Source organism: Bordetella genomosp. 2 (assembly GCF_002261345.1).
In the GTDB taxonomy this organism is placed as follows: domain Bacteria; phylum Pseudomonadota; class Gammaproteobacteria; order Burkholderiales; family Burkholderiaceae_B; genus Bordetella_A.
Window position 1 is genome coordinate 226,912 of record NZ_NEVT01000008.1, and the last position, 111,439, is coordinate 338,350.

General features: G+C 69.2%; 108 protein-coding genes, 1 tRNA gene and 1 pseudogene (2 of these 110 running past the window's edge). 55 read left to right on the forward strand and 55 right to left on the reverse strand.

The annotated features are described in order from the left end of the window. The 4 genes in view from CAL24_RS19990 to tssA are tightly spaced (at most 52 nt apart) and all read right to left on the reverse strand, a layout consistent with a single transcriptional unit that may run on beyond the window. On the reverse strand, positions 1-110 hold the 5' end (the start) of the coding sequence (locus CAL24_RS19990) for an Hcp family type VI secretion system effector (RefSeq protein ID WP_028352761.1). The gene continues 376 nt to the left of window position 1, outside the view; only the first 110 of its 486 coding nucleotides appear in the window; it begins with the start codon at positions 108-110; the stop codon falls past the left edge of the window. Positions 111-162: 52 nt separating this feature from the next. After that, entirely contained in the window at positions 163-1,665 is a 1,503-nt protein-coding gene (gene tssC / locus CAL24_RS19995; RefSeq protein ID WP_028352762.1) for a type VI secretion system contractile sheath large subunit, read from the reverse strand. Positions 1,666-1,684: 19 nt separating this feature from the next. Next, positions 1,685-2,239 (reverse strand): type VI secretion system contractile sheath small subunit, encoded by a 555-nt coding sequence (gene tssB, locus CAL24_RS20000; protein WP_028352763.1) that lies wholly within the window; start codon positions 2,237-2,239, stop codon positions 1,685-1,687. 41 nt (positions 2,240-2,280) lie between these two features. Next, positions 2,281-3,330, reverse strand: a complete 1,050-nt coding sequence (gene tssA / locus CAL24_RS20005; protein WP_094807701.1) for a type VI secretion system protein TssA — start codon at positions 3,328-3,330, stop codon at positions 2,281-2,283. A 343-nt stretch (positions 3,331-3,673) separates the two neighbouring features. On the opposite strand from tssA, the gene CAL24_RS20010 reads away from it, so the two are divergent. Both CAL24_RS20010 and CAL24_RS20015 read left to right on the forward strand, forming a co-directional pair. Continuing rightward, positions 3,674-4,675, forward strand: coding sequence for an Lnb N-terminal periplasmic domain-containing protein (locus CAL24_RS20010; RefSeq protein ID WP_094807702.1), 1,002 nt, complete (start codon positions 3,674-3,676; stop codon positions 4,673-4,675). An 89-nt stretch (positions 4,676-4,764) separates the two neighbouring features. Next, entirely contained in the window at positions 4,765-5,097 is a 333-nt protein-coding gene (locus CAL24_RS20015) for a four-helix bundle copper-binding protein (RefSeq protein ID WP_094807703.1), read from the forward strand. A 10-nt stretch (positions 5,098-5,107) separates the two neighbouring features. On the opposite strand, the gene CAL24_RS20020 is transcribed toward CAL24_RS20015, so the two are convergent. Together CAL24_RS20020 and CAL24_RS20025 are read right to left on the reverse strand one after the other, a co-directional pair. Then, positions 5,108-5,572, reverse strand: a complete 465-nt coding sequence (locus tag CAL24_RS20020; RefSeq protein WP_094807704.1) for a DUF2269 family protein — start codon at positions 5,570-5,572, stop codon at positions 5,108-5,110. Further along, entirely contained in the window at positions 5,557-6,846 is a 1,290-nt protein-coding gene (locus CAL24_RS20025; protein ID WP_094807705.1) for an SDR family oxidoreductase, read from the reverse strand. The genes CAL24_RS20020 and CAL24_RS20025 overlap by 16 nt, the downstream gene beginning before the upstream one ends. 95 nt (positions 6,847-6,941) lie before the next feature. On the opposite strand from CAL24_RS20025, the gene CAL24_RS20030 reads away from it, so the two are divergent. Continuing rightward, complete coding sequence (locus CAL24_RS20030) at positions 6,942-7,406, forward strand: hypothetical protein (RefSeq protein WP_094807706.1); 465 nt, start codon at positions 6,942-6,944, stop codon at positions 7,404-7,406. Here the strand turns inward: CAL24_RS20030 and CAL24_RS20035 are convergent. From CAL24_RS20035 to CAL24_RS20080, 10 genes are all read right to left on the reverse strand, one after another. Further along, complete coding sequence (locus CAL24_RS20035; protein WP_094807707.1) at positions 7,381-7,965, reverse strand: BON domain-containing protein; 585 nt, start codon at positions 7,963-7,965, stop codon at positions 7,381-7,383. The genes CAL24_RS20030 and CAL24_RS20035 overlap by 26 nt on opposite strands. Positions 7,966-8,015: 50 nt before the next feature. Beyond that, on the reverse strand, positions 8,016-9,473 hold the full coding sequence (locus tag CAL24_RS20040) for an N-acyl-D-amino-acid deacylase family protein (RefSeq protein WP_028352770.1): 1,458 nt from the start codon (positions 9,471-9,473) through the stop codon (positions 8,016-8,018). Between the two features lie 21 nt (positions 9,474-9,494). After that, complete coding sequence (locus CAL24_RS20045; protein WP_094807708.1) at positions 9,495-11,177, reverse strand: ABC transporter ATP-binding protein; 1,683 nt, start codon at positions 11,175-11,177, stop codon at positions 9,495-9,497. Next, the gene (locus CAL24_RS20050) at positions 11,174-12,025 is read right to left on the reverse strand and encodes an ABC transporter permease (RefSeq protein WP_038852947.1); all 852 of its coding nucleotides are present in this window, start codon (positions 12,023-12,025) and stop codon (positions 11,174-11,176) included. Before CAL24_RS20050 ends, CAL24_RS20045 begins: the two co-directional genes overlap by 4 nt. 64 nt (positions 12,026-12,089) lie before the next feature. Continuing rightward, on the reverse strand, positions 12,090-13,031 hold the full coding sequence (locus tag CAL24_RS20055; protein ID WP_028352773.1) for an ABC transporter permease: 942 nt from the start codon (positions 13,029-13,031) through the stop codon (positions 12,090-12,092). Positions 13,032-13,039: 8 nt separating this feature from the next. Then, positions 13,040-14,632 carry an ABC transporter substrate-binding protein gene (locus tag CAL24_RS20060; RefSeq protein WP_094807709.1) on the reverse strand — a complete coding sequence of 531 codons (1,593 nt, stop codon included), beginning with the start codon at positions 14,630-14,632 and terminating at the stop codon, positions 13,040-13,042. Positions 14,633-14,704: 72 nt separating this feature from the next. Then, positions 14,705-15,949 (reverse strand): D-amino acid dehydrogenase, encoded by a 1,245-nt coding sequence (locus tag CAL24_RS20065; protein WP_028352775.1) that lies wholly within the window; start codon positions 15,947-15,949, stop codon positions 14,705-14,707. A 2-nt stretch (positions 15,950-15,951) separates the two neighbouring features. Further along, complete coding sequence (locus tag CAL24_RS20070; protein ID WP_094807710.1) at positions 15,952-17,628, reverse strand: thiamine pyrophosphate-dependent enzyme; 1,677 nt, start codon at positions 17,626-17,628, stop codon at positions 15,952-15,954. Positions 17,629-17,631: 3 nt separating this feature from the next. Continuing rightward, complete coding sequence (locus CAL24_RS20075) at positions 17,632-18,291, reverse strand: TetR/AcrR family transcriptional regulator (RefSeq protein WP_094807711.1); 660 nt, start codon at positions 18,289-18,291, stop codon at positions 17,632-17,634. Next, complete coding sequence (locus tag CAL24_RS20080) at positions 18,278-19,213, reverse strand: DUF6963 family protein (RefSeq protein WP_212591745.1); 936 nt, start codon at positions 19,211-19,213, stop codon at positions 18,278-18,280. The genes CAL24_RS20075 and CAL24_RS20080 overlap by 14 nt, the downstream gene beginning before the upstream one ends. A 197-nt stretch (positions 19,214-19,410) precedes the next feature. Here CAL24_RS20080 and CAL24_RS20085 point away from each other — a divergent pair, with 197 nt between their 5' ends. The 12 genes from CAL24_RS20085 to CAL24_RS20140 all read left to right on the forward strand — a co-directional run bounded on the left by CAL24_RS20085 (position 19,411) and on the right by CAL24_RS20140 (position 31,452). Beyond that, positions 19,411-19,599, forward strand: coding sequence for a DUF3008 family protein (locus CAL24_RS20085; protein WP_028352779.1), 189 nt, complete (start codon positions 19,411-19,413; stop codon positions 19,597-19,599). A gap of 170 nt (positions 19,600-19,769) precedes the next feature. Next, complete coding sequence (locus CAL24_RS20090; RefSeq protein ID WP_028352780.1) at positions 19,770-20,906, forward strand: NAD(P)/FAD-dependent oxidoreductase; 1,137 nt, start codon at positions 19,770-19,772, stop codon at positions 20,904-20,906. A 43-nt stretch (positions 20,907-20,949) separates the two neighbouring features. Then, entirely contained in the window at positions 20,950-21,351 is a 402-nt protein-coding gene (locus CAL24_RS20095) for a RidA family protein (protein WP_028352781.1), read from the forward strand. Positions 21,352-21,408: 57 nt separating this feature from the next. Continuing rightward, the gene (locus tag CAL24_RS20100; protein WP_028352782.1) at positions 21,409-22,854 is read left to right on the forward strand and encodes a M81 family metallopeptidase; all 1,446 of its coding nucleotides are present in this window, start codon (positions 21,409-21,411) and stop codon (positions 22,852-22,854) included. Between the two features lie 46 nt (positions 22,855-22,900). Further along, complete coding sequence (locus CAL24_RS20105) at positions 22,901-24,472, forward strand: ABC transporter substrate-binding protein (protein WP_094807712.1); 1,572 nt, start codon at positions 22,901-22,903, stop codon at positions 24,470-24,472. Between the two features lie 18 nt (positions 24,473-24,490). Continuing rightward, positions 24,491-25,426, forward strand: coding sequence for an ABC transporter permease (locus tag CAL24_RS20110; RefSeq protein WP_094807713.1), 936 nt, complete (start codon positions 24,491-24,493; stop codon positions 25,424-25,426). Between the two features lie 9 nt (positions 25,427-25,435). Beyond that, on the forward strand, positions 25,436-26,311 hold the full coding sequence (locus CAL24_RS20115) for an ABC transporter permease (protein ID WP_094807714.1): 876 nt from the start codon (positions 25,436-25,438) through the stop codon (positions 26,309-26,311). A 16-nt stretch (positions 26,312-26,327) separates the two neighbouring features. Continuing rightward, positions 26,328-27,341, forward strand: coding sequence for an ABC transporter ATP-binding protein (locus tag CAL24_RS20120; RefSeq protein ID WP_432759301.1), 1,014 nt, complete (start codon positions 26,328-26,330; stop codon positions 27,339-27,341). Positions 27,342-27,349: 8 nt separating this feature from the next. Beyond that, a complete protein-coding gene (locus CAL24_RS20125) occupies positions 27,350-28,324 on the forward strand; it encodes an ABC transporter ATP-binding protein (protein ID WP_170947133.1) in 975 nt (324 codons plus the stop codon). 16 nt (positions 28,325-28,340) lie between these two features. Continuing rightward, entirely contained in the window at positions 28,341-29,795 is a 1,455-nt protein-coding gene (locus CAL24_RS20130) for an N-acyl-D-amino-acid deacylase family protein (protein WP_094807715.1), read from the forward strand. Further along, positions 29,792-30,736: an N-carbamoyl-D-amino-acid hydrolase gene (locus CAL24_RS20135; protein WP_094807716.1), complete on the forward strand. Its 945-nt coding sequence runs from the start codon at positions 29,792-29,794 to the stop codon at positions 30,734-30,736. Before CAL24_RS20130 ends, CAL24_RS20135 begins: the two co-directional genes overlap by 4 nt. An 80-nt stretch (positions 30,737-30,816) precedes the next feature. Continuing rightward, a complete protein-coding gene (locus CAL24_RS20140; protein ID WP_051439239.1) occupies positions 30,817-31,452 on the forward strand; it encodes a helix-turn-helix domain-containing protein in 636 nt (211 codons plus the stop codon). Here the strand turns inward: CAL24_RS20140 and CAL24_RS20145 are convergent. Then, positions 31,449-32,339, reverse strand: a complete 891-nt coding sequence (locus CAL24_RS20145; protein ID WP_051439240.1) for an alpha/beta fold hydrolase — start codon at positions 32,337-32,339, stop codon at positions 31,449-31,451. The genes CAL24_RS20140 and CAL24_RS20145 overlap by 4 nt on opposite strands. An 88-nt stretch (positions 32,340-32,427) precedes the next feature. Here CAL24_RS20145 and CAL24_RS20150 point away from each other — a divergent pair, with 88 nt between their 5' ends. Both CAL24_RS20150 and CAL24_RS20155 read left to right on the forward strand, forming a co-directional pair. Continuing rightward, complete coding sequence (locus tag CAL24_RS20150; RefSeq protein WP_028352792.1) at positions 32,428-33,090, forward strand: DNA-3-methyladenine glycosylase family protein; 663 nt, start codon at positions 32,428-32,430, stop codon at positions 33,088-33,090. 194 nt (positions 33,091-33,284) lie between these two features. Further along, positions 33,285-34,265 (forward strand): tripartite tricarboxylate transporter substrate-binding protein, encoded by a 981-nt coding sequence (locus CAL24_RS20155; RefSeq protein ID WP_038852864.1) that lies wholly within the window; start codon positions 33,285-33,287, stop codon positions 34,263-34,265. 64 nt (positions 34,266-34,329) lie between these two features. Here the strand turns inward: CAL24_RS20155 and CAL24_RS20160 are convergent, their stop codons facing one another. Together CAL24_RS20160 and CAL24_RS20165 are read right to left on the reverse strand one after the other, a co-directional pair. Continuing rightward, positions 34,330-36,666, reverse strand: coding sequence for a xanthine dehydrogenase family protein molybdopterin-binding subunit (locus CAL24_RS20160; RefSeq protein WP_094807717.1), 2,337 nt, complete (start codon positions 36,664-36,666; stop codon positions 34,330-34,332). Continuing rightward, positions 36,663-37,127 carry a (2Fe-2S)-binding protein gene (locus CAL24_RS20165; RefSeq protein ID WP_094807718.1) on the reverse strand — a complete coding sequence of 155 codons (465 nt, stop codon included), beginning with the start codon at positions 37,125-37,127 and terminating at the stop codon, positions 36,663-36,665. Before CAL24_RS20165 ends, CAL24_RS20160 begins: the two co-directional genes overlap by 4 nt. A 195-nt stretch (positions 37,128-37,322) precedes the next feature. Here CAL24_RS20165 and CAL24_RS20170 point away from each other — a divergent pair, with 195 nt between their 5' ends. The 6 genes from CAL24_RS20170 (at position 37,323) to CAL24_RS20195 (ending at position 43,934) form a co-directional block, all read left to right on the forward strand. Then, on the forward strand, positions 37,323-38,501 hold the full coding sequence (locus CAL24_RS20170) for an acetyl-CoA acetyltransferase (RefSeq protein ID WP_094807719.1): 1,179 nt from the start codon (positions 37,323-37,325) through the stop codon (positions 38,499-38,501). An 18-nt stretch (positions 38,502-38,519) separates the two neighbouring features. Then, positions 38,520-40,070 (forward strand): class I adenylate-forming enzyme family protein, encoded by a 1,551-nt coding sequence (locus CAL24_RS20175; protein WP_094807720.1) that lies wholly within the window; start codon positions 38,520-38,522, stop codon positions 40,068-40,070. Positions 40,071-40,107: 37 nt separating this feature from the next. Then, a complete protein-coding gene (gene dctP, locus CAL24_RS20180; protein ID WP_094807721.1) occupies positions 40,108-41,202 on the forward strand; it encodes a TRAP transporter substrate-binding protein DctP in 1,095 nt (364 codons plus the stop codon). Positions 41,203-41,267: 65 nt separating this feature from the next. Continuing rightward, positions 41,268-41,801 carry a TRAP transporter small permease gene (locus tag CAL24_RS20185; protein WP_094807722.1) on the forward strand — a complete coding sequence of 178 codons (534 nt, stop codon included), beginning with the start codon at positions 41,268-41,270 and terminating at the stop codon, positions 41,799-41,801. A gap of 9 nt (positions 41,802-41,810) precedes the next feature. Beyond that, the gene (locus CAL24_RS20190) at positions 41,811-43,127 is read left to right on the forward strand and encodes a TRAP transporter large permease (protein WP_094807723.1); all 1,317 of its coding nucleotides are present in this window, start codon (positions 41,811-41,813) and stop codon (positions 43,125-43,127) included. A 27-nt stretch (positions 43,128-43,154) separates the two neighbouring features. Then, positions 43,155-43,934: an SDR family NAD(P)-dependent oxidoreductase gene (locus tag CAL24_RS20195; protein ID WP_094807724.1), complete on the forward strand. Its 780-nt coding sequence runs from the start codon at positions 43,155-43,157 to the stop codon at positions 43,932-43,934. A 19-nt stretch (positions 43,935-43,953) separates the two neighbouring features. On the opposite strand, the gene CAL24_RS20200 is transcribed toward CAL24_RS20195, so the two are convergent. After that, positions 43,954-44,514: a LuxR family transcriptional regulator gene (locus CAL24_RS20200; RefSeq protein ID WP_028352801.1), complete on the reverse strand. Its 561-nt coding sequence runs from the start codon at positions 44,512-44,514 to the stop codon at positions 43,954-43,956. A 433-nt stretch (positions 44,515-44,947) separates the two neighbouring features. Here CAL24_RS20200 and CAL24_RS20205 point away from each other — a divergent pair, with 433 nt between their 5' ends. Together CAL24_RS20205 and CAL24_RS20210 are read left to right on the forward strand one after the other, a co-directional pair. Continuing rightward, a complete protein-coding gene (locus CAL24_RS20205) occupies positions 44,948-46,051 on the forward strand; it encodes a porin (RefSeq protein ID WP_094807725.1) in 1,104 nt (367 codons plus the stop codon). Between the two features lie 248 nt (positions 46,052-46,299). Further along, positions 46,300-46,665, forward strand: a complete 366-nt coding sequence (locus CAL24_RS20210; RefSeq protein ID WP_249278595.1) for a TfoX/Sxy family protein — start codon at positions 46,300-46,302, stop codon at positions 46,663-46,665. Here the strand turns inward: CAL24_RS20210 and CAL24_RS20215 are convergent. The 8 genes from CAL24_RS20215 to hutI all read right to left on the reverse strand — a co-directional run bounded on the left by CAL24_RS20215 (position 46,662) and on the right by hutI (position 55,866). Next, positions 46,662-47,651: a 2-hydroxyacid dehydrogenase gene (locus tag CAL24_RS20215; RefSeq protein ID WP_094807727.1), complete on the reverse strand. Its 990-nt coding sequence runs from the start codon at positions 47,649-47,651 to the stop codon at positions 46,662-46,664. The genes CAL24_RS20210 and CAL24_RS20215 overlap by 4 nt on opposite strands. Further along, positions 47,648-49,312, reverse strand: coding sequence for an ABC transporter ATP-binding protein (locus CAL24_RS20220; protein WP_094807728.1), 1,665 nt, complete (start codon positions 49,310-49,312; stop codon positions 47,648-47,650). The genes CAL24_RS20215 and CAL24_RS20220 overlap by 4 nt, the downstream gene beginning before the upstream one ends. Next, positions 49,309-50,238, reverse strand: a complete 930-nt coding sequence (locus tag CAL24_RS20225) for an ABC transporter permease (protein WP_212591746.1) — start codon at positions 50,236-50,238, stop codon at positions 49,309-49,311. Before CAL24_RS20225 ends, CAL24_RS20220 begins: the two co-directional genes overlap by 4 nt. Position 50,239: 1 nt before the next feature. Next, on the reverse strand, positions 50,240-51,154 hold the full coding sequence (locus CAL24_RS20230) for an ABC transporter permease (RefSeq protein WP_094807729.1): 915 nt from the start codon (positions 51,152-51,154) through the stop codon (positions 50,240-50,242). Between the two features lie 73 nt (positions 51,155-51,227). Beyond that, a complete protein-coding gene (locus tag CAL24_RS20235) occupies positions 51,228-52,739 on the reverse strand; it encodes an ABC transporter substrate-binding protein (protein ID WP_094807730.1) in 1,512 nt (503 codons plus the stop codon). Positions 52,740-52,851: 112 nt separating this feature from the next. After that, a complete protein-coding gene (gene kdgD / locus CAL24_RS20240) occupies positions 52,852-53,757 on the reverse strand; it encodes a 5-dehydro-4-deoxyglucarate dehydratase (protein ID WP_094807731.1) in 906 nt (301 codons plus the stop codon). A 61-nt stretch (positions 53,758-53,818) separates the two neighbouring features. Next, complete coding sequence (locus tag CAL24_RS20245) at positions 53,819-54,568, reverse strand: FadR/GntR family transcriptional regulator (RefSeq protein WP_028352809.1); 750 nt, start codon at positions 54,566-54,568, stop codon at positions 53,819-53,821. A 41-nt stretch (positions 54,569-54,609) separates the two neighbouring features. Then, on the reverse strand, positions 54,610-55,866 hold the full coding sequence (gene hutI, locus CAL24_RS20250) for an imidazolonepropionase (RefSeq protein WP_094807732.1): 1,257 nt from the start codon (positions 55,864-55,866) through the stop codon (positions 54,610-54,612). A 104-nt stretch (positions 55,867-55,970) separates the two neighbouring features. On the opposite strand from hutI, the gene hutC reads away from it, so the two are divergent. Genes hutC through CAL24_RS20280 form a run of 6 tightly spaced genes read left to right on the forward strand, consistent with a single transcriptional unit; the run spans position 55,971 to position 63,121 of the window. Further along, entirely contained in the window at positions 55,971-56,726 is a 756-nt protein-coding gene (hutC, locus tag CAL24_RS20255) for a histidine utilization repressor (protein ID WP_094807733.1), read from the forward strand. Positions 56,727-56,746: 20 nt separating this feature from the next. After that, complete coding sequence (hutU, locus tag CAL24_RS20260; protein WP_094807734.1) at positions 56,747-58,429, forward strand: urocanate hydratase; 1,683 nt, start codon at positions 56,747-56,749, stop codon at positions 58,427-58,429. Positions 58,430-58,460: 31 nt separating this feature from the next. Further along, positions 58,461-60,245: an HAL/PAL/TAL family ammonia-lyase gene (locus CAL24_RS20265; RefSeq protein WP_249278596.1), complete on the forward strand. Its 1,785-nt coding sequence runs from the start codon at positions 58,461-58,463 to the stop codon at positions 60,243-60,245. A gap of 42 nt (positions 60,246-60,287) precedes the next feature. Continuing rightward, complete coding sequence (locus tag CAL24_RS20270) at positions 60,288-61,274, forward strand: Bug family tripartite tricarboxylate transporter substrate binding protein (RefSeq protein WP_094807735.1); 987 nt, start codon at positions 60,288-60,290, stop codon at positions 61,272-61,274. Between the two features lie 13 nt (positions 61,275-61,287). Next, entirely contained in the window at positions 61,288-62,292 is a 1,005-nt protein-coding gene (locus CAL24_RS20275) for an ornithine cyclodeaminase family protein (RefSeq protein ID WP_094807736.1), read from the forward strand. Between the two features lie 10 nt (positions 62,293-62,302). Beyond that, positions 62,303-63,121: a phosphate/phosphite/phosphonate ABC transporter substrate-binding protein gene (locus CAL24_RS20280; protein WP_094807737.1), complete on the forward strand. Its 819-nt coding sequence runs from the start codon at positions 62,303-62,305 to the stop codon at positions 63,119-63,121. An 11-nt stretch (positions 63,122-63,132) separates the two neighbouring features. On the opposite strand, the gene CAL24_RS20285 is transcribed toward CAL24_RS20280, so the two are convergent. The 3 genes from CAL24_RS20285 to CAL24_RS20295 are packed head-to-tail and all read right to left on the reverse strand — an operon-like array spanning position 63,133 to position 68,016. Then, positions 63,133-64,260 carry an alpha-hydroxy acid oxidase gene (locus CAL24_RS20285; protein WP_094807738.1) on the reverse strand — a complete coding sequence of 376 codons (1,128 nt, stop codon included), beginning with the start codon at positions 64,258-64,260 and terminating at the stop codon, positions 63,133-63,135. Positions 64,261-64,273: 13 nt separating this feature from the next. Continuing rightward, positions 64,274-65,872, reverse strand: a complete 1,599-nt coding sequence (locus tag CAL24_RS20290) for an indolepyruvate oxidoreductase subunit beta family protein (RefSeq protein WP_231501656.1) — start codon at positions 65,870-65,872, stop codon at positions 64,274-64,276. Beyond that, positions 65,869-68,016 carry an indolepyruvate ferredoxin oxidoreductase subunit alpha gene (locus tag CAL24_RS20295; protein WP_094807739.1) on the reverse strand — a complete coding sequence of 716 codons (2,148 nt, stop codon included), beginning with the start codon at positions 68,014-68,016 and terminating at the stop codon, positions 65,869-65,871. Before CAL24_RS20295 ends, CAL24_RS20290 begins: the two co-directional genes overlap by 4 nt. Before the next feature lie 178 nt (positions 68,017-68,194). Between CAL24_RS20295 and CAL24_RS20300 the strand changes: the two genes are divergently transcribed. The 5 genes from CAL24_RS20300 to CAL24_RS20320 all read left to right on the forward strand — a co-directional run bounded on the left by CAL24_RS20300 (position 68,195) and on the right by CAL24_RS20320 (position 72,952). Next, complete coding sequence (locus CAL24_RS20300; protein WP_051439243.1) at positions 68,195-69,127, forward strand: LysR family transcriptional regulator; 933 nt, start codon at positions 68,195-68,197, stop codon at positions 69,125-69,127. Positions 69,128-69,132: 5 nt separating this feature from the next. After that, positions 69,133-70,041: a LysR family transcriptional regulator gene (locus CAL24_RS20305; protein WP_028352814.1), complete on the forward strand. Its 909-nt coding sequence runs from the start codon at positions 69,133-69,135 to the stop codon at positions 70,039-70,041. Between the two features lie 112 nt (positions 70,042-70,153). Next, the gene (locus CAL24_RS20310; protein WP_094807740.1) at positions 70,154-71,344 is read left to right on the forward strand and encodes a mandelate racemase/muconate lactonizing enzyme family protein; all 1,191 of its coding nucleotides are present in this window, start codon (positions 70,154-70,156) and stop codon (positions 71,342-71,344) included. Between the two features lie 56 nt (positions 71,345-71,400). Continuing rightward, positions 71,401-72,417: a Bug family tripartite tricarboxylate transporter substrate binding protein gene (locus tag CAL24_RS20315; RefSeq protein WP_094807741.1), complete on the forward strand. Its 1,017-nt coding sequence runs from the start codon at positions 71,401-71,403 to the stop codon at positions 72,415-72,417. A 112-nt stretch (positions 72,418-72,529) separates the two neighbouring features. Continuing rightward, on the forward strand, positions 72,530-72,952 hold the full coding sequence (locus tag CAL24_RS20320; protein WP_094807742.1) for a Rap1a/Tai family immunity protein: 423 nt from the start codon (positions 72,530-72,532) through the stop codon (positions 72,950-72,952). 57 nt (positions 72,953-73,009) lie between these two features. On the opposite strand, the gene CAL24_RS20325 is transcribed toward CAL24_RS20320, so the two are convergent. Beyond that, positions 73,010-73,756: an IclR family transcriptional regulator gene (locus tag CAL24_RS20325; RefSeq protein ID WP_028352818.1), complete on the reverse strand. Its 747-nt coding sequence runs from the start codon at positions 73,754-73,756 to the stop codon at positions 73,010-73,012. A gap of 246 nt (positions 73,757-74,002) precedes the next feature. Here CAL24_RS20325 and CAL24_RS20330 point away from each other — a divergent pair, with 246 nt between their 5' ends. The 5 genes from CAL24_RS20330 to CAL24_RS20350 are packed head-to-tail and all read left to right on the forward strand — an operon-like array spanning position 74,003 to position 79,076. After that, the gene (locus CAL24_RS20330) at positions 74,003-74,743 is read left to right on the forward strand and encodes an enoyl-CoA hydratase/isomerase family protein (protein ID WP_028352819.1); all 741 of its coding nucleotides are present in this window, start codon (positions 74,003-74,005) and stop codon (positions 74,741-74,743) included. Positions 74,744-74,800: 57 nt separating this feature from the next. After that, a complete protein-coding gene (locus CAL24_RS20335; protein ID WP_094807743.1) occupies positions 74,801-75,775 on the forward strand; it encodes a Bug family tripartite tricarboxylate transporter substrate binding protein in 975 nt (324 codons plus the stop codon). Positions 75,776-75,789: 14 nt separating this feature from the next. Continuing rightward, the gene (locus CAL24_RS20340; protein WP_094807744.1) at positions 75,790-77,007 is read left to right on the forward strand and encodes a CaiB/BaiF CoA transferase family protein; all 1,218 of its coding nucleotides are present in this window, start codon (positions 75,790-75,792) and stop codon (positions 77,005-77,007) included. A gap of 16 nt (positions 77,008-77,023) precedes the next feature. Next, complete coding sequence (locus tag CAL24_RS20345) at positions 77,024-78,091, forward strand: CaiB/BaiF CoA transferase family protein (protein ID WP_094807745.1); 1,068 nt, start codon at positions 77,024-77,026, stop codon at positions 78,089-78,091. A 10-nt stretch (positions 78,092-78,101) separates the two neighbouring features. Next, entirely contained in the window at positions 78,102-79,076 is a 975-nt protein-coding gene (locus tag CAL24_RS20350) for a tripartite tricarboxylate transporter substrate binding protein (RefSeq protein ID WP_094807746.1), read from the forward strand. A gap of 10 nt (positions 79,077-79,086) precedes the next feature. Here the strand turns inward: CAL24_RS20350 and CAL24_RS20355 are convergent, their stop codons facing one another. Then, entirely contained in the window at positions 79,087-80,061 is a 975-nt protein-coding gene (locus CAL24_RS20355; RefSeq protein WP_249278597.1) for an AraC family transcriptional regulator, read from the reverse strand. Positions 80,062-80,260: 199 nt separating this feature from the next. On the opposite strand from CAL24_RS20355, the gene CAL24_RS20360 reads away from it, so the two are divergent. Further along, positions 80,261-80,995 carry an SDR family oxidoreductase gene (locus CAL24_RS20360; protein ID WP_094807747.1) on the forward strand — a complete coding sequence of 245 codons (735 nt, stop codon included), beginning with the start codon at positions 80,261-80,263 and terminating at the stop codon, positions 80,993-80,995. Positions 80,996-81,024: 29 nt separating this feature from the next. Beyond that, a complete protein-coding gene (locus CAL24_RS20365) occupies positions 81,025-81,480 on the forward strand; it encodes a carboxymuconolactone decarboxylase family protein (RefSeq protein WP_028352824.1) in 456 nt (151 codons plus the stop codon). Between the two features lie 18 nt (positions 81,481-81,498). Here the strand turns inward: CAL24_RS20365 and CAL24_RS20370 are convergent, their stop codons facing one another. Genes CAL24_RS20370 through CAL24_RS20400 form a run of 7 tightly spaced genes read right to left on the reverse strand, consistent with a single transcriptional unit; the run spans position 81,499 to position 88,807 of the window. Beyond that, positions 81,499-82,260, reverse strand: a complete 762-nt coding sequence (locus CAL24_RS20370) for a maleate cis-trans isomerase family protein (protein ID WP_028352825.1) — start codon at positions 82,258-82,260, stop codon at positions 81,499-81,501. Positions 82,261-82,277: 17 nt separating this feature from the next. Further along, complete coding sequence (locus tag CAL24_RS20375) at positions 82,278-83,252, reverse strand: Bug family tripartite tricarboxylate transporter substrate binding protein (RefSeq protein ID WP_094807748.1); 975 nt, start codon at positions 83,250-83,252, stop codon at positions 82,278-82,280. Between the two features lie 24 nt (positions 83,253-83,276). Further along, positions 83,277-84,455, reverse strand: coding sequence for an FAD-dependent monooxygenase (locus CAL24_RS20380; protein WP_094807749.1), 1,179 nt, complete (start codon positions 84,453-84,455; stop codon positions 83,277-83,279). Then, complete coding sequence (locus CAL24_RS20385) at positions 84,452-84,928, reverse strand: acyl-CoA thioesterase (protein WP_028352827.1); 477 nt, start codon at positions 84,926-84,928, stop codon at positions 84,452-84,454. Before CAL24_RS20385 ends, CAL24_RS20380 begins: the two co-directional genes overlap by 4 nt. Then, the gene (locus CAL24_RS20390; protein ID WP_094807750.1) at positions 84,915-86,603 is read right to left on the reverse strand and encodes an AMP-binding protein; all 1,689 of its coding nucleotides are present in this window, start codon (positions 86,601-86,603) and stop codon (positions 84,915-84,917) included. The genes CAL24_RS20385 and CAL24_RS20390 overlap by 14 nt, the downstream gene beginning before the upstream one ends. Before the next feature lie 24 nt (positions 86,604-86,627). Continuing rightward, a complete protein-coding gene (locus CAL24_RS20395) occupies positions 86,628-87,524 on the reverse strand; it encodes a VOC family protein (protein ID WP_094807751.1) in 897 nt (298 codons plus the stop codon). Positions 87,525-87,547: 23 nt separating this feature from the next. Further along, a complete protein-coding gene (locus tag CAL24_RS20400; protein ID WP_094807752.1) occupies positions 87,548-88,807 on the reverse strand; it encodes an alpha/beta hydrolase in 1,260 nt (419 codons plus the stop codon). A 142-nt stretch (positions 88,808-88,949) separates the two neighbouring features. Here CAL24_RS20400 and CAL24_RS20405 point away from each other — a divergent pair, with 142 nt between their 5' ends. Further along, complete coding sequence (locus CAL24_RS20405) at positions 88,950-89,654, forward strand: TetR/AcrR family transcriptional regulator (protein WP_028352831.1); 705 nt, start codon at positions 88,950-88,952, stop codon at positions 89,652-89,654. Positions 89,655-89,663: 9 nt separating this feature from the next. Here CAL24_RS20405 and CAL24_RS20410 read toward each other — a convergent pair whose 3' ends face one another. The 5 genes from CAL24_RS20410 to CAL24_RS20430 form a co-directional block, all read right to left on the reverse strand. Continuing rightward, complete coding sequence (locus CAL24_RS20410; protein WP_028352832.1) at positions 89,664-90,269, reverse strand: ATP-dependent Clp protease proteolytic subunit; 606 nt, start codon at positions 90,267-90,269, stop codon at positions 89,664-89,666. Between the two features lie 43 nt (positions 90,270-90,312). Beyond that, positions 90,313-90,657, reverse strand: a complete 345-nt coding sequence (locus CAL24_RS20415; protein ID WP_094807753.1) for an SRPBCC family protein — start codon at positions 90,655-90,657, stop codon at positions 90,313-90,315. Further along, entirely contained in the window at positions 90,654-90,968 is a 315-nt protein-coding gene (locus CAL24_RS20420; RefSeq protein WP_028352834.1) for an ArsR/SmtB family transcription factor, read from the reverse strand. Before CAL24_RS20420 ends, CAL24_RS20415 begins: the two co-directional genes overlap by 4 nt. Positions 90,969-91,202: 234 nt before the next feature. Then, on the reverse strand, positions 91,203-91,427 hold the full coding sequence (locus CAL24_RS20425) for a hypothetical protein (RefSeq protein ID WP_141218102.1): 225 nt from the start codon (positions 91,425-91,427) through the stop codon (positions 91,203-91,205). 56 nt (positions 91,428-91,483) lie between these two features. Further along, entirely contained in the window at positions 91,484-91,936 is a 453-nt protein-coding gene (locus CAL24_RS20430; RefSeq protein ID WP_094807755.1) for a hypothetical protein, read from the reverse strand. Positions 91,937-92,118: 182 nt separating this feature from the next. Here CAL24_RS20430 and CAL24_RS20435 point away from each other — a divergent pair, with 182 nt between their 5' ends. Further along, positions 92,119-93,216 carry a helix-turn-helix transcriptional regulator gene (locus CAL24_RS20435; protein WP_249278598.1) on the forward strand — a complete coding sequence of 366 codons (1,098 nt, stop codon included), beginning with the start codon at positions 92,119-92,121 and terminating at the stop codon, positions 93,214-93,216. 35 nt (positions 93,217-93,251) lie between these two features. Here CAL24_RS20435 and CAL24_RS20440 read toward each other — a convergent pair whose 3' ends face one another. Continuing rightward, on the reverse strand, positions 93,252-94,139 hold the full coding sequence (locus CAL24_RS20440) for a LysR family transcriptional regulator (protein ID WP_028352838.1): 888 nt from the start codon (positions 94,137-94,139) through the stop codon (positions 93,252-93,254). Between the two features lie 351 nt (positions 94,140-94,490). Between CAL24_RS20440 and CAL24_RS24455 the strand changes: the two are divergent. Together CAL24_RS24455 and CAL24_RS20450 are read left to right on the forward strand one after the other, a co-directional pair. Then, positions 94,491-95,048 (forward strand): annotated as a pseudogene (locus CAL24_RS24455) (Bug family tripartite tricarboxylate transporter substrate binding protein); the annotation flags it as partial. Positions 95,049-95,333: 285 nt separating this feature from the next. After that, entirely contained in the window at positions 95,334-96,545 is a 1,212-nt protein-coding gene (locus CAL24_RS20450) for an FAD-dependent monooxygenase (protein ID WP_094807757.1), read from the forward strand. Here CAL24_RS20450 and CAL24_RS20455 read toward each other — a convergent pair. Together CAL24_RS20455 and CAL24_RS20460 are read right to left on the reverse strand one after the other, a co-directional pair. Further along, entirely contained in the window at positions 96,542-96,817 is a 276-nt protein-coding gene (locus CAL24_RS20455) for a heavy-metal-associated domain-containing protein (RefSeq protein WP_094807758.1), read from the reverse strand. The two genes, CAL24_RS20450 and CAL24_RS20455, sit on opposite strands and share 4 nt — an antisense overlap. 69 nt (positions 96,818-96,886) lie before the next feature. Beyond that, complete coding sequence (locus tag CAL24_RS20460) at positions 96,887-99,358, reverse strand: heavy metal translocating P-type ATPase (RefSeq protein ID WP_212591752.1); 2,472 nt, start codon at positions 99,356-99,358, stop codon at positions 96,887-96,889. A gap of 210 nt (positions 99,359-99,568) precedes the next feature. Here CAL24_RS20460 and CAL24_RS20465 point away from each other — a divergent pair, with 210 nt between their 5' ends. From CAL24_RS20465 to CAL24_RS20475, 3 genes are all read left to right on the forward strand, one after another. After that, complete coding sequence (locus CAL24_RS20465; RefSeq protein WP_094807760.1) at positions 99,569-100,312, forward strand: sulfite exporter TauE/SafE family protein; 744 nt, start codon at positions 99,569-99,571, stop codon at positions 100,310-100,312. A 71-nt stretch (positions 100,313-100,383) separates the two neighbouring features. Then, positions 100,384-100,755, forward strand: a complete 372-nt coding sequence (locus CAL24_RS20470) for a YciI family protein (RefSeq protein ID WP_094807761.1) — start codon at positions 100,384-100,386, stop codon at positions 100,753-100,755. A 95-nt stretch (positions 100,756-100,850) separates the two neighbouring features. Then, positions 100,851-101,324 carry a hypothetical protein gene (locus tag CAL24_RS20475; RefSeq protein ID WP_028352845.1) on the forward strand — a complete coding sequence of 158 codons (474 nt, stop codon included), beginning with the start codon at positions 100,851-100,853 and terminating at the stop codon, positions 101,322-101,324. Positions 101,325-101,354: 30 nt separating this feature from the next. On the opposite strand, the gene CAL24_RS20480 is transcribed toward CAL24_RS20475, so the two are convergent. The 6 genes from CAL24_RS20480 to CAL24_RS20505 all read right to left on the reverse strand — a co-directional run bounded on the left by CAL24_RS20480 (position 101,355) and on the right by CAL24_RS20505 (position 106,988). Then, on the reverse strand, positions 101,355-102,410 hold the full coding sequence (locus tag CAL24_RS20480; RefSeq protein ID WP_028352846.1) for a DUF72 domain-containing protein: 1,056 nt from the start codon (positions 102,408-102,410) through the stop codon (positions 101,355-101,357). 214 nt (positions 102,411-102,624) lie between these two features. Then, positions 102,625-102,698, reverse strand: a tRNA-Gly gene (locus CAL24_RS20485). 80 nt (positions 102,699-102,778) lie between these two features. Then, a complete protein-coding gene (locus tag CAL24_RS20490) occupies positions 102,779-103,768 on the reverse strand; it encodes a Bug family tripartite tricarboxylate transporter substrate binding protein (protein ID WP_028352847.1) in 990 nt (329 codons plus the stop codon). A gap of 58 nt (positions 103,769-103,826) precedes the next feature. Then, entirely contained in the window at positions 103,827-104,777 is a 951-nt protein-coding gene (locus CAL24_RS20495) for a hydroxymethylglutaryl-CoA lyase (RefSeq protein ID WP_028352848.1), read from the reverse strand. Further along, on the reverse strand, positions 104,774-105,967 hold the full coding sequence (locus CAL24_RS20500; RefSeq protein ID WP_094807762.1) for a CaiB/BaiF CoA transferase family protein: 1,194 nt from the start codon (positions 105,965-105,967) through the stop codon (positions 104,774-104,776). The genes CAL24_RS20495 and CAL24_RS20500 overlap by 4 nt, the downstream gene beginning before the upstream one ends. Positions 105,968-106,079: 112 nt before the next feature. Next, on the reverse strand, positions 106,080-106,988 hold the full coding sequence (locus CAL24_RS20505; RefSeq protein WP_094807763.1) for a LysR substrate-binding domain-containing protein: 909 nt from the start codon (positions 106,986-106,988) through the stop codon (positions 106,080-106,082). Positions 106,989-107,105: 117 nt separating this feature from the next. Between CAL24_RS20505 and trmB the strand changes: the two genes are divergently transcribed. From trmB to lysM, 5 genes are all read left to right on the forward strand, one after another. After that, complete coding sequence (gene trmB, locus CAL24_RS20510; protein WP_094807764.1) at positions 107,106-107,882, forward strand: tRNA (guanosine(46)-N7)-methyltransferase TrmB; 777 nt, start codon at positions 107,106-107,108, stop codon at positions 107,880-107,882. A gap of 2 nt (positions 107,883-107,884) precedes the next feature. Then, positions 107,885-108,826 (forward strand): prolyl aminopeptidase, encoded by a 942-nt coding sequence (gene pip, locus CAL24_RS20515; protein ID WP_028352852.1) that lies wholly within the window; start codon positions 107,885-107,887, stop codon positions 108,824-108,826. Positions 108,827-108,844: 18 nt separating this feature from the next. After that, the gene (gene thiS, locus CAL24_RS20520) at positions 108,845-109,045 is read left to right on the forward strand and encodes a sulfur carrier protein ThiS (RefSeq protein ID WP_028352853.1); all 201 of its coding nucleotides are present in this window, start codon (positions 108,845-108,847) and stop codon (positions 109,043-109,045) included. A gap of 159 nt (positions 109,046-109,204) precedes the next feature. Further along, positions 109,205-109,921 carry a class I SAM-dependent methyltransferase gene (locus tag CAL24_RS20525; protein WP_212591747.1) on the forward strand — a complete coding sequence of 239 codons (717 nt, stop codon included), beginning with the start codon at positions 109,205-109,207 and terminating at the stop codon, positions 109,919-109,921. 137 nt (positions 109,922-110,058) lie between these two features. Then, positions 110,059-110,505, forward strand: coding sequence for a peptidoglycan-binding protein LysM (gene lysM / locus CAL24_RS20530; protein ID WP_028352854.1), 447 nt, complete (start codon positions 110,059-110,061; stop codon positions 110,503-110,505). 298 nt (positions 110,506-110,803) lie between these two features. Here lysM and ffh read toward each other — a convergent pair whose 3' ends face one another. Continuing rightward, positions 110,804-111,439, reverse strand: partial view of a signal recognition particle protein gene (gene ffh, locus CAL24_RS20535; RefSeq protein ID WP_028352855.1) — the 3' end only. Its footprint extends 774 nt past the window's final position; the window shows 636 of its 1,410 coding nt (coding positions 775-1,410); its start codon lies off the right edge, out of view; the stop codon is at positions 110,804-110,806.

Sequence of the window (111,439 nt, forward strand, 5' to 3'; positions counted from 1 at the left end):
GGCTGGGTGGCGCCCCACGAGAACGAGATGATGTCGCTCCAATTCTTGTGGTTGGCATCTTTCGACTCGCCATTGGCCCCGTCGATCTTCATGAACATGTCAACAGCCACTTCTCTCTCCTAAGTTGCAGTCACGGCACGACGTGCCCTGGAAAAATGTCCATCAGCCATCGTTCTTCTTCAACGAGGGCAGCTTGGACACGAGGCGCAGCGACACCGTCAACCCTTCGAGCTGATAGTGCGGCCGCAAGAAAAACTTGGCAGAGTAATAACCGGGGTTGTCCTCGATCTCCTGGACCTGGACCTCGGCGGCGGCCAGCGGCTTGCGGGCCTTGGTTTCCTGCGACGAATTGACCGGATCGCCATCGACGTAATTCATGATCCAGTCGTTGAGCCAGCGCTCCATGTCGTCGCGCTCGCGGAACGAACCGATCTTGTCGCGCACGATGCACTTCAGGTAGTGCGCGAAGCGGCAGCACGCGAACAGGTACGGCAGGCGCGCCGACAGCTTGGCATTGGCCGAGGCGTCGGCATCGTAGTATTCGTGCGGCTTCTGCAGCGACTGGGCGCCGATGAAGGCGGCGAAATCCGAGTTCTTGCGATGCACCAGCGGCATGAAGCCGTTCTTGGCCAGCTCGGCCTCGCGCCGGTCGCTGATGGCGATCTCGGTGGGGCACTTCATGTCCACGCCGCCGTCATCGGTCGGGAAGGTGTGGCACGGCAGGTTTTCCACCGCGCCGCCCGACTCGACGCCGCGGATCGACGTGCACCAGCCGTACAGCTTGAACGAGCGGTTGATGTTGGCCGCCATGGCGTAGGCGGAGTTGGCCCAGGCATAGCGGTCGTGGTTGGCGCCGTCCGTGTCTTCCTCGAAATCGAACTCGTCGACCGGATTGGTGCGCGCGCCGTACGGCAGGCGCGCCAGGAAGCGCGGCATGGCCAGGCCGATATAGCGCGAATCCTCGGACTCGCGCAGGCTGCGCCAGGCGGCGTACTCGGTGTTGGTGAAGATCTTGGTCAGGTCGCGCGGATTGGCCAGCTCCTGCCAGGAATCCATCTGCATGACGTTCGGCGAGGCGCCGGCGATGAACGGGCAGTGCGCCGCGGCCGAGATGCGCGCCATCTCCGTCAGCAGCTCGACATCGGGCGGGCTGTGGTCGAAGTGGTAGTCGCCCACCAGGCAGCCGATCGGCTCGCCGCCGAACTGGCCATACTCTTCCTCGTAGACGCGCTTGAAGATGGGGCTCTGGTCCCAGCCCACGCCCTTGTGGCGCTTGAGCGTGCGGCCCAGCTCCTTCTTCGAGATGCACATCACACGGATCTTCAGCAGCTCGTCGGTCTCGGTATTGGTGACCAGGTAGTGCAGGCCGCGCCACGCGCCTTCCAGTTGCTGGAACTCGGGGTGGTGCATGACGAGGTTGATCTGGTCCGACAGCTTGCGGTCGATCTCGGCGATGATCGCCTGGATGGTCCGGTAGGCGTCCGACGACACGGCCACGCCGCTGTTCTCCAGCGCCTGGTGCGCCAGCGTGCGCACGGCGTGCTCCACCGCCTCGCGCGCCTGTTCGGTCTTGGGCTTGAATTCTTTCTTCAGCAGGGCGGACAGGCTGTCCGCTTCCAGCGTTTCGGTAGTGCGGGCATCCGCGCGTTTAGCCACAGCAGTCATCGCGTTCTCCGTTTATCGTTTACTTCTCGGCCGGATCGGCTTCGGGCGCATCCGCCTTGGGCGGGGCGGCATCCGGATTGGGTGCGGCGGCCAGCGCGTTCATCAGCGCCGGGTTCTTCAACACTTTGCCGATCAGCTCTTCCGCGCCGGTCTTGCCGTCCATGTAGGTCAGCAGGTTGGCGAGCTGGGTGCGGGCGTCGAGCAGCTCGTTCAGCGCGCCCACCTTGCGCGCCACCGTGGCGGGCGAGAAGTCGTCGATGCTCTCGAAGGTGATGTCGACGTTCAGGTTGCCTTCGCCGGTCAGCGTGTTGGGCACCTGGAAAGCGGCCCGCGGCTGGATCGACTTCATGCGCTCGTCGAAGTTGTCGATATCGATGTCCAGGAACTTACGGTCGGCCACGTCGGGCTGCGGCTCGACGGACTTGCCGGCCAGGTCGGCCATGACGCCCATGACGAACGGCAGCTGGATCTTGCGCTCCGCGCCGTAGATTTCCACGTCGTACTCGATCTGCACACGCGGGGCGCGGTTGCGCGCGATGAACTTCTGTCCGCTGCCTTTCAGTGTCGTTGCCATTTTGCTCTCCTGTCCTGAAATTGGTGCTCGATCGGGCCGTGTCAGGCGCCCGGTCCGCCGTCGGCGTCCCTGGGCAGCCACGTCTCGAACTGTTCGAGACCCTGCGGCGCCAGATTCTTCATGATGTCGTGGAAACTGAGGGAAATGAGCTGCTGCGCCCGGCGGATCAGGTAAGGCGCCGGATGGCTGGGCTCGTGCACCTCGAAATACGCGCACACCTTGGCCAGCATGGCCGAGGCCTCCTCGCGCGACTGGATCTGCGCGTCCTGCCAGCGCAGCGCCGGCGCGGCGGCGCCGGGAGCGGTCGGGACGGGCGCCGGCGGCGTCGCCGATGATTCGTCCCCGACTTGCGAGTCGGCGCCCGCAACGGTGCCGCCCTCGCCCAGCACCTGGCTCACCATTTCGAACGTGCGCAAGATGCCGGTGTAATCCGGCACCCATTCTTGGCCGAGCTTGCTGGCGACCAGCTCCTGGATGCGGCGCAGCGTCTGCATCGCATTCATCAGGGCCGCCAGGTCGGCGTCCTGCTGCAGCCAGGCCTGGCGCAAATGCTCGACCAGGCGCGCGCGGCCGCCGGGATAAAAATCGGGATCGGAACGGCTGCCGTCCAGCAGCGACTCGGCATCGCGCAGCGACAACTGCCCGTGCACGCCGTTGACCAGCCGGCTGGATCGGGCGCTGCGCGCGCAGCCGCTTACCTCGCCCAGCGCGACCAGCGCGTTGATGCGCGGCATGGGGTCATCCTCGCCGACACTGTCCAGGCGCGGATGCACCGCGTCCCAGTAGCGTTCCAGCGTATCGGCCGCCAGCGCCAGGCCATCGGCATAGCCCGGCAGGCCGCGGATCTCGGTCCAGGCCTGCGTCAGGTAGGCAATGATGCGCACGTCGCGCGTGCGCTCCAGCAGGCCGCGGGCCAGCTTCTCGACCTCACGCCAATCGGGCGGCTGCGCCGGAATGATGGTCGATCCGAACTGCTGTTCGCTGCGCTCGACAGCCGCCTGCTGCAATTGCAGGAACTCGGCGTCGTACTCCAGGTCTTCTCCACACGGCAGACGCGGATCGAGAGCGGTCAGGATGTCGGCAAATTCCATAGCGATCGGTCATATTGGGGAATACCCGGAGCCTAAAAAAGGCTATCTCCGGTTATCTCCCGCAGAAGTCCGAATTCTAGGCACACCGGGCAGCAAACCCGATGACGCCTAACAGCTACTGTTTTTTCTTACTATTCATTTACAAATACGAAAAGAATTGAACAATTGATCCTCTAGCAAATTGAGGATTTGAAACATTCTTGTGCTGTGATGTGGGCATTAATGCGGCGCAACAGGCGCATGCTCCGCCCTGCGCTGCCCACTCTTATATATAAGTATGTAGACCCGGCGACAGCCGTTTTGCTAGCATGCGCCTGACTTCGACTCGCAGCAAGGGGCGCGCGTGCTGGGCCAGGCCGTCTTCATCCTCTTCGTTGCGGCCACCGCCGCGTGGGGCACGCTGGCCCTGTACGTGCGGGCGCCCGCGGGGCCGCGCCTGACGCGGGTGCTGATCGGCGCATGGCTGGCGGCCGCGCTGGCGGCCGGCGTGCTGGCGGGCCTGGGTCGCTGGGCGGGCGCGGCGCTCTATCTGGCGCCCGCCGGGTTGCTGGCCGCCTGGTGGCTGACCTTGCGCCCCTCCAACCAGCGCGACTGGGAGCCGAGCGTGGCGCGGACGCTGCGCGGCGTCATCGCGGGCGACACGGTCACGCTGGAAAACGTGCGCAATTTCCACTGGCGCACCCCCACGGATTACGACATACGCTGGGAGACGCGCCGCTACGCGCTCTCGGCGATCCGCTCGGTGGACCTGGCGCTGTCGTACTGGTCGCACACCGCCATCGCGCATACCCTGGTCTCGTTCGGCTTCGCCGGCGGCGACTACCTGGTGTTCTCGGTGGAGATCCGGCGCAAGAAGAACGACCGCTTCTCGGAGATCGGCGGCTTCTTCCGCCAGTACGAATTGAGCATCGTGGCCGCCGACGAGCGCGACATCCTGCGGGTGCGCACCAACGTGCGCAATGAGGAAGGCTATCTGTACCGGGTCCACATGGCGCCCGACGACATGCGAGCCCTGTTCGCCGAGTACGTCAGCCAGGCCAACCGGCTGGCTGAACAGCCGCGCTTCTACAACACGTTGACCGCCAACTGCACCACGCTGGTGTTCCGCATGGTCAACCGCATCGTCACTGGCCTGCCGCTCGACTACCGGCTGCTGGCTTCGGGCTACCTGCCCGAGTACCTGTACGACCTGGGCGCGCTGCGCGGCGCGGATTCGCTGCAGGCTTACCGCGAGCATGGCCGCTACACCGAGCGCGCGCGCGACGAGCGCGGCGGCGCAGACTTCTCGCGCCGCATCCGGCGCGGCGTACCCGGCATCGGCGCGGCCGAGCTGGCCGGCGAGTAGGCGCGCCGCCGTCGCCGGGGCATGCCGTTTGCTGCGCTCCTGGCCGCACGCGGCGCCATGCCGCCTTCCGCCAGCAAGGAGTACACCAGATGGAATCCCGTTCCCCTCAACTGCAGATGTGCATCGACGAATGCCTGAAGTGCTATCAGTCGTGCCTGGGCATGGCCATGGGGCATTGCCTGGAACGCGGCGGCGCGCACCTCGACCCCGCCCATTTCCGCCTCATGATCGCGTGCTCCGAGCTGTGCCGCACCGCCGCGCACTTCATGCTCACCGGCGTGCCGCACCACCAGCACATTTGCGCCGATTGCGCCGCGATCTGCCGGCAGTGCGCCGACAGTTGCGACCCGCTGGACGGCATGGACGAATGCGCCGCCATGTGCCGGCGCTGCGCCGACGCCTGCGAGCGCATGGCCGGTTGACGCCGCGCGCTCATGCCGGCTTGACCGTCATCAGGTAGAAAATGGCCACGAAGGCGACGAACGCGACCACGCCCAGCGCGAACCAGAGCCGGAAATAGCGCCAATAGGCGGGCGGCAACGCGGCGCCGCGCGCGGCGGCGGCGCGGGCCAGGTCGCGCAGGCGCATCTGCAGCCACACGACCGGCAGCCAGCAGGCGATCGCCACGATATACAGGCCAACCGACCAGCGCAGCCAGGCGGCGTCCCACCCCATGCCGGCCACGCGCACCATCCAGTAGCCGGTCAGCGGCTGGGCGATGGCGGTAGTGGCTGTGAACAGCCAGTCCGCCACCACCACATAGCCGGCGACGCTGGCCGCCGTGCGCGCGTCGCGGCTGAGCGCGGCGGCCAGGAAATAATAGGCGCTGCCGATGCCGGTGCCGAACAGCACGGTCGATGACAGCACATGCAGCCACTTCGCTATCGCGTATTCCATGGTCGCTCCAGTGCGTACAGCAGCCACAGCATGGCGAGCAGCGGCACGTTCTTCAGCACCGGTCCGTAGGGATGCAGCCAGAATTCGGGCAGCCGCCACGAGATGATGGCGGTGTAGCCCAGCACCAGCGCCGCCTGCGCGGCCCACAAGCGGCGTGTGCGGCGCGGCAGCAGGACCAGCAGGCCCAGCACAATATCGAGCAGCGCCGCGCCGTACAGGGCCAGCGGCTGCAGCCCCGCCGGGACGCCGGCGCGCGCCAGCAGTTCGTAGCTGGATGCCACCGGATAAATGCCCAGCGACAGCACGCCGGTGACGATCCATAGGCAGGCCAGGCTCAGGCGCAGGATGGGCAGCAGCCAGTAGAGCGTGGCCTGGGTACGCTGGGCGGCCGCGTCCTCCGGCGCGATAAAGGCGCGCACGCCGCGCGGCGGCCGGCCCAGCAGCCGGGCGATCGCGCCGGCATCGGCGCTGTTGCCCCGCCGCAGCATGCGCCACGCATCCAGGTCGAACAGCATGCCGGGCCACCAGGCGCCCAGGCGCGCCGCGGCGGCGGCCAGCCATGCGGGAACGGGCAGGAACCGCGCGCGCCCCGGCACGCCAAGGGCGGCCCGCAAGTCCGCCAGGAACGCGCGCCAGGACAGGGGCCGCGGCCCGACCAGCGCGATGCGCGCCGGCTGCGGCCGCGCCGGATCGGCCAGCGCCACCACGGCCGCCGCCACGTCGTCGACATGCACCGGCTGCACGCGCGCGCTGCCCAGCTCGGGCGCGGGAATCCAGGGCAGCGTCGCCAGCGCAACGAACAGCGCGGCGCTGGCGCCATCCTTGCCGTAGACCAGCGAAGGTTGCAGCACCACCGCATCGAGCGACAGCGACAACAGATAGTGGTCGGCGGCGCGCTTGCTGCGATGGTAGGCGGTGCCGGCCTGCGCGTCCGCGCCCAATGCGGATATCTGGATGACCCGCCGCACGCCCGCGCGGGCGCACGCCGCGAACAGCGCCTGCGGCGCGCGTACATGCAACTGCTGGAACGTGGCGTGCGCCGACTCGCGGAAAATGCCGACCGCGTTGACCACGATATCGACGCCCGCCAACAGGTCGCGCCAGGCCGGCGGGTCGTCGGCCTGGTTGAAATCCACGGCGCGGTACTCGATGTCCGCCGGCTTGCGCGCCGGCACCCGCCGCACGCCGGCCGCCACCGCGTGGCCGGCATCGGCCAGGGCGCGCACGATATGCCGCCCCAGAAACCCGTTGGCGCCGATCACCAGGACCTTCATGGCGCGCCGCCGGGAAGCACTCGCGCACCAACCGTTACAGTCGCCCGCCCGCCGGCGGGGCATGCTGGAAGCGGATGAATCGACCGAGAGACAACATGAGCCTCATTGTCGAAGCAACGGCGCGCGCGCTGGTATCGGGCACGACGGCCAGCGCATTGTCCACGCTGGCCCTGGCGGGTTGCGGCGCGCGCGACTGCGGCAGCGTATTCGCGCCCGTCAATGCGGTCAGCCACTGGCTGTGGCGCGACCGCGCATTGCGGCAGCAGCAGCCCTCGTGGCGCTACACCCGGACCGGATACGTCATTCATCATGCCATGTCCATCCTGTGGGGCGCCGCCTATGAAACCCTGATCTACAGCGAGCGCGCCGACGGCCCGCGCTGGCGCCCCTACGCCGCCGGGCTCGGCGTCGCCGCGACCGCCTGCCTGGTCGACCTGAAGGCCACGCCGCGCCGCCTGACGCCCGGCTTCGAACGCCGCTTGTCCGGCCGCTCGCTGGCGATCGTCTACGCGGCCTTCGGCATCGGCCTGGCGCTCACGCGCTTCGCGCGTCGGCCTTAGCGGCGACGCGGATGCGGTTTTCGACCTCGTTCACGCCGCGCGTCTCCACCGCGGCATCCTCGACCGCGTGCTTGATCCAGCGGGCCGGGACATTGCCGGTCAGCACCGCCTTGCCGGCGGACACCGCCACCTCGACTTCAGCCACCTCCAGGCCGCTGCGGCTGAGCCGCTCGCACAAGTCGTCGTGGATGTATTCGTCCGAGCGCACGTAGCCCTTGGGGTACACCGGGGCACGCGGCTGGCTCTGGTACGGGAAGCTCAAGCCCGAGCGGCCCGGGAAATCGCCCTGGCCGGCGCCCTGGCCGCGCCATTGCGGATCGTCGGTCCAGCTGTCGCGGCGCGCATAGCGCTCGGGCGTTTCGCGGCGCGCGTGCGCGCCGCCGGCCGGGTCGTCGTAGCGGCGGCCATAGGGATCATGGTCCTGGGTATACGATTCGCCGCCGCCCGGATAGCCGGAATTGGAATGGCGGTCGCGGTTGGGCCGGTCCGCCGGCTCGTCCGGCGGAGTATTGTGGCGATAGCGCATGGTCTGCCCCCCATTGCGGAAATCAACATGCATGCGCTTCGCAATTAGCGTGCCGGCCCTCCCGGCGCAGCCGGCCGGCGCCGCTATGCCCCGGCCTGCCGGCGCAGCACCCGGCCGGGCCGCGCCCCGCCCGGCTTGCCGTCGCGCCACACCACCGCGCCGTTGACCAGCACCGTGTCGATGCCTTGCGAGGGCGCGATCGGCTTGGCGAAGGTGGCGCGCTCGTCGACCGTGCCGGCATCGAAGATCGCCAGATCGGCGTAGGCGCCCTCGCGCACCACGCCGCGGTCGGCCAGGCCGAAGCGGGCGGCGGTCAGGCCGCTCATCTTGTGCACCGCCTTCTCAAGCGAGAACAGGCCCAGCCCGCGCCCATAGTGCCCAAGCACGCGCGGGAAGGTGCCCCACAGGCGCGGATGCGGCTGCTCGTCGTGTGGCAGCCCGTCCGAGCCGATCATGGTTTCGTCGAACTGCAGGATGCGCTGCACATCGGCGTCGTCCATCCGGAAATAGATCGCGCCGGCCGGCAGCAGCCGCTCGACTGCCTCCTCCAGCGAGCAGCCCATTTCGCGCACGATGTCGGCCAGGTCGCGGCCGGCGTACTGCGGCAGGCTGCGCGACCAGGTCACGATGGTCCGCGACGACCCCGCCGCGTGCCGGTAGGTCAGGATCGTCGACGAGGCCGGATAGGGATAGCAATCCAGGCACACCGGCTGGCGCGCCATCGCCTCGCGGATGTGCTGCAGCGTCTGGACCGAACGGCCATGGTTGTTCACGCCGGCCAGCTTGTGGTGCGAGATGACCACCGGCACGCCCAGCTCGCGGCCGATGCGGAAGGTCTCGTCGAGCGCCGCCATGATCTCGTCGCCCTCGTCGCGCATATGCGTGCAGTACAGCCCGCCGTACTCGGTCAGCGGGCGGCAGACCTCGATCACTTCTTCGGTGGGCGCCGCCATGGCGGGCGCATAGGCCAGGCCGGTCGATACGCCGATGGCGCCGGATTCCATGGCCTCGGTCACGTGGTCGCGCATGGCGGCGATCTCGGCGGCGCTGGCGGGCCGCGCCAGGTCGTCCATGGTGATCACCCGCAGCGTCGAATGGCCCACCAGCATGGCGCAATTGGTGGCGGCCGGCTGGGCCCGCAGGGCGTCCAGATAATCGCCGAAGCGCGCATACCGGTACCACTGGCCGGTATTGTCCAGCAGGTCCAGCGGCGGCGTGACGGTGGCGGGCGCGGGCTGCGGCATCGGCGCCAGCGAAATGCCGCAATTGCCGCCGATCACCGTGGTGACCCCCTGGCTCACCTTGGCCGCCATGTCGCCCGCGGACAGCATGACGCGGTCGTCGTGGGTATGCGCGTCGATGAAACCGGGCGCGGCCACCAGGCCGCGCGCATCGATTTCCAGGCGGCCGCGCCCGCCGCTCAGGTCGCCGACGCGGGCGATGCGGTCGCCCTCGATGCCGATGTCGCCGTCGAAGCGCGCCGCGCCCGTGCCATCGACGATCTCGGCATGGCGGATCAGTACGTCATAAGTGGCTTGCATGATGAAACCTCGTCAAGGGAATCAGGCGCCGCCGGCGGCCGCCTGGAGAGCGGCGGGCATCGGGCGGAAATGGCGGAAGTCCCAGTCGCGCCCCGGCGCGGCATCCAGCAGCGCCCGGGTGTACGGCTGGCGCGGCGCAGTCAGCACCTGCGCGGCCGGGCCGCTTTCCACCATGCGGCCGTGCTGCATGACCATGATGGAATCGCACACCTGCGCCGCCACGCGCAGGTCGTGCGTGATGAACAGCACCGCCACGCCGGTGCGCGCGCGGATGTCGTCCAGCAATGCCAGCACCTGCGCCTGCACCGAGACGTCGAGCGCGGAAACGGCCTCGTCCGCCACCAGGATATCGGGCTCCAGCGCCAGCGCCCGCGCGATGCAGATACGCTGGCGCTGGCCGCCGGAGAACTGGTGGGGATAGCGCTGCAGCACGCCGGCGTCCAGCCCCACTAGCTCCATCAGCGTGCCCGCGCGGTCGAGCGCCTGTGCGCGCGGCATGCCGTAGTTGACCAGGCCTTCGATGATCGATTCGCCGACTTTGACGCGCGGATTGAGCGACCGGTAGGGGTCCTGGAACACGATCTGCACGCGCTGCCGCAAAGGCCGCAGGCGCCGCCCGCCGACCCCGGCGACCTCGTCGCCATGCACCCGGATGCTGCCCGAGCTGGGTTCCTGCAGGCGCACGATGCAGCGCGCCACGGTGGATTTGCCCGAACCCGATTCGCCCACGATGCCGAGGATCTCGCCGCGCCGCAGCGTCAGGCCGATATCCACGGCCGCCTGCACGACCCGCGAGCGGCCGAACAGGCGCCGCTCGGCATAGGTCTTGTGCAGCCCCGCCACTTCCAGCACCACCTCGTCCCGGTTCGGCGCGCGCGGCTCGGGCACCAGGCTGGGCACGGACGACACCAGCATGCGGGTATAGTCCTGCGCCGGCGCGGCCAGGACCTGCTGGCGCGCGCCCACCCCCACCACGTGCCCGCGGTTCATCACCACGACACGATCGGCGATCTCGGCCACCACGCCGAAATCGTGGGTAATGAACAGCACGGCGGTATTGTGCTTGTCCTGCAGCTCGCGGATCAGGGCCAGGATCTGCTTCTGGGTGGTCACGTCCAGGGCGGTGGTCGGCTCGTCGGCGATCAGCAGCCGGGGCTCCAGGATCAGCGCGATGCAGATCACCACGCGCTGGCGCTGGCCGCCCGACAACTGGTGCGGGTAGCTGTCGTAGATGCGTTCCGGCTCGGGCAGGTGCACGGCCGCCAACATCTCCAGCACGCGGCGCCGGCGCTCGCGCTTGTCGTAGTCGCGATGGATGCACAGCACTTCGTCGATCTGCCGACCCACCGTCTCGACCGGATTGAGGGCGGTCATGGGCTCCTGGAAGATCATCGCCATGCGGGTGGCGCGCAGTTCGCGCAGGCGTTCGGGGCTGGCGCGCAGCACGTCTTCGCCATCCAGCAGGACGCGCCCGCCGGTGCAGCGCAGGCCGTCCGGCGGCAGCAGCCCCATCACGGAAAACGCCGTGACCGACTTGCCCGATCCCGATTCGCCCACCACGCAGACGGTCTCGCCGGGCCGCACGTCGAAGCTGACGCCGCGCACCACGCTGCGGGCCGGCTGCCCGGCCAGGCCGACCGACAGGTCCTCGATGCGCAGGACCGGCTCCGCCGCGGCGCCGGATTGCATGGATGTTTCGCTCATGATCTCCTCGCCATCTTGGGGTCGAGCACGTCGCGCAGCACGTCGCCCAGCACATTGACGCTGAGCAGCGTCAGGGCCAGCACCACGCCGGGATACAGCACCAGCCCGGGCTGCAGCTGGAAGTACATGCGGCCGTCGGCCATCATGTTGCCCCACGACGGGATCTCGGTGGGCAGCCCGGCGCCCAGGAAGCTGAGCGTGGCCTCGGTCAGGATGGCCGACGCGAAAATGAACGTGCCCTGCACGATCAGCGGAGCCACGGTATTGGGCACCATGTGGCGCAGCAGCAGGCGATGCAGCGGCGAGCCCAGCGAAACGGCGGCCTCGACGTAGGGCTCGGACCGCACGTTGAGGATCACGCCGCGCACCAGGCGCACCACCCGCGGCACTTCCGGCACGATGATCGCCACCAGCACCGTGGCCAGCGTGCCGCCGGTCAGCGACACCAGCGCAATCGCCAGCAGGATGCTGGGGATCGCCATGATGCCGTCCATCACCCGCATGATGATGGCGTCGGCGGCGCGGAAGTAGCCGGCGATCACGCCGATCACCAGGCCCAGCAGGATGCTGGCGAGCATGGCGCCGAGGCCGACGATGAGCGACACGCGCGCGCCGTACAGCACGCGCGAGTAAGTATCGCGGCCGAAGGCGTCGGTGCCCAGCCAGTGCTCGGCCGATACGCCGGCGAAGCGCCGGCCCGGGTCGATGGCGATCGGGTCCATGGTGCCCAGCACCGGCGCGAGCACCGACAGCACCACGACCACGCTGAAGATCACGAAGGCCGCCAGCACCGGCGGGCTCTTGAGCGCCTGTGCGAGCTGCGCCGCCAGCGTCTGCGCGGCCGGCATGGACAGCGCGGCCGGGTCGCCGGCCTGCAGCGCGGGGCGGACGGGGTCGATGTTCATGGTTGCCTCAATATCGGATGCGGGGATCGAACACGGTGTACAGCACGTCCACCACCAGGTTGATCAGGATGTAGGTGAACGAGAACAGCAGGATCAGGCCCTGGATTACCGGGTAGTCGCGCGCCAGCACCGCCTCCACCACCAGCCGGCCCAGGCCGGGCAGGTTGAAGACCGACTCGGTCACCACCACCCCGGTGATCAGCGACGCGATGCCGATGCCGATGATGGTGACGATGGGCACGGCCGCGTTGCGCAGCGCGTGGCGCAGCAGGATGGCGCGTTCCCGCGCGCCCTTGGCCCGCGCGGTGCGGATGAAATCCTCGCCCATCACTTCGATGATGCTGCTGCGCGTGATCCGCGCCACCAGGGCGATGTAGATGCCGCTGAGCGCCAGCGTGGGCAGCACCAGGCGATGGGCGAACGGCCAGAATCCGCCCGCCGCCGGCTTGTATCCCTGCACGGGGAACCAGCCCAGCTTCAGCGCCAGCAGGTAGATGAGCAGGTAGCCGATCACGAAAGTCGGCACGGAAAAACCGAATACCGACAGCGTCATCACCAGGCGGTCGAGCAGCTTGCCGCGCTTGCGCGCCGCGACGATGCCCATCGGCACCGCCACGATTACCGTCACGACGATGGTCGCCAGCGCCAGCGCCAAAGTGGGGCCGACCCGGTTGCCGATCAGGTCCAGCACCGGCTTGCCGGACAGCAGCGATACCCCCAGGTCGCCGCGCGCCAGCTGTCCCATCCAGACCCCGAACTGCGTCAGGATGGGCTGGTCCAGCCCCATGCTCTGGCGGATCGCTTCGAGCTGCGCCCCGGTGGCGTCATCGCCGGCCAGGATGGCCGCCGGGTCCCCCGGGGTCAGGCGCAGCATGGCGAACACCACCACCGCCACCATGACCATGACGGGCACCGTGGCCAGCAGCCGGCGGGCAATGTAGGCAAGCATGGGCGTCCTCACTCGGCCGATTTCTTGAGGTTCCAGAACACCGTGACCGGCGATTCCATCACGCCGTCGAGCTTGCTGCTGTAGGCCGCCGGAATGCGGAACTGCCCCAGCGGCGCCACCACGCCTTCATCGATGGCCAGCTTCTGGATCTGCGCGGTGATCTCCTTGCGCTCGGCCGGGTCGGTGGCGCGCGCGAACTTCAGGCGCAGGGCCTCGATATCGGGCACGTCGGGCCAGCCCGCCCACGACTTGCGCCCGGCCGAGGCCAGCGTGGTATTGCCGAAGGGATCGCCGCTAGTGGCCAGGATGCTGTAGGTGGAAAAAATGTTCCAACCGCCTTCGGCGGGCGGCTTCTGGTTGCCCTGCTGGGTCACCACGGTCTGCCAGTCCATGGTCTTCATGTCCACCTTGAAGCCGGCCTTGCGCAGCGCGGCGCCGATCACGATGGGCTGGGCCGCCAGCATGGCGATATCGGTGGGCTGCAGGATCACCACCGGCGTGCCGTCGTAGTTGGCCTCCTTGAGCAGGGCGCGGGCCTTCTCGATGTTCGAGGGCACCACCCACTCCTCGCCATAAGTATTGCCATAGGGATTGCCGCAGCCCATCACCGCCGCGCAGGTCTGGTAGTACTCGGGATTGCCCACCAGCGCCTTGAGCACGTCCTCCTGCCCGACCGCCGCCATGGCGGCCTGGCGCACCAGCTTGTTGTCGAACGGCGGGTACAGGTGGTTGAAGCGGTAGTAGGTCCAGGCGCCCAGCTTGTCCAGCACCTGCACCTTGATGTCGTCGCGGTTCTGCACGATGGGCAGCAGGTCGAACGGCACCTGCTGGATGAAATCCACCTCGCCGTTCTGCAGCGCGTTCAACGCCGTCATCTGGTCCGGCATGCTGACCCATTCGACGCGCTCGACGTTGACCACCTTGCCGCCTGCCGTCCAGCTCGCGGGCTCGGCGCGCGGCACGTAGTCGGCGTTCTTTTCGTAGACCACCTTGAGGCCCGGCTTGAATTCCGAGGCCACGAACTTGAACGGCCCCGAACCGATATATTCCTTGATCGGCGTGGATGCCGGCGTCTCGGCGACGCGCTTGGGCATCATGAAGGCGGGCCGCGAACTGAGCTTGGACAAGCCTTCCAGCAGCAGCGTGGTGGGCTCTTTCAACTGCACCTCGAAGCGCTTGTCGTCGAGCGCCTTGATGTGCTGCACCATCGGCATCAGCACCTGGCCGGTGGAATCGAGCTGCGCCCAGCGCTGCAGCGAGGCCACGCAATCCTCGGCCTTGACCGGCGCGCCGTCGTGCCACTTGAGGCCGTCGCGCAGGGTGAACGTGTAGGTCTTGCCGTCGTCCGAGGCCTGCCAGCTGGCCATCTGCGGCTGGATCTTGAAATTCGCGTCCACGCCCAGCAGCGTGTCGTAGATCATGTAGCCATGATCGCGCGTCAGGAATGCCGTGCTCAGCACCGGGTCCATGACCCGCAGGCCGGATTGCATGACGGCGGTCACGGTCTGCGCGCCGGCGGGCGCCGCCGCCAGCAGCGCGCCGGCCAGCGCCGCGCCGCACAGCAGACGGATGGCTTGCGGCAGATAGGTCTTCGTCTTCATGTTGCTTACCCCCTGATTCAGTTGTCGATGCATGCTCGCCGCCGGCCCGGGCGCGGTGCCGGCGGCCCGGTGCTACAAGGTGAAACTGCGCGCGAGCGTCGAGGCGCGCCCGGCGATACGGTCGGCCAGCAAGCCGGCGCTGCCGGCCGCCAGCGTGAAGCCGAGCGCGCCGTGGCCGGCGTTGATCCACAGGTTGCGGTACGGGGTGGCGCCGATCACCGGCTTGCTGTCGGGCCGGGCCGGTCGCAGGCCGGCCCAGGCCTGCGGCTCGCCGGCGGCCTCCAGGCGCGGCAGGTAGCGGGCCACCTGGTGCTTGAGGCTGGCGATGCGCCGCTCATCGAGCGCGGTCGAACGGTCGCCGATATCCATCATGCCGGCCACCCGCAGCCGGTCGCCCAGGCGCGCGTACACGACTTTGTTGTGCACGTCGCTCAGGCTCGTCATGGGCGCGCGGCTGCGCTCGCTGAGCGGGTAGGTCAGGCTGTAGCCCTTGAGCGGATAGATCAGCGGGTTGATGCCGACCTGGCGGGCCAGCGCCTGCGCGCCCACGCCGTTGGCGATGACATAGCCGTCCGCCTCGATGGCGCCGGCGGCGGTCTCCAGGGCCTGCACGCGGCCATGGCGCACGCGCAGCCGGCGCGCCTCGGTGTTGAAATGGAAACGCACCGGATCGGGCCGGCCGGCCAGCGTGCGCTGCAGTTCCCCGCACAGCTTCAGGCAATCGCCGGCATCTTCGGTGGGCGTGAAAATGCCGCCCACCACCCGCGCAGCGATATCGGCCAGCGCCGGCTCCAGCGCCAGGCACTCGCGCGCGTCCAGCGCGCGCTGCTCGCAACCCAGCGAGGCCTGGTAGCGCATCTGCGCCAGCGCGCCGCGGTAGGCGGCGGCGTCCTGGTACACCAGCAGCTTGCCGGATGAGGCGAAATTGAAATCGAGCCGTTCGCGCGCCACCAGCCGGTGCATCAAGGTGCGGCTCAGCAGGCCGAGCTGCAGCAGTTCGGCGGTGCTGCGCCGGACCGTGGCATGCCGGCAGGCCCGCAGGAAGCCCAGCCCCCAGCGCCACAACTCCGGGTCGGCCCGCAGGCGCAGCCGCAACGGGCCGTCGCGGTCGGTCAGCCAGGACGGCAGCTTGGGCAGCACGGCCGGATCGGCCAGCGGCGCGACGAAGCTGTAGCTCAGTTGCGCCCCGTTGGCCTGGCTGGTGGCCAGGCCGGGACGCGGGCCGGCCTCGACCACGCTGACGGCGTGGCCGTCCTCGCGCAGGAAATAGGCGGTCATCATGCCGATGATGCCGGCGCCGATCACGACGATGTGCATGTTCAGCCCCGCGCCCCCGCGGCCCGGGCGCGCAACTGCCCGATGGTGGCCGCGGCCGAGATGTGCTGCAGGCTGGTGCGCACGGCGACGACCGCCGGGCGCCGGGCGGCCAGCGCGGCCGCCAGCGCGGCGTCGATTTCGCCGCTGTGGTTCACCGCATAGCCCAGCGCGCCGTAGGTGCGCGCCAGCGCCGCGAAGTCCGGATTGTGCAGCGCCGTGGCGCTGACCCGCTCGGGGAAGTGCTTTTCCTGGTGCATGCGTATGGTGCCGTACGACCCGTTGTCGGCCACGATGAGCACCGGCCGGGCGCCGCACTGCATGGCGGTGGCCAGTTCGTTGCCCGTCATCAGGAAGCCCCCGTCGCCGACGAAGCACACCACCTGGCGCCCGGGGCAGCGCAGGCTGGCCGCGACGGCGGCCGGCACCCCATAGCCCATCGCGCCCGACGACGGCGCCAGCATCGTGCGCCCGCCGCCGAAACGCATCAGCCGCTGCACCCAGCCGCCGAAGTTGCCCGAATCGATGGTGATGATGGCATCGTCGTCGAGCAGGCGGTCGGCCGCCTGCGCCACCGCGCCGAACACCGCGCCGTCCTCGGCGTCGCGCGGCCCGTCCCAGCGCCGCAGGCCGGCGGCGACCCGGTGCAGCCGCTCGCTCCAGGCCAGGTGCGCGGCGGCCGGCCGCGCCGGCGCGAAGGCGCGCAGGTCGGCCAGGAAAACCGCCGGATCGGCCACCAGCCCCACCGCCAGCTGGCGGATGTGGCCCACTACCGCGGCGTCCGGCCATACATGCACGACGTCCTGCGCCGGCCGCGGCGCCGCCGGAAACGCGTAGCCCTGCGTCGTGACATCGCCCAGCCGGGTGCCGATGCCCAGCACCAGGTCGGCCTCGCGCACGGCGTCGGCCAGTTCGGCCGGCGCGCCGTAGGCCAGGTGGCCCGCATACTGCGGATGATCATTGGGCAGCAGGTCGGCATGGCGCACCGCGGCCGCCACCGGCAGGCCGAACGCCTCCGCGACGGCCTGCAGTGCCGCGCGCCCCGCCTCATGCTTGAGCAGCCCGCCGGCGATCAGCAGCGGACGCCGCGCCGCGGCGATCAACGCGGCCACGCGGCGCAGGTCGTCCTGGCTGGCGCCGGCGCGCGGCCGCGCCAGCGGTTGCGCCGCCGCGCCATCGACCGCATCCTCCAGCATATCCTCGGGCAAGGCCACCACCACCGGCCCGGGCGTGCCGCTCTGCGCCGCGTGCAGCGCGGTCGCCACCGTGTCGGCCAGCCGGGCGGCATCGCGCACCTCCACCACCCACTTGGCCATGGCGCCGAAGACCCGCTCGTAGTCGATCTCCTGGAAGGCGCCCATGTGGCGGTGCGCGCGCTCGACCTGGCCGATGAACAGCACCAGCGGCACGGCGTCCTGCTGCGCCGAGTGCACCGCGATGGCGGCGTTCATTGCGCCGGGGCCGCGGCTGACAAAGGCCACCCCGGGGCGGCCCGCCAGGCGGGCATCGGCCAGCGCCATGAAACCCGCGCCGCTCTCGTGGCGCGCGGTCACGGCGACCACATCGGCGCGCCCCGCCAGGCCGTCCAGCACGCTCAGGTAGCTTTCGCCCGGCACGCAGAACACGCGGTCCACGCCATGCGCCGCCAGGGTATCGATGAGCAGATCGGCCGCCCGTCTCATGGGTCAACTCTCCTTGGGTGTCGTGGCGCCGGGCCGCGCCGCGGCCTCCAGCGCGCTCAGCGAGTGGTGCTTGAGATCGTCGGGCAGGCTCTGCGTCAGCGTCTCGAGCGCCGCGTACAGGCGCGCCCAGCCTTCGTTGGTGCGCAGGGGCACGCCCAGGAATTGGCTTTCCGTCTTCGAGCGCAGCATCAGGTACAGCACGCCCGCCAGCATGATGCTGACCATGGCGGGCACATCCGCCTCGCCGGTCAGGCCATCGACACGGTCGATGAACTGGCGGGCCGCCTGCTCGCGCCGGTCGGCCAGCTGGGCCGTGACATCGTTGCGCTCGATCAGCTCCCAGCGGCGCACTTCGCGCAGCGATTCGTTGCTCGCCAGCGCCTCGATCTGCGCGCGCAACATGGACAAGATCAGATCGGCCGGCGTGCGCTGGCTCGACTCGCCGTTCTTGAGCAGGTCGGAGCGGCCGGTCCAGAAGTCCTGCTCCTTCATCCATGCCAGCATCAGCCCCGGCATGCCGTCGAAATAGCGGTAGATCAGTTCCTTGCTGACTCCGGCGCGCTTGGCGATTACGTTGATGCCCACGCCGGCCATGCCGGTTTCGCAGATCTGCGCCTCCAGGGCGGCCAGGATCTGCCGTTCAGTCTGTTCACGCCGCGACATCGAGGCTCCTCATCAGCAGGGTGCGCCGCGCCAACCCGTCGATGGGCCGCGCCACGCCGGCGGCGACGTCGGCATAGAGTTCGGTGGCTGCCCACCCCGCCGGCGCGCCGTCCTGCCGGACCTCGGCGCCCAAGTAGATGGCGGTGCCGCGGCGCTCGAGCGTCGGCAGGTGCGGGTCGGCCGACTCCAGCGCCACGATGGCGCCCGTCGCATCCACATGGACGCAGTCGCGCGCGGCGGGCCGCACCGGCACCGGCGCGGCCAGCGTGAGGAAGCGCCACGGCGCGGGACGGCCGGCGAGTTCGGCCCATGCCAGGTCCGCCAGCGCATCGGCCAGCGTCGCGCCGCGCAGGTCCGCGTAGATGGAGTTGTGCAGCAGGGCCAGGCGGCCGGCGGCCGCGGCGCGCTGCGCCTGGCCAAGATCCGCGCGCCCGGCCACCCGCGCGCTATTGCCCCAGCCGAGCCGGCCGTCGGCGGCCAGCGCGATCAGGCCCGCATCGGCCTGCGCGCAGCCCGCCAGCACCGAGTCGATGGCTTGCTGGGGCTCGTGTCCCTCGGCGAGCCGCGCCAGCACCGCCTGGTTCAGGGGCACGCCGTCGGCGCCCGGACGGTTCGGCAGCCGATGCCCGGTCACCAGGCCAATACCGGATGCGCCAGGCAGAAACTGCACCAGCGGCTCGGGACGGTCCGGGCCGCTGGCAATAACGGCCGCCGCGCGCGCCTCCAGCCAGGCCGGCGGGATATCGAGCGCGCCGATGCCGCCTCGCTGCGTCTCGCAATGCCGATACCTGCCCTGCCCGTCCAGCACCGCGAAAACCGCGAAGCCGCCGATGGCGCCCCGGCCCAGTAGTTCGGCGCCCAGCACCGCGGCGCGCACGGCCGCGCCGGCCCGTGGCCCGCTGGCGGCGATTCCGATGGTCATGCCTGCCGTTCCCGTTGTCCTGCCGGCGCGGCGCGCCGGCGCTGAAACCGTTCATGTGACCACATGGTCACATTCGGGCAAATCCTACACCCGCGCTGACGGGGCAACAAGACCGGCGGCATAGGGAGAAACCCGCCCCGCCGGGCACGCCGCTTGCGTGCCCGGCGGTTCGCATTGACTGATCGACGGAGGTGAGCATGCCTGCGAAATCCCAAGCACAGCAGCGCGCGGCCGGCGCCGCGCTGTCCGCCAAGCGCGGCGAGCAGAAGAAGAGCGAGCTGAAGGGCGCCGCCAAGTCCATGTACGAATCCATGGACAAAAAGGAACTGGAAAAAATGGCATCCGGCTCCACCCGCGGCAAGCCGGAACACAAGCGCGATTCCTGACCCCGGCGGCCCGCCGCCCCATGCCGGCGGCCGCCCCGGGCGCAACGCCCGGGCGGCCGCCGGCTGCGTTGCGCGATGGAGCGCGCTAGGTAAAACCCCTATTACGCTGCTGCCCGAACAAATTTATCGTATCCGCGAATTATCTAATCTGAGAATTATCGAATACGAAAATGGCTGAGCAGCAGACGTACGATTACGCCATCGTGGGCGCCGGCATCGCCGGCGCTTCGGCCGCTTACCGCCTGGCCGAGACGGCCTCGGTGGTGGTGCTGGAGCGCGAGCCGCAGCCCGGCTATCACTCCACCGGCCGCTCGGCCGCGATGTTCATGGAAACCTATGGCACGCCGCACATCCGCGCGCTGACCCGCGCCAGCCGGGAGTTCTACGAGCACCCGCCGGCCGGTTTCGCCGACCATCCCCTGCTGGGCGCGCGCGGCGTCTTGTACATCGCCACGCTCGACCAGGCCGACCTGCTGCGGCAGACCTATGCCGAATTCCGCGCCCAGTCGGACCAGGTCGCGCTGGTGAGCGCCGCCGAGGCGGCGGCCCGCGTGCCCTGCCTGCGCGGCGAACTGCTGTGCGGCGCCATCGCCGAACCGGAAGCGCGCGACATCGATGTGCACGCACTGCACCAGGGGTTCCTGCGCGGCATGCGCCAGCGCGGCGCGACCCTGCGGGCCAACGCGGAGCTGGCCGGGGCGCGGCATGACGCGGACGGCTGGACGCTGCAACTCACCGACGGCCAGACGCTGCGCGCCCGCGCGCTGGTCAACGCGGCCGGCGCCTGGGCGGACCAGGTGGCCGGGCTGTGCGGCGCCGCGCCCATCGGCCTGCAGCCGCGCCGCCGCACCGCATTCACGTTCGCCGGCCCCGAGGACATGGATTTCGCCGACTGGCCGGCGGTGGTCGGCGTGGACGAGAGCTTCTATTTCAAGCCGGACGCCGGCCAGTTGCTGGGCTCGCCGGCCAATGCCGACCCGGTGGCGCCGCACGACGTGGTGCCCGAGGAACTCGACGTGGCCACCGGCATCCACCGGATCGAGTCGGCGACGTCGCTGACCATCCGGCGCCCGCGCCACACCTGGGCGGGCCTGCGCTCGTTCGTGGCCGATGGCGATTTCGCGATCGGCTGGGACGAGCAGGCGCCGGCATTCTTCTGGCTGGCGGCCCAGGGCGGCTACGGCATCCAGACGGCGGCCGCCGCCTCGGAACTGGCCGCCGCCCTGCTGGCGCGCCGTCCCGTGCCGGAGCACCTGCGCAAGCACGGCGTCGACGCCGAGGCCGTGCGGCCCGGGCGCCTGCGCTGAACCGCCCACCCTGAAAGTCCTGGAAACCGACCGAGGTACCGCCATGTCCCGACGCATCATCCGCCATCCCAGCCCGCTGCCCATGCCGTTCTCGCGCGCCACGCAGGCCGGCGGCTTCCTGTTCCTGTCCGGCCAGGTGCCGATGGACGCCACCGGGCAGGTCGTGCGCGGCGACATCCGCGCGCAGACCGAGGCCGTGTTCGACCGCATCACCGAAACGCTGGCCCTGGCCCGCTGCACCCTGCACGACGTGGTGCGCGTCACGGTATGGCTGTCCGACCTGGCGCTGTTCGCCGATTTCAACGAGGTCTACGCGGCGCGCTTCGGCAAGGCCCTGCCGGCCCGCTCGACGGTGCAGGCGCGGCTGGCGCTGGACGTCGACGTGGAGATCGAAATGCAGGCGCTGCTGCCCGACCGCCGGCCCGGTCCGGTCTCGGAAGCCTGACCGCCGCTTGCCCGGCGCCCGCGCGCCGGCCCGCCATTCCAACCGTGGAGCCACCGCATGAAGATCTTCTCCGGATCGCTGGCCACCGAGACGAACACGTTTTCGCCCATTCCCACCGGCCTGTCGGCCTACCGCGCGCGCGGCTATTTTCCCGCCGGGCAGCACCCCGACCGCATGCAGATGTTCTCCGGCCCGCTGTGGGCGGCGCGCCAGCGCGCCCAGGGCCAGGACTGGACGCTGATCGAAGGCATGGTGGCCGGCGCCATGCCGGCGGGGATCACCACGCGCCACGCCTACGAGACCCTGCGCGACGAATTGCTGGAAGACCTGCGCCGCGCCGGCCCGGTCGATATCGCCTTGTTCGGCCTGCATGGCGCCATGGTGGCCGACGGTTATGACGACTGCGAAGGCGACCTGCTGCGCCGCGCGCGCGAGATCGTCGGCCCAGGCACCGTCATCGGCGCCGAACTGGACCCGCATTGCCACCTGACGCAGACGATGACGCAGGCGGCCGATTTCCTGGTGTGCTTCAAGGAGTACCCGCATACCGACATCCTCGACCGCGCCTACGACCTGGTCGACCTGTGCGTGGCCAAGGCGCAGGGCCGCATCAAGCCGGCCTGTGCGGTGTACGACTGCCAGATGATCTCCATCATGCACACCAGCCGCGAGCCGATGCGCGGCTTCGTCGACCGCCTGCTGGCCATGGAAGGCAGGGACGGCGTGCTGTCGGTGTCGATCGCCCACGGCTTCCCCTGGGGCGACACGCCGGACATGGGCTCGAAAGTGCTGGTCTACACCGACGGCGACCAGGCCCAGGCCGACGCGCTGGCGCGCCGCCTGGGCGAGGAGATCATCGGCTTTCGCGACCAGCTGGCGCCGCCCTATCCCGGCGTCGACGAAGCGCTGGACCAGGCGCTGGCCCATGGCGAGTTCCCGGTGGTGCTGGCGGACTCGGCCGACAACGCCGGCGGCGGCGCGCCCAGCGATTCCACCTTCATCCTGGAACGCATTCTGGCGCGCGGCATCGACGGCGCGGCGCTCGGGCCGTTCTGGGATCCGGTTGCCGTACAGCTCTGCTTCGAAGCCGGCGAAGGAGCGCGGATGCGCCTGCGCCTGGGCGGCAAGGTGGCCCCGGTGTCGGGCCGGCCGCTCGACCTGGAATGCACGGTGCTGGCGCTCAGGCGCGACGCCGTCATGACCGGCCTGGCGGGCACGCCCGCCCAGCTGGGCGACTCGGTCGCGCTCGACTGCGGCGGCACGGTGCTGGTGCTCACTTCGTACCGCAACCAGGCCATGGGCACCGACCTGTTCACCCAGTTCGGCGTGGACCTGGCCAGCCGCAAGCTGATCGTCGTGAAGTCCTCGCAGCACTTCTACGCGGCGTATTCGCAGATCGCCAGGCGCGTCATCTACGTCGAGACGCCGGGCGCCATCACGCAGGACTACAACGCCCTGCCCTACACCAAGGTCGCGCGCCCGAAGTGGCCCCTGACCGCCTGAACCATTTTCCGCGGCCCGCCCGGCCGCCATGCATGGGGGAACAACAATGATGAAACGACTGAGCCTGCTGGGTGCCGCGGCGCTGGTGGCCATGGCGGCCGCCACCGGGGCGGCGGCCGAGCCCAAGACCCTGCGGCTGGTGCCGCACGCCGACCTGAAGACGCTGGACCCGCTGTTCAACACCGCGTACATCACGCGCAACCATGGCTACATGGTGTTCGACATGCTGTTCGCGCGCGACAGCAAGGACGAGGTGCGGCCGCAGATGGTGGATACCTGGACCCGCTCGGACGACGGCAAGACCTGGACCTTCAAGCTGCGTCCGGGCCTGAAGTTCAGCGACGGCACCCCGGTCACGGCCGAGGACTGCATCGCCTCGATCGAGCGCTGGGCCAAGAAGGACACCCTGGGGCAGGCCATGTTCGCGGCCGGCGCCAGCTTCACCGCCGACAGCCCCGACTCGTTCACGCTGACGCTCAAGGAGCCGTTCGGCCTGGTCCTGGACGCGCTGTCCAAGCCGTCCGGGCTGCCGCCCTTCATCATGCCCAAGCGCCTGGCCGCCACCGATCCCAATTCGCCGGTGACCGAAATGGTGGGCTCGGGCCCGTTCCTGTTCAAGCGCGACGAATGGGTGCCCGGCAACAAGGTGGTGTATGTGAAGAATCCCGCCTACGTGCCGCGCGACGAGCCGGCCGACGGCCTGGCCGGTGGCAAGCGGGTCAAGGTCGATCGGGTCGAGTGGGTGTACATCCCCGACGGCAATACGTCGACGGCGGCGCTGATGAACGGCGAAGTCGACATGATCGAGCAGGTCACGCCCGACTTCCTGCCCGTGCTGGAAAGCAGCAGCGACATCCAGTTGAGCACCTCGGTCGCCTCGCAGGGCATGGTGGTGGTGAACGCGCTGCATCCGCCGTTCAACGACGCGCGCGCCCGCCAGGCCCTGTACTACCTGGTCAACCAGACCGAGATGCTGGCCGCCATCGGCTACCCGGAGAAATACCGCGTCGACTATTGCCCCACGCTGTATATCTGCGGCTCGCCGCTGGCCACCGACGCCGGCGCGGCGCGCTATGCCAAGCCGGACGCGGACAAGGCCCGCCAGCTGCTGCAGGAAGCCGGCTACAAGGGCGAGAAGGTGGTGGTGCTGTACCCCACCGATCACCTCAGCGCCCCCGCGGTGATGGTGCTGGCGCAGAACATGAAAAAGGCCGGCATCAACGTCGACCTGCAATCCATGGACTGGGCCTCGCTGGCGGCCCGGCGCCTGAAGAAAGATCCGCCCGCGCAAGGCGGCTGGAACATCTTCCTGACCTGGGGCGGCTACTTCGACGCCAGCACGCCGGTCACCAACCCGTGGCTGTCGGCGGCGTGCGGCAACAGCCTGCCGGGCTGGCCCTGCGACAAGGAACTCGACACGCTGCGCACCAGCTGGATCCGCGAATCGGACCCCGCCAAACGCAAGGACCTGGCGGCCCGCATGCAGGCCCGCGCCTACGAAAGCGTGCCCTATGTCATGTGGGGCGAATTCAAGCCGGTCTTCGCGGTGCGCGGGCTGCAGCACGTCGAGCTGATCAAGACCGGCATCCCCGTCATGTGGAATATCGAGAAGCCCTAGGGCCCGGGAGTAGCCAGCGTGAAATACCTGCTGCGCCGCATCGCGGCTGTCATCCCCGTCATGGCGGTGGTGGCCGTGGTCGTGTTCCTGCTGATCCACCTGTCGCCGGGCGACCCGGCGGCGGTGATCGCGGGCGACAACGCCACCGCCGCCGACGTGGAAAAAATCCGCCAGAACCTGGGGCTGGACAAGCCGCTGCTGCAACAGTTCGGCATCTGGGTCGGCAACATCGCCACCGGCAACCTGGGCACCTCGATCGGCACGCAGATGCCGGTGTCCACGCTGATCGCGCAGCGCATGGGCCCGACCCTGTCGATCGCGGCGTTCACCATCCTGTTCGCGGTGCTCGCCGCCATCCCGCTGGGCGTGCTGGCGGCCTGGCACGCCGGCCGCTGGCCGGACCGGCTGGTGATGATCGGCTCGGTCTGCGCGTTCTCCGTGCCGGTGTTCCTGATCGGCTACAGCCTGGTCTACGGCTTTTCCATCAAGCTGGGCTGGCTGCCGGTGCAGGGCTACCGCCCGCTCTCGCAGGGCCTCGGCCAGTACCTGCGGCACCTGGTGCTGCCCTGCCTGTCGCTGGGGCTGGTCTACATGGCGCTGCTGACGCGCATGACGCGCGCCACCATGCTGGAAGCCCTGTCGGAAGACTATATCCGCACCGCGCGCGCCAAGGGCCTGGGCACCTGGCCGGTGATCTGGCACGCCCTGAAGAACGCCGCCAACCCCATCGTCACCACCATCGGCGTGGGCATCGCGCTGCTGATCGGCGGCGTGGTGGTCACCGAAACGGTGTTCGCCATTCCCGGGCTGGGGCGGCTGACCATCGACGCCGTGCTGCGGCACGACTATCCGGTCATCCAGGGCGTGCTGCTGGTGGCCTCGGGCATCTACGTGCTGATCAACCTGCTGGCCGACCTGAGCTACAGGCTGTTCGACCCGCGCATCCGCTTCTGAGGCATCGCCATGTCGACCATCGCCCTGCCCCTGCCGGCCCGCCGCCCCGCCCACCAGCGCGCGCTGCGCGCCTTGCGGCGCCAGCCCACCCTGTACCTGGGCGCCGCCATCCTGGTATTGCTGGCCTGCGCGGCGCTGGCCGCGCCATGGCTGGCCACCGCCGACCCGCAGGATATCAACCCGCTGGCGCGCATGAAACCGCCCTCGGCCGAGCACTGGTTCGGCACCGACGCCCTGGGCCGCGACGTCTATTCGCGCACCGTCTGGGGCGCGCGCATCTCGCTGCTGGTGGGGCTGGCGGTGGCCGCCGCCGCCACCCTCGTCGGCGTGGCGCTGGGCATGGCCGCGGGTTATTTCCGCCGCATCGACGCGCTGATCATGCGCATCATGGACGGCCTGATGGCCATCCCCGGGGTGCTGCTGGCCATCGCCCTGATGGCCACCCTGAAGGGCGGCCTGATGACGGTCATCATCGCCATCGTCGTGCCGGAAGTGCCACGCGTGGTGCGCCTGGTGCGCGCACTGGTGCTCAGCATCCGCGAGCAGCCGTATATCGAGGCCGCGGTGTGCTGCGGCACGCGCGTGCCGGCCATCCTGGTCCGCCACGTGCTGCCCAACCTGTTCGCCCCGCTGATGGTCCAGGCCACTTTCATCGCCGCCTCCGCCATCCTGACCGAGGCGGTGCTGAGCTTCCTGGGGGTCGGCATCCCGCCGCATACGCCGAGCTGGGGCAACATCATGGCCGAGGGCCGCAACTTCGTGGCGGTGGCATTCCACATCATCCTCTATCCCGGCCTGTTCCTGGGCCTGGCCGTGCTGGCGGTCAACCTGGTGGGCGACGGCCTGCGCGACATGCTGGACCCGCGCCTGGCGCGCAAGCTCTGAACGGAGAGAAGCAGCCATGCCTATCCCCCCGAGTCCCGCCCTGCGCGTGCAGGGCCTCACCACCTGTTTCGACGGCGACGACACCACCGTGGTGGCCGTCGACGACCTGTCTTTCGAGGTCGCGCCCGGCGAGACGCTCGGCCTGGTCGGCGAATCGGGCTGCGGCAAGAGCGTCACCTCGCTGTCGATCATGCGGCTGCTGCGCGCGCCCGGACGGGTCGCGGCCGGCCGGGTCGAGCTGGACGGCCGCGACCTGCTGGCCCTGCCGGAGAAGGCGATGCGCGCCATCCGGGGCAACCAGGTCTCGATGATCTTCCAGGAACCGATGACCTCACTCAACCCGGTGTTCACGGTCGGCCGCCAGATCGCCGAATCGATCATGCTGCACCAGGGGAAATCGCGCCGCGCCGCCTACGCACAGGCGGCCGAGCTGCTGGAAATGGTGCAGATCGCCGACCCGGCCCGGCGCGTGCGCGAGTACCCATACCAGATGTCCGGCGGCATGCGACAGCGCGCGATGATCGCCATGGCGCTGGCCTGCCAGCCCAAGGTGCTGATCGCCGACGAGCCCACCACCGCCCTGGACGTGACCATCCAGGCGCAGATACTGGACTTGCTGCGCGACATCCAGGCGCGCTTGGGCACCGCCATCGTGCTCATCACCCACGACCTGGGGGTGGTGGCGCAAATGTGCCAGCGCGTCATCGTCATGTACGCCGGCCGCAAGGTCGAGGAAGGCACGGTGGACGACGTGCTCGACCGGCCGCAGCACCCGTACACGCGCGCGCTGATCCGCTCGCTGCCGGCCTTCGTGGACGGCCAGGACCACACCGCGCGCCTGGCCGAACTGCCCGGCATCGTGCCGGTCATGACGCCGGCCGCGCGCGGCTGCGCCTTCGCCGCCCGTTGCCCCGAAGCGCAGCCGCGCTGCGGCGCCGAAAAGCCGCCGGCGGTCGATGCCGGCGCCCGCCATCGCGCGTGGTGCTGGGCGCGCGCCGCGGCCCCCGTCCCGAACGCCGTTCCCGCATGAGGCCCGCCATGGACGCCCCCGCCCTCCGCCCCGCCCCGGCCCTGCTGGAGGTCGCCGGGTTGAAAAAGCACTTCATGGTCCAGGGGCCCGACGGCCCGGCCATGCTGCGCGCCGTCGATGGCATCTCGCTGGCGGTGCCGCGCGGCCAGACGCTCAGCCTGGTCGGCGAGTCCGGCTGCGGCAAGTCGACCACCGGCAAGTGCCTGGTGCGCCTGACCGACCCGACCGATGGCCGCATCCTGCTGGAAGGACGCGACCTGGCCGAGATGGACGCGCGCGAACTGCGCGCCATGCGCCAGCGCATGCAGTTCATTTTCCAGGACCCGTTCTCGTCGATGAACCCGCGCATGCGGGTGCGCGATATCGTGGGCGAGCCGCTGCGCAATTTCGGCCACGGCCGCGCGGCCATACGCGACCGCGTGGCCGAGCTGCTGCAGCGCGTCAGCCTGCGGCCCGAGGCGGCCGACCGCTATCCGCACGAGTTCTCCGGCGGCCAGCGCCAGCGCATCGTGATCGCCCGCGCGCTGGCCCTGCAGCCCGCGCTGATCGTCTGCGACGAGCCGGTATCGGCGCTGGACGTGTCGGTACAGGCCCAGGTCATCAACCTGCTGATGGACCTGCAGCGCGACATGGGCCTGACCTATGTCTTCATCTCGCACGACCTGAGCGTGGTGCGGCACATCAGCCACCATGTCGCCGTCATGTACCTGGGCAAGATCGTCGAGACCGGCACCCGCGACGCCATCTTCAACCAGCCCGCGCATCCGTACACCCGCGCCCTGCTGGCTTCCGTGCCCTCGGCCCGCCAGGGCGAGCGCCGGCCCGCGCAGACGCTCAAGGGCGAGATTCCCAGCCCGCTGAACCCGCCGTCCGGTTGTGCGTTCCGCACCCGCTGCCCGCTGGCGCAGGCGCGCTGCGCCAGCGAAGTGCCGGCGCCCCGTCCGGCCGGCGCCGGCCAGCAGGTCGCCTGTCATTTCGCTTGAATCAACGGAGTCCCGCATGTCCCAATCCGCTCAAGAACCATACGACTTCATCCTGGCCGGCGGCACGCTGATCGACGGCAGCAATGCGCCGCGCCGCGTCGCGGACGTGGGCGTGCGCGGCGACCGCGTGGCCGCCGTGGGCGACCTGGCCGGCCAGCCGGCGCGCCGCCGCATCGACGTGGCCGGCAAGGTGGTGGCGCCCGGCTTCATCGATTCGCACACGCACGACGACAACTATCTGCTCGAACACCGCGACATGGCGCCGAAGATCTCGCAGGGCGTCACCACCGTGGTGACGGGCAACTGCGGCATCAGCCTGGCGCCGCTGCGGCACGACTCGCCGCCGGCGCCGCTGGACCTGCTGGACGCCGGCGGGTCGTACCGCTACGCGCGCTTCTCGGACTACCTGGACGCGCTGCGCGCGCAGCCGCCAGCGGTCAACGCGGCCTGCATGGTCGGCCATTCGACCCTGCGCGCGGCCATCATGGCCGACCTGGACCGTCCCGCCACCGCCGCCGAGATCGACGCCATGCAGGCCCTGGCGGAGGACGCCATGGCCGGCGGCGCGATCGGCATCTCGACCGGCACGTTCTACCCGCCGGCCGCGCACGCCAGCACCGAGGAGATCATCGAGGTCTGCCGCCCGCTGAGCCCGCGCCGCGGCATCTATGCCACCCACATGCGCGACGAAGGCGACCGCATCGTCGAGGCCCTGGAGGAAACCTTCCGCATCGGCCGCGAACTGGCGGTGCCGGTCGTCATCTCGCATCACAAGGTGATGGGCCAGCCGAACTTCGGCCGCTCGCGCGAGACGCTGGCCATCATCGAGGCCGCCATGGCCCAGCAGGACGTCTCGCTGGACGCCTACCCCTACGTGGCCGGCTCCACCATGCTGAAGAAGGACCGCGTGCTGCTGGCCGGCCGCACCATCGTGACCTGGTGCAAGCCCTATCCCGAACTGGCGGGCCGCGACCTGGACGAGGTGGCGGCCGAGCGCGGCAAGAGCAAGTACGACGTAGTGGAGGAACTGCAGCCGGCCGGCGCCATCTACTTCATGATGGACGAGCCCGATGTGCAGCGCATCCTGGCATTCCCGCCCACCATGATCGGCTCGGACGGCCTGCCGCACGACGAGCGCCCGCATCCGCGCCTGTGGGGCACCTTCCCGCGCGTGCTGGGCCACTATGCGCGCGACGTGGCGCTGTTCCCGCTCGAGACCGCGGTGTGGAAGATGTCCGGCCTGACCGCCGCCAAGTTCGGCCTGGCCGGGCGCGGGCAGGTGCAGCCGGGCTACTTCGCCGACCTGGTGGTGTTCGACCCGGACACCGTGGCCGATACCGCCACCTTCGAACACCCCATGGAGCGCGCCGCCGGCATCCATTCGGTATACGTGAACGGCGCGCCGGTCTGGGAAGCGCAGGCCTTCACCGGCAACCATGCCGGCCGCGTGCTGGAACGGAGCCCGCAATGAGCGCCGCCAAGAAACTGCGCCTGGCGGTGGCCCAGCTCGGGCCGGTGCAGCGCGCCGATACGCGCGCCCAGGTGGTGCGCCGGCTGGTCGACCTGCTGCACGAGGCCCATGGGCGCGGCGCGCGCTGGGTCACCTTTCCGGAACTGGCGCTGACGACCTTCTTCCCGCGCTGGTCGCTGGAAGACCCCGCCGAGGTGCGCAGCTTCTTCGAGACCGAGATGCCCGGCCCCGCGACCCGGCCGCTGTTCGACGCGGCGCGCGCCAAGGGCATCGGCTTCTACCTGGGCTACGCCGAGCTGGACGGCGAGACCCAGTACAACACCAGCATCCTGGTGGGGCCGGACGGCCGCATCATCGGCAAGTACCGCAAGATCCACATCCCCGGCGATGCCAGCAGCCGCGAGGGCGCGGCCCTGCAGCACCTGGAGAAGAAGTACTTCGCCGTGGGCGACCTGGGCTTCCCGGTGTGGGACACGCCCGACGCGGCCATCGGCATGTGCATCTGCAACGACCGGCGCTGGCCCGAGACCTTCCGCGTCATGGGGCTGCAAGGCGTGGACGTGGTAATGGTCGGCTACAACACGCCGTCGGGCTACGTGCAGTGGAACGAACCCATCCACCTGCGCATGCACCATCACCTGCTGTCGCTGCAGTCGGCCGCCTACCAGAACGCCTGCTGGATCGCCGCCGCGGCCAAGGCCGGCGTGGAGGAAGGCAGCCCCATGATCGGCGGCTCGTGCATCGTCGCGCCCGCCGGCGAGATCATGGTGCGCGCGTTCTCCGAGGACGACGAGGTCATCAACTATATGTGCGACCTGTCGGTGTCCGGGCACTACCGCGCCAACATCTTCAATTTCGCGGCGCACCGCCGGCCCGAGCACTACCGGCCGATCGTCGAACGCACCGGCGCCGGCGCGCCGCTGGGGGCCGCGCCGCCCTGAACCGCAGGCTTTACAATTGCCCTTGCATTGCGGCGGGCCCGCGGGCGCCGCCGCCCCGCCACAACAAGACCAAGCTTTCCATGGCCCCTGCCGCCCCGCGCGTTCCCCCCGAAATCGTCGGCAAGAAAGAAATGGGCGCCCGGCTGCGCGCCGAGCGCAAGGCCCGCAAGATGACCTTGCACGACCTGTCCCGCGCCTCGGGCATCGCCGTCTCGACCATCTCCAAGGCGGAACTCGGCCAGATCGCCCTCAGCTACGAGAAATTCGCCTCGCTGGCGCGCGGTCTGGGCATAGACATGACCCGGCTCTTCATGCTGGGCGACAGTCCGCAGGCCGAGGTGCCGCCTACTTACGTCAAGGCCACCCTGGACGAGGCGCGCGACTACGTCACCGAGAACTACCACTACCGGCTGCTGCTGGGCGAATATCCGGGCAAGAAGATGACCCCCATGCTGGGCATCATCGACTCGCGCAGCGTCGAGGAATTCGACGATTACATCCGCCATCCCGGCCAGGAATTCGTGGTGGTGCTGTCGGGCAAGGTGCGCATCCAGTTCGAGAACGGCGAGAGCGTAGTCCTGCAGCGCTTCGAATCGGCCTACTTCGACAGCAGCATGGGGCATGTCTACCTGACCCTCAGCAAGGCGCCCGCGCAGGTGCTGGCCGTCTGCACCGACCTGGACGAAGTGCCGCGGGGACGGCGGAACCGGCCCTAGCCGCCGGACACGAAGGCGGCCGCCCGCCGCAGGATGTCCGGGTCGCGCAGCGCCCGCGTGTGGCCCATTTTCTCGGTCGGCAGCAGCTCGGCGCCCGGCCAGCCCGCCGCCAGCAGCGCGCCGTCTTCATACGGGCTCTCGCGGTCGCCGCGGTCGTGGATCACCAGCAGCGGAACCGACATGGAAGGCGCGAGCCGCGCCGGCTCCATCTCGGCGAAGGTGACGCCCAGCCAGCGCTCGGCGTGGCGCGCGATGCGCGGCATGACCTGCGGCGGCAGGTTCATCATGCGGCGGGAATACTCCCACACGCTGTCGTACCGGCTGACGGGCCCGAGGAAGACCGCGCGGCGCGCCTGCAGCCCGCGCGACAGGGCGAAGGTCACGGCCGCGGCGCCCATGGAATGCGCGACGACGCCGTGGAACGGGCCATGGGCGCGCGCGGCGCTAGCGATGCACGCCTCGAAATGCCGCACCGAGGCCTGCCGGCCGCTCGACCGGCCGTGCGCCACCATGTCGATGGCCACCACCCGGTGGCCGGCCTGGCGCAGCGGCTCGACGAAGCCCGTCATCTGGGCGGCATCGCCGCCCCAGCCGTGCACCAGCAACACGCCGGGACCCGGCTCGCCCCAGCTGTAGCTGTACATCGTCTGCCCATCCACATGCAGCGGCTCGACCCGCGCCGTGGCCAGGATGCCGCGGCCCGGCTCCGATGGCGGCAGGCGCCGGGGCCGGAACATCAGGCGCCGGGCCAGGCGCGCGGTCAGTCCCGGCGCCATGGCGCCGGCCAGGCCGAACGCGCCGCCCGCCATGGACGCGGCCCAGGAGGCCTGCTTCGGTTTCCTCGCCGGCGGGACGGAATCGGGCGGAATCTTGCTTGCGCTGTCCATGGGTCCTGTATCCGGAAAACAGCCACACCTCAGGCAGGCTAGTATATGCGGCAAGCCGACCCGGCCCGCCATTCACCGACGCCCGCGCATGCCCGCTCCGCTCCCCGCCCCCGCCCGCCTGACCACCCAGGACGCAGTCGACCAGCATCTGCGCCAGCTCATCGAACTCGATCCGCGCCTGCGGCCGGTGCGCGCAGCGGTCGGCGACGTCCCCTTGCGCGCGCGGCCGGCCGGCTTCGCCGGCCTGGCGCGCGTCATCTGCGGCCAGCAGGTGTCGGTGGCGTCGGCCGACGCGATCTGGCGGCGGCTCGAGGCGCTGCCGGGCGCCACGACGCCGGACGGCTTCCTGGCGCTGGGCGAGCGCGGCCTGCAGGGCGTGGGCCTGTCGCGCAGCAAATTCCAGGGGCTGACCGTGCTGGCCAACGCGCTGGCGGCGGGCGAGCTGGACCTGCCCGCCATCGAGGCCATGCCGACCGAGGCCGCCATCGCCGCGCTGACCCGCTACAAGGGCGTGGGGCCCTGGACGGCCGAGATCTACCTGATGTTCTGCGCCGGCCATCCCGACATCTTCCCGGCCGGCGACATCGCCCTGCAGAAAGCCGTGGGCGACGCCCTGACGCCGGGCCAGACGCCCGACCGTCCGCGCCTCATCGCCATGGCGGCCGAGTGGTCGCCCTACCGGGCCGCCGCCGCGCTGCTGTTCTGGCGCTTCTACCGGGTGACGCGCCAGCGCGACGGCGTGGGCCTGTAGGCCGCCAGCTGCGCCATTGTCAGGGCATTCTCAGGGTTTTCCCCGCTTCGCGTGCCGTTAAGCGCGCGTTTCACAAACTCGAATTGCCGGCCGGCGGCGCGCTGGCCAACAATAGCGGGCTGGGCGGCCGACGCCGGCGCACCAATTGCGGCTGCGCCGGGTCCGCCCGCAATACCTAGAACACAGGAGATCGCATGGCCTTCCGTCCGCCATTCACCATTGCCCTTTCCCTGCTCGCGCTTTCCCTGGCATCGGGGGCGCAGGCGGCCGACTACCCGTCGCGCGCCATCACCCTCGTCGTGCCGTTCGCGGCGGGCGGCCCGACCGACGTCGTGGCGCGCACACTGGGCGCCGAGCTCAGCAAGGAACTGGGCCAGCCCGTCGTGGTCGAGAACCGCACCGGCGCGGGCGGCACGGTCGCCGCCACGTATGTCGCCAATGCCCAGCCCGACGGCTACACCTATTTCATCCACCACAATGGCATGGCCACCGCCACGGCCCTGTACCCGGCGCTGAAGTTCGATCCGCTCAAGAGCTTCGAATACGTCGGCGAAGTGGTCGACGTGCCCATGACGCTGCTGGCGCGCAAGAACTTCCCGCCCAGCAACATGGCGGAATTCATCCAGTACGCCAAGGCCAACGCCGACAAGATCAACCTCGCCAACGCCGGCCCCGGCGCGGTATCGCAATTGTGCGGCTCGCTGCTGCAGCAGGCGCTCGGCGTGAAGTTCACCACCATTCCGTACCAGGGCACCGGCCCGGCCATGTCGGCCCTGCTGGGCGAGCAGGTCGACGTGCTGTGCGACCAGACGACCCAGACGATCCCGCACATCCAGGCCGGCAACGTGAAGTTCTACGGCGTCACGACCCTGCAGCGCATCTCCAAGCTGCCCGACGCGCCGACGCTGGACGAACAAGGCCTGAAGGGGTTCGAAGTCAAGGTGTGGCACGGCATCTACGCGCCCGCCGGCACGCCCGCCCAGGACATCGCCGTCTTCAACAAGGCGCTCAAGACGGCGCTGAAGTCGCCTGCCTTCACCAGCAAGATGGCCGACCTGGGCGCTGAGATCGTCTCGGAAGACCGCCAGACGCCCGAATCGCTCCAGAAATGGGTCAAGTCCGAAATCGACAAGTGGACGCCCGTCCTCAAGGCCGAGGGCATGAACGTCAACTGATCCGCCCGCGGGGCAGGAAGAACCCGCCGGCGCAGGCGCGCCGGCGGGTTTTTTATCGCGCCGCTCAGGCCTTGAGCTGGTCGCGGATCGGCAGGCTGCGGATGCGCTTGCCGGTGGCGGCGAAGATGGCGTTGCACAGCGCCGGCGCGAACGGCGGCACCGCCGGTTCGCCCACCCCGCCCAGCGGCACGTCGAAGCCGTGCTCCACCAGGTGCACCTTGATGTCGCGCGGCGCCTCCGACATGCGCGTGACCTCGTACTGGTGGAAGTTGGTCTGGTTGGTGCGCCCCTTGGAGAACGAAATCTCGCTGCGCGTGGCCAGGCTCAGGCCCATGATGCAGGCGCCCTCGACCTGGGCCCGGACCCGGTCGGGATGCACCTGCGGGCCGCAATCGACCGCCACGTGCACCTGCGGCACCACCAGGCTGCCATCCTGGCCCACTTCGACCTCGACCACCGTGGCCACGTAGGTGACGAAGCTGTAGCTGACCGCCACCCCGAGCCCCCGGCCCGGCTCCAGCTTGCGCCCCCAGCCCGCCTGCTCGGTGGCCAGCTCGACCACCTTGCGCATGCGGCCGGTATCCAGCGGATACACCGAGGGCGATTCGCCGTAGTTCCAGCCATCCGACATATCCGCCGGGGCGATCTTGCGCGCCGGGCCGATCAGCTCCAGCAGGTAATCGCGCGGATCGCGCCCGAGCGCGTGGGCCATCTCGGCCACGAAGCTCTGCACCGCGAAGACGTGCGGAATGTTGGACACCGAACGGAACCAGCCGATGCGGGTATGGGCCGGCACCGGCACCGATTCGACGCGGAAGTTGGGAATGTCGAACGGGATGTTGACCGCCGACATGGCCAGCTCGAACGGCTGCTGGCCTTGCGCGTCGGCCACGAAAGTGGAGCCGATGGTGGGCGCCGCCGTGCGGTGCAGCCAGGCTACCGCCTTGCCCTGCGCATCGACGCCGGCCTCCAGGCGCTCGACCGAGACGGTATGGAAATAGTCGTTGGTGATGTCGTCTTCGCGCGACCAGGTCACCTTGACCGGCTTGCCGCCCATCTCGCGCGACAACAGCGCCGCCTCGACCGCGAAATCGGATTTGGACTTGCGGCCGAAGGCGCCGCCCAGCAGGGTCTGGTGCACCGTGACCGCGGCCATGTCCATGCCCAGGTGCTTGGCGACGTTCTCGCGCGTGCCGTAGGGCGACTGCACGCAGGCCCAGACTTCGCACTTGCCGTCGGCCACGCGGGCGGTCGCGGCGGGCGGCTCCATCGAGGCGTGGGCCAGGTGCGGCAGGTAGTACTCGGCCTCGATGCGCCGGGCCGCGCCGGCCAGCGCCTGCATGGCGTCGCCGTCGTTGCGCACGGCCTTGGCCGGCTTGCCCGCCCCTTCGCTCAGCGTCTTGCGGAAGGCCTCGGAATCGTAGCTGGCATGGGGCCCGTCGTCCCATTCGATTTCCAGGGCCTGGCGCCCCTTGAGCGCCGCCCAGGTATCGCGGGCGATCACGGCCACCCCGCCCAGCGGCGCGAACACCGGCGGGGTCGGCCCGGCCGGCAGCTCGACCACCTTCACCACGCCGGGCACCTTGAGCGCGGCGTCGGCCTGGTAGCGCTTGACCTTGCCGCCCAGCACGGCCGGCCGCGCGATGGATGCATACAACATGTCGTCCAGGCGCGTATCGATGCCGAAATGGGTCTTGCCGGTGACGATGTCCTGGATGTCGACGCTGCGCGTGCTCTGCTTGCCGATGTAGCGGAACTGCTCCGGCGTCTTCAGGCGCAGCGCGTCGCCGGCCGGCACCGGCAGCGCGGCGGCGGCCTCGGCCAGTTCGCCATAGCCGAGCTTGCGTCCGGATTTCTCGTGCACCACCTCGTGGTTGCGCGCGGCGACTTCCTCGACCGGCACGCCCCACTGCTTGGCGGCGGCCGCTTCGAGCATGCCGCGCGCCGCCGCGCCGACCCGGCGCATCGGCTGGAAGAAGTGGCGCGTGCTGCGCGAACCGTCGGTGTCCTGGTTGCCGTAGCGCGGCTCGTCGCCGGGCGCCTGGATGACGCGTACCTTGGTCCAGTCGGCCTCGAGCTCGTCGGCCACCACCATGGGCAGGCCGGTGCGCACGCCGGTGCCCATCTCGGCGCGGTGGGCGATGATGGTCACGATGCCGTCGGCCCCGATCGAGACGAAGATCTGCGGGTCGTCGACCGTGCCGTGCGGCATGCCGTCGGCGCCGTATTTCTTTTCTTCCTTGGCGTCGGCTGCGCGCACGATGCCGGCGGCGCCCACCGCGAGCACCAGGCCGGTCAGCGCGCCGGCGGTCTTCAGCCAGTCGCGGCGCGCCATGGAAGCGGGCGCCGGGCCGGTCAGGCCGGCGGACAATTGCGGGATCAAACGCGAAAATTCGCTCATTTGGCGGCTCCCTTGCTGGCGACTTGCTTGATGGCGGCGCGGATGCGCGGATAGGTGCCGCAGCGGCAGATGTTGCCGCTCATGGCCGCGTCGATATCCGCGTCGGTCGGCTTGGGATTGCTCTTGATGAGCGCGGTGGCCGACATGATCTGGCCGGACTGGCAGTAGCCGCATTGCGGCACGCCGATGTCGGCCCAGGCCTCCTGCACGGCGCGCCCGACATCGTCGTCGCCGACCGCCTCGATGGTGGTGATCTGCTTGCCGGCCGCCGCGGCAACCGGGGTGACACACGAACGGATCGGCTGGCCGTCCATGTGCACCGTACAGGCGCCGCACATGGCCATGCCACAGCCGAACTTGGTGCCGGTCATGCCGAGCCGGTCGCGGATCACCCACAACAGGGGCATGTCGTCGGGAGCGTCTATGTCTTGGGTCTTGCCATTGATCGTCAGACTGGCCATGAAGGCTCCTTTGGCAAAGAAAAGGGGGGCAGATCATACTAGCGCGGGCGCCGCGGCAAGTCACTATGCCGCGCGGGTCGGCGGCGCGGCGGGGGCCAGCCCCGCCTGTACGTATTTTTGTACGTAGCTGCACGTATGGATATACGGGGTGGCGCCGCCCATACTAAAAAACCAGAAAAATCAACGGAGACGACGATGCCCGGCATACCGGTATCCATCGTGGGCAGCGGCCATACGCCCTTCGGCCGCCTGGACGCCCTGAATCTCGAACAGCTTATCGTCATGGCCGCCACGGAGGCGATCGAGGATGCCGGCGTGGACCCGGCCCGGATCGACGCGGTGTTCCTGGGCAATTTCAACGCCGGGCTGGTGCCCGACGCCTTCGCCGCGTCGCTGGTCCTGCAGGCCTCGCCGGCGCTGCGCTTCAAGCCGGCCACCCGCTGCGAGAACGCCTGCGCGTCCGGCGCGGCGGCGCTGCACGCCGGCATGCGGGCCATCCAGGCGGGCGCCGCGCGCACCGTGCTGGTGGTGGGCGCCGAGAAAATGACCGCGCGCAGCACCGCCGAGGTCACCACCGCGCTGGCCGGCGCGGGCTACAAGAACGATGCCGCCGAAGCGGGGCTGAGCTTCCCCCAGCTGTTCGCCCTGGCGGCCACCCAGTACGCCGAGCGCTACGCCGATCCCCTGCCCGCCATGGCCCGGATCGCCGCCAAGAACCATGGCAACGCCATGGACAACCCGCTGGCGCAGATGCACCGGCCCATGGACGCGGACTTCTGCAATACCGTGTCCGACAAGAACCCGCTCATCGCGCCGCCCCTGCGCCTGACGGACTGCTCGCTGATCACCGACGGCGCGGCGGCGGTGGTCCTGACCGCCGCCGACCAGGCGGCGTCGTTCGCCCGCGAAGTGCGCTTTCGCGCCGCCTGCCAGGTCAACGACTTCCTGCCGCTGCGCGGCCGCGACCTGCTGGCCTTCGAGGGCCCGCGCCGCGCGATCTCGCAGGCCTATGCCGATGCGGGCATCGCCGTGGCCGACCTGGATTTCGCCGAAGTGCACGACTGCTTCACCATCGCCGAGCTGCTGATCTACGAAGCCATGGGGCTGGCGCCGGCAGGACAGGGCCACCGCGCCCTCGACGACGGCACCGTGCTGCGCGACGGCGGCCTGCCGGTGAACCTGTCCGGCGGCCTCAAGGCCAAGGGACACCCGGTCGGCGCCACCGGCGTGTCCATGCACGCCCTGGCGTTCCGCCAGCTCACCGGCCGCGCCGGCGGCATCCAGCGGCCCGGTGCGGAACTGGGCCTGGTCTTCAACATGGGCGGAGCGGCCGTGGCCAACTATGCCTCGATCCTGCAGGCAGCCCGGGCCTGAGCCTTCATTTCCCGCATCATGAATATCGCGAACTGGCTGCATGGCGCGGCCCTGCTGCATCCCGACAACCCCGCCCTGTTCCGGGCCGACCGCCTGCACGCCGACTACCGGGCGTTCGCGCAGCGCGCCGCCGGCCTGGCGCGCTGGCTGGCCGGACACGGCGTGACCGAGGGCGACCGCGTCGCCCTCTTCATGAAGAACCGGGTCGAATACCTGGAGCTGTTCTACGCCTGCTGGTGGATCGGCGCCATGGTCGTGCCGGTCAACCCGAAACTGCATCCCAAGGAAGTGGCCTGGATCCTCGGCGATTCGCAGGCCCGGATCGTGCTGACGGATACGCCGCGGGACCTGCCGGGCGACTGCGTGCCCGCGGCCTGCCTGCACCTGGCGGTCGACAGCCCCGCCTACGAGCAGGCGGCCCGCGCCGGCCTGGCGGACGGCCTGCGCGCCCCGCTCGCCCTGGCGCCGGAAGCCCTGGCGTGGCTGTTCTATACCTCCGGCACCACCGGCCGCCCCAAGGGGGTGATGCTCAGCCACCGCAACCTGGCGGCCATGGCGCTGTGCTATGCCGCCGACGTCGAGACCGTGACGGCCGGCGACAGCATGCTGTACGCGGCCCCCATGTCGCACGGCGCCGGGTTGTACCACTTCGTGTACGTGCGCCGCGCCGCGCGCCACATCGTGCCCGCCAGCCGCGGCTTCGACCCGGCCGAGATCCTCGACACCGCCGAAGCATGCGGCTCGCTGTCGCTGTTCGCCGCCCCCACCATGGTCAAGCGGCTGGTGGAGCAGGCGCGCCGCGACGGACGCGACGGACGCGGCCTGCACACCATCATCTACGGCGGCGGCCCCATGTACCAGGCCGACATGCTCGACGCCCTGCAGGTGCTGGGGCCGCGCTTCGCCCAGATCTACGGCCAGGGCGAAAGCCCCATGACCATCACCGCGCTGGCGCGCGAGATCATCGCCGACAGCGGGCATCCGCGCTGGCAGGCGCGCCTGGCCTCGGTCGGCGTGGCCCAGAGCTGCATGGAGGTGCGCGTGGTCGATTCCGCCATGGCCGACGTGCCGGCCGGCGCCGAGGGGGAAGTGATCGTGCGCGGCGACGCCGTCATGGCGGGCTACTGGAACAACGAGGCGGCCACGCGCGCGACCCTGGTCGACGGCTGGCTGCGCACCGGCGACATCGGGCGCCTGGACCAGGACGGCTTCCTGACGCTGACCGACCGCTGCAAGGACGTGATCATCTCGGGCGGGTCGAACATCTACCCGCGCGAAGTCGAAGAAGTGCTGGCCCGCCATCCGGCCGTGCACGAAGTGGCCGTGGTCGGCGCGCCCAGCGCCCAGTGGGGCGAGGAAGTGGTCGCCTTCGTGGTGCTGCGGCCGGGCGCCGCGGCGGCCGCGGACGAGCTGGACCGCTGGTGCCGCGCCGAGATCGCCGCGTTCAAGACGCCCAAGCGGTATTGCTTCCGCGCCGAGCTGCCCAAGAACAGCTACGGCAAGATTCCCAAGACGCAGTTGCGCGAAGCGCTGCAGGCCGAAACGGCAGCGCGCCCCGGCACGGCCTGACGCACAGGCCGGCCCAACCAACCACGAGGAGACAACAATGAAAAGACGCGATTTCATCAAGACCGCCGGCCTGCTGGCCGGCGTCTCGGCCCCGGCGGTCTGGCCGTCCCGGCTGCTGGCGGCGGACAAGCCCGTGTCCATCAAGTTCGACAGCTACATCGCCGAAACGGCCGGGCCGTCGCGCCTGGACGACTGGTTCCTGAAGCAGCTGGAAACGCGCAGCAACGGCGCGGTCAAGGTGCGCCGCTACTGGGCGCAGTCGCTCAACAAAGTGGGCGAGCACCTGTCGGCGGTGCGCGACGGCACGTCCGAGATGTCGCTGATCTCGCCGGGCTACTACCAGGCGCAGCTGCCGGTCACGCGCGGCCTGGAATGGTATTACCGCATGAACCGCGCCGACGCGCTGCACCTGGTGTGCCGCGATGTCTACGAGCAATTCCAGCCGTTGCGCGACGAATGGGAAAAGCGCTACCGCGCCAAGGTCATGTACTGGACCAACTGGTATTACGCGCCGCTGGTCACGCGCGAGCCGATCAAGTCGGTCGAGGACATCCGCGGCAAGCGCATCCGCGGCTACGGGGTCGCCAATGACGTGATCCAGCGGCTGGGCGGCACCGCCGTGCCGATGGCCGCGCCCGAGGTCTACACCGCGCTGGAGCGCGGCGTGCTGGACGGCGTGTACGGCTTCGATTTCATCACCGCGGTCGGCTACAAGCTGCACGAGATCGCGCCCTACTTCACCGACATCGGCGACGGCCCGCACGGGCCGTCCGCCACCATCATCAACATGCGCACCTGGGAAGCCTTCCCGGAGCCGGTCAAGGCGCTGTGCAACGACATCGTCGGCGAGATCTACGGCGGCAAGTACACCGAGATCTTCGACGCCGCCGCGCGGCAGTACGTCAAGACGGCCCTGGCGGAAGGCGCCAAGTTCTCCTCGCTGCCCGACGAGGAAAAGCGCAAGGCCAAGGCGCTGGTGCAGCCCGCCGAGGTCCAGGCCTGGCTCGACAACGTCGCCAAGCCCGCCGGCATCGACGGCCCGCGCATGCAGTCGCTGATCGACGCCGCCATCGCCAAGTACGACCCACAGGGCACGCTCAAGCGCTTCGACGAGCTGGCCGCCCAGGCATGACCCATGGCGGCGGCGGGGCCCCGCGCGGGCCCCGCCGCGCGCCCCATTCTTCGAACGGCCTCCACATGAAAGAAGAAACCCCGCTCGGCAAGCTGCTGCTTGCCCTCTCCAACGTCATGGGCGCGATCGCCCTCGCCCTCCTGTTGTTCATGATGCTCGGCACCACCATCGACGCGGTGTTCCGCACCATCGCCGGCAGCCCCCTGCCGGGGTTGTTCGAGATGTCCGAGCTCAGCATGGTGATGATCGTCTTCATGGGCCTGGGCTGGACGCAGTTCGACGACGCGCACATCCGCGTGACCATGGCCCGCAAGTGGCTGCCGGAAGCGGCCGGGCGCGCGCTCGACTGCCTGGCATGGCTGCTGGCGGCCGCGATGCTGGCCGTGCTGGCCTACCCGGCCACCGGCGAGGCGATCGAATCGGTGGCCATCCGCGAGTTTCGCTGGGGCTATGTGGAAGTGCCGATCTGGTGGACCAAGGTGGCCGTCGCCATCGGCCTGTGGTTCGGCGCGCTGCAGATGCTGTTCTGCGCCGCCCGGGCTCTGTGCGGTCGCGCGCCGCGGCGCACGGCCGATGTCGCCGTCGCCGCGTCGCACTGAGGAGCCGGCATGGACACCACCACCGCCACGCTGATCGCCACCGGCCTGATCTTCGTTCTCATGCTGCTGGGCACGCCGGTGTTCGCCGCGCTGGGCCTGGCCGGCGTCGCCGGCATCGTCATGGTCGAGGACTTCGGCTTCGTCCTCAACCGCCTGAAATCGTTCTCCTATGCGCAGTCGGCCTCCTACTTGCTGACGGTCATCCCGCTGTTCATCCTGATGGGCGCCTTCGCGCATCATGCGGGCGTCGGCGCGCGGCTGTTCAACGTGGCGCGCAAATGGGTGGGGCACTTCCCCGGCGGCCTGGCGATGTCATCGGTGCTGACCTGCGCCGGCTTCGCCGCCACCTCCGGCTCCAGCGTGGCCACCGCCGCCACGGTCGGGGCGGTGGCCATCCCGGAAATGAAGCGCGCCGGCTACGACCCGCGGCTGTCGGCCGGCGCGGTGGCCGCCGGCGGCGTGCTGGGCGTGCTGATCCCCCCCAGCGTGCTGTTGATCTTCTACGCCGCCCTGACCGAAGTCTCGGCCGGCAAGATGCTGGTGGCCGGCGTGCTGCCGGGCCTGCTGTCCACGCTGGTATTCGTGGTGGGCATCTGGGTCGTCGCGGCCAGCGGCCGGGTCGGCGCCGCCCCCTTGCCGCGCCATGGCTGGGGCGAGCGCCTGGCATCGCTCAAGGACGGCTGGCAAGTGGCGATGCTGTTCGTGATCGTGCTGGGCGGCATCTACCTGGGCATCGTCACGGCCACCGAGGCCGCCGCCGTGGGCGCCCTGGCCGCGCTGATCATGCTGCTGTGCGCGGCGCAGGCGCGCGGCGCGCTGCGCGGCAAGCTCTACGAGAGCTTCCGCAACGCCATCACCACCACCGTGATGATCCTCTTCACCATGCTGGGCGCGGGCATCTTCAGCTTCTTCCTGAGCCTGGTGCAGGTGCCGCAGCAGATCGCCGAGTTGATCGTCGCGTCCGACGTCCCGCCCACCCTGATCGTCATCCTGCTGCTGCTGGCCTATGTGCCGATGGGCATGTTCCTGGATGCCTTCTCGATGCTGGTGATCACCTTGCCGATCATGTTCCCGACCATCGTGTCGCTGGGCTTCGACCCGATCTGGTTCGGCATCCTGGCGGTCAAGATGTGCGAGATCGGCCTGATCACCCCGCCCGTCGGCCTGAATGTCTTCGTCATCGCCGGCATCGACCGTTCCACGCCGCTGACCAAAATCTTCCAGGGCGCCTGGTGGTTCGTCATCATGGAGTTCGTCGCCACCGCCATCCTGTTCGCCTTCCCCATCATCGTCACCATCCTGCCCGAGATGATGCTGGGCAAATGACGCCGGGCAGCCGGCAAGGGAGCTTCCATGCAACAAGAACAAACCCGCGTCGCGCTGGTCACGGGCGGCGCCTCGGGCCTGGGCCGGGCCGCCGCGCTGGCGCTGGCCGCGCGCGGCGACAAGGTGGCGGTAGCCGACCTGCAGCGCGACGGCGCGCTGTCATGCGCGCAGGAAATCGCCCAGGCCGGCGGCCAGGCCGCCGCGCTGGCCATCGACGTGACCGACGACGCTTCGGTGGAGCGGGCCTTCCAGGAAGCCGAGGCCGCGCTCGGCCCGGTCGACATCCTGGTCAACAGCGCCGGCATCATGGGCGTGGCGCCGCTGCTCGACTACCCTATCGCGGACTGGGAACGGATTCTCGCCGTCAACGTCACCGGCACCTTTCGCTGCGCCCGCCGGGCCGGCGTCGGCATGGCCGCGCGCGGCTACGGCCGCATCGTCAACCTCGCCTCGATCAGCGGCGTGCGCGCGGGCATCGGCCGCGCCGCCTATGGCACGTCCAAGGCCGCGGTCATCGGCCTGACCCGCCAACTGGCCATGGAGCTGGGACCGCTCGGCATTACCGCCAATGCGGTCGCGCCGGGACCGGTCGTCACGGCCATGACGGCCGACGCCTACACGCCGGAAACCCGCGCGGCGTTCGAAGCCATGCTGCCGGTCGGCCGCCTGGGCACGCCGGAAGAGATCGCCGAGGCCATCGTGTTCCTGGCGTCGCCCGGCGCCGGCTACATCAACGGCCATGTCCTGGCGGTCGACGGCGGCTACCTGGCCGCCGGAGTGAACCGCACCGGCAGCCTGTCGCGCTGACGCCCGCCCGCCGGGCGCCTCAGGCCTTGCGGTCGACCATGATGATGCGCGAGACCAGCTCGGCGGTGTTCTTGACCTCGAGCTTGCGCATGATGCGGCCGCGGTGTACCTCGACCGTGCGGTGCGAGATCTTCAGGCGCGCGGCGATTTCCTTGCAGCTCAGGCCGTTGACCACGTAGCCCGAGATCTCGCGCTCGCGGCGGGTCAGGTTGGCGGTCTTGACCGGATTGTCGGCGATCCGCTCGAAGCTCCAGATCATCAGGTCGAAGGGGTCGTCGGAAGTGAGCGTGATGCCGCGCGCGCGGGCCCAGAAGATCTCGCGGTTGCGGTGCTGCATGAAGCGCTCGTCCTCGTAGTAGCAATTGCTCTGCAAGTGCTTCAGGCAGCGCTGGCCGATCTCGTGGTAGTCGGCCAGCGACGGGTACAGCTTGAGGATGGATTCGCCCACCAGCTCTTCGCGCTTGTAGCCAAACAGGTGCGCGAACGCGTGGTTGCACTCGGATATCTTGCGCGAGCGGCAGACGACCTGCGGAGCAGGCGATTCCGTGAATGCCAACAGCGCCAGGTGGTGGTCCCGCATGCTTGCCTCTCCGTGTATCGACCCCCGCCATTTTCCGTGACACGCGGGTGACGACATATATACCGCAGCGGCGGCCGGCGGCACAACGACCCTGCGGCCGCCGCGCCCGCATGGGGCGGTTGTCTGATCCGCGCCACAGCATGCCGGGCCGCCGGACGCGTGCCGGACCGGAAAATGGCCGGCCTTTGCCGCGCTGTCGGTGCGAACCGGGCCGCCGGTTCTGCGGTATCGCGCGAGCAACGCGCACGCGCGATGCCATGTCTTTATTACAGCAGATCGCACGGACTGTTCCGTTGCGCGGAAAACTCTTTTTGAACTGCGCCGAAATATTTCCAAAGCTCTCCGTCTTCTAGACTGCGGGCCATGCCGATGTCGGGGCACGGATTTCCGGACTTCGATGCCGGCCGTCATATGGCAAACACAGGAGCATTACATGAAGAAAACCTTGCTCGCTGCCGCTCTGGCAACGGGATTCGCCGGCGCGGCGCACGCGGCCGATACCAGCGTCACGCTGTACGGCCTGATCGACACCGGTATCGGCTATGAACAGGTCAAGGGCCCCAACGGTTTCAAGGAAAGCCGCGTCGGCGGCGTCAGCGGCGTCAGCGGCGGCTCGCGCTGGGGCCTGAAGGGCACCGAGGACCTGGGCGACGGCCTGAAGGCCATCTTCACGCTTGAATCCGGCTTCGACAGCCAGAACGGCACCTCGTCGCAAGGCGGCCGCCTGTTCGGCCGCCAGGCCACGGTGGGCCTGGCCGGCGATTCGTGGGGCAAGCTCGAGTTCGGCCGCCAGACCAACATGGCCTCGAAGTACATCGGCGGCATCAGCCCGTTCGGCACCGACTACGGCATCGCCGGCATCGGCAGCGCCTTCGGCTCGGCCAAGTCGCTGCGCCTGGACAACATGGTGATGTACCAGTCGCCCAACCTGTCGGGCTTCAGCTTCGGCGTCGGCTACTCGTTCAACGCCGACGACGAGAAGGACGGCAACTTCGCCACCGGCGACAACAACCGCGTCATCACGGTGGGCGCCAAGTACAGCAACGGCCCGCTGACCGTGGCCGCCGCCTACGACCGCCTGAACCCGACCAACGCCGTGTCGGACGAGCAGGACACCAGCCTGCAGGAATACATCATCGGCGCCGAGTACGACTTCGAAGTGGTCGCGCTGCACGCCGCCTGGGGCCAGACGTACGACGGCTGGTTCTCGGGCATCAGCATGGGCACCAGCCCCGACGACTTCAAGTCGCTGGGCAGCCTGCGCGTGGTCGACGGCGCGCGCGTGAACTCGATGATGCTGGGCCTGACCGTGCCGCTGGGCGCCACCAAGATCTTCGGCGGCTGGCAGCGCGCCGACCCGAAGAACAGCAAGCTCACCGGCGACGACGAAGCCTTCAACATCTTCGCCCTGGGCGCCACCTACGACCTGAGCAAGCGCACCAACCTGTACGCCTACGGCGCGTACGGCGACAACTTCGCTTTCCAGGAAGACGTGAAGAACACGGCCTTCGCCGTGGGTATTCGCCACCGGTTCTGACCGACCGGAAAGGCGGGGCCGTCCTTCCGGGACGGGGCGGCCTCGCCTGACGCAGCACGGGTGTCCCCTCTGATCACGCGGCTTTCCCTCCGTTGTCCGCGAGTGACGATCTCCCCGGCCCGGCTGCGCCTTCCGGCGTTCCGAAGGGTCGGGCCTCCCCTGCGGGGAGGCCCACTCCGCTTGGACAGCGCGCCGGACGCCCCGCGGGCGATATGATCGGGCTGTCGCCCCCGCACGCCTGCCGTCCGATGCCCGTCGAACACTCCCCATCCCTGATCGCCGCCCTGCGCGCCGCGGCCGAACCGCACGGCGAGGTGGACGAACGCCTCATGTTCGGCTGCCACTGCATCCTGCTCAACGGCAAGATCTGCTTCGGCGTGCGTGAAGACGACCTGCTGGTGCGCCTGCCTCCGGATACCCACGAAACGGTCGCCGAATCGCCGGCCGTGCGCGAGCTCGACCCGCGCGGCGGCATGCGCGGGTACTTCTGGGTCGAGCCGGCCGGCTACGCCACCCGCGCACAATGGGAGCACTGGGTCGCCGCCGCCCTGGCGTACAACCCGCTAGCCAAGGCGTCGCCGCGCAGGAACCGCCAGCGCGCCCTCGGCCGCTAGGCCGGGCCCGACGGCGCGCGGATCACGCAGGCGGGTCGCCCGCCGCTGAAGCAGGCATCCACATTCGCCGCCATGGCGCGCGCCCGGCGGCGGATGGTGCCGTCGGTCCACGCCGACATGTGCGGCGTCATGAGAACGTTGTCCAGTTCCGCGAACGGCAGCCGCGAAGGCGCGGCGGCCTGGCCCGCCGCCGCGGGATACTGGTACCAGGTATCGATCACCGCCCCGCCGATGCGCCGCCGCGACAGGGCGTCATAGAGGGCCTGCTCGTCCACCACCGGCCCGCGCCCCACATTGACGAGCACGGCATGCGGCTGCATCCGCGCGAAGGCCGCCGCATCCACCAGGCCATGCGTGCCGTCCAGCAATGGCAGGGACACCACGATGAAATCGGCGTCCGCGTAGAAGCGGTCCAGGTCCTGCAACCCATACCAGGCATCGACCGTGTCCGACAGCGGCACCGGGCTGCGGTTGGCGGCCAGCACCCGCATGCCGAAGGCCTGGGCGCGCTGGGCGATCGCCCGTCCGATGTGGCCGTAGCCCAGCAACCCCAGCGTCGCCGCGCCGATCTCGCCGTGCAGGCCGTCCGGCGAGCCGGCCCGATAGGGCCACTGCCCCTGCCGCAAGCGGACATCCGCGTCGGCCAGCGGGATGCGGCGGGCCAGGATGGCCGCCATGACATATTCGGCGATCGCCTGCTCGTGGCCATAGCAATTGCACACCGTGACGCCGGCCGGCAGCAAGTCCAGGTCGATGCGGTCGTAGCCGGTGGCGCACACCTGGTACAGCCGCGCGCGCCCGGGCACCGGCATGGACGCGTCGAGGCGATTGCCGACCACCACGTCGGCCTGGCGCAGCGCCTGGATATCGTCCGGCTCGCGCACGGCCTCGGGCACGGCGCGTATGCGCGCCTCGCAGCGCAGGGCCGCGCGGAAATCGTCGAGGTATGCAGCGGCGGTGCGGCCATGGAACACGATATCGATCATGCGGCCCCCGACAGATCCGCCGCCAGCCACTTGGGCCGCGGCGTGGCCGCCAGCAGGCTGCGCGTGTACTCGTGGCGCGGCCGCTCGAAAATCGCCTGGGTATCGCCCTGCTCCACCACCTTGCCCTGCTGCATCACCAGGATGCGATCGGCGAAATGGCGCGCAATCGGCAGGTCGTGGGTGATGAACAGGTACGACAGGCCGAGCCGCTGCCGCAGGTCGGCCAGCAAGTCGATGACCTGCGCCTGGATCGACACGTCCAAAGCCGACACGGCCTCGTCGCAGACCACCAGTTCGGGCTCGCTGGCCAGCGCGCGCGCGATGGCGATGCGCTGGCGCTGGCCGCCCGAGAACTGGTGCGGGTAGCGCAGCGCGTGCTCGGGCTTCATGCCCACCAGCTCCAGCAGCTCGGCCACCCGGTCGCGCCAGCGCGGCCGGGGCAGGATGTCGCCGTGAATGGCCCACGGCTCCGAGATGATGTCATGCACGTTCATGCGCGGGTTCATCGAACCGAAGGGGTCCTGGAACACCATCTGCACCTTGCGGCGGAACACTCGCATCTGCGCGTCGTCCATGCGGAAAATGTCCTGGCCCTGGTAGTGCGCGGCGCCGGATGTCGCATCGAACAGCCGCAGCAAGAGGCGCGCCATGCTCGATTTGCCGGAGCCGGATTCGCCCACGATGCCCAGCGTCTCGCCTTTGCACAATTCGAAGCTGACGTCGTCCACGGCGCGCAGCATCCGCCGGGCCCCGAACAGGCCGGACGACAGCGGATACTCCTTCACCAGGTGCTCGACGCGCAGCAGCACCTCGCGCCGGCCCGCCGGCGCGCGCCGGTGCTGTTGATCCGCCGCGGGGCCGTGCGGCAGCGCGGTGGTCAGCTTGCGCGTGTACGCATGCCGCGGCTGCGTGAAGACCTCGCGCGCCGGCCCCGCTTCGACGATCTGGCCGGCATTCATGACGATCACGCGGTCGGCCATCGCCGCCGCCACTTCCAGGTCGTGGGTGATCAGGATCAGCGCCATGCGGCGCTCGCGCTGCAGGTCGCGCAGCAGGTCGAGGATCTGCGCCTGCACGCTGACGTCCAGCGCCGTGGTCGGCTCGTCGGCGATCAGGATGTCCGGTTCGAGCGCGATGGCCATGGCGATCATCACGCGCTGGCGCTGGCCGCCCGAGAACTGGTGCGGGTAGCAATCGACCCGGGTCTCCGGCTCGGGGATACCCACCCGCCGCAGCAGGTCGATGGCCCGCGCGCGCGCCTGGGCGCCCGCCGCCACGCCATGGCTGGTGTACACCTCGGCGATCTGGCGGCCCACCGTGTACACCGGATTCAGGTAGGCCAGCGGGTCCTGGAAGATCATCGCGATACGGCGGCCGTTGACGGCGCGCCGGGCCTCGTCGCCCAGGCGCGCGAGGTCCATGCCCTGGAAGTGGATCGCCCCCGCGACGATATCCCCGGGCGGGCAATCGACCAGGCCCATCACCGTGCTGGTGCTGACGCTCTTGCCCGAGCCGCTCTCGCCCAGGATCACCAGCGTCTCGCCCGGGCATACATGGAACGACACTTCATCCACCGCGCGCACCGGCTCGTCGTCGGACAGGAAATCGACGGTCAGCCCGTCGATGCGCAAGATGGGTTGCGTCAGCTCGGCATCGCTCATCGGGCGGCCCTCTTCAGTTGTTGCAGGCGCCAGCGCTGCTGCGGGTCCGCCACCGTGCGCGCCCAGCTGGACAGGATGTTCAGCGACAGCGTGGCCAGCATGATGGCCATGCCGGGCCAGAAGGCGATCCACCAGGCGCTGGCCAGGTAGCCGCGCCCGTTGGCCACCATCGCGCCCCAGGTGAAATCGGGCGGCTGGATGCCCAGGCCCAGGAAGCTCAGCGCCGATTCGGCCAGGATCACGGTGGCGAAGTCGATCGCCAGGATGGTGACCAGGGTGGGCGCCACCAGCGGCGCGATATGGCGCAGCAGGATGCGCAGCGAACTGGCGCCCATGGCGCGCGCCGCCGTCACGAACATGCGCTCGCGCAGTTCCAGCACCTCGGCGCGGGCCGTGCGCAGGTAGACCGGCATGCGGGTGATGGCCAGCACGATCACCAGGTTGGTGACGCTGGGCCCCAGCGTGTACAGCACGATCAACGCCAGCAGCAGCGACGGGAAGCTCATAATGATGTCGGCCGCGCGCAGGATGAGGTGGCTGTACCAGCGTTCCGAATAGCCGGCCACCAGCCCCAGCAGGCCGCCCACGATCATCGACGTGAATACCGCCGCCGCGGCGATGCCCAGCGTGTTGCGCGCGCCCAGCACCAGGCGCGGCAGGATCGGCCGGCCCAGGGTGTCGGCGCCCAGCACATACAGCCAGCCGGCGTCCAGGCTGAACGGCGCCAGGTTGCGGTGGCGCAGGCCCAGCCGGGTCGCCGTGTCGCCCACCAGCCACGGGCCGAACAGCGCCGCCAGCACCAGCAACAGCAGGAACACGGCGGCGGCCAGGGCCAGCCGGTCGCGCTTGAGGTAATCGAACAGCAGGCGCGCGCGCGTGCGGCCGGACGACGCGGCGGCTGGGCGGGCGGATAGCATGGCGGTCATGTCAGTACCGGACGCGGGGATCGAGCACCGCGTACAGCACGTCGATCACGATGTTGAGGATGAAGATCGCGGTGGCGGTGACCAGGATGGTGGACTGCACCACGGCGAAGTCGCGCTGGATGATCGAATCGATCATCAGCTTGCCGATGCCCGGCCAGCCGAAGATCGACTCCACCACCACCGCGCCGTTGATCAGGCCGGTCGCCAGGTCGCCGGCCACCGTAATGACCGGCAGCAGCGAATTGCGCAGCGCGTGGCCGAACACAATGGCGTGGCGGCCCAGCCCCTTGGCGCGCGCCGTCTTGATGTACGGCGAGGCCAGCGACGACAGCATGGTGCCGCGCACCACCTGCACCAGCAGGCCGAACGGACGCAGCATCAGGACGAAGATCGGCATGACCCAGTACTGCCAGCCGCCGGTGCCCGAGGTGGGCAACACATCCAGCCCCACGGCGAACACCAGGATGGCCACGATGGCCACCCAGAAATCCGGCGCGCTGGCGCCCGCCAGCGAGGCCACGCTGGCCAGGCGGTCGAATACGCCGCGCGGACGCGCCGCCGCCAGCGCGCCCACCAGGATGGCCAGCGATACCGACAGCAGCATGGCCACGAAGGCCAGCTTGAGCGTCTGCGGAAACGCCTGCAGCGCCACCGCCATGGCCGAGCGGTGCTGGCGCATGGACTCGCCGAAGTCGAGCCGCGCCAGGTCGGACAGGTAATGCCAGAACTGGATGTAGATCGGCTGGTCCAGCCCGTTCAGCTTGGCGAACGCGGCGCGCGCCTCGGGCGTGGAATCCAGCGGCAAGTAGAGCGCGGAGGGGTCGCCGGTCAGCCGGACCAGGAAGAAAACCAGTATCAGCAGGCCCAGTATGGAAATGACACTGTGCGAGGCCCGCCGGCCAAGATAATTCAGCATGAAACTCCCCGACTGCCGTGATGCGGGCGGCGGGCGGCGCCGCCGCCATACGGACGGCGCGCCCCGGCCGCGATCAGTTCTTGAAATGCAGGTTGGCCAGCGGGATCTCGCTGTTGGTCGTGATGTCCGGCTTCCAGTCCAGGCGCTCGCCCACGCGGGTGTAGCCGATCATGTGGAACATGGGAATGTCCGGCACCACTTCCTTGCGCATCTGGTCGAAGATCTTCTTGAAGGCATCCTCGCGCGCCTGGCCGGTGGCGGCCATGGCGGCGTCGATCTCCTTGTCGACGGCCGGGTCGTTCATCATCGAATACTGGCCGCTGGAACGGTAGAAGATGGGAATGGTGAAGGCCGCGTCGCCCTTGTTGTTGTCGTGCATCATCTGCAGCAGGTTGGCGCCGCGCTCGGCCGGGTACGGCTTCTGCAGGTAGCGCAGCCAGTCGGCCACGTCCAGCATCACCAGCTTGACGTTCAGGCCCGCCGCCTGCCACATGGTCATCATGGCCTCCATGGCTTCGGCGCCGTTCGGGTAGATGCCGTTGCGGCCGATCAGCTTGATCTCGGTATCCACCTTGACGCCGTCGGCGCGCGCCGCGTCGACCAGCTTCCTGGCTTCGGCCGCGTCATATTTCCAGGGCTCCAGCTTGTCGTCGTGGCCGACAATGCCCGGCACCACCATCTGCGCGGCGCGCTCGATGTCGTCGCCGAACAGCTGGCCCAGGCCGTCCCAGTCGATCGCCAGGTTGAGCGCCTTGCGGATGCGCACGTCATCGAGCGGCGGCTGCGCCACGTCGATGCGGATCGCCGTGGTCTCCGAATTCAGGTAAGAAAAATCCGTCTTGAGGTTGGTCGCGTCCTGGATGGCGATGGAGGGCGTCAGGTCGGCTTCGCCGGTTTCCACCATGGCGGCGCGGATCGACGATTCCTGGCGCCACACATAAGTGGCCTTCGAGACCTCCGGCTGCTTGCCCCAATAGCCGTCGAACCGCTCCAGCACGACCGTCTGCGGCGTGAAGGTCGCCAGCTTGTAGGGCCCGGTGCCGACCGGGTCGTTGACCGCCTTGTCGGCGGGCGTATTGGGCGACACCGCCATGACCACGCTCAGCAGCGTCGGCAGAATGGGCTCGGGCCGGTCGGACTTGATCTCGACGGTGTATTCGTCGACCGGCGTGACCGTCAGCTTGGCGTTGCCGAACTTGGCCATGTTGCTGCATGTCACCTTGCCGCCGGTCATGCGTTCGATCGAGTAGGCCACCGCCTTGGCGTTGAAAGGCGCGCCGTCATGGAACTTCACCCCCTGCCGCAGCTTGATGCGCCAGGTGTTCGGGTCCAGCTGCTCCCAGCCGGCGGCCAGCTTGGGCTCGGCCTTGCCGGTCTTGGGATTGATGACCGACAGCGGCTCGGTGACGTTCTGGTTCAGGATCTGCCCGATATTGGTCACGATGGTGCCGCACGGCTCCAGGTTGGCCGGCTGCTCCGGCAGCACGATGCGCACTTCCCGGCTGGCGTCCTGCGCGGCGGCCGGCCCGGCCAGGGCGGCCGCGAGGGCCGCCGAGACCAGGGAAACGATACCTGCTCGATTCATGTCTTCCTCCTTGGGGTTGGTCTTGCGCGACGGTCTGGCACAGTTCTGCCTGCGTGCTTGCTCGTCGCCGGCCCGCCGCCGGGCGGGCCGTTCGCGGCCGAAGCCGCCCGGCTCAATCGCCGGCGCGCTCGATCAATGCCTTGAGCATGTCCTTCTCCTGCGGCTTCAGGTTGGTCAGCGGCGGGCGCACCGGGCCGGGCGTGCGGCCGATGAGCTCCACGCCCGCCTTGATGATCGACACCGCATAGCCCTTCTCGCGGTCGCGGATATCGGCGAAGGGAAAGAAGAAGCTGTCGAGGATCTCGGCCATCGTCGCCTGGTCATCGGCGCGCAGCGCGTTATAGAAGCGCACGGCCAGCTTCGGCACGAAGTTGAAGACCGCTGACGAATACGTGCTCAGTCCCAGGCCGTTGAAGCCCTGGGCGTACAGCTCGTGCGTGGGCATGCCGCCGATGTACGACAGCCGGTCGCCCAGTTTGGCGGTAATGCGGCGCACCAGTTCGGTCTTGCCCGTGCCGTCCTTGAAGCCGATCAGGTTCGGGCAGGCGTCGGCCAGGCGCGCCACCGTGTCGGCGCTGGCGATCGAGTTCGAGCGGTTGTAGACGATGACGCCCAGGCCGGTAGCGTCGCAGACCGCCTTGACGTGCTGGTAGATGCCTTCCTGCGGCACTTCCATCAGGTAGTGGGGCAGCAGCAGCAAGCCATCGGCGCCCGCTTCCTCGGCGCGGCGCGCGATGTCCCTGGCCAGCGCGGTGCCATAGCCGCAGCCCGCGATGATGGGCACATCGCCGGCGGCCTCCTTGGCGGCGCGGGTGACGGCACCGATCTCTTCCGGGGTCAGCGAGAACATCTCGCCCGTGCCGCCGGCGGCGAACAGCGCCGCCGCGCCAAAGCCGGACAGCCATTCCACATGGGCGCGGTAGCTGTCCAGGTTCAGGCTGTAGTCGTCATGGAAATGCGTAACCGGAAAGGACAGCAACCCGGAGGCCACGCGAGCCTTGATCTCCTGCGGAGTCATACTTACCTCTCAACTAATAATATGAATTTTGGAAAATCATATTATTAATATTCAGGCAGTGTCAATCCTCGGAAGCCCCGGCCGTCTTGCGGCGCGTAACGGCGCGATAGCGCTGGATGCCCGACAGTAGATGGCGCCGCATGGCATCGCGCGCGCGGTCCACGTCACTGGCGAAGATGGCCTCGGCGATCTCGGCGTGTTCGGCCAGGATGATGTGGTCGCGGTTCGGCAGCGGGTCGACCCCGCCCATCACCGTGCGGAACTTCACCCGCGGGATCATGCGCCGGCCGATGTGCTCCAGGAACGCCTTGAAGCGGCCGTTGTTGGTGGCGGCGGCAATGGCCATGTGGAAGCGGAAATCGGAGTCGTCGGTGGACTGCCCGGCCGCCATCAGCTCGCCGAACCGGTCCAGTTCGGCCTGGATGGCGGCTTCCTGGGCCGGCGAACTGCGGGCCGCGGCCAGACCGGCGGCCTCGACCTCGATGCCGATGCGCAGCTCGAGCTCCTCGATGATGTCCGAGATCTTGTCGGTCGCGTGGGTGAACAGCATCAGGGTCTCGGGCGACTGGCGCGGCCCCAGCACGAACACCCCGGCGCCCTGGCGCGATTCCAGCAAGCCGTCGGCGCGCAGGGTGGCGATGGCTTCGCGGATGACGGTGCGGCTGAAGCCGAACTTCTCTACCAGTACCGGTTCGGTGGGCAGCTTGTCGCCCGGCGCGTACATGCCGCTCTCGATGCGGGCGCGCAGTTCATCGGCGACTTGCGCCGACAGGGTTTTTTTCTTGGCGGGAACGGGTGGGGGCGTGGTCAATCTGTATCTCCCCCGGCATGACTGCCGGCCCGGTCATCATATCATTCGACCTCCAGGCCGCGTTCGATGCCGGCATGCAGGACCCGGGCGGGCGCATGGGTGCCGTAGCTATAGCAGAGCTCGGCCAGGTCGGCTACCGGCCAGAATGCCAGGTCGGCCTGCTTGCCCACCTCCAGGCTACCCACCCGATCGGCCATGCCCAGCGCGCGCGCCGCGGCGTATGTCACGCCGTTCAAGGCTTCCGCCGGCGTCATGCGGAACAGCGTGCAGGCCATGTTCAACATCAGCAGCAGCGACGCGAACGGCGACGTGCCGGGATTGCAATCGGTCGCCACCGCCATCGGCACCCCGTGCTGGCGCAGCAAGGCAATGGGCGGCGTGTGCGTATCGCGCAGGAAGTAATAAGCGCCGGGCAACAACACCGCCACCGTGCCGGCCGCGGCCAGCGCACGCGCGCCGGCCTCGTCCAGGTGCTCGAGATGGTCCGCTGACAACGCGCCGAAGCGCGCCGCCAGCTCGCTGCCCCCCAGGTTGCTCAGCTGTTCGGCATGCAGCTTCACGGGCAGGCCCAGCGCCGTGGCGGCCTTGAACACCCGTTCGACCTGTCCGGCATCGAAGCCGATGTTCTCGCAGAAGGCGTCCACGGCATCGGCCAGCCCGGCGGCCGCCACTGCGGGCAGCATCTCGTCGCAGACATGGTCGATATAGGCGTCGGCCCGGCCGGCATATTCCGGCGGCAGCGCATGCGCGCCCAGGAAGGTCGCGCGCACCGTGACGGCTTCCGTTTCGCCCAGGCGCCGCGCCGCGCGCAGCATGGCGAGCTCGGTGTCGCGATCGAGCCCATAGCCCGACTTGATCTCCACGGTCGTGACACCTTCGCGCATCAGCGCCTGGAGCCGCGGCCGGGCTTGCTCGAACAGCGCGGCCGTGCCGGCCTCGCGCGTCGCGCGCACGGTCGAGGCAATGCCGCCGCCGGCGCGGGAGATCTCTTCGTAGCTGGCGCCCTTCAACCGCAATGCGAATTCGCGCGCCCGCGAACCCGCATACACAAGGTGCGTGTGGCAGTCGACCAGGCCGGGCGTGACCCACTGGCCGCCAGCGTCGACAGTGGCCGTCACCCGCATCCGGGCCGGCCGTTCGGCCGCGCGGCCGATCCAGGCGATGCGGCCGCCGGCGATCGCCAACGCGTCCGCGTCGTCGGCCACCCCGTAATCACCCGCGCGCCCGGGCGCGAAAGTGGCCAGCCGGGCATTGACGACCAAGGTATCCCAGGCCTGGGGTATTCCCTGATGCTCCATGGAACGGCTCCTTTCGGGATATGCATAGCACCAAAGTTTACTTGACTATACTTGTATATCCAAGTTAAATCCTCCTGTCGACATCGCTTTTCGGAACCCTGTCCATGAACGCCACGCTACGCGACCAGCCCCTCGCCCCCTATGCCCGCATCAAGCAGCACATCATCGAGAACATCGAATCGGGCCAGTGGGCAGTCAATGAACAAGTGCCCTCCGAGAACCAGTTGGCCGCGCAATTCGACGTATCCCGCATGACCGCGCGCCGCGCCATCCTGGAACTCACGCAGGACGGCATGCTGGTGCGCAGCCAGGGCGTGGGCACCTTCGTGGCCGAACGCCGGCCTGTACTGCCGGTGCTGGAAGTGCGCAACATCGCCGACGAGATCGCCGAGCGCGGCCACCACTACAGCAACCGCGTGATCACGCTAGAACAGGACGCGGCCACCGACGGTATCGCCATCGCGCTGGGCATCGCGCCCGGCAGCCCGGTGTTCCATTCAGTCCTGCTGCACCTGGACAATGGCGTGGCGGTGCAACTGGAAGACCGCTACGTCAATCCGCAGGCCGCCCCGGGATATCTCGAGCAGGACTTCAGCCAGGAAACCCCCAATGCCTACCTGAGCCGCGTCGCGCCCCTCTCGGCGGTCGAACACACCATCGAAGCCATCCTGCCCAACGCCGAAGTCGCCGGCTGGCTTGGCCTGGCAGGCCCGCAAGCCTGCCTGCAGGTGCTGCGGCGCACCTGGACCGCGCCCCATGTCGCGACCTTCGCCCGCCTGATCCATCCGGGCAACTCGTATCGCCTCAGCGGCTATGCCACGGTGTCCGCGCCGGCCGCCCGGACTGCGGCGCCCAAATAGAAACCCGACGGAGACACGCCATGAGCGCCCCCACGCCCACCCGCCACGACGCCTCGCGCAGCATCCGCGCCCCTCGCGGCAACACCCTGAGCTGCAAGAACTGGCTGATCGAGGCCGCCTACCGGATGCTCCAGAACAACCTGGATCCCGAGGTCGCCGAACACCCGCACGAGCTGGTGGTGTACGGCGGCATCGGCCGCGCCGCCCGCAACTGGCAGGCCTACGACAAGATCCTGGAGGTACTGCGCCGTCTCGAGGCCGACGAAACCCTGCTGATCCAGTCCGGCAAGCCGGTCGGCGTATTCAAGACGCACGCCGACGCGCCGCGCGTATTGCTGGCCAACTCCAACCTGGTGCCGCACTGGGCCACCTGGGAGCATTTCCATGAGCTCGACCGCAAGGGCCTCATGATGTTCGGACAGATGACGGCCGGCAGTTGGATCTACATCGGCTCCCAGGGCATCGTCCAGGGCACCTACGAAACGTTCTACGCGGTCGCCAACCAACATTTCGGCGGCGACCCCAAGGGCCGCTGGATCCTGACCGCCGGGCTGGGCGGCATGGGCGGAGCGCAGCCGTTGGCGGCGACCATGGCGGGCTTCAGCATGATTGCCGTGGAATGCGACGAATCGCGTATCGACTTCCGGCTGCGCACTCGCTATATCGACGTCAAGGCCACCTCCCTCGACCAAGCGCTGGCGCTTATCGAGCAGGCCCGCGCCGATGGGCGTGCGGTGTCGGTGGGCCTGCTGGGCAACGCCGCGGACGTGGTCCAGGAAATGGTCCGCCGCAATATCACGCCCGACTGCCTGACCGACCAGACGTCGGCCCACGATCCATTGAACGGCTACCTGCCGCAGGGCTGGTCCATGGACGCCTGGCGCGACAAGCGCCAGAGCGATCCCGCCGCCGTGGTGGCAGCCGCCAGGCAATCGATGGCTGCGCATGTGCGCGCCATGCTGGAACTGCAGCAGCGCGGCGCGGCCACGCTGGACTACGGCAACAACATCCGGCAGGTCGCGCTGGAAGAAGGCGTGGCCAATGCCTTCGACTTTCCCGGCTTCGTGCCGGCCTATATCCGGCCGCTGTTCTGCGAGGGCATCGGGCCATTCCGCTGGGCGGCGCTGTCGGGCGATCCGGACGACATCTACAAGACCGACGCGAAGGTCAAGGAACTCATTCCCGACGACAAGCACCTGCACAACTGGCTCGACATGGCGCGCGAACGGATCGCCTTCCAGGGGCTGCCGGCGCGCATCTGCTGGGTCGGCGTGCGCGACCGTGCGCGGCTGGCCCTGGCCTTCAATGAAATGGTGCGCAGCGGCGAGCTGAGCGCGCCCATCGTGATCGGCCGCGACCACCTCGACTCCGGTTCGGTAGCCAGCCCCAATCGCGAGACCGAATCGATGCGCGACGGCTCCGATGCGGTGTCGGACTGGCCGCTGCTGAACGCACTGCTCAACACCGCCAGCGGTGCCACCTGGGTATCGCTGCACCACGGCGGCGGCGTGGGCATGGGGTTTTCGCAGCATGCCGGCGTGGTCATCGTGTGCGATGGCACGGCCGAGGCCGACCGGCGTCTGGCGCGCGTACTGCACAACGATCCGGCCACCGGCGTGATGCGCCACGCGGACGCGGGCTACGACATCGCCGTCGAGTGCGCCCGGTCGGTCGGCCTGGATTTGCCCATGCTGCGGCCGTAGCCCCGTCTTCCATCGACCCCAAGGAGCTGTGATGCATGATCCCCTACCGACTGCTGGCAGCGCCTTGAGGGTTCTGCGGCAGGCATCGCGACGCAGGGCGGGCCTGGCCCTGATGGCCCTGGCCACCATGACCTGCGTCTTGACCGGGCCCGACGCACGGGCGAACGACGCCGCCGTGGTGGCCGCGCAGCCCGCGGCGACCGCCGCCACGCCTGCCCGGCAGGCGCCGCTGGCGCTGGACGGCCGCTCGCTCACGCCGAAGCAGGTGCTCGAAGTGGCGCGCGGCCACCGGCCCGTGGCTCCTGCCGAAAGCGCGTGGCAGCGGGTGGACCGCTCGCACCAGCTGCTGCTCGAATACGCGCGGCTCGGCCAGCCAGTCTATGGGCTGAACCGCGGCGTCGGCCAGAACAAGGACCAGACGATTTTCTCCGGCGACACGCTTTCGGACGAGGCGCGGGCATTGTCCGAGGCATTCAACCACCGCATGCTGCTCTCGCATACGGTCGCTTATGGCGAGCCCGCGCCGGCCGACGCCGTGCGCGCCGCAATGCTCGTGCGCCTGAATACCGCGCTCTTCGGCGGCACTGGCATGAGCCCGGCGCTGGTGCGCCAATATGTGGCATTTCTCAACCATGGGCTGACGCCGGTCGTACTCGGCCAGGGCTCGGTCGGCGAGGCAGATATCGGCATCCTGCCCCAAATCGGCCTGGCCATGATGGGCGAAGGCCAGATCGAACTCGGCGGCAAGCTCATGACGGCGGCCGACGCCCTGCGGCAGGCGGGCGTCGAGCCGGTCAGGCCCTACGCCAAGGACTCGCTGTCCCTACTCAGTTCGAATGCCTACAGCGCCGCCCTGGCCATCCTGGCCGCGCACGATGCCGGGCGGCTCGTCGACCGCGCCGACGAGATCGCCGCCTTGTCGCTGGAAGGCCTGAACGGCAACGTCGCCCCGTTGCTGCCGGCTACCCAGGCGCAACGCCCTTATGTAGGGCAGCGCCAGTCCGCCCGGCACATTCTTGCCATGCTGGAAGGCAGCGCGCTCTGGCAAACCGACGAGCAGCGCGCGCTGCAAGATCCCCTGAGTTTCCGTACCGCCAGCCAGGTACACGGCGCCGCCCGCGACGCGCTGCGGGCGCTGGAAGCCCAACTGGCCATCCAGATCAACAGCTCCGACGACAATCCCACCGTGGCGCTGGACGCGGTCCCGCCGCCGGGCGTCCATCCGCAGGAAGCGCGCTACTACGTGACTCGGGGCGCGGTACGGGGCGCGGTACTGCCCAGTGCCGGCTTCGACCCCACGGCATGGGTGCTGCCGCTGCAGTCGGTCGGGGTGGCGTTGTCGCATATCGCGCAGTCATCGGCGCAACGCGTGCTGCGCCTGGGCGACCCCGGATTCTCGAAACTTTCGCGCTTCCTGTCGCCTGACAGCAAGACCTTGGCCTACACCACCATCCAGAAGCCCGTATCAACGCTGGCGACGGAAATCCGCGCACTGTCGCAGCCTGTATCGTCGGACGTGCTGGTGGTGGCCGGTCACATCGAAGACGTGGGCACCAACGCGCCCCTGGTCGCACAACGGATTCAACAGCAAGTGCAGCGGCTGCGCACGCTGCTGGGTATCGAACTGATTCACGCGGCGCAAGCCGTGGACCTGCGCACGCGCGCCGATCCACAGCGCTCACTGGGCAAGGGAACCAGCGCGCTGCTCGCGGCATTCCGCCAAGAAGTGCCGTTTCTATCGGAAGACCGGCGACTGGCCATCGATATCGCGAGCGCCAGCCGCTTTCTTGAACGGGACCACGACGCCGGACAGTAGGCGCTGGCCCGATACAGCAGCGAGCTCTGCACAGGGGAAACCATGAATACCTCTCTCGTCATCCGCATGAGCGCCGCCATCCTGGCCGGCGCGCTGTCCACGTCGGCGGCATGCGCCGCCGGCGGCAAGTATCCCGAGCGGCCCGTCACCATAGTGGTGCCATTCGGGGCCGGCGGCATCGCCGACGCCCTGCCTCGCATCGTCGGGCAGGAACTCGGCGACAAGTGGGGCGTGCCGGTCATCATCGAGAACAAGGTCGGCGCGTCCGGCAATATCGGTATGGACTACGTGGCCCGCGCCAAGCCCGACGGCTATACACTGGCCCTCGCGCCGGCGGGCAATTTGACCGTCAACCCCTTGCTCTACACCAAGCTGCCGTTCGACACGGCCAAGGATTTCGCGCCGGTCACCATGCTGGCCACGTCGCCCAACGTGCTGGTAGTCAATGAGCGCGTACCCGCGAGCACTTTCAAGGAACTGGTGGACTACGCCCGCCAGCATCCCGACAAACTCAATTACTCGTCCCCCGGACCCGGCAGCGGCGCCCACCTGGCCGGCGAACTGCTGAACCAATCGGCTGGCATTGTCGTGCGGCACATCCCCTACAACGCGATGGCCGCCGCGGTCAATGATGTGGTCGCCGGCAACGTCGACATGATGTTCGCGGGCGTCTCGACGGTGCTGCCGCAGATCCAGGCCGGCAAACTGCGCGCGCTGGCCGTGGCCGGTCCCGCGCGCCTGCCACAGCTGCCGGACGTTCCCACCGTGGCGGAAAGCGGCTACCCCGGCTTCGACGTGACCTCTTGGTACGGCATCGTGGCGCCCGCCGAGGTCCCGGCCGAAATCCTCGACCGGCTGCAGGCCGACATCGCCGCCGCCGTCGGCATGGAAGCCGTGCGCCAGAAATTCACCGGCTTGGGCGTGGAGCCGGCCGGCTCGAGCCGCGCCGACTTCGCCCGCACCATCCAGGACGAGAGCCGCAAGTGGGCGGCCATCGTCAAGAAAGCCGGCATCCAGCCTATCCAATGACCGAGGAGACCTCATGCAGTCCATCGACATCACCTACCTGAACGGACCCGACGTACGTGCGCTGGCGCTCACCGACGCCGAAATTCTCGCCGCCGTGGAAAGCGCGCTGGACGCACAAGGACGCGGCAAGACCGTCATCGAGCCACGGGTGCACCTGGTGCCGGAATCCTCGACCAAAGGCCATTTCAATGTGCTGCGCGGCTATATCGAACCGCTGCACGTCGCCGGCGTGAAAGTAGTCAGCGACTTTGTCGACAACTACAAGATCGATCTGCCATCTGAAATGGCCCTGCTGAACCTGTTCGACCCAGTCAACGGCAAGCCGCTGGCCGTCGTCGACGCCACCGCCATCACCGACATGCGCACCGGCGCGGTCACGGCCCTGGGCGCCAAGTACCTGGCGCCGAAGCGGAGCAAGGTGCTGGGCCACATCGGCTCGCGCGGCACTTCGTACTGGAATGTCCGCCTTCTCGACAGCCTCTACGATTTCGACGAGATCCGCGTGCACTCCCGCCGTCCCGAAAGCCGCCAGGCATTCGGCGAGCGCCTGTCGCGCGACCTGGGCAAGCCGGTCAAGGTGGTGGACGACTGGGAGTCCTGCGTGCGCGACGCCGACATCGTCGTCGAGGCCTCGCGCCTGCCCGAGCCCACGCCACTGCTCAGGACGGAATGGATCAAGCCCGGCGCCCTGGTCATGCCCTACGGCACCATGAGCGCGGTGGAATTGAGCCTGACTGACATCATGAGCAAAGTGGTCGTCGACGACTGGGGCCAATGCCGCAAGGGGCTCCCCTACGGCGCGCTGCGCGCCCACGTTGACAGCGACCGCATCACCGAGGAAAACCTGCACGCCGAGATCGGCCAGATCGTCGCGGGGGCCAAGCCGGGCCGCGAGCGTGACGACGAGACCATTCTGTTCTGGCACCGCGGCCTGTCAACCACCGACATCGCGCTGGGCCATGCCATGCTCGAGAAGGCCCGCAAGATGGGCCTGGGCCAGACGCTCAAGTTCGCCTAGGCACTGCGCCATGGAGCTGATCGCTTCCACACGCATGTACGACGCGGCCCCCGCGGCGCGCGCCGCCTGGCACGCGCTGCTCCAGGCCGCGCACGCGCGCGCCGGCCTGGAGATCCGGTTCGTCGAACACGGCTGGCCGACTCCCATCGGTGAACTGTGGGACCGGCCCGGCCTGTGCGGCGCCTTCATGTGCGGCTGGCCCTTCGCCACCGCCTTGCGGGCGGGACGCGCCTACACGGCCATCGCCGGCGTGGTCCCGGCCTGGCCCGCCTATCGAGGGTTGCCGCGTTACCGCAGCGAGTTCCTGGTGCGCGTCGACAGCCCCTGGCGCACGCTGGCCGACGCGACCGGCAGCCGCTATGGCTGGATGGTGCGCGACTCGCAATCCGGCTGGAACGCGCCGCGCGCCACTCTGGCCCGGCACATCCCGCCGGGCGGCTCGCGGTTCGCCGAATCCAAAGGGCCATACGGCAACCCGCGCGGCCTGCTGCGCGCCCTGGTGGATAAGCAAATCGACCTCACCGCGGTGGACGGCTGGTACCTGGACTTGCTGCGCGCGCACGACCCGGACACATTGGCCGGGCTGCGTACCCTGGCCTATACGCCCTGGACCCCCAACCCGTTGCTGGTGGCCGGACCCGACGTAGACCCGGCCGTCGCCGCGCGCCTGTCGCGCGCGCTGCTGATCCTGCACGAAGACCCGCGCGATGCGTCGCTGCTACGCAATGCGCACGTGGCGCGCTTCGTGCGGCCCGCACCCGCGCGCTACGGGGCGCTGATAGACATGGAGCAGGCGGCGCTCGCCCGCGGCTATCCGGAGATCCGCTGAAACAGGCGCCGTCACGAGCCGGCGCCATGGACGCACAACTGCCCGGCGCCAAAACCAGCGACGTGAGGCACCCCCATCAGGATCATGGTGCGCTCCAGCTCGGCGCGCAGCAAGGACAGCACGCCGTGCACGCCCCGCTCGCCGCCCCCGGCCAGACCATATGCCATCGGCCGGCCCACCCATACCCCTTGCGCGCCGCAGGCCAGCGCCTTGGCGATATCCGAGCCGCGCCGGAAGCCGCCGTCGACGAACACCAGCGCCTTGCCGTCCACCGCATCCCGCACGCGCGGCAGCATCTGCATGGTGGCGGGCGCGGCGTCCAGCTGCCGGCCGCCGTGGTTGGAAACGATGAGCCCGTCCAGGCCCAGCGCCACGGCGCGGCGCGCATCGTCCGGATGCAGCACGCCCTTGACCAGCAGCGGCCCGTCCCACAAGGAGCGGAGCCAGGCCAGGTCCTCCCATACCAGGGACCGGTCCATGGCGCGCGACAGCAGCGCGGCCTGCGCCTGCGCCGACGCGGCGCCGTCGGCCGGCGCCAGGTTGACGAACTGCGGCGCGCCGGCGCGCGCCATGCGGGCCAGCCAGCGCGGGTGGGTCAGCATGTCCCACAGCATGGCCGGCCCCGGCCTGAAGGGCAGCGCGAAGCCATTGCGCACATCGCGCTCGCGGTAGCCGCTGACCGGCACATCGATAGTCAGCACCAGCGCGTCGAACCCGGCCTGCCGCGCGCGCCGCACGATCTGCGCGGCCAGGTCGCGCGCCTGCATGACATACAGCTGCATCCAGCAGGGGCCGGCGGTGGCGGCGCGCACGGCCTCCAGCCGGCTGTTGGACGCGGTCGACAGGATGAACGGCAGGCCCGCGGCGCCCGCCGCCCGCGCGGCCAGCACATCGCCGTCCGGGCGCAACAGGCCGTTCAGCCCGACGGGCGCCACGCCGAACGGCGCGGCCCAGCGCTGGCCGTACACCTGGACGCCGGTATCGACGCCGGTCGTGTCGCGCAGGCCGCCGGGCAGTAAGCCCAACCGTTCCAGACTGTGCGCGTTGCGCCGCAAACAGCGCTCATCCTCCGCGCCGCCCTCGACATAATCGAACACGAAGCGCGCCAGCTCGCGGTAGTCCGCGACGTTCAGTTGCATGGCCGGTCTCCCGTCAAGACGACACGGGCTTGCGCACGAACCGCAGCGGGTGCTCGACCAGGTCCGGCGCAGGCAGGTCCAGGGCGCGCGCCAGCGCCTGCCCCTGCGGATCGGCCAGCGCCGCCGCGCGCGCCTTGGCGATGCGCCCGGCCAGCGATTCCCCGGGGCTGTCGTCGGTCCGGGCCGCGGCCAGCCAGGCCTGCACATCGTCCAGGATCGCACGCAGACTGCGATGGCCGCGCTCGCTGGTCTCGCCGTAGCCCTTGACCACATTGCCGCACAACGCCAGTTCCAGGGCGGCGCGCGGATCATGCGCCAACAGGCCACGCACGGCCGCCAGCCAGCGCCCGATCATCCTCTGTTCGGCCGCATAGCGTTCGGTGCGCGGGCGCCAGCGGCGCAAGCCGCGCAGGAGGCACAGCAGGGCAAACCCGCTGACGCTGCTGGTGCGCACGCGCAGGCCCGTGGCCAGACGGCCGGCATGCCTGCCCAGGCGGCGGCGCAGCCACCCGGCCAGCGCCGGAGGCAGCACCGAGCACAACTCGTCCAGGCCCGGCTTCAGGAACTCGGTCACGCGCACCGGCTCGTCCGGCGCCGCGCCCACTTCACGCCGGACGCGCTGCAGCCGTGCGCGCCGCGTCTTCAAATCCGCGACGCGGATCACGTCTTCGTAGCTCATCCACAGGGCCAGGAAGCGCGCCGTCTCGCGGGTCACCTCCAGGCCCTCGCCGCCGTGCGCCTGCTCGCTTTGCAGGATCGACTCGACACGGTCCAGATACAGGTCCGCATAGGCCGGCCCCTGGTAATCGATGAGCTGGGCGACGCCCGCGCCGGCCAGCGGCCTCACCTGGACAGGCAACACCGCGACGCGAGCCGGCATCGGCGCCGCCGGCTCGCCATCGACCGGGCCGTGCACAGCGGAAAGTGCCGGGCCCGCCGCGGCGGCCACATCCGGCATGCCCGCGCCGGCCGCCCCGGCCAGCGCCCGGGCCTGCTCGTAGCCGGCCGCGAAGCCGGCCAGGCTGGCATCCACCGCCTTGCCGGCCTGGCGGATGGCGTCCTCGCATGCCGCGCGGCTGAAGGGCAAGGCGCCGCTGCCGGCCATCGCGCCGAACAGCACGGTGTTGATGACGGTGCGATGGCGCGCCGCCAGGGCCGCCATGTCGAACAGCACGGTCTGCCTGGCCAGCGCCTCGGCCGCGCGCAGCACACGCTCGGCGCGATAGCGGCCGTCGCCCATCGCCGCCTTCTCGGACACCGCGAACTCGCGATGCGTGGAAGCCACCAGCACCGTCTTGTGCGGGTTGACATAGCCGCCTTGCAGCATGCGGCCGGCCTCGACCAGCTCGGAGGCGGCCACGATCGCCACGTCCCCGGGATAGGGCACCAGGGAAAAGACTGGCTCGCGTCCCTGCAGCGCCGCGCGCGGCGCCGGCAGGATCTCCAGGTAATAGTTGGTGGCCCCGGTACGCTGCGCCACCCCGGGCACGGACGTGCCCTGGACAGGAAAGTCGTGCGCGCGCGCCGCGGCGATGATCCAGTCGGCCAGCACGCCGCCGCCTTCGCCTCCCAGCGCGGCGACCAGCACGGTGATCGGTGCGGGAATGGTCATGGCGCCACTCCTTCGATCCCGCGGGCGCGGCCGGCCAGCGCGCCGATGATGCGCCGGCGCCAGCGGTCGGCGCGCCGCTCCCAGGCGGTCGGGTTCTGCACCACCTCGGCCTTGAAGAACGATGGGCACAGCTGTGCCGCATGCGCCACTTCGCCGCACAGCCCGCAGCCGACGCAGCCCTGGTTGACGGTGGCGACCGGGTCGGTGCGCAGCGCGCTGGGATTGGGCTTGATCGACAGCGACGGACAGCCCGACAGCCGGATACAGGAATGATCGCCGGTGCACACGTCCTCGTCGATGCCGAAGCGGGTGCGCACCACGCGCTCGCCGTTCTTGAGCTTGCGCGCAGTCAGCGGCTTGAGGCGGCGCTGCCGTTCCAGCTGGCATTCGCCGTCGGCGATGATCACCTTCAGCCCGCCCTCGGGCGTGCTCATCGCCTCGTCCAGGGTGCGGCGCATGTCGGCGACCTGGTAGCTGGGGACCTTGCGCAACCACTTCACCCCCACGCCGCGCAGCGCCGCCTCGATATCCAGCGTCAGGGGCTTGGCCGCCGGCTGCGAAGGCGAGGAAGGAATCGCCTGCGTGCCGGTCGCCGAGGTATAGCCGTTCTTGAGGATCACCAGCACGGAGTCCTGGCCGTTGTACATGGCATTGACGACGCCGCTGGTGAAGCCGTTGTGCCAGAACCCGCCGTCGCCCATCACGCTGACCACCCGCTTTTGCATCAGCGGCGCGATGCCGGACGAACTGGCCAGCCCCAGGCCATACCCCAGCACGGTGCTGCCGATGTTGAACGGCGCCAGCGTGCCGAACGTGTGGCAGCCTATGTCGGCGCTCACGTGCAATGGCCCCAGCTGCTGCTGCGCCAGCTTGATCGCGGAAAACACCGGCCGCTCCGGGCAGCCGACGCAGAACCCCGGCGGACGGTTCGGCACCGGCTCGCCCAGCGCCTGGAGCGCCGCCCGCTTGTACCCTGTCAGCGCCCCGGCGGCCTGGTGCAACCGTTCGCCTTCGCGCGCCAGTCCGGCCTGCCGCAGGTAATCCGCCAGGCCACGCAACATGACTTCGCCGGTGTACTCCCCCGCCAGCGGGAACACGTCCTTGCCATGCACGCGCGTGGCCGCGCCCGCCTTGCGCAACAGCGCGTTCAGCGCCTCTTCGATATAGTCCGGCTGGCCTTCCTCCACCACCAGCACCGCGTCCTTGCCCTGGCAAAAAGCCTGCAGCTCCTCCGGCACCAGCGGGTACACGACGTTGAGCACGTAGATGGGCACCTCGCTGGCGCCGAAGACGTCGGCCAGCCCCAGCTGCTGCAAGGCGCGGATGACGCCGTTGTACAGCCCGCCCGGCACGACCAGCCCGAGGTTCGCGCGCGCGCCGGGAAAATGCTCGTTCAACCGCGCCCGGCGTATGTGTTCCAGCGCCGCCGGCCAGCGCACCTGCACCTTCTGGCGTTCGTGCTCGTAGGTCGATGGCGGCAGGTTGATCTTGGCGTAGTCGAACTTGCCGTCGCGCAGCCCCAGGCGCGTCGATACCTGCGGCGCCACGTTGTCCTTGCACACGAAGCTGCCGTGCACGTGGCAGGCGCGGATGCGCAGCTGCATCATCACGGGCGTCTGGCTGGCTTCCGACAGCTCGAACGCCTGCTCCACCGCGTCGACGATCGACGTCAGGTTGGGGCGCGGGTCCATCAGCCAGATCTGCGACTTCATGGCGAAGGCGTGGGTGCGCTCCTGGATGATGCTGGAGCCGTCGCCGTAGTCTTCGCCCAGGATGATCAGCGCGCCGCCCGTCACGCCGGCCGACGCCAGGTTCGACAGCGCGTCCGACGCGACATTGGTGCCCACCGTGGATTTCCACGTAACCGCCCCGCGCACCGGGTAATGGATCGAGGCGCCCAACATCGCCGCCGCGCCGGCCTCGGAGGCGCTGTTCTCGAAGTAGATGCCCAGTTCCTGCAGCAAGCCCTGCGCATCGCCCAGCACGTCGATCAGGTGCGACACCGGGGCGCCCTGGTAGCCGCCGATATAGCTGACGCCGGACTGCAGCAGCGCCTTGGTGACGGCCAGGATGCCCTCGCCGTGAAAAACCTGGCCAGCGCCCAGCGAGAGATTGCCGACCTCGCGCGCGAACGAACGTTCCATGCCTGCCTCCTGGACAACGCCGCGCCATAGGGCGACGCGGGCGCCGATGTAATGGGTATTGGGCGATAGTAGGAGCGGGCATACAATCCATACAATCGATGGACGGTATGTTTCATATCGAATCCATCTATACAACATCAATAACACGCTGGCGCGCCGCGCCAGGGAGACAAAGCGCATGGCAGCCTCGGCCCCTGACGCCGGCGGCGCGCACCGGCTCGACCTGAACCTGGTGCGCCTGATGGTGGCGGTATTCGAGACGGGCAGCGTCAGCCTGGCAGCCGAACGGCTGGCGCTGACCCAGCCCACGGTCAGCTACGGGCTCGCCAAGCTGCGCCAGTCATACGGCGACGCCCTATTCGTGCGCGACGGCCGCGGCATGACGCCCACTCCGCGCGCCGAGCAGATATACGCCGCATTCCAGGAAGCGCTCGCCTGCATCGACAGCACCCAGGAACTGGCCGGCCCCTTCGTGCCGGCCAGCACGACGCGACGCTTCCGGGTCGCGATGTCGGATATCGGCGGACTGTGCTTCCTGCCGCCGCTGATGGCCCACCTGCGCCGCGTGGCGCCGCAGGCCAACCTGGAGGTGCTGCAGGTGCCGGTGGACACGCTGATCGAGCAACTGGCCTCGGGCAAGGCCGACGCCGCCGTCGGCAACCTGCCGATGCTGCACGACAAACTGCGCAACCGGCCGCTGTTTCGCGAACACTACGTCTGCCTGATGGCGCGCGGGCATGCGGCCGCCGCGCACGGCGAGCTATCGCTGGCCGCGTTCCTGGCCACGCCACACGTGCTGGTATCGTCGCCCTTCTTCGCGCACCAGCGCATGGAAGAAACCCTGCGCGCCCAGGGCGTACACCGCAAGATCGCGCTGCGCATCCCGCACTTCACCATCCTGCCCGGCCTGATCGCGCAAAGCGACCTGATCGCCATCCTGCCATCGCGGGTGGCGCGCGTGTTCGAATCCTACGGAGGCCTGCAGTCGCTGCCGCTGCCGGTGGCCATTCCGGAGTTCGAAGTATGCGTGCACACGCACGCCTACCATGCCGCCCAGCCCGCCGTGCACTGGTTCGCCGGGCAGATCGTATCGGCCTTGCAGGATCTCTGACCATCGTGAGCACCCTGTCCCAACTCGACATCGCCGCGCTGCGCCTGCTGATCGCCGTGGCCGACAGCGGCAGCATCAGCGCGGGCGCGGCGCGCAGCCATGTCTCCGTGGCCGCCGCCAGCAAGCGCATCAGCGACCTGGAAGCGCGGGTCGGCGTGGCCCTGTTGCTGCGGCACCGGCGCGGCGTCAAGCCCACCCCGGCGGGCGACATCTTCATCGCCCACGCGCGCCGCATGGCGGGCCTGGCCGGCGCCATGGAAGAGGACTTGCGCGATTATGCGCATGGCGTCGAGGACCGCGTCCGCATCGTCGCCAACTCGGCCTGTATTGTGCAGTTCCTGCCGGAAGACCTCAACGGCTTCATGCAAGGCAACCCGCGCGTGCGCATCGATCTCGAAGAACACACCAGCCGCTCCGCCGTCGAAATGCTGCAGACCGACCGCGCCGACCTGGGCCTGTTCGACGGCGGCTATGCGGCAGGCAACGTGCACTGCCGCCCCTATCGCACCGATACGCTGGTGTGCGTCATGCACCCGCGGCACAGCCTGGCGCGCCACCGGCGCGCGCTGCGCTTCGAACAGACGCTGCAGCACGACCAGGTCGGCCTGTACCGGGGCACCGCCATCCTGACCCAGATGGAACGCGCCGCCACCGAGGCCGGCCGCGCGCTGCGCCTGCGCATCCAGGTCACCAGCTTCGACGCTGTCTGCCGGATGGCCGAAAGCGGCATTGGCATCGGCATCGTGCCCGACCGCGTGGCGCAGCCCTACGTCGCGCTGGGCCGGCTGCACCAGGCGCGCCTGCGCGATGCCTGGGCCACGCGGCAGCTCATGCTCGGCTGGCCGCAGCAGCGCGAGCCGTCGCCGGGCACCCAGGGTCTGATCGCCCATCTGCTGGATGCCGCGGCGCGCTGATGCTTTCGGGTTTGTCGAAAGCTGCTTGAAAAAAACTCGATTGCCCGTCCGGCGTCGGCAAACCTATAACCGCAACCAGGCGGTGAGCGCCGATCCAGACACGGAGACAATCATGCAGCATGCAGCACCCGGCGCGCCCGCGCGCGACCTGACCATCGAGCGGGTCCAGGCCATCCCCCTGCACATCGAAGTCGCGATGCAAGTGCCGGGCGGCCAGAAGCGCAGCGCGCTGTCGTGTGTGCTGGTGCGCGTCGATACCGCGTGCGGGCTCACCGGCTGCGGTTTCACGGCGATCACCGAGGAAGAAGTGGTGGCCGCCGCCATCGACCATGTCGCGGCCGATGCGCCGGTCGGCGCGTCCGCGCTGGACACCGAGAAGCTGTGGGAACGCCTGTACTGGCTGCTGGCGCCGCGCGGGCAGAGCGGCTACGCCGCGCATGCCATGGCGGCCGTGGATATCGCGCTGTGGGATCTGAAAGCCCAGCGGCTCGGCCTGCCCCTGTGGCGGCTGCTGGGCGGCGCGCGGCCCGCCGTGCCGGTCTACGCCACCTTCGGCTTCAATTTCCTGGATCGCGACCAACTTGCCGAGGCGGCCGCGCAATGGGTCGCGCGCGGTTTCTCGCGCCTGAAGATGACGGTCGGCAACCACGGCCTGCAGCGCCGCGACGAGCCGCGCCCGCTGTCCGACCTGATCCGGGAAGACGAGGCGCGCGTGCGCGCGGTGCGCCAACGCGTCGGCCCGCAGGTCGAGCTGTGCATCGACGCGAATTGCAGCCTGGACCCCTACCATGCGCGCATACTGGCCGCGCGCCTGGCCGACTGCGACATCGCCTTCTTCGAAGAGCCGGTCACGCAGAACGACGCGCGCGCCCTGGCGGACCTGCGCCGGCGCGCGCCCATGCCGCTGGCGGGCGGCCAGAACGAAGGACAGGCCGCGCGCTTCGCCGACTTCTTCCACGAGCAGTCGCTCGACATCGTGCAGCCCAATGTCGCCATCACCGGCGGCTACACCCAATGCCTGCGCATTGCCGGCATGGCGCAGGCCTGCAATGTCGCCATCGCCAATGGCGGGGCCTGGCCGTTCCACAACATGCACCTGCATGCCGGCCTGGCGCACGGCGGCTTCATTGAATATCACACGGTCGCGGTGCAGGTCTGCGAGCAGATCTACACCGGCCTGCCGGCGCCGGATGCCGGGTGGCTGCCGCTGCCCGAAACGCCCGGCCTGGGTTTCGCGCCGGACTGGAGCGCGATCGCCGAGATCGCCAGGCGCCCGCTGTCGCGCGGGCACGGCAAGCACTAGGGCCGCAGGCCCGGCGTTTACCAACAACCCGCGCCATGACGCGGCAGGAGACAAGCATGCACCATACCCGCCCCCAAGGACCTTCCCGACGTCGCCGCCTGGTCGCCGCCCTCGCGCTGGCCGGCTGTGCGCCGCTGGCCGGCCTGCTCGCCGGCGCGCCGGCCCGCGCCGCCGACTGGCCGGCGCAGCAGCCGATCCGGCTGGTGGTGCCGGCTCCCGCGGGCGGCTCGCTGGACATCCTGTCCCGCCCGCTTGCCGCCAAGCTGGCGGGCATCCTGGGCCAGGCCGTGGTGGTCGAGAACCGGGGCGGCGCGGGCGGCATGGTGGGGGCCGACTATGTCTCCAAGGCGACGCCGGACGGCTATACCTTCCTGATGGGAGCCATCCACCATGCCATCGGCGCCACCGTCAATCGGAACCTGGTGTTCGACCCCGCCAGGGAACTGGTCGGCGTGGCCAACATCGGCACCACGCCCAACGTGGCCATCGTCAACAACCGCCTGCCGGTGCGCACGCCCCAGGAGTTGGTGGCATGGCTGAAGCAGCGGGGCGACAAGGCCAACTACGCCACCGGCGGGCCCGGCACCCTGCAGCACCTGAGCATGGAATGGTTCAAGTCGCTGACCGGCGTGCAGGCCATGACCGTCCACTATCGGGGCAGTTCGCCGGCCATGAGCGACCTGCTCGGCGGCCAGGTCGACCTGATGTTCGAGACCATGCCGCTGGCCCTGGCGCAAACCCGCGCCGATGCGGTCCGCGCCGTCGCCGTCACCAGCCGGGAGCGCTCGCCCGCCCTGCCCGACCTGCCCACCTTCAACGAAACCGTCGCCCCCGGCTTCGCGGTGTCGAGCTGGTACGGCGTGATGGCGCCCGCCGCCACGCCACGTCCCATCCTGGAGCGCATGCACCAGGCCATCGAGCAGGCGCTGGCCATGCCGGACATCGTGCAGACCTGGCAGTCGGCCGGCGTGCAGCCCCAGCCCATGTCGCAGGCCGAATTCCAGGCCTTCTGGCTGGGCGAGATCGACCGCTGGGGCCAGATTGCCGACGAGCACGACATACGCATCGAATGACGCCGTGGCGCGGGCCCGCGCCATCGCCGCCCGGGCGCAGCCGGACGGCGCGCCCGCGGGGCGGTCGCGCTGATAACATGGCCCGGGTATTCCACTCCGACAATCTCCCGCCATGCTCCTGCCTGAACGTCGCGCCCACCCGCGCCTCCGCCTGGCCGCCCTGGCCCTCGGCACGGCGCTGGCGGCCGCTGCCTCCGCGGCGGCCGCCGCCAGCGCCGACCGGCAGCCCGCCCCCTATCGCCCCATCAGCGCGCAGGAACTCTACGATGGCATCATGCAGGGCGGCCTCGCGTCATGGGTCGAGGACCCGGCGCAGCGCACCATGCTGTCGACCCTGATGGCCACCTCGTACATCCTCGGCATTGCCGACAGCGCCGCCGGCAAGCAATGGTGTCCGGCGTCCGGCCTGGACACCGAGGCCATGCCGGGACCCGTGCTCGACTACCTGGCCGACCTGCCCGAGGCGCGCCGGTCCGAGCCGGCGGCCGGCATCGTGGTCGAAGCGCTGGGCCGCGCCCACCCCTGCGCGCATTGAACTGTCGGCCACGCTGGCCAGGAAGCCGCGCCGGCGCCCCCGCAGACGCCAGCCGGGTCAGTCCGCGGATTCGCCCGCCATGGCCAGGCTGGCCTGCCGGCCGGCCTCGACCACCAGCGGCACGATCTCTTTCACCCTGGCCAGCGTCAGGCGCGAAGCCGGCCCCGACAGGCCGATCGCCGCGACGGTGCGGCCGGTCGGATCGATGACCGGCGCCGCCAGCCCGCAGACGTCGTCGTGCCATTCGCCCCGGTTGCTGGCCCAGCCGCGCACGCGCGTGCGCCGGATGTCCTCGTCGAACTTGCGCGCAGCCGCTGCGGCATCGGCTTGGCCGGCGGCGGCCAGCTCGCGGTAGCGCGCCTGGGCGTGCTCGGGCAGGGTCGCGATCAGCATCTTGCCCGAGGCGGTCCGCACGCTCGGCGCCCGGCCGCCCACCTCGGTGTGCGACCGCACTTTCTCCAGGCTGTCGAGCTTGGCGATGAAGACGATATCGTCGCCTTCCAGCACCGAAAGCAGGATCGACTCATGCGTCAGTTGCTGCAACCGCGTCATGGCGGGCATGGACAACGACCGCACGTCGAGCCGCTCCACCAGCGGCACGCCCACCTGCCATAGCTTCAGGGTGGCCCGATAGGCGTTGCCCTCCTTCCTGACATAGCCCAGCTCGATCCACGTCTGCAGCAGCCGATGGACCATGCTGGGCACCATCGACAGCGCCTCGCCCAGATCGGTGATGCCGGCCGTGCCGCCGTGCCTGGCCAGGTATTCGAGCAATTGCATGCCCTTGACGAGCGTGTTGTTCATGCCGATAGCGTCCGCGAAGTCTGAAGAATCGATTGAGCAAGACGAATTATCGCCAAATCGGTTCCGGTCCATGGCCCACCCTGTCACGCAGGGTTGACGGTCTCGTTGAACGCACCTATTATTTCTACATACTAGATTTCATTTTCTATTATGTAGAAAACAAAACAGCCCGCAGTTCCCGGCAGCAAGTGATCCGCTTTGATAACCAGGCCGCGCGGCGCAAGCGCTGGCCAAATGGAGAGAGACATGGAAAGGATTGCTGTACAGAACTTCCCCGACCGCACCACCCTCATCACCATCAACCGGCCCGAACGGCGCAACGCCATCTGTTCGCAGACGGCGATCGAACTGCAGCAGGCCTTCCAGGCCTTCGATGCGTCCGAGCAGCGGGTGGCGGTGCTTACCGGGGCCGGCGACCAGGCCTTCAGCGCGGGCGCCGATGTGGCCGACGTGCCGGAACTCTGGCGCTGTGTGCCAACCGTCGGCGTCACCACCGAAAAGCCGATCATCGTGGCCGTCTCCGGCTGGTGCGTGGGCGGCGGGCTGACGTTGGCCATGATGGCCGACCTGGCCGTGGCGGCCGAAAATGCCAAGTTCTCCTACCCCGAAGCCAGGTTGGGCCTCACCCAGGGCATGATCGCCGGCCTGGCGGGCCGGATCCCCCACAAGCTCGCCATGGAAATGATGCTGCTGGCGCGGGTCTTCGATGCGCGGCGCGCCGCCGAGGCGGGGCTGGTCAACGAGGTCGTGCCCAACGGCCGCCATGTCGAGGCGGCGCTGGCGATGGCGCGCGACATGGCGCAGATGGCGCCGCTGGTGCTCAAGACCCTCAAGCGCGTCGTCACCACGGCCATCCTTCCGGTCGGTCCCACGGAACACTTCGGCCGCGCCAAGTACGCGATGGAAGCCGTGGCCGGCAGCGCCGACTGCGCCGAGGGCTTCGCGGCCCACAAGGAAAAGCGCGCGCCGGTCTTCCACGGCCATTGATCGCCCGCGGCATCAGCCGCGCCCCCGCCGTCCATCCCCATCCTGGAGGAGAGAGCCATGGCTCACCTGCTCAAGCAGTTGCTGTCCGCCTGCCTGCTGTTCCTCGCTGCACAATCGCCGGCCGCACTGGCCGACACCTATCCGTCCCGTCCGATCAAGCTAGTGGTGCCGTTCCCGCCGGGCGGCACCTCCGACACCGTCGCCCGCGTGCTCGCCAAGGGCATGGGCGAACGGCTGGGACAGTCCGTGATCGTCTACAACCAGGGCGGCGGCGGCACCATCATCGGCACCGAGGCGGTGGCCCGCAGCGCGCCGGACGGCTACACCCTGCTCTGGATGACGACCCCGTTCGCCATCAATCACACGCTGTTCGCCAAGCGGCCCTACGACACGTTCGAGGACTTCATCCCGGTGGTCGACGTCATCTCGGTGCCGCTGGTATTGATCGTGCCGTCGAACTCGCCGGCCAAGACCCTCCAGGACCTGATCGCCATGGCGAAGAAGGCGCCCGGCAAAGTGGCCTATGGGTCTTCGGGGCCGGGCGGATCCCCGCACCTGGCCACCGCCATGTTCGCCAGCAAGGCCGGCCTGCAGCTCAACCACATTCCCTACAAGGGCAGCGCCCCGGCAGTCATGGACCTGGTCGCCGGCCAGACCGATTTCGTCATCGACACGCTGTTCCTCACCCGTTCGCAGATCGAGGCCGGCAAGGCGCGCGCGCTGGCGCAGACCGGGGCCGCGCGCTCCCCGCTGTTGCCCGATGTGCCGACGATGCGGGAAGCGGGCCTGGACGACTACGAGGCGAGCTCATGGCTGTCGCTGGCGGCGCCGGCCGGCACGCCGGAAACCATCGTGTCGCGGCTCAACGCGACCGCGAACGAGGTGCTGCAAGACGACGCCGTGCGCCGGTCGCTCGAAGACCAGGGGCTGGTCATCGCCGGCGGCAGTCCGGAGCGCGCCAGGACGCACCTGCGTGCGGAAGTCGAGCGCTGGGGCCAGGCCGTGCGCGATTCCGGCGCGACCATCAACTGAAGAGGGGAAACAGCATGTCTGATGCACAAGGGCCGGCGAGAAGCGGGCCGCTGACCGCGCTGCGCGTGCTCGACCTGGGCACCATGGTGGCCGGTCCGGTAGCCGCCACGCTGATGGGCGACTTCGGCGCCGACGTGATCAAGATCGAGCAGCCCGGCGTGGGCGACACCATCCGCGGGCTGGGGCCGTTCGTGAACGAGGAAGGCCTGTGGTGGACGGTGGAGGGCCGCAACAAGCGCTCCATCACCCTCGACCTGCGCCAGGAAGCCGGGCAGGACCTGCTCAAGCGCCTGGTGGCGGACGCCGACGTGCTGGTGGAGAACTTCCGCCCCGGCACGCTGGAGCGCTGGGGCCTGGATTATGAGGCGCTGGCGCGGGTGAACCCGGGCCTGGTGATGCTGAGCGTTTCGGGCTTCGGCCAGACCGGTCCGAACGCGCAGCGCGCGGGCTACGACCGCATCGCCCTGGCCTTCAGCGGCGTGATGGACATGACCGGCTTTCCCGATCGCCCGCCGGTGCGCGTGGGCGTCTCGGTGGCCGACTACAGCACCGCCACCATGGGCGCATTCGCGGTCATGATGGCGCTGTACCACCGCGACACCGGCGGCGGCCGCGGCCAGCACATCGACCTGGCCCTGTATGAGTCGATGTTCCGCTTCACCGACTCGATGTGCGCCGCCTACGACCGGCTCGGCATGGTGCGCAAGCGCACCGGCAATGTGCACCAGGCCGCGGCCCCGGGCAAGACCTTCCCCACCCGCGACGGCCGCTACATCATCCTGACGATCTCGGGCGATACGCTGTTCCGGCGCCTGATGCAGGCTATCGACCGCCCCGACCTGGGCGAGGATCCCGGCCTGGCCACGCATGAACAGCGTTGGCGCCGCATCGAAGAACTGAACCAGGTAGTGGAAGACTGGATCGCCGCGCGGCCGGTCGACGCGGTCGGCCAGGCACTCGACCGCCATGGCATCCCGTTCTCGCTGGTGCTGTCGGTGGAAGATATCTTCCGCGACCCCCACTACGCGGCGCGCGGCAACCTGGTCACCACCCAGCACCCGCGCATGGGCCCGGTCACCATGCAGGGCATCGTGCCGCGCCTGTCCGGCACGCCGGGCGAGATTGCGTGCGCCGCGCCGTCGCTGGGCCAGCACAATGCCGAAGTCTATGGCGGGCTGCTCGGGCTGGACGACGCCGCCCTGGCCGCCCTGCAAGAACGCGCCGTGATCTGACGAAGAGGAACAGACCATGCGCATACTCGATGGACTCAAAGTGCTGGAAGTCGCCTCGCTGGGGCCCGTCCCCTGGGGCGGCATGCTGCTGGCGGACATGGGCGCTTCGCTGATACGCGTGGACCGCCCCGACGGCGGCCCGGCCGGCGCCGACCGCGATCCGGTCCGGCGCGGACGCAGCGCCGTGCGCCTGGACCTCAAATCGGCGCAAGGGCGGGCCGGTTTCCTGCGGCTGGCCGCGCGCGCCGACGTGCTCATGGAGGGCATGCGGCCGGGCGTCATGGAAAGGCTCGGCGTGGGCCCCGACCCGTGCCTGCAGGCCAACCCCCGGCTGGTCTACGCCCGCATGACCGGCTGGGGCCAGGCCGGCCCCCTGGCGCCGCGCGCGGGCCACGACATCAACTACATCGCCACCACCGGCGCGCTGCATGCCATCGGCACCGCGCAAGCGCCGGTCGTGCCGCTCAATCTGGTGGCCGACTACGGCGGCGGCGGCGCCTTCCTTGTCATGGGTATCCTGGCGGCGGTGCTGCAGGCCCGGCAATCCGGGCAAGGGCGCGTGCTGGATATCGCCATGATCGACGGCGTGGCCAGTCTCATGACCGCCGCATACGGCCGCCTGGCGAACGGCTCGTGGCAGGACCGGCGCGCCGCCAATGCCCTGGACGGCGGCGCCCCCTGGTACGGGGTCTACGAGACGCGCGACGGCAAGCACGTGGCGGTGGGCGCCGTCGAAGCGCCGTTCTACCGGGAGCTGCTCCAGAAACTCGCGCTCACCCACTTGCCGGACCGCGCCGACGCCGCGCACTGGCCGGCCATCCGCGCGGCCCTGGCGCAGGCTTTCGCCAGCCGCACCCGCGACGAATGGGCCGGTTACTTCGCCGACAGCGATGCCTGCGTGACGCCCGTGCTCTCGCTGCGCGAGGCCCCCGATCATCCCCACAATCGCGCGCGCGGCCTGTTCGCTTCCTGGCAGGGCGCGCCCACGCCGGCTCCCGCGCCGCGCACCGGCGACCTGCCGGCCGCCCTCTCGCCCCCCTCCCATACGGTGCCGCTCGAGCAGGCCCTGGAAACCTGGAAATGAAGGAGACAGCATGAAAGCGCCCCCCTTTGCCGCAGTGCTGCTGTACGTCCTGGCCCTGTGCGCGGCCGGCCCGGCCATGGCCGCCGATGCCTTTCCGGCCAAGCCGATCAAGTTCGTCATTCCCTATCCGCCCGGCGGCACCTCCGACACCCTGGGCCGGGTGGTCGCCGACGGCATGGCCAGGCGGCTGGGCCAGAGCGTCATTGTCGAGAACCGCCCCGGATCCGGCACCGTCATCGGCGCGGACCACCTCGCCAAGAGCGCGCCGGACGGCTACACCGTGCTGCTCACCAGCCCGGGCGTGGCCATCAACGCCGCCCTGCGCACGGACCTGCCGTACGACACCCGGCGCGACATCGAGCACATCTCCACCGTCGCCCAGCTGCCCATGGCGATTTTCGCGTCCGCGGGCAGCCGCTACGGCACGGTGGAAGACATCGTGGCGGCAGCCCGCAAAGCGCCCCGGGAGATCTCCTACGGCACGGCGGGCACCGGGTCCACCGGCCACCTCACCATGACCTTGATGGAACACCTGGCGGGCGTCGAGCTGCTGCACATCCCGTTCCAAGGGTCCGCGCCATCCGTCAACGCGGCGGCCGGCAACCACGTCATGATGGCGGTCGACACGGTCTACCTCGGCAAGCCCATGGTGGATGCCGGCAAGCTGAAAGCCATCGTGGTGTTCGACGACCAGCGCTCGCCGCTCCTGCCCGACACGCCGACGGCGCAGGAAAGCGGGCTGCCGAAGCTCGTATCGACCGCCTGGTACGCCATCGCCGTCAAGCGCGGCACCCCCGCGGCCATCAACCAGAAAATCAACGCGGCCATCAACGCGACACTGGCCGAACCCAAGGTCGCGCAGACATTCCGGGAGATGGGGCTGCAGATCATCGCGGACAGCCCATCCCAGGCCGACGCGCATTTCGCGGGCGAGCTGCAAAAAATGCAGGATGCCGTGAAGCTGTCGGGCGTTTCCGCGCCCTAGCCGGCGGCCGTCACATGCGCGCGGCCTCGCCCGACAGCCCGCGCGCATGCACCCCGGCCGCCACCACCGGCGACGCCAGCGACAACAATGCCTTCAGGTGCCGTGTCTCGTCGGTCGGGCTGCGTCCGAACAGGCGCTTGAATTCGCGGCTGAACTGCGAGGGACTCTCGTAGCCGACTTGTTCGCAGGCGCTGGCCGCGTTCATCCCCTGGCGGATCATCATCAGCCGCGCCTGGTGCAGGCGGATCGCCTTGATGTACTGAATGGGCGAAGTGGCCGTCACCGCCTTGAAATGCACGTGGAAGGCCGGCACGCTCAGGTTCGCCTCGCTGGCCAGCGTGGCCACGTCCAGCCCGCGATCGTACTGCGTGTGAATGCGCCGCAGCACCTTGGCGATGCGGCCGAAGCTGCCGCCCTGTTGCAGCGCCGCGCGCAGGCCGCCGCCCTGGTCGCCCGTCAGCACCCGGTAGGTGATCTCCCGGTAGATCGACGGCCCCAGCAAGCGCGCCTCGACGGGCGAACTCAGCGCCTCCAGCATGCGCAGCGCCGCGTCCTCCAGTTTGTCGTCCATCCGCGTCGCATACATGGTCACGGGCTTGGCCTTCGTGCCGGATGCCGCCTCGTCCACCTCCATCACCAGCTCGGCCGTCATGGCGGGGTCGATGCGCAGCGCCAGTCCCAGCAGGGGCTCGGCCGGGCTGGCTTCGGTCTCGATGCTGAAAGGCAGCGGCACCGACAGCACCAGGTAATGCTGCGCGTCGTAGACATACATGGCGCCGCCATGAAAGCCGCGCTTGCGGCCCTGCACCACGATGACGATGCTGGGTTCGTAAAGCGCCTGGGTGCATGAGAGCGGGTGGTTCGACCGCATGAAGGTCACGCCGTCCAGCAGCGACTGGGTGTAGCCCTCGGCGGGCGCAAGATCCTTCAGCAGCGCGATCATGCGCGCCTGGCGCGGCGAGTGGGCAGGAGCGGCATGGGCCATGGGCGACATTCCCGGGATCAGTAGCTATAGGCCAGGAGCATAGCAATCCGGCCGCCGTTTTGGGAGGCGGCCAATAGTTTTGGGCAAGCATCCAATAAGAACAGGCCTTAACGGCGGCGGCGCCTGTCCTTAGCATGACTCCATGACGCGAGACCGGCGGCATACCGCCCCGGCAATCGTCCCACCAGGAGAACCCGCAATGTCCCAAGCCACCGAAGCAAAAGTCATTCTTGTCACCGGCGCCAGCAGCGGCATCGGCGCAGCCACCGTCAAGCTGCTGGCCCGCCAGGGCCATCGACTGGTGATCGGCGCGCGCCGCACCGAGCGGCTGGCGGCGCTGGCCGAAACGCTGCGCGCGGCGGGCGGCCAGGTCGAATACCGCGCCGTCGACGTCACACAGCGCGCCGACGTGCAGGCCTTCGCCGATTTCGCGCTGCAGCTCCACGGCCGCATCGACGTCATCATCAACAACGCCGGGGTCATGCCGTTGTCGCCCATGGCCTCGCTGAAGGTCGACGAATGGGACCGCATGATCGACGTCAACATCCGCGGCGTGCTGCATGGCGTGGCCGCCGTGCTGCCTGCCATGCAGCGCCAGGGCAGCGGACAGATCATCAACATTTCCTCGATCGGCGGCCTCTACGTGGTGCCGACGGCGGCCGTGTACTGCGCCACCAAGTACGCCGTGCGCGCGATTTCCGACGGGCTGCGCCAGGAGAACGACAAGCTGCGCGTGACGTGCGTCTACCCCGGCGTGGTCGAATCGGAGCTGGCGGACACCATCACCGACCCGGCCGCCGCCCGCGCCATGGAAACCTACCGGCAGATCGCCCTGAAACCCGAGGCCATCGCCGCGGCCATCGCGCACGTCATCGCCCAGCCCGCCGATGTGGACACGAGCGAGATCGTCGTGCGCCCGACCGCCAGCCAGTAATGACTTTCCGCCGTCCACGAGGAGCTGTGATGAACCGCCTGCATTCCGCCCTGGCCTGCCTGCTGCTGGCCGCCACCCCCTCCCTGTCACACGCCACCAGCACCGAAGCGCGCGCTCAGCGTGGCGCCGAAGTCATCCGCGCACTCAACAACGGCGAAGCACAGCCGACGCTGGAAGCCATGCGGGGCGAATTCCCGTTCCTGGCGGAAGCCACCGAAGCCTACGCGCTGGGCGACGTGTGGAGCCGTCCCGGGCTGGACAATCGCACCCGCCAGCTTGCCGCGGTAGCGGTGATGGCCGCGCTCGGCGAGACCGCCATGATGCGGGTGCACGCCGGCTACGCGCTGAATATCGGCGTGTCCGAGGACGAGCTGAAGGAGGCCATCTACCTGATCACGGTGCCGGTGGGGTTCCCGCGCGCCATCGCGGCATCGCAGGCGCTGGCGCAACTGTTCCAGCAGCGGCGCGCCGCCGCGGGCGGCTGACCGCCCCTCCGCCCGCGCTCAGGCCGGCACGGCGCGCGGGGCCAGCAGCGCCCCCGCGCCCGGCACGACCGGCTCCAGCCCCAGGTGGTCCAGCATGCGCCACACCGTGCAGACCGCGGTCGACACGACCGGCACGTCCATCCGGTCCTGCACCGCCTGGATGGCGGGCAGCGACGGCATCTGCACGCAGGCCGACAGCACCACGGCATCGACGCCGCGGGTATCAAGGGACTTCACATCCTCCACCAGCTGCATCGGGTCGCGCCGGCCGACCTCCAGGTTGTCGGCAATCTCGAAACACTTGGCATCCGCCACCTCGATGCCTTCGTGCTCGATGTAGGCCACCACCTGGTCGGTCAGCGGCCGCATATAGGGCGCCATCAGCGAGATCCGGCGCGCGCCGAGGCGGCGCAGGCCGTCGATGAGCGCGCCCGCCGACGTCATGACGGGCGCCTGGCAAAGGTTGGCGCGCGCCACCTCGCTCAGCTCGCGCTCCGTCTGGCGGTGGTATCCCGGCCCCATGGCCATGATGGCCACCAGGCAGGCGGTGCTGATCACGTCCATGCGCGCGTCCGCCAGTTCGGCGGCGCAGCGCAGTCCCTCCCGGTTCATCGCCTCCAGCTCGGCGCGCGTCACTTTGTGCATGCGCATGCGGCTGCTGTGGAAGGTGAAGCGCTCCGGCCGGATCGCTTCCCGGGCGCGCAGCATGGCCGGAATCTCCGTCTCCATGGTGATGTTCGAACTGGGCACGATCTGGCCGATGCGATAGACGCGGCTCATGGCGGTTCCTTTGCGGTTCATTCCAGGGAAATACTGGCCTGCTTGACGATCCCGGCGAAGCGCGCCGAATCCTCCTCCTGCGCGCGCGCCACGGCGGCGGCGTCGGCGGCCCAGGCGTCGAAGCCGAAGGTCTCGAAACGCTGCCGCACGGACGGCGCCGCCAGCGCGGCCGTGATGTCGGCGTTCAGGCGCTTGACCACTTCCGGCGGCGTGCCCTTCGGCGCGAAAGCGGCCACCCAGGTCTTCAACTCGAAGCCGGCCGGCCCGCCCGCCTGCGCCACCGTGGGCACATCGGGGTACAGCGCCAGGCGCCTGGGGGCCGCCAGCGCCAGCAGCTTCACCCGCCCCGCCTGATACAAGTTCTGCACCGTGGCGGCTGTGCCGAACGCCCAGTCGACCTCGCCGTTGGCGACGGCGGTATACAGCTGCGGCAGCTCCTTGAAAGGCACGTGGGTCATGGAAGTCCCGGTATCCCGCTGGAACATGGTGGCGCCCACATGGGCCACGCTGCCCATGCCCCAAGTGCCATAGGTCTGCCGCCCGGGGTCGCGGCGCGCGGCCTCGACCAGGTCGCCGACATCGCGCCACGGCGAATCGGCGGCCACCACAATGAAGAAATGGGTGGTATAGATGGGCGCCACCGCGATGAAGTCGCGCGAGGGGTCGAACGGCATCTTGCTGTACAGGTGCGGCTGCAGCGTCATGTGCGTGTTGTCCACCACCGCCACCGAATAGCCGTCGGGCGCCGACCGCTTGACCTCGCCGATGGCCAGCCAGCCGTTGGCGCCCGGCTTGTTCTCGACAATAAAGGGCTGGCGCCACGCCGCCGCCAATTGCTCGCCGATCATGCGGGTGACGGCGTCGGGGCCGCTGCCCACCGAGTACGGCAGCACGGCGCGCACGCTGCGGGCCGGGAAGTCGCTCGCCTGCGCGTGCGCCGCGCCGGCCAGGACGCCCAGGGCGAGCGTCGCCAGGATCAGGGTCTTTTTCATGTCTCCTCCATGCCTCATGGCTGGTTATCGGACGCTGTGTGCGTCTGCTTGTGCAACGGGCTCGCCGGACCGCTCCGGGTGCCGCGCCTCGTAGGTCGCGGTGAAGCCCGGATCGCGCTGGCGCAGGTCGTCGTGGCTGACCTGGCCGGTGCGCCGCATGTAGTCGTAGGCGAACGACACCGGGTCCAGGTGCATCTTGTCGGCGACGTTCTCATACCAATCCAGGCTGCGCGCCGCCGCGGCCTGGAAACTGGCCGACGCCGGGCGGCGCCCCGCCTCGAACAGCGCGAAGGCGGCCGCCACGTCGTCGGGGTGCCGCGCCAGCCCTTGATGCAGGGCAATCGCATCCTGCATGGCCATGCGCGTGCCCGAGCCGAGCGAAAAGTGCACGGTGCGCAGGGCGTCGCCCAGCAGGACGATGTTGCGGTGCGACCAGGCCTCGTTGCGCACGATGTTCGCCTCGAACCACAACGACCGGTTCGTCAGCAGCTCATGGGCGCCCAGGTCGGCCCGGAACACATCGGCACAGTAGCGGCGGCTGGCCTCCTCGTCGGCCTCGTCCAGGCCGGCGCGGCGCCAGGTATCCGGGTCCACCTCCACCAGGAAGGTGCTCAACTCGGGGCTGTACTGATAGCTGTGCGCGATGAAGATGCCGTGCGGCGTTTCGCGGAAGATCAGCGACACCGGATGGAAGCGCTGGCGCGTGCCGTACCAGGCGAACTTGTTGCGGCGCCGCTCGAAGCTCGGGCGGAAGTGGTCGGCGAACTGCTTGCGCACCGCGCTGTTGCTGCCGTCGGCGGCGACCACCATGTCCACTTCGCCGGCCAGCCGCTCTACGTCCTCGATGCGGCGATCGTGGGCGATGCGCACGCCCGCGCGCAGGCACGCCTGCTCCAGCACTTCCAGCATGTCCAGGCGGGCGGTGCGCGAGAAATGGTTGCCCTGCACCTGCACCCGCGTGCCCCGGTGGACGATTTCCATATAGTCGCAGCGCTCGTGATGGGCCACGAATGTCTGGAAAAACTCCGGGTCCGCCTCGCGCAGGAACGCCAGTCCGATATCCGAGAACACCACGCCCCAGCCGTAAGTGGCCCCGCGCGGGTTCTGCTCGTAGACCTGGATGTCGTGGCGCGGGTTGTGCTTCTTGGCCAGCAACGCGAAGTACAGGCCGGCCGGGCCGGCCCCGATGACGGCGATCTTCATTGCATCGAACTCCTGGACAATGCCGCCTGCCCGCAGGCGGCCTGGTAGGCAAGCAGCGCGTCGCGCATGACAGGCGGCACCGGGATCGCCCGGCGTTCGCCGCGCGCCACGCAGATGGGCGTCAGCCGCGCGTCGAACGCCGGCTCGCCGCGCACGCTGCCGGCGATATGCAGCGTGTACGTCCGCTGGCCGATGTGCTCGACCGCGACGCTCATGTCGAACTCCTCGTCGGGCCACAGCGAGGCGCGGAAATCGAACGCCAGCGCCCGCGTCGGCGTGCCGAAGCCGTGCTCGTCCTTCAGCCGCTGCGGCGTGCCGCCCAGCAGCCGGCCATAGAAGAGCTCCGCGGCCGATATGACGTACTCGCCGAACATCACCGTGTAGACCACGCCGGCCGGATCGCAATCGCCCCACTTGACCCGGCGCCGGATCACGAACGGCGTTTCGCTGATGACATGCTCAGTGCTGATCATGATCGGCTCCCGCGGCCGCCCGGGCCTCCTGGTTGAGCATCTCGGCGATCATGGCGCGCAGCGCCGCCTTGTCGAGCTTGCCGACCTTGGTGACCGGGAACGCCTCGATGACCTCCACGCGCTCCGGGCACTTGTACTTGGCCAGCCCCTGGCCCACCAGGAACGCCAGCAGCTCCTGCACGGACGGCGCCGCGCGGCCCGGCCGCGGGATGACGAACACACAGCCCTTCTCGCCATAGAACGGGTCGGGCATCGCCACCAGCCGCGCCTCGGCGATTGCCGGATGCGCGCTGACCAGCGCCTCCACCTCTTCACAGCCGATCTTCTCGCCGCCGCGGTTGATGTTGTCGCGCAGCCGGCCTTCGAAGGTGTAATAGACCTCGCCCTGGTATTCGTGGGCGGTCATCATGTCGCCGGTGCGGTAGAAGCCGTCCGAGGTATAGGCCTCGGCGTTGGCGGCCGGCGCGTCGAAGAAGCCCGGCAGGGTCGCCGGCCCGCGAAAACACAGCTCGCCCATCTGCCCCGGCGCCACCGGCTCTTCGGTGCCGGGCGCCAGCAGGCGGATCTCGTCCTGGGCGCACCCCGAACGGCCCTGGGTGCGGTGCCGCACGTACGCCGGCGCCTCGGCCGGCGACCCCAGCAGCAAGCCTTCCGTGATGCCGAACAGGTTGGAACACGGCACCCGCAGATGCGCTTCCAGCCGGTCGGCCGCGCTCATGGTGGTGAACAGCCGCAGCGAGGACAAATCATGGCGCGCCAGGTCGGAATACGCCATCAGCTGCGGCGCGATGGGGCCGATCGATATCGCCCGGGTCACCCGCTGCTGCTCGATCAGCTCCAGCATGCGCGGGACGTCGACCTTGGGCATGAACACCGCGGACAGCCCCATCAGGACGACCGGCATCAGCACGTAGACTTGCGCGGCGTTGTGCAGCAGCGGCAGCGCCCAGATGATGCGGTCATCCTCGCGCAGCCGGTAGCGGTCGGCGCACGCCCTGGCATGCGCCAGGTATTCGGCGTGAAACCGGGGGATGATCTTGGGCACGCCGGTGGTGCCGCCGGACAACTGGAACGCCAGCACGTCTTCGCAGCCCGGCCCGGCCTGGGCGAGCCGCTGGCGCGCCCGGTCCAGCGGCATCGCGTCGATGAGCGCCTGCATGGCGCGGCCGGCGGACGCCCCGCCGCGTGCCACCACCAGGTGCGCCAGCCGCTCGTGCCCGGCCATCATGCGGGCCGCGAAGCCCACCAGGTCGAAGGCGTTGAAATCGGCCTGCACGAAATAGCCGCGCGCGCCCGACTGGCGCGCCAGCTGGCCGATTTCCAGTTCGCGGTGCTGCGGCAGCGAACACACCGGCACGATGCCCGCCTTGTAGCACGCCAGCAGCGCGACGGCCGTCTCCAGCGTGGTGCCCATCTGGAAGATCGCCCGGTCGCCCGGGGCCAGGCCCATCTCCAGCAGGGCGGCCGCCAGCCGCTCGGTCTGCTCGTCCAGTTCCGCGAAGCTGGCGCTGCCTTCGTCGGTGATGATGGCCTGCCGCGCGCCGCAGCGCCGCGCCGTGGCGCGCAAGGCGTCGCCCACCGTCAGGCGCTGCCACGCGCCGCTGGCGAAATAGCCCCGCGCACGCTCTTCCGGGTGGTAGACCACGCCCTCTATGGGGTTGTGTATGTCCCGCATGTCTCTCTCCTCCATGCCCCGGACTCAGCCGGCCGCGGGCACGATGCGCACGCGGTCGCGGTCCAGCACATCGATGGCGCCGCGGACGCCGCCGGTGAACAGCCCATACCAGACGGCGGGCTTGAGCCCCAGGGCCTTGCGGCGGAACTCCAGCGGGCCGTCGGCCTGGATGCAGTCGAAATGCTCGCCCGCCACCACCGCGCAGTCGCCGCGCCGCGCCGCGTCGCGGACCAGCGGCGCGAACTCCGCCACGCGCGGCACGAAGATGCGCACGCCCGCGGCCGCCCCGTCCGGACGCGGCAGCCGCGTCTCCAGCAACGCCGCCTTGCGCGCCCAGATCTCGTCGATCTGCCGGATGCGGCCGCCCGCGGCGAGCGCCTCGTCTTCCGCCTGGATGGCGGCCCGCAGGGTCAGGTCCGCATCCAGCGCATCGATTTCGCCCAGCGGCCGCAGCTTGCGCGTGAACTCCACGAAATAGCCATTGGGATCGCGCACATAGATCGACTCGATCACCTCGTGGCGCGTCTCCACCGACACGTCCAGCCCCGCGTCCTCCAGCCGCTTCTTCCAGGCCTTCAATTCGTCCTCGTCGCGCACCAGCCAGGCGGTATGCGTCGCGTCGGCAACATGGTCCTCGGGCAAGGGCCGCATGCGGCTGCGCCCCTGCATGGCCGCGGGCTCTTCCGAACCCAGGTAGTAGAAGAAGGCGATGGTGCTGCCGTTACCGCTGTCAAAAAAGAAATGCAGGAAATCGGGATGTGTTTCCGGGCCCCAGCCGCGCGCCGAAATAACGTGCACCAGGGGCAGCCCCAGCACATCGCGGTAGAAGCTCACCGTTTCGCGCAGGCGCCAGGTCGGCCGCGCGGTGTGGTCGACCCCGTGCAGCCGGAGCGCGCCCGGGGCGTTGTGTAGCGTCGTCATGCGGAATCTCCGTCAGCCGTGAATCAAAGGAAGCGCTGGCGCAGCCAGGCGGCCAGTTCGCGCCCGGCGCGGTAGCGCCCGGGCTCTTCGCCTTCCTGCAGCGCGCGGCCGTGGTGGTCGCCGCGGATGCGCAGGTGCTGCTTGTCGCGCGCCGCGATGGCGTCGTAGATGGCGCGCACATCGGCGGGGAAGCAGGCCTGGTCGCCGGTGTACTCGATGACCAGCGCCGGCTGGACGATGGCGGGCGCGGTGCGCGCCAGGCTGGCGTTCGACGCCAAGCCGGACCAGGTCGACAGCCAGCTCTCCGGCGTGCAGAAGCGCGCAAACCCCACCGCGCCGTAGTTCGAGGCGTACGGATCCCGGCCCCACAGCGAACCGGGATGGCGGTCGGACGGGTCCAGGCTCAGGTCCAGGCAGCGCAGGTCCGCATCGGTGCGCCAGATGGTGAGCACCGGGGTATGCGCGGCCTGGCGGCGCCGCGCCGCCGAGGTGTCGGCGCCGCTCTTGACCTGCTCGCGCGCGCCCAGCCGGGCCGCGATCAGCTCGCGCGCCCGCGCGTCCAGCCGCGCCACGCGCGCCTGCTGGCCGGCGCGATAGCGCGTCACGAAGTCCGGCGCGTAGCGCGCCTGCCCGCCCGGCCGATAGCCGTTGGCGGCATCCAGCGGGTCGAGTCCCGGAATCACCGACAAGGCGTCGCCCTCGTCCGCGACGGACGGGTCGATGCAATTCATCAGCAGCGCGCCCTGCCCCGGATGCGGCCCCACCAGCACGACGCCCTGGACCTGCGGCATGTCCAGTTCGCCCAGCCCGGTGCGCTTGCCGCCCGGCGTGCGCGCGATGCGCTGCGCGCCGGGCAGCGCCGCCTGCTGCGCGTACAGCCCGTACAGTCCCGCTCCGCCCGAGTTGCCCAGCAGGACGATATTGCCGAACCCCTGCTCGCGCAGGAACGCCATGCCCGCCGTGACGTCGTGCAGCGCGATCTCGTGTTCCAGGCGCAGGTCGTTGCCGACCGAGCGGGCGCCCTGCGACCAGGCCGCGCAGCCGGCCGCCACGATGTCCGGAATCAGGTAATGGCACGCCATGAACTCGCGCGGGTGCATCACGCACACCACCGTGTCCGGCCGCTTGCCGGTCGGCAAGTACAGCGAGCCGGAAGTCGCGGCGCCATCGGCGGTGCGCAGCACCACGTTGCGGGTCGAGGTGCCCGCCGGCAGGTCACGGGGGTTCCAGTCGGTGTTCAGGAACCCCGCGGTAACCAGGCCTGAAGAATTGCCCGTTGCCACATTTCTCTCCTTTCCTGCGCTGCATCGCAGTGTGTTTTGTCGAATTAGACAAATTTTTGACTCTTACGTCAATTAAAGTTAATTAATTGACGAATCCGTCAATTCGCGGAAAATAATGGGGCAACCCGAGGACACCGCAACCGTGAACGACGTTTCGACCAAGGCCACCCTGAAAGGAGAGGCGCTGCGCAGCGCCATACTGGATGTGGCGGCCACACTTTTCATCGAGCGGGGCACCGGCGGCACCAGCATGCAGGACATCGCCGAAGCGCTGGGGCTGAGCCGCACCGCGGTCTACTACTATTTCAAGAACAAGGAAGCCATCCAGCGCTCGCTGACCGAAGAGGTGCTCAGCGCCGCCCGCAAGCTGGCCGGCGACACCGTCGCCCGCGACGACCTGGATCCGGTGACGGCGCTGCGCGCCCTGGTCACCCAGCACGCCGAGCTGATCCTGTCGCGCCCGGCCGAATTCCGGGTGGCCGACCGCACCGAGGCCGACATGACGCCCAAGCAGCGCGCCTCGGTGCAAAGCGCGCGCCGCAATGTGCTGGACAACTTCAGCAGCGTCATCGAACGCGGCATCCGGGAAGGCCAGTTCCGCATGGTCGACCCGCACGTCGCGGCCTTCAGCCTGATCGGCATGTGCAACTGGTCGGCCTGGTGGTACAAGCCCAATGGCCGGCTCAGCCGCGCCGAGGTCGCCGGGATCATGGCCGACATGGCCGTCAATTCCCTGCTGCGCGACGCGGCCCGCCGGCCGCAGGCGCCCGACGTGCGGGAATCGCTGCGCCTGGTGCGCGAGGACCTGGCCTACCTGGAAAAACTGATCTTGCCCGACGCCAAGTAGCCCCGGGCCTCAGCCGCCGGCCACCCGCTTGTCGAGGATGCGGTCGATCAGCCCCCACGCCAGCGCTTCTTCCGCGCTCATGAACCGATCGCGGTCCAGCGTACGCTCGACCTCTTCGAGCGTGCGCCCGCAATGCTCGGCATACAAGCGGATGACGCGCTGCTTGGTGCGCTGCATTTCCTCGGCCTGGATGAGGATATCCGACGCCTGCCCCTGCACGCCGCCCAGCGGCTGGTGCACATGCAGGCTGGCATTGGGCAGCGCCATGCGGTGCCCCGGCTCGCCCGCCATCAGCAGGAACGACCCCATCGAGCGCGCCGTGCCCATGCACAGCGTATGCACCGGCGACTGGATGAAGCGCATCGTGTCGTAGATGGCCAGGCCGCTGGTGATCACGCCGCCGGGCGAATTGATGTAGAGGTGGATCGGCTTGCCCGGATGCTCCGCCTCCAGGAACAGCAACTGCGCACATACCAGTGCCGCCACCGCGTCATTGACTTCGCCGTTCAAGAAGACGATGCGCTCGCGCAGCAGCCGCGAGTAAATATCGAAAGACCTTTCCCCGCGGCCGGACTGCTCCACCACCATGGGGACGAACTGCATCGATTCGCGCATGGGCGAACTCCCTTTTGCTGCATTGACGATTGTGCGCCGGGCGTCAGGCGGCCAGCATGTACGGGCCGCTGTCGTTCGCGGCCGGAGCCGGCAGGCGCGCATCCGCCAGCGCGTGGATGATGCGCAGCACGGAGCCGCCCGCCTGGTCCGGGCGGACCTGGAAGGTCACCACGCTTTGCAGGTGCGGCGGCTCGACATCCCGCAGCCGGTAGCGGATTTCCTCGTCGCGCACCGACGACACCGGCTCGGCCTGCGCCAGGTCGCCCGCGGGCAGCCATTGTTCGCGCAGTTCGGGGATGCTGATGGCCCGCCAGACCTGCCCGGGCGGCGCGTCCAGCGCGTACTCGTACACCAGTTCGGCCGGCGCCTCGGTTGCTTGTTCGTTCATTGGTCCATGTCCTTCAGCAGCGCCTTCAGCTTGTCCACCCGCGCCGGCCAGTAGGCGCGGTACTTCGACAGCCAGCGGGCAATCAACAGCAAGCCGGCGGGATCCACCTGGTAGTTGACGAAGCGGCCCTGCCGTTGTTCGCGCACCAGGCCGGCCTTGCGCAGCACGGCAAGGTGTTGCGACATGGCGGACTGGCTGATCGTCATCCCCTCGCGCAGGGCGGTGGCATTCATGTCCCCGGCCGCCAGCTTGTCGAAGATGGCGCGGCGGGTCGGGTCGGACAATGCCTTGAAGATGTCGTTCTCGAGCATGCCAACACATTAGCAGACACTTATTTCATTGGCAAGCGGCGGCGACCCGCCCGGGCCCCCCGCTCGTGCAAGGCTTCGTACAGCCACCACAGCCCGATGATCAGAAAACCAAGCATCCCGTCTTCCCCTTTATGAGTTTGTTGCCGCCTGGCGCCGGCGCCTGCCGCGCCGGCAAAGAAGAAGACCTCCCTTCGCAGGGAGGCCTAACGCCCGATGGGCGGGTCCGTTGTCGTTTTATTTATTGAAGTACTGGTCCAGCAGTTCGCCGGTACGGTCGGGGCGCTTCGGGTATCGCCTGGCTACGTAGGCCCTCAGCTCGTCCTCGGCGCTCGGCACTGAAAACGCGCCGCAGCGCATTCCGAGCAGCCGCTCGGCCTCTCGCAACGTGCGCTGCGCGCATAACTCTCCCGCGTTGACAGGGACATTTTCCATGTTCTTTTTCTGGTCGGAGCTTTCCATTTTTCTTGTCGGAGATCGGTTGGCAAAAAGGTTGGACAACATCGCGCCCGCACCGGTTATTGCTTCCGATGCGCGCGCACCACTTCAATATTGGCCCGCTGCTGCGGGGTGAACGACGCCAGGGCCCGGGGATCGGCGCTTCGCTCCACCGCCAGATACATGCCGGCGTGCAGCACGGCCAGCGTGGCGGCCACATACTGCTGGCTGGACAACCCCTGGCGCGCCAATGCGGCGCGCACCTCCGGACGGGCATCGAGCCGGCGCGCCAGGTCCTCGACCGACTCGGCGTCGTCGCCATCGTCATCGTCGTCGTCCGCGTCGTCGCCGGCGATCCGCATGGTGTCCAGCTCCGCCGTCACGGCGTCCAGGCGGTCAAGCAGGGCGGGAGTCAGGGCGAAGTGTTCCGGATCCGTGGCGGAAGCGGCCCGCGCCGCGCCCGCGGCCAGCGCCAGGGTCCAGCACAAGACCGCGACGACGAGCCGGGAGAAAAAGCTGCCAGCAAAAGACATGGTTGATCCCATTGAAGAAAACCGCATCGAGCGCCCGCAATCTACCCGGCGGCCATGCCCCGCGCCCCACCCTGGCGGGGTAGGTGTCGCAAATTGGTGACGATGACTCTCGCGCCATGCCGATATGGATAAAATCCGCATCATTGGCTGTTACGAATGGAAACCTAACCGGGGTAGCACCCATGTCCTCCCGCCGATCCGCGAGTCATGCGCTGGCCAGCCTGCATCAAATGACCTGCCTGGATACGGGCGGCCCGCAGCTGATCCAGCCCTTGCTGCAGACCATGCACCAACTGATCGGCTTCGAATCGGGGGGCTATTTCTATCCGGGCGGCGACGGCGAGCTGGAAGCGCACATGGAAGACCCCGGGGTCGCGGCCTCGGTGCCCGAGCACTTCGACCCGCGCATCCTGGACAGCGAAAACCGGATGTTCCACAACACCCTGCGCCAATCCAGCGACATTGCCCTGCATGAACACGGCCCCCGCACGCTGGGGCAAATGCTCAAGGGCAGCTATGCGGAGCTGCTGCGCAGCGACTACTACAACGTCGTCATGCGCCCGGCGTGCGTGGGCGACTGGCTGTGCCTGGCGTTGCGCACGCCGCAAGACCAGAACATCGGCATGCTGTTCTTGTTTCGTCCCGCCGGCGCGCGGCCTTTCCAGTCGGGCGAAATCGCGCTGCTGGCGCGTTTGGAAGCGCACCTGGCGCGCGCGCTGCAACCCGGCCAGTCCGAGGCCGACGACCGCGACGTACAGCGCCAAGGCTTGTTGATCGCCACCCTCGACGGGCGGCCGTTGTGGATCTGTCCCGAGGCCGAGGCGCTCATGCCGCTGGCGTTCGGCTGGCGCTGGCGACGCAGCGCCGAATTGCCGGCCGTCGTGCAAGCCCTGCTGCAGCGGCTCGCGCCGCGGCCGGGCGTGGTGCCGCCCCCGCCCCACCTGGACTGGTGCAACGCGCAAGGCCGGTTCTCGCTGCGGGCGGTGCGGCTGTCCGCGGCCCTGGGCCATGGCGAAGCGGTGGGCATCCACATCACACAGCGCGTGGCGCGCGGCGTGCGGCTGATGTCGGCGCTGAACGCGCTGCGCCTGCCGCAACGCCAGTATGAGCTGGCCTACTGGCTGGCGCGCGGCCTGTCGGAATCGCAAATCGCGCAGCGCATGGGCATCAGCCTCAACACCGTGGTCTACCATCGCCGCCAGCTGTATAACCGGCTGGGCGCCGGCAACCGCATCGAACTATTGGCGCAATTGGGGCTGAACGGCCACGCCGCCCGCTGAGACGCGTCCAGCGGCCCACCCCGGCAAACCGCGCGTCAGCCCATGTGCGCGGTCGCCACCTCGCCGAAGCACCTGACGAAGGTGTCGATCCGCTCCGAATCCCCCTGGCCCGCGCGCGTAATGCAGTAATAATCCACCGCCACGGCGGGCGCCACCGGCACCAGCCGGACTTGCCAGCGGTTGCTGGCCACGGCCGCGAACGACGGCACCACCGCCTGTCCCAGGCCGGCCTCGACCATGGCCAGCACCGTCTCCAGGTGCGTCACCACGCGCGCCGGCGCGTCGCCCTGCACCCCCAGGTGCTGGTTCACCAGCCGCTGGATCGGATTCTCGTCCGGCAAGGCAATCAGGCTGTCGCGGTCGATCTGCTGCCAGCGCACCGAGCGGCGCCGGTCGCCGGCCAGGCGCGGCACCGCCAGCGCCAGGCGCGCCGGGAACACCGTGCGCCGGCGGATCCCCGACACGCGCGTGAAAAACGCGCCGAACCCGGCATCCAGGTCGCCGCTTTCCACCCGCGCGGCGATCAGGCTGCGGTCCAGGTCCATTACCTCGACCCGCAGCTGCGGCGCCAGCTTGTGAAAGCGCTTCAACACTTCCGGGATCACGCTGCAGGCAATCAAGGGCGTGACGCCCACCCGCAGGCGGTCCCGTCCGCTTGCTCCCAGCGCGCCCAGCTGCGCCACCGCCGCGCCCAGGTCATGCACCGCGCGCTGCGCCACCGGCAGCAGGGCCTGCCCGGCCGGCGTCAGCCGCACCGCGCGGGTCGTGCGTTCGAACAGCCGGCAATCGAGCTGGGTCTCCAGGTCGCGCACCATGGCGCTCAAGCCCGCTTGCGAAATATGCAGCTGTTCGGCCGCCTTGGTGAAACTGGCGTGCCGCGCCACCGCGAGGAACGCGCGCATCTGGCGGAAAGAAAAATTCATGGTCGGCGCGAGAGAAGATCGGAAAACCAGCAGCCCATATTAACAAGCAGTGCTTGTCAATTGATCCAATATTGTTCTTTTACTTATTTAACGCGCTGCGTTGAAATAACCCATCGGCTCATCCGAGGCCGTCATTACCAAGACAGAAACAGGAGACGAGGCATGACCAACTTGCCCGCATTCGCCCTGGCGCGCCGCGCCGTGTTAGCGCTTACTGCCACCGCCGCACTGGCCCTGGGCCTGGCCGCTCCCGCGGCCGCCGCGGATTTCCCGACCAAGCCCATCACCCTGGTGGTGCCGTTCCCGCCGGGCGGCCCCACCGACACCAGCGCGCGCCTGTTCAGCACCGTCATGGCCGAGCGCCTGGGCCAGCCAGTCATCGTCGAGAACCGCGCCGGCGCCGGCGGCAGCGTCGGCACCGCCGCGGTCACGCGCGACCAGGCCGACGGCTACACCCTGCTGTGGGGCGGCACCAGCAGCATCGTGGTGGCGCCCGCGCTGTACACCAACCTGCAGTACGACCCGATCAAGTCGTTCACTCCCATCGGCATGGCCGTGCGCGGTCCGCTGATCCTGGTCAGCCGTCCCGAGCTGCCGGCCAAGGACCTGCGCCAGTTGCTGACCCACGCCAACAGCCACGACCTGAGCGTCGCCTCGGCCGGCACCGGCTCGATCGGCCACCTGACCGCCGAAATGTTCAAGGACCAGGCCGGCGCCAAGCTGTTGCACGTGCCCTACCGCGGCGGCGCGCCGGCCCTGACCGACGTCATGGGCGGCCAGGTCGACCTGCTGTTCGACACCGTCACGCTGCTGACGCCGCAGATCCGCGCCGGCAAGCTGCGCGCCTACGCCGTCACCGGCAGCCAGCGCTACAGCGGCCTGCCCGACGTGCCGACCGTATCGGAAACGATCGGCAAGCCCTTCGAAGCCTATTCCTGGTTCGGCCTGCTGGCGCCCGCCGGCACCCCGGCCCCCCGCCGTGCAGGCGCTCACCGACGCCCTGGCCGCCGCCGCCAAAGACCCCGAGGTCATCAAGCAACTGAGCGCCCAGGGCCTGGAACCCGTGGGCGGGACGCCGCAAGACTTCGCCCGCACCATCCGCGCCGACCTCGACAAGTGGACCGGCGTGGTCCGCAGCGCCGGCGTGAAGCCGCAATGACCGCACCCGCATCCGCAACACCAGAAGGACAAGCAATGCCCGACGACACCGCCAAACCCCAGATCCTGATCGCCGGCGCCGGCCTGGGCGGCCTGACCGCCGCGCTGGCCCTGCAAGCGCGCGGCTTCCGGGTCCGCGTGCTGGAGCAGGCCGCCCAGCTGCGGGAACTGGGCGCCGGCATCCAGCTCAGCGCCAACGCCAACCGGGTACTGTACCGGCTGGGCCTGGGCGAGGCCCTGGAGCGTGTCGCCAGTCCGGCGGCCGGCAAGCGCATCCGCCTGTGGAACACCGGCCAGACCTGGCCGCTGTTCGACCTGGGCGGGCAATCCGTCGAACGCTACGGCTACCCGTACCTGACCATCTACCGCGCCGACCTGCATCGCGTGCTGGCCGAGGCGGTGCTGGCGCGCGACCCGCAAGCCATCGAGCTGAACGCCCGGGTCGAAGCCGTGGCGCAGGACCCCGACGGGGCCACCGCCACCCTGGCCGACGGCAGCACCCGCCGGGCCGACATCCTGGTGGGCGCCGACGGCGTGCATTCGCGCGTGCGCGCCGCCCTGCACGGCCAGGACCAGGCCCGCTTCTCGGGCGCGCTGGCCTGGCGCGGCGTGATCCCGGCCGAAAAACTGCCGCCGCACCTGCGCGAGCCGTACGCGGTGAACTGGGTCGGCCCCGGCGCCCATGTCATCCACTACCCGCTGCGTCGCGGCGAACTGGTGAACTTCGTCGGCATCCTGGAACGGGACGACTGGCAAGTGGAATCCTGGACGCAGCAGGGCACCATCGCCGAATGCGCCGGCGATTTCGCGGGCTGGCATGACGATGTGCAGACGCTGATCCACGCGCTGGACACGCCATTCAAGTGGGCGCTGATGCTGCGCGAACCGCTGGCGCAATGGACGCAGGGGCGCATCACCCTGCTGGGCGACGCCTGCCACCCCACCCTGCCCATGCTGGCCTCGGGCGCGGCCATGGCGATCGAGGACGGCTATGTGCTGGCGCGCTGCCTCGCCGAGCTGCCCGGCGCGGCGGAGCGGGCGCTGGTGCGCTATCAGGAACTGCGTACCGAGCGCACGGCGCGAGTCGTGCGCGGCTCGGCGGAGAACGCCAAGCGCTTCCACAACCCGGAACTGGCCCACGCGGCCGGCGCGGCGGCCTATGTCGAGCGGGAATGGAGCGAAGAGCGGGTGCGTGAACGGTACGAGTGGCTGTTCACCTACGACGCGGATGCCGCGCAGGTAGCCTAGCGGCCCCATGCCGACGCGCCCGCCGGCAGCGGCGGGCCTTGCGGCCGGCCCGTGTCGGGGCCGGCCGAATGACCTGTTATTGCGCGCGCGGGGGGGAAGCCGGCCTCGCGCAGCGCCGCGACGACCTCCGCCTCGGACGCCGAGGTTTGCACCTTGACCAGGCGGGCCGGCGGATCCGTGACCACGCTGGCGTCGGGATCGAGCAGCTGGATCGCCTTGGTCACGGTACGGGCGCAGCCGCCGCAGGTCATGTCGTCGAGATGGAACTGCATGGAAAACTCCTTGCTTGTGAAATGGCGCGGCAGCGAGATGCCTGCCGCGGTGGGAAGATCCAGCGGTATTTACAGCGGCGCCTGGAAGCGGCGCAGGCGCAATGCATTGCCCAGCACGAACACGCTCGACATGGCCATCGCGCCAGCCGCGAACACCGGCGACAGCAACACGCCCCAGCCCGGGTACAAGGCGCCGGCGGCCACTGGAATCAGCGCCGTGTTGTAGGCAAAGGCCCAGAACAGGTTCTGGCGAATATTGCCGAGGGTGGCCTTGGACAGCGCGATGGCATTCGGCACGCCCTGCAGGTTGCCCGACACCAGCACCACGTCGGCGGACTCCACCGCCACATCGGTGCCGGTGCCGATGGCCAGGCCCACGTCGGCCTCGGCCAGCGCCGGCGCGTCATTGATGCCGTCGCCCACGAACGCGACCTCGCCATGCGCCGCCTTGAGCCGGCGCACCGCCTCCACCTTGCCTGCCGGCAGGACCTCGGCCACTACCTCGTCGATGCCCAGCTGCCTGGCGATGGCCTGCGCGGTGCGGGCGTTGTCGCCGGTGATCATGGCCACCTTCAGGCCAAGCTCGTGCAGCGCCGCGATGGCGGCGGGCGTGCTCGGCTTGACCGGATCGGCCACCGCGATGATCGCCGCCAGCCGGCCGTCGATGGCGGCGTACAGCGGCGACTTGCCCTCGTTGGCCAGCCGCTCGGCCGTGCCGCCGAAATCGCCCACGTCCAAGCCCAACTGGCGCATATAGCGGTCCGCGCCCACTTCCACGCGCGCACCGCCCACCGTGGCACGCACGCCCATGCCCGTGACCGACTCGAAACCGCTCATCGCCGGCGGCGCAATGCCGCCTTGCTCCGCCGCCGCGACGATGGCGCGGGCAATCGGATGCTCCGAGCGCGATTCCACGGCAGCCACCTTCGCCAGCACCTCGCCGCGCTCGAAGCCCGGGGCGATCTCCAGGTCGGTCATCGCCGGGCGGCCTTCCGTCAGCGTGCCGGTCTTGTCCACCGCCACCACCCGCGCGTCTTTCAGCAACTGCAGCGCCTCGCCCTTGCGGAACAATACGCCCATCTCGGCGCCGCGCCCCGTGCCCACCATGATGGAGGTCGGCGTGGCCAGGCCCATGGCGCAGGGGCAGGCGATGATCAGCACCGCCACGGCATTGACCAGCGCAAAAGTCAGGGCCGGCGACGGCCCGAACACCAGCCAGGCCAGGAAAGTCAGCGCGGCGGCCAGCATCACCGCCGGCACGAACCACAGCGTCACCTTGTCCACCACCGCCTGGATCGGCAGCTTGGAGCCCTGCGCCTGCTCGACCAGGCGGATGATCTGCGCCAGCATGGTCTGCCCGCCCACGGCGGTGGCGCGCAGCGTCAGCGCCCCCTTCTGGTTGACCGTGCCGCCCACCACCGCGCTGCCGGCCGTCTTCTCGACGGGAATCGGCTCGCCCGTGATCATCGACTCGTCCACGAAGCTGCTGCCGTCGGTCACTTCGCCGTCGACCGGCACGCGCTCGCCAGGGCGGACTTCCACGATGTCGCCCAGCGCCACGTCATTGACCGGAATATCCACGATACACCCGTCACGCGAGACGTGCGCCACCTTCGCCTGCAAGCCGACCAGGCGCTTGATGGCCTCGGAGGTGCGTCCCTTGGCGCGCGCCTCCAGATAGCGCCCCAGCAGGATCAGCGCCACGATGACGGCGGCCGCCTCGTAGTAGACATTCACCGTGCCGGCCGGCAGCAGTCCGGGGGCAAACGTCGCCACCAGCGAGTAGCCGAATGCGGCGGCCGTGCCGACCGCGACCAGCGAGTTCATGTCCGGGGCCAGGCGCGCCAGCGCGGGGAAGCCCTTCAGGTAGAAGCGCCGGCCGGGAATGGCCAGCACCAGCAAGGTCAGCGCGAACTGCAGGTACCAGCTCTGCCGCATGCCGATGGTATCCATGACCCACTCGTGCATGCCGGGAATCACGTGCGAACCCATTTCGAGCACGAACACCGGCAATGCCAGCACACTGGCCAGGATCAGGTCCCGCTTCAGCCCGGCCCGCTCGGCGTCCTTCTTTTCCGCGGCCTGCTCCCCGGCCTGCGCGCCGGTATCGGCCGGACGGGCCTCGTAGCCGACCTTCTCGATGGCCGCCACCAGGTCTTGCACGGCGGCCACGCCGCGCACGGTAGCGCGTTCGGTGGCCAGGTTCACCGTGGCCTGCGCGACACCCGGCACCGCCTTGAGCGCCTTTTCGACGCGGCCCACGCAGGATGCGCAGGTCATGCCCCCGACCGCCAGCTCGACGGTGCTGGCGGGCACGTCGTAACCCACCTTCTCGATCGCCTGGATCAGCGCCTGCCGGTCCACCGGCCCGGCCGGGCGGATATCGGCGCGCTCGGTGGCCAGGTTGACCGACACGCTGCCCACGCCTTCGACCTTGGCCAGCGCGGCCTCGACCCGGCCCACGCAGCTGGCGCAGGTCATGCCTTCGATAGGCAGGCTGATCGTCGCCGCCGCGGCGCCGGCATTGCTGCTGCTCGGCATGTTCATGGCTTGCTTCCCATAGTGACATTCGACATGAGGGGAGCTTAAAGCTTGCCATGGTGGGAAGGTCAAGCGCAGAAAGCGCGACTTGCGCCGGGATTGCCCGGGCGCAACGCCCGCGTCTCGGCCCTAATCCGCCCCCATTAACTTCAGGTCGGCCCAGGACAAAGCAGTACACTTCGCGCTTGCCCCGATTACCCGAGCCGCCAGATGCCCGACCTCGAAACGGTCCTCGTCGCAGCGCCGACATTCGTCGTCGCGTACACGGTCTTCGCCATGGTCGGATTCGGCACGACGCTCATCTCGGCTCCCATCGTGGCGCAAGTGGTGCCGCTGCCCACGCTGATCCCCGCCCAATCCCTCCTCGACCTCGCCGCCTCGGCCGGCAACGGCTTGAGACTAGGCTCGAAAGTGGCGAAAGCGGAAGTCTTGCGCCTGCTTCCGGCGATGATGCTAGGCCTGATTGCCGGCGCCTACCTGCTCATCATCGTTCCCTTGGCGGCGCTGATGGTGCTGCTCGGCGCATTCGTCGTCCTCTATGCCTTGCGCGGCATGTTGACACAGCCCCGGCGGCGGCCGCTGCGCCCCGGATGGGCGTGGTGGTATGGCTTTGCGGGCGGCATCTTAAGCGCCATGTTTGGCGCGGGCGCGTGGCTGTATGCCATCTACCTGACGCGCCGGATCGACGACCCCACCGCGATACGGGCAAGCCAGACCAGCCTGATCGCCATCAGCGCGGTCGTCCGGGTCGTGCTCTTTGCCGTGGCAGGCAAGTATTCCGACTGGCAAGTGGTCGGGCTTTCGCTGGTCCTGCTGCCGGCAATGGTGCTTGGCGTCTTCATCGGCAACAGGATCGCGCACAAACTGGACCGGACACGTTTTCTGCGCGCTCTTTATCTGGTTTTGCTGGGCACCGGCGGAGCGCTCCTGGTGCGCGGAGTCATCTCTGCTTGACACGGTTGCCTGCGATTGACGAGGCAAGCATCGGGTTCATCGTTGGCGCATTACCACCCAAAGGACTTCCCATGAAATATCTCGGCTTGGCCTATTTCACCCCAGAAAAGTTCGCAGCGATGGCGCCAGATGACGTCAAGGAATTAGTGAGCCAATGTCGCGGCTTGGACGAGAAAATGCGCGCCACCGGCAAGGTCCTCGTTTCCGCGTCGCTTGGCGATCCCGACAGCTGGAAGACGCTGCGCCCGCGCAACGGCAAGACGCGCGTCACGGACGGACCCTACACCGAGTCGAAGGAAGTGGTGGGCGGCTTGTTCATTATTGAGGCGGACAGCCATGACGAGGCGCTGCGCATCGCGTCCATGCACCCGGCCGCCACGCTGGGCGAAGCAGGCGGGTGGGCCGTCCAGCTGATCCCCATGGATTCCTACCTGGCCCGATAAGGATTCGGACGCTTGCTCTTTCTTCCAGGAAAATCAATCTGAATTGATCGCCGCATATCAAGATTCACCCAATCGCATTGGGCACATCAATCATCATGATTCACAACAAGCGACAGTTTTTTATCTCGGGCGTGACATTGCTGATCGTGCTCGCCGCTGTATTGATTGCATCGCATTTTTTTGGTGAGCAAGGCCAGCCGCCGCTGGCTTCGACACAAGGGCAACTTTCTTGTGGCAGCGAGCAGTATTCCGAATACACCAAGAACATGATGCTGGCCGGAGAACTGACTATCGGCAGGCAGCCGCCGTCGGGCACGCGCCAGCAGCAGCAAGCCATGGTCGATGCTTTCGGCGCACTCACCCTGCCCAGGGACAAGACCATCATTTCCGCTGGTCACCCGAAAACGGGGAAGGTGTATACCAAGGTATGCCAAGACGAAAAATGCACCATGAACGAGATGGCGGAGCCCGAGCAGGCCTGCTTGACCGAGAACTGGAGTGGTTGTCAGTATCTGGCGATGCAATTCAGAGAAAAACAGTACTGCTTCCTGACGCCCACGGATCGGTGACATGAGCGACACAGAATTTCCGTGGTCGCCCTACACCGCAATGGCCTGGGCCAGCTTCTGGATGGACAGCGGCGCGCAGCCCTCGGCATCGTTGCTGACCGTCACGTAGGCCGGCTGGCCCGCGCCCGTGATCCCGCGGATCGTACGCGCCAGCACCGTGCGGGTAGGAAGATCCTCGCTGAGAATGGCATTGAACGGATCGTGCTTTTTCTGCGCGTCGGCATAACCATACGCGCCGAAAATGCGGTTCAGGTTCCAGCGGCAGACCAGCGGCCCCGGCCATAGCGCGCGCAGCATCGGCAGTTGCTCTTCGATCGGCGGCATCTTGCCATGCAGGCCCAGGCAGAACGTGGCCCCATGCGCCTTGAGTGTGTCGACCAGCGCCTGGACCAGTAGTTCAGGGTCCCGCACTTCCACCGCGACGATCACGGCGCCATGCCCGGACAAAGCCTCCCGGACAGCCGCCAGCATGCGGCCCAGCTTCTCAAACAGCGTCGCGGGACGACTCAGCCACCCCCAGGGCAGAGGGCTCAACTGGAACACCAGAACGCCCAGCTTGGCGCCCAGGCCTTCGAGCGTCGGCCGCACGAATTCCTGAATGGCCAGCGACGGATCGAGAAAAACCGGGTTGGCCTCGCGCGACCTGCCTTCTTCGCCCCGCACCTGGGCGTCGGTAATGCTGGCGGGGCATTTGACGACGAAACGGAAGTCGTCATCGACCTGCCCCGCATAAACGGCATACTGGCTGGCCGTCAATGGGCGCCAGAAAGTGCGGTCCACACAAACCGTGCGCAACAGCGGATGCTGATGGTAGGCGCCAAGACCATGCTTGGACAGCACGCTCGAATCGTACTCGCCATCCCAGACCAGCCCTTCCCAGCCCGGGTATGACCAAGTAGAAACGCCGAAGCGCAACTGCGCCGGAAGCTGCCGCGCGAGCGCGCTCCACTCCTGCGCCGCAGGCGCGGGAAGCACCTTGGCCATGCTTCGAAGAACGGAAAAATCCGGATTCTCATGAGCGGCCGCATTGTTCGAGGAATCGGGCGGGGGCTGGAGAGGCACATCTCCGAAAAGATCGTCTTGCATACTTGTCGTACTGGCACGGAAGTAGGCTAAAGGGTACTTGAATAACACCGGCGGTCATGCGGCACACCATGTTGATGGGCCGAAAAATGTGCCGAGCTTGAGGTGTCAGGGGTGGATTTTCCCGATCCAAACGGCATCAGGAACAAAAACATCACTGCATTTCAGCCACTTGGGATGACTTCCCAAAGTGACGAGACGAGTGTGAAGCGCGAATTGGAGCGGGTGATGGGAATCGAACCCACGCTTGAGGCTTGGGAAGCCGCCGTTCTACCATTGAACTACACCCGCCTGGGTGTCGTACCGCGCCCCGGAGGGCGCGGCAGAGGATGAAATTATAGCCAGGTTTTTCCCCGGCCTTGGGCCGGCGCTCAGTTGCCCTTGATGCCGGCGGCTTTCACCACCTTGCCCCAGCGGTCGTATTCCGCCTTGGTGTACTCGGCCAGCTTGGCCGGCCCCATGAATTCCGCCTCGGCGCCCTGCTCGGCGGCCTTCTTGCGGAACTCCTCGGTCTTCATGATTTCCTCGATGGTGCCCGCCAGCTTGTCCACCACCGCCTTGGGCGTGCCGGCCGGCGCGTACATGGCGAACCACGACGACACCAGTAGGTCGGGGTAGCCGGCCTCGGCGGCGGTCGGCACGTCGGGCAGCGAATCCAGGCGCTTCGGCCCGGTGACCGCCAGGGCGCGCAGCTTGCCGGCGGCGATGTGGCCCAGTAGCGGCGGCGGCGTGGTGATGGTCATGTCCACCGCCCCGCCCAGCAAGTCGTTCAGCGCCGGGCCGGTGCCCTTGTAGGGAATGTGCTCGATCTTGATGTCGGCCATCTGCTTCAGCAGTTCCGTGGCCACGTGCTGCAGCGCGCCGTTGCCGGACGAGGCGTAGTTGAGCTTGTCCGGGTTGGCCTTGGCGTAGGCGACCAGTTCCTTCAGGGATTTGACCGGCAGGTCGGGCCGCACCACGATCACTTGCGGGGCCGACAGGATGTTGGCCACCGGCGCGAAGTCCTTGATCGGGTCCCAGTCTTGCGGCGGCTGCACGTGCGGCGAGATGGCGTTGTAGCCGGAGTACTGCAGCAGCAGCGTGTAGCCATCGGGCGCGGCCTTGGCCACGGCGGAGGTGGCGATGCTGCCCGACGCCCCCGGCTTGTTGTCCACCACCACGGTCTGGCCCAGGGCCTGGCCCAGCGGCTGCGCGATCAGGCGCGCGGCCAGGTCGGTGGTGCCGCCGGGCGCGGCCGGCACCAGCAGGGTGATGGGGCGGTCGGGATAGTCGGCCAGCGCGACGGCGGGGCCGGCGGCGACCGCCAGGGTGGCGGCGGCCAGGCAGGCGCGCAGCGGCTTGGTCAGGAACGGGATGCTCATGGGACAGGTCTCCTGGTGGATTGTTATGGGTAGAGAAAATGCCTGGGTACGATGCGGGTCAGGCGGGCCCGAAGCGTTCGGCCAGCCACGCGGGCGGCGCGTGGGTGGCCAGGCGATGGCCGGCGGCCAGCAGGGGGTTGGTCAATTCGCGCCGGACCAGGCCGGGCAGGCCGCGCACGATGGCCAGCAGCGGCTGCAGCGCGACGCCGGTCTGCACGCCCATACACTCGAACATGTGCACCAGCTCTTCGGTGTTGACGTTGCCGCTGGCGCCGGGCGCATAGGGACAGCCGCCCAGGCCGCCGGCGGCGGCATCGTAGCGGGTGACGCCGGTCTGCCAGGCGGCGACGGCGTTGGCCAGGGCCATGCCGCGGGTGTTGTGCAGGTGCACGGTCAGGGGCATGGCGGGCAATTCGCGCGCCATGCGCTCGCACAGTGCGGCGACCTGGGTGGGGTAGGCCATGCCGGTGGTGTCGCACAAAGTGATGCCGGCGGCGCCGGCTTCGGCCAGCTGGTGGGCCAGGCGCAGCACCTGGTCGGCCGGCACGTCGCCGTCGAAGGGGCAGCCGAACGCGGTGGACAGCGAAACATTGCTGGGCACGCCGGCGGCCTGGGCAGCCTGCAGCACGGCGCCGAGTTCGGCCAGCGACTGTTCGCGGGTCATGCGCAGGTTGGCGCGGTTGTGGGTCTCGCTGCTGGACATGACCAGGTTCAGCTCGTCGACGCCGACTTCCAGGGCGCGTTCCAGGCCGCGGATGTTGGGCACCAGGGCGGTGTAGACGACGCCGCCGCGCCGGCGGATGCGGCGCATCACTTCCTGGGCGTCGGCCAGCGCCGGAATGGCCTTGGGCGAGGTGAAGCTGGTGACCTCGATGCGCGCGAAGCCGCAGTCGGACAAGGCGTCGACGAAGGCGACTTTGTCGTCGGTGGGGACTTGGGCTTTTTCGATCTGCAGGCCGTCGCGCGGGCCGACTTCGTTGATCTCGATGCGGGCGGGTCCGGTGTTCATGCGATGACTCCACGGGCGCGCAACTGCGCGCGTTGGACTTCGGTCAGGCCGGCGTCGGCCAGCACGGCGTCGGTGTGTTCGCCCAGCGTGGGCGCGCGCTCGCGGATGGCGCCGGGGTTGTCGGACAGCAGCGGGAACACGGCCGGCATCTCGACGCGCACGCCGCTGGCGCCCTGGATTTCGGCGATGGCGTTGCGGGCGCGGTAGTGCGGGTCGCGGGCGATATCGGCCACGCTGTAGATGCGGCCGCTGGGCACGCCCGCCTCGCGCATGGCGTCCAGCACCGCGTCGATGGAGCGCTGCGAGGTCCAGGCGCCGACGGCGGCGTCGATCTCGGCCACGCGCGCGGCGCGGCCGTCGTTGTGGGCCAGGGCGGGATCGCGGCCCAGGTCGTCGCGGCCGATGCAGGACATCAGACGCTGGTAGATGGCGTCGCCGTTGCCGGCGATGAGCACATAGCCATCCTGGCAGGGGTAGGCATTGGATGGGGCGATGCCGGGCAGCGAGGCGCCGGCCGGCTCGCGCACGGCGCCGAAGGCGGTGTATTCCGGCAGCAGGCTTTCGGTCAGGTTGAACAGGCTTTCATACAGGGCGGCGTCGATCACCTGCCCCACGCCGCCGCGCGCGTCGCGCTGGTACAGGGCCAGCAGCACGCCCAGCGCGCCGTGCAGGCCGGCGATGGTGTCGCCCAGCGACAAGCCTGCGCGCACCGGGGCGCGGCCGGGTTCGCCGTTCAGGTAGCGCAGCCCGGCCATGGCTTCGCCGATGGCGGCGAAGCCCGGTTCGCGCGCCTTGGGCCCGGTCTGGCCGTAACCAGAGACGCGCAGCATGATCAGGCGCGGATTGAGGGCGTGCAGGGTTTCCCAGGACAAGCCCCATTTCTCCATGGTACCGGGGCGGAAGTTCTCGATCAGCACGTCGGCCTGCGCGGCCAGGGTGCGGATGATGTCCTGCCCCTCTTCCTGGCGCAGGTCCACGCACACCGACTGCTTGTTGCGCGATTGCGCTTCCCACCAGACGGAGGTGCCTTCGTGCAGCAGGCGCCATTTGCGCAAGGGGTCGCCCAGGCCGGGCGGCTCGATCTTGACGACTTGCGCGCCGAAGTCCGCCAGGGTCTTGGCGGCGAACGGGCCGGCGATCAATTGGCCGAGTTCCAGCACGCGTATGCCGGCGAGAATCTGCCCTGCCATGCCTCCTCCAGACATCCATAGAGTTTCGAGGTCTGGCAGTGTGCGCGCATCCGCCGCGCGCGGGAATGGCATTTATGGGAAACGGGGGTTCCCCAAATGCGAAAGCCCGGTGCTATTCGGCGCCGGACTGGGCGCTGCGCAGGTGGGCCAGCAGCAGGCGCGCGGCCACGGTCAGGGTGTCGGCGTCGCGCACGCCCAGCAGCAGCCAGCGGCGCGCCCAGTCGTCGGCCAGCGGGATCAGGCGGATCGGCATCGAGCGCGCGTGCGGCTCGGCGGCGATGCGCGGCAGGATGCCCACGCCGCCGGTGGCGACCGCCATGCGGCAGATGGCGTCGAAGCTGCGCACCTGGATGCGCAGGCGCATCTGCTTGCCCAGCCGCGCGCTTTCTTCGTTGAGCCGCGAGGCCAGCGAGGTGGACGGCGGCAGGCTGACATAGGCGTAGTCCAGGGTGTCGGCGAAGGCGACCCGGGACAGGTTGGCCAGCGGGTGGCGCTGCGGCGCGATCACCACCAGCTCGTCCAGGCGGTACGGCACGGTCTGCAGGCCGGACGCCGGGGTGCGGTCGGCGAATACGCCGATGTCGGCGCGGTTCTCCAGCACGGCGGTGACGATGTCGGTGCTGTTCTGCTCTTCCAGGTCGATGCGCACCGCCGGGTGCTCGTCCATGAAGGCGGCCAGGTCCTCGGGCAGGAACTGGGTCAGCGACGAGGTGTTGGCGGCGATGCGCACCTGGCCGCGCACGCCCTGGGCGAAGTCGGACAGCGTGCCCGCCATCAGTTCCACTTCCTGCAGCACGCGCTGGGCATGGGCCAGGCAGGCCTGGCCGGCGTCGGTCAGTTCGACGCCGGCGCTGTTGCGGTACAGCAGCGGCGTGCCCAGCGCGGCCTCCAGGTCGGAAATGCGCTTGCTGGCCGCGCCGACGGCCAGGTGCGACTGGCGCGCGCCGGCCGAAATGCTGCCGGCCCGGGCAACCGCGACGAACAGCGCCAGGGTGGTCAGGTCGATGCGGGCGAAATTCATGCGGCAGATGCTACCCCACAACCGGGCGGCGGGGCAGCGCGGGAAACGCCGGCGCCGGGGCGGCCGCCGGCACCCTGGGGATACGCGGCGCCCGTCCAGCCCACTACAATCCGCCTTATGAATACGAACACCCCCGAATCCCCGGGCGGCGCCCAGGCGCCCGCCCCCCTGTCGGACGCGACCCGCGCGGCCCTGGCCCCGGCCGGGCAGGCGCCGCACAGCCCCGGCGCCACGCACATCCGCAGTTTCGTCCACCGCCGCGGCCATATCACCCAGGGCCAGCGCGAGGCGCTGGAACAGTTGCTGGGCAAATGGTCGATTCCCTACGCCGACCGCCGCCTCGACCTGGCCGCCGCCTTCGGCCGCGCGGCCCCCACCGTGCTGGAAATCGGCTTCGGCATGGGCGAGACCACCCAGCAGATCGCGCAGGCGCGGCCCGGCGACAATTTCCTGGGGGTCGAGGTCTTCAATGCCGGGGTGGGCGCCATGCTGCGCCGGATCGAAGACAACGGCCTCGAGAACGTGCGCATCATCCAGCACGACGCGGTCGAAGTGGTGCGCGACATGATCGCGCCCGGCTCCCTGGCGGGCGTGCACGTGTATTTCCCCGACCCCTGGCCCAAGAAGCGGCACCACAAGCGGCGCCTGATCCAGCCGCCCTTCGTGGCGTTGCTGGCCAGCCGCATCGCGCCGGGCGGCTACCTGCACTGCGCCACCGACTGGCAGGAATACGCGGCGCAGATGCTCGAGGTCCTCAGCGCCGAGCCGCTGCTGCGCAATACCGTGGCCGACTACGCGCCGCGCCCCGATTACCGTCCGCAAACCAAGTTCGAGACGCGCGGCCTGCGCCTGGGCCACGGCGTGTGGGACCTCATCTTCAAGAGGATCGTGTAGCCATGCTGTACCCCGCCATCGAGCCTTACCGCCACGGCATGCTGGATACCGGCGACGGCCACCAGGTCTATTGGGAACTGTGCGGCAACCCGGACGGCAAGCCGGCGGTGTTCCTGCATGGCGGTCCGGGCAGCGGCTGCTCGCCGGTGCATCGCCAGTTGTTCAACCCGCAGCGCTATAACGTGCTGCTGTTCGACCAGCGCGGCTGCGGCCGCTCCACTCCGCACGCCAGCCTGGACAACAACACGACCTGGCACCTGGTGGCGGACATCGAACGGCTGCGCGCCGAAATCATGGGCGCGCAACGGTGGCTGGTATTCGGCGGCTCGTGGGGCTCGACGCTGGCGCTGGCCTATGCGCAGACACACCCCGGCCATGTCAGCGAGCTGGTGCTGCGCGGCATCTTCGGCCTGCGCCGCGCCGAATTGCAGTGGTTCTACCAGGACGGCGCGTCGTGGCTGTTCCCCGACCACTGGGAAGCCTACCTGGCGCCGATCCCGCCGGAAGAGCGCGGCGACATGATCGCCGCCTACCACCGGCGCCTGACCGGCCCGGACCCGGCCGAGCAACTGCGCGCCGCCAAGGCCTGGAGCAAATGGGAAGACAGCACCATCACGCTGCTGCCCAGCCCGCGCCACCAGCAAAGCCATGCCGCCGACCGCGCCGCGCTGGCCTTCGCCCGCATCGAGAATCACTACTTCGTCCATGGCGGCTTCATGGAAGAAGGCCAGCTGATCCGCGACGCCCATAAACTGCACGGCATTCCCGGCACCATCGTGCAGGGCCGCTACGATGTCTGCACGCCGGTGCGCACCGCCTGGGACCTGCACCGCGCCTGGCCGCAGGCGCAGTTCCACCTGGTGCCGGACGCCGGCCACGCCTTCGACGAGCCCGGCACGCTGGCCCGCCTCATCGAGGCCACCGACGGCTATGCGACGCAATAGATCAGACAGAGAACCATCATGCACATCACCCTGAACGGAGACGCGCGGGAGTTTCCGCTGGACACCACTATCGCCGAACTGCTCGATACCCTGGGCTACGCCGGCAAGCGCATCGCGGTCGAGCGCAACGGCGAAATCGTGCCCAAGAGCCAGCACGGCGCGACCGTGCTGCGCGACGGCGACCAGGTCGAGATCGTGGTGGCGGTGGGCGGCGGCTGAACCGGCGCCACAACACATTGTGAAATTTATCAACGGTGCGCTACCCATGCGCCCCGCGCGCTTGTATAAGCCGTTGCGCGTAGTACCCTGACGCCTGGTTTGCCGCCGGCCCGCGCCGCAACTCGCGCCGCAGACCGGTTTCACCCACCGGAGTCCTGCATGCCGCTCAAAGTCCTGACCGGAGACACTTCCGGCCTGTCCTTCGGCTCACTGTTACTGCGCATCGTCTGGTTCACCGGCCGGGCCACCGGCGCGGCCGCCGAACGCATCGCCGGCCATGCCTGGGTGGCCGAGCGCATCCGCTTCCTGCGCGCCTGGCGCGCCAATCCCAAGGGCGTCGGCGCCATCTGGCCCTCCAGCCCGCGCCTGGCGACCGCCATCACCCGCGGCATCGAGCCGGAAGCCGGCCCCTGCCTCGAACTGGGCGCCGGCACCGGCGCCTTCACGCGCGCGCTGGTGGCGCGCGGGCTCGACCCCGCGCAACTGGCCCTGGTGGAAATGGACTCCCAGTTCGCCCAGCAATTGCGGCGCGATTTCCCCGGCGCGCAAGTGCACCAGATCGACGCCGCCCGGCTGGCCGGGCGCCCGCTGTTCGAGTCAGGCCTGGCGGGCGGCGCGGTATGCGGCCTGCCCTTGCTGAACATGCCGGTCAAGCAGCAGATCGGCATCCTGCGCGGCACCTTCTCGCAACTGTGCCCCGACGGCGCGGTGTACCTGTTCACCTATGGCCCGCGCTGCCCGGTGCCGCGCCGCGTGCTCGACCGCCTCGGCCTGCGCGCCCGGCGCACCGAAACGGTGCTGGCCAATGTGCCGCCCGCCCACGTGTGGAAACTGACGCGCCGCAGCGCGGCGGGCACGCTCCACACCCGCGCATAAATAGCTTGTTACACCTTGCCCGCCGCGCGCGGCGGCGCGTGACGCATATTCGGCCCATAATCAGCCTGCAGTATGCGTATACGCGGCATCTTCTGCGTTCTCGTGCTTAACGTTTCTTAACAGCCAAAGGAAATACCATGGGTCTGCTCAGCTTTATCAAAGACGTCGGCGAAAAACTGTTTGGTGCCAGCGAAGCCCAGGCGGCATCCGTTGATGAACTGAAGAAAGAACTCGACAAGCATGGCCTGAATGCCGAAGGCCTGGAAATCAAGGTCGACGGCGACAAGGTCACCGTGTCCGGCCAGGCCGCCTCCACCGAAGAAGCCGAGAAAATCGCGCTGGCGCTGGGCAACACGGTCGGCGTGGCGCAGGTGGACAACCAGCTCACCGCCAAGCAGGCCGCGCCGGAAGCGCAGATGTACACGGTGCAGAAGGGCGACAACCTGTGGAAGATCGCCGAGGCGCACTACGGCAAGGGCCAGGGCGCCAAGCACACGGTCATTTTCGAGGCCAACAAGCCCATGCTGACGCACCCGGACAAGATCTACCCGGGCCAGGTGCTGCGCATTCCGCCGCTGAACTGAACCGCACAAACCGGCAAGCCCCGCAGTATTTGCCGGTTTGCCTCGGGGCGGGCCTTCCCCGTCCGCCCCGACCGACTCGGCCAGGCCAATCAGGCGCCTGGCCGTTTTTTTGGCCGGCCGCCGTCGAAGGCCCAGGTGTCAGGCTCCGAAGGTGCCTGACACCCCTGTGCGCCTGGACTCTCTCAGTCGTACGGGGTCAGCGCTTCACCACCCGCTGCGCGGCCGCCGCAACGGGAACGCGGAGGTGTCTGACACCCGCAGGGTGTCAGACACCTGGACACCTCGGCGCCCGCCACGTTCAGCGCAGGCCGCCGAAGCGCCCCAGGCCCTTCATGCCGCCCATGGCGCGCATCATCTTCGACATGCCGCCCTTCTTCATTTGCTTCATCATGCCCTGCATCTGCTCGAACTGGTTCAGCAGGCGGTTGACTTCCTGCACGGGCACGCCCGAGCCGGCGGCGATGCGGCGCTTGCGCGAGGCCTTGATCAGTTCGGGCTTGGCGCGCTCGGCCGGCGTCATGGCATTCAGGATGCCTTCGGTGCGGCGCAATTGCTTTTCCGCCTGGCCGCCCTGCAGCTGGCCGGCCGCCTGCTGGAACTGCGCGGGCAGTTTTTCCAGCAACGAGCCCATGTCGCCCAGCTTCTTGACCTGGCCCAGCTGCTCGCGGAAGTCGTTCAGGTCGAACTTGCTGCCCGACTTGAGCTTGGTGGCCAGCTTCTGCGCTTCGGCGATGTCGATGTTCTTCTGCGCCTGCTCGACCAGCGACACGATGTCGCCCATGCCCAGCACCCGCTGCGCCATGCGGTCGGGGTGGAACGGCTCGAGCCCGTCGAGCTTTTCGGAGACCCCGACGAACTTCAGCGGCTTGCCGGTCACGTGGCGCACCGACAGCGCCGCGCCGCCGCGCGCGTCGCCGTCCAGCTTGGTCAGCAC

Coding starts and splice junctions, on each gene's coding strand:
- tssC (WP_028352762.1), bottom strand. CDS start 1,665: ATGACTGCTGTGGCTAAACGCGCGGATGCCCGCACTACCGAAACGCTG.
- tssB (WP_028352763.1), bottom strand. CDS start 2,239: ATGGCAACGACACTGAAAGGCAGCGGACAGAAGTTCATCGCGCGCAAC.
- tssA (WP_094807701.1), bottom strand. CDS start 3,330: ATGGAATTTGCCGACATCCTGACCGCTCTCGATCCGCGTCTGCCGTGT.
- CAL24_RS20015 (WP_094807703.1), top strand. CDS start 4,765: ATGGAATCCCGTTCCCCTCAACTGCAGATGTGCATCGACGAATGCCTG.
- CAL24_RS20020 (WP_094807704.1), bottom strand. CDS start 5,572: ATGGAATACGCGATAGCGAAGTGGCTGCATGTGCTGTCATCGACCGTG.
- CAL24_RS20025 (WP_094807705.1), bottom strand. CDS start 6,846: ATGAAGGTCCTGGTGATCGGCGCCAACGGGTTTCTGGGGCGGCATATC.
- CAL24_RS20030 (WP_094807706.1), top strand. CDS start 6,942: ATGAGCCTCATTGTCGAAGCAACGGCGCGCGCGCTGGTATCGGGCACG.
- CAL24_RS20035 (WP_094807707.1), bottom strand. CDS start 7,965: ATGCATGTTGATTTCCGCAATGGGGGGCAGACCATGCGCTATCGCCAC.
- CAL24_RS20040 (WP_028352770.1), bottom strand. CDS start 9,473: ATGCAAGCCACTTATGACGTACTGATCCGCCATGCCGAGATCGTCGAT.
- CAL24_RS20045 (WP_094807708.1), bottom strand. CDS start 11,177: ATGAGCGAAACATCCATGCAATCCGGCGCCGCGGCGGAGCCGGTCCTG.
- CAL24_RS20050 (WP_038852947.1), bottom strand. CDS start 12,025: ATGCCGGCCGCGCAGACGCTGGCGGCGCAGCTCGCACAGGCGCTCAAG.
- CAL24_RS20055 (WP_028352773.1), bottom strand. CDS start 13,031: ATGCTTGCCTACATTGCCCGCCGGCTGCTGGCCACGGTGCCCGTCATG.
- CAL24_RS20060 (WP_094807709.1), bottom strand. CDS start 14,632: ATGAAGACGAAGACCTATCTGCCGCAAGCCATCCGTCTGCTGTGCGGC.
- CAL24_RS20065 (WP_028352775.1), bottom strand. CDS start 15,949: ATGCACATCGTCGTGATCGGCGCCGGCATCATCGGCATGATGACCGCC.
- CAL24_RS20070 (WP_094807710.1), bottom strand. CDS start 17,628: ATGAGACGGGCGGCCGATCTGCTCATCGATACCCTGGCGGCGCATGGC.
- CAL24_RS20075 (WP_094807711.1), bottom strand. CDS start 18,291: ATGTCGCGGCGTGAACAGACTGAACGGCAGATCCTGGCCGCCCTGGAG.
- CAL24_RS20080 (WP_212591745.1), bottom strand. CDS start 19,213: ATGACCATCGGAATCGCCGCCAGCGGGCCACGGGCCGGCGCGGCCGTG.
- CAL24_RS20085 (WP_028352779.1), top strand. CDS start 19,411: ATGCCTGCGAAATCCCAAGCACAGCAGCGCGCGGCCGGCGCCGCGCTG.
- CAL24_RS20090 (WP_028352780.1), top strand. CDS start 19,770: ATGGCTGAGCAGCAGACGTACGATTACGCCATCGTGGGCGCCGGCATC.
- CAL24_RS20095 (WP_028352781.1), top strand. CDS start 20,950: ATGTCCCGACGCATCATCCGCCATCCCAGCCCGCTGCCCATGCCGTTC.
- CAL24_RS20100 (WP_028352782.1), top strand. CDS start 21,409: ATGAAGATCTTCTCCGGATCGCTGGCCACCGAGACGAACACGTTTTCG.
- CAL24_RS20105 (WP_094807712.1), top strand. CDS start 22,901: ATGATGAAACGACTGAGCCTGCTGGGTGCCGCGGCGCTGGTGGCCATG.
- CAL24_RS20115 (WP_094807714.1), top strand. CDS start 25,436: ATGTCGACCATCGCCCTGCCCCTGCCGGCCCGCCGCCCCGCCCACCAG.
- CAL24_RS20120 (WP_432759301.1), top strand. CDS start 26,328: ATGCCTATCCCCCCGAGTCCCGCCCTGCGCGTGCAGGGCCTCACCACC.
- CAL24_RS20125 (WP_170947133.1), top strand. CDS start 27,350: ATGGACGCCCCCGCCCTCCGCCCCGCCCCGGCCCTGCTGGAGGTCGCC.
- CAL24_RS20130 (WP_094807715.1), top strand. CDS start 28,341: ATGTCCCAATCCGCTCAAGAACCATACGACTTCATCCTGGCCGGCGGC.
- CAL24_RS20135 (WP_094807716.1), top strand. CDS start 29,792: ATGAGCGCCGCCAAGAAACTGCGCCTGGCGGTGGCCCAGCTCGGGCCG.
- CAL24_RS20140 (WP_051439239.1), top strand. CDS start 30,817: ATGGCCCCTGCCGCCCCGCGCGTTCCCCCCGAAATCGTCGGCAAGAAA.
- CAL24_RS20145 (WP_051439240.1), bottom strand. CDS start 32,339: ATGGACAGCGCAAGCAAGATTCCGCCCGATTCCGTCCCGCCGGCGAGG.
- CAL24_RS20150 (WP_028352792.1), top strand. CDS start 32,428: ATGCCCGCTCCGCTCCCCGCCCCCGCCCGCCTGACCACCCAGGACGCA.
- CAL24_RS20155 (WP_038852864.1), top strand. CDS start 33,285: ATGGCCTTCCGTCCGCCATTCACCATTGCCCTTTCCCTGCTCGCGCTT.
- CAL24_RS20160 (WP_094807717.1), bottom strand. CDS start 36,666: ATGAGCGAATTTTCGCGTTTGATCCCGCAATTGTCCGCCGGCCTGACC.
- CAL24_RS20165 (WP_094807718.1), bottom strand. CDS start 37,127: ATGGCCAGTCTGACGATCAATGGCAAGACCCAAGACATAGACGCTCCC.
- CAL24_RS20170 (WP_094807719.1), top strand. CDS start 37,323: ATGCCCGGCATACCGGTATCCATCGTGGGCAGCGGCCATACGCCCTTC.
- CAL24_RS20175 (WP_094807720.1), top strand. CDS start 38,520: ATGAATATCGCGAACTGGCTGCATGGCGCGGCCCTGCTGCATCCCGAC.
- dctP (WP_094807721.1), top strand. CDS start 40,108: ATGAAAAGACGCGATTTCATCAAGACCGCCGGCCTGCTGGCCGGCGTC.
- CAL24_RS20185 (WP_094807722.1), top strand. CDS start 41,268: ATGAAAGAAGAAACCCCGCTCGGCAAGCTGCTGCTTGCCCTCTCCAAC.
- CAL24_RS20190 (WP_094807723.1), top strand. CDS start 41,811: ATGGACACCACCACCGCCACGCTGATCGCCACCGGCCTGATCTTCGTT.
- CAL24_RS20195 (WP_094807724.1), top strand. CDS start 43,155: ATGCAACAAGAACAAACCCGCGTCGCGCTGGTCACGGGCGGCGCCTCG.
- CAL24_RS20200 (WP_028352801.1), bottom strand. CDS start 44,514: ATGCGGGACCACCACCTGGCGCTGTTGGCATTCACGGAATCGCCTGCT.
- CAL24_RS20205 (WP_094807725.1), top strand. CDS start 44,948: ATGAAGAAAACCTTGCTCGCTGCCGCTCTGGCAACGGGATTCGCCGGC.
- CAL24_RS20210 (WP_249278595.1), top strand. CDS start 46,300: ATGCCCGTCGAACACTCCCCATCCCTGATCGCCGCCCTGCGCGCCGCG.
- CAL24_RS20215 (WP_094807727.1), bottom strand. CDS start 47,651: ATGATCGATATCGTGTTCCATGGCCGCACCGCCGCTGCATACCTCGAC.
- CAL24_RS20220 (WP_094807728.1), bottom strand. CDS start 49,312: ATGAGCGATGCCGAGCTGACGCAACCCATCTTGCGCATCGACGGGCTG.
- CAL24_RS20225 (WP_212591746.1), bottom strand. CDS start 50,238: ATGACCGCCATGCTATCCGCCCGCCCAGCCGCCGCGTCGTCCGGCCGC.
- CAL24_RS20230 (WP_094807729.1), bottom strand. CDS start 51,154: ATGCTGAATTATCTTGGCCGGCGGGCCTCGCACAGTGTCATTTCCATA.
- CAL24_RS20235 (WP_094807730.1), bottom strand. CDS start 52,739: ATGAATCGAGCAGGTATCGTTTCCCTGGTCTCGGCGGCCCTCGCGGCC.
- kdgD (WP_094807731.1), bottom strand. CDS start 53,757: ATGACTCCGCAGGAGATCAAGGCTCGCGTGGCCTCCGGGTTGCTGTCC.
- hutI (WP_094807732.1), bottom strand. CDS start 55,866: ATGGAGCATCAGGGAATACCCCAGGCCTGGGATACCTTGGTCGTCAAT.
- hutC (WP_094807733.1), top strand. CDS start 55,971: ATGAACGCCACGCTACGCGACCAGCCCCTCGCCCCCTATGCCCGCATC.
- hutU (WP_094807734.1), top strand. CDS start 56,747: ATGAGCGCCCCCACGCCCACCCGCCACGACGCCTCGCGCAGCATCCGC.
- CAL24_RS20265 (WP_249278596.1), top strand. CDS start 58,461: ATGCATGATCCCCTACCGACTGCTGGCAGCGCCTTGAGGGTTCTGCGG.
- CAL24_RS20270 (WP_094807735.1), top strand. CDS start 60,288: ATGAATACCTCTCTCGTCATCCGCATGAGCGCCGCCATCCTGGCCGGC.
- CAL24_RS20275 (WP_094807736.1), top strand. CDS start 61,288: ATGCAGTCCATCGACATCACCTACCTGAACGGACCCGACGTACGTGCG.
- CAL24_RS20280 (WP_094807737.1), top strand. CDS start 62,303: ATGGAGCTGATCGCTTCCACACGCATGTACGACGCGGCCCCCGCGGCG.
- CAL24_RS20285 (WP_094807738.1), bottom strand. CDS start 64,260: ATGCAACTGAACGTCGCGGACTACCGCGAGCTGGCGCGCTTCGTGTTC.
- CAL24_RS20290 (WP_231501656.1), bottom strand. CDS start 65,872: ATGACCATTCCCGCACCGATCACCGTGCTGGTCGCCGCGCTGGGAGGC.
- CAL24_RS20295 (WP_094807739.1), bottom strand. CDS start 68,016: ATGGAACGTTCGTTCGCGCGCGAGGTCGGCAATCTCTCGCTGGGCGCT.
- CAL24_RS20300 (WP_051439243.1), top strand. CDS start 68,195: ATGGCAGCCTCGGCCCCTGACGCCGGCGGCGCGCACCGGCTCGACCTG.
- CAL24_RS20310 (WP_094807740.1), top strand. CDS start 70,154: ATGCAGCATGCAGCACCCGGCGCGCCCGCGCGCGACCTGACCATCGAG.
- CAL24_RS20315 (WP_094807741.1), top strand. CDS start 71,401: ATGCACCATACCCGCCCCCAAGGACCTTCCCGACGTCGCCGCCTGGTC.
- CAL24_RS20320 (WP_094807742.1), top strand. CDS start 72,530: ATGCTCCTGCCTGAACGTCGCGCCCACCCGCGCCTCCGCCTGGCCGCC.
- CAL24_RS20325 (WP_028352818.1), bottom strand. CDS start 73,756: ATGAACAACACGCTCGTCAAGGGCATGCAATTGCTCGAATACCTGGCC.
- CAL24_RS20330 (WP_028352819.1), top strand. CDS start 74,003: ATGGAAAGGATTGCTGTACAGAACTTCCCCGACCGCACCACCCTCATC.
- CAL24_RS20335 (WP_094807743.1), top strand. CDS start 74,801: ATGGCTCACCTGCTCAAGCAGTTGCTGTCCGCCTGCCTGCTGTTCCTC.
- CAL24_RS20340 (WP_094807744.1), top strand. CDS start 75,790: ATGTCTGATGCACAAGGGCCGGCGAGAAGCGGGCCGCTGACCGCGCTG.
- CAL24_RS20345 (WP_094807745.1), top strand. CDS start 77,024: ATGCGCATACTCGATGGACTCAAAGTGCTGGAAGTCGCCTCGCTGGGG.
- CAL24_RS20350 (WP_094807746.1), top strand. CDS start 78,102: ATGAAAGCGCCCCCCTTTGCCGCAGTGCTGCTGTACGTCCTGGCCCTG.
- CAL24_RS20355 (WP_249278597.1), bottom strand. CDS start 80,061: ATGGCCCATGCCGCTCCTGCCCACTCGCCGCGCCAGGCGCGCATGATC.
- CAL24_RS20360 (WP_094807747.1), top strand. CDS start 80,261: ATGTCCCAAGCCACCGAAGCAAAAGTCATTCTTGTCACCGGCGCCAGC.
- CAL24_RS20365 (WP_028352824.1), top strand. CDS start 81,025: ATGAACCGCCTGCATTCCGCCCTGGCCTGCCTGCTGCTGGCCGCCACC.
- CAL24_RS20370 (WP_028352825.1), bottom strand. CDS start 82,260: ATGAGCCGCGTCTATCGCATCGGCCAGATCGTGCCCAGTTCGAACATC.
- CAL24_RS20375 (WP_094807748.1), bottom strand. CDS start 83,252: ATGAAAAAGACCCTGATCCTGGCGACGCTCGCCCTGGGCGTCCTGGCC.
- CAL24_RS20380 (WP_094807749.1), bottom strand. CDS start 84,455: ATGAAGATCGCCGTCATCGGGGCCGGCCCGGCCGGCCTGTACTTCGCG.
- CAL24_RS20385 (WP_028352827.1), bottom strand. CDS start 84,928: ATGATCAGCACTGAGCATGTCATCAGCGAAACGCCGTTCGTGATCCGG.
- CAL24_RS20390 (WP_094807750.1), bottom strand. CDS start 86,603: ATGCGGGACATACACAACCCCATAGAGGGCGTGGTCTACCACCCGGAA.
- CAL24_RS20395 (WP_094807751.1), bottom strand. CDS start 87,524: ATGACGACGCTACACAACGCCCCGGGCGCGCTCCGGCTGCACGGGGTC.
- CAL24_RS20410 (WP_028352832.1), bottom strand. CDS start 90,269: ATGCGCGAATCGATGCAGTTCGTCCCCATGGTGGTGGAGCAGTCCGGC.
- CAL24_RS20415 (WP_094807753.1), bottom strand. CDS start 90,657: ATGAACGAACAAGCAACCGAGGCGCCGGCCGAACTGGTGTACGAGTAC.
- CAL24_RS20420 (WP_028352834.1), bottom strand. CDS start 90,968: ATGCTCGAGAACGACATCTTCAAGGCATTGTCCGACCCGACCCGCCGC.
- CAL24_RS20425 (WP_141218102.1), bottom strand. CDS start 91,427: ATGGAAAGCTCCGACCAGAAAAAGAACATGGAAAATGTCCCTGTCAAC.
- CAL24_RS20430 (WP_094807755.1), bottom strand. CDS start 91,936: ATGTCTTTTGCTGGCAGCTTTTTCTCCCGGCTCGTCGTCGCGGTCTTG.
- CAL24_RS20435 (WP_249278598.1), top strand. CDS start 92,119: ATGTCCTCCCGCCGATCCGCGAGTCATGCGCTGGCCAGCCTGCATCAA.
- CAL24_RS20440 (WP_028352838.1), bottom strand. CDS start 94,139: ATGAATTTTTCTTTCCGCCAGATGCGCGCGTTCCTCGCGGTGGCGCGG.
- CAL24_RS20450 (WP_094807757.1), top strand. CDS start 95,334: ATGCCCGACGACACCGCCAAACCCCAGATCCTGATCGCCGGCGCCGGC.
- CAL24_RS20455 (WP_094807758.1), bottom strand. CDS start 96,817: ATGCAGTTCCATCTCGACGACATGACCTGCGGCGGCTGCGCCCGTACC.
- CAL24_RS20460 (WP_212591752.1), bottom strand. CDS start 99,358: ATGCCGAGCAGCAGCAATGCCGGCGCCGCGGCGGCGACGATCAGCCTG.
- CAL24_RS20465 (WP_094807760.1), top strand. CDS start 99,569: ATGCCCGACCTCGAAACGGTCCTCGTCGCAGCGCCGACATTCGTCGTC.
- CAL24_RS20470 (WP_094807761.1), top strand. CDS start 100,384: ATGAAATATCTCGGCTTGGCCTATTTCACCCCAGAAAAGTTCGCAGCG.
- CAL24_RS20475 (WP_028352845.1), top strand. CDS start 100,851: ATGATTCACAACAAGCGACAGTTTTTTATCTCGGGCGTGACATTGCTG.
- CAL24_RS20480 (WP_028352846.1), bottom strand. CDS start 102,410: ATGCAAGACGATCTTTTCGGAGATGTGCCTCTCCAGCCCCCGCCCGAT.
- CAL24_RS20490 (WP_028352847.1), bottom strand. CDS start 103,768: ATGAGCATCCCGTTCCTGACCAAGCCGCTGCGCGCCTGCCTGGCCGCC.
- CAL24_RS20495 (WP_028352848.1), bottom strand. CDS start 104,777: ATGAACACCGGACCCGCCCGCATCGAGATCAACGAAGTCGGCCCGCGC.
- CAL24_RS20500 (WP_094807762.1), bottom strand. CDS start 105,967: ATGGCAGGGCAGATTCTCGCCGGCATACGCGTGCTGGAACTCGGCCAA.
- CAL24_RS20505 (WP_094807763.1), bottom strand. CDS start 106,988: ATGAATTTCGCCCGCATCGACCTGACCACCCTGGCGCTGTTCGTCGCG.
- trmB (WP_094807764.1), top strand. CDS start 107,106: ATGAATACGAACACCCCCGAATCCCCGGGCGGCGCCCAGGCGCCCGCC.
- pip (WP_028352852.1), top strand. CDS start 107,885: ATGCTGTACCCCGCCATCGAGCCTTACCGCCACGGCATGCTGGATACC.
- thiS (WP_028352853.1), top strand. CDS start 108,845: ATGCACATCACCCTGAACGGAGACGCGCGGGAGTTTCCGCTGGACACC.
- CAL24_RS20525 (WP_212591747.1), top strand. CDS start 109,205: ATGCCGCTCAAAGTCCTGACCGGAGACACTTCCGGCCTGTCCTTCGGC.
- lysM (WP_028352854.1), top strand. CDS start 110,059: ATGGGTCTGCTCAGCTTTATCAAAGACGTCGGCGAAAAACTGTTTGGT.